This window comes from Streptomyces sp. NPDC052042, from assembly GCF_044548345.1.
Classification (GTDB): Bacteria; Actinomycetota; Actinomycetes; order Streptomycetales; family Streptomycetaceae; genus Streptomyces.
Genome location: NZ_JBIUBU010000001.1, coordinates 708952 through 824294, shown reverse-complemented (window position 1 = coordinate 824294; position 115343 = coordinate 708952). Strand labels below are relative to the sequence as shown.

Annotated in this window: 90 protein-coding genes and 5 tRNA genes (2 of these 95 only partly in view); 72 read left to right on the top strand and 23 right to left on the bottom strand. The window is 70.8% G+C overall.

Annotated features, from left to right (window positions below; all coding sequences use genetic code 11):
* From ACIHCL_RS03570 to ACIHCL_RS03545, 6 genes are all read left to right on the top strand, one after another.
* Positions 1-1590, top strand: partial view of a hypothetical protein gene (locus ACIHCL_RS03570; protein WP_399856503.1) — the 3' portion only. It extends 438 nt beyond the left edge of the window; only the last 1590 of its 2028 coding nucleotides appear in the window; its start codon lies beyond the left edge, outside the window; it ends in the stop codon at positions 1588-1590.
* 141 nt (positions 1591-1731) lie between these two features.
* Positions 1732-2979 (top strand): glycosyltransferase family 2 protein, encoded by a 1248-nt coding sequence (locus ACIHCL_RS03565; protein WP_399856501.1) that lies wholly within the window; start codon positions 1732-1734, stop codon positions 2977-2979.
* A 163-nt stretch (positions 2980-3142) separates the two neighbouring features.
* On the top strand, positions 3143-4210 hold the full coding sequence (locus ACIHCL_RS03560) for a glucose-1-phosphate thymidylyltransferase (RefSeq protein ID WP_399856499.1): 1068 nt from the start codon (positions 3143-3145) through the stop codon (positions 4208-4210).
* Positions 4207-5190: a dTDP-glucose 4,6-dehydratase gene (gene rfbB, locus ACIHCL_RS03555; protein WP_399856497.1), complete on the top strand. Its 984-nt coding sequence runs from the start codon at positions 4207-4209 to the stop codon at positions 5188-5190. Before ACIHCL_RS03560 ends, rfbB begins: the two co-directional genes overlap by 4 nt.
* Complete coding sequence (gene rfbD, locus ACIHCL_RS03550) at positions 5187-6071, top strand: dTDP-4-dehydrorhamnose reductase (protein WP_399856495.1); 885 nt, start codon at positions 5187-5189, stop codon at positions 6069-6071. The genes rfbB and rfbD overlap by 4 nt, the downstream gene beginning before the upstream one ends.
* Positions 6072-6396: 325 nt before the next feature.
* Positions 6397-7200, top strand: coding sequence for a class I SAM-dependent methyltransferase (locus tag ACIHCL_RS03545; protein ID WP_399856493.1), 804 nt, complete (start codon positions 6397-6399; stop codon positions 7198-7200).
* Between the two features lie 101 nt (positions 7201-7301).
* Here ACIHCL_RS03545 and rfbC read toward each other — a convergent pair whose 3' ends face one another.
* Together rfbC and ACIHCL_RS03535 are read right to left on the bottom strand one after the other, a co-directional pair.
* Complete coding sequence (rfbC, locus tag ACIHCL_RS03540; RefSeq protein ID WP_399856491.1) at positions 7302-7901, bottom strand: dTDP-4-dehydrorhamnose 3,5-epimerase; 600 nt, start codon at positions 7899-7901, stop codon at positions 7302-7304.
* 88 nt (positions 7902-7989) lie between these two features.
* Positions 7990-10029, bottom strand: a complete 2040-nt coding sequence (locus tag ACIHCL_RS03535; RefSeq protein ID WP_399856489.1) for a glycosyltransferase family 2 protein — start codon at positions 10027-10029, stop codon at positions 7990-7992.
* 511 nt (positions 10030-10540) lie between these two features.
* Between ACIHCL_RS03535 and proB the strand changes: the two genes are divergently transcribed.
* The 5 genes from proB to ACIHCL_RS03510 all read left to right on the top strand — a co-directional run bounded on the left by proB (position 10541) and on the right by ACIHCL_RS03510 (position 16298).
* Positions 10541-11626, top strand: a complete 1086-nt coding sequence (gene proB, locus ACIHCL_RS03530; RefSeq protein WP_399857129.1) for a glutamate 5-kinase — start codon at positions 10541-10543, stop codon at positions 11624-11626.
* Positions 11627-11770: 144 nt separating this feature from the next.
* Positions 11771-12304, top strand: a complete 534-nt coding sequence (locus ACIHCL_RS03525) for a hypothetical protein (RefSeq protein ID WP_399856487.1) — start codon at positions 11771-11773, stop codon at positions 12302-12304.
* A 274-nt stretch (positions 12305-12578) separates the two neighbouring features.
* Positions 12579-13862 (top strand): glutamate-5-semialdehyde dehydrogenase, encoded by a 1284-nt coding sequence (locus ACIHCL_RS03520; protein ID WP_399856485.1) that lies wholly within the window; start codon positions 12579-12581, stop codon positions 13860-13862.
* A 75-nt stretch (positions 13863-13937) separates the two neighbouring features.
* Positions 13938-14510 (top strand): hypothetical protein, encoded by a 573-nt coding sequence (locus ACIHCL_RS03515; RefSeq protein WP_399856483.1) that lies wholly within the window; start codon positions 13938-13940, stop codon positions 14508-14510.
* Between the two features lie 654 nt (positions 14511-15164).
* Positions 15165-16298: a hypothetical protein gene (locus ACIHCL_RS03510; protein ID WP_399856481.1), complete on the top strand. Its 1134-nt coding sequence runs from the start codon at positions 15165-15167 to the stop codon at positions 16296-16298.
* Here ACIHCL_RS03510 and ACIHCL_RS03505 read toward each other — a convergent pair.
* Positions 16222-17355 carry a M48 family metallopeptidase gene (locus ACIHCL_RS03505; protein WP_399856479.1) on the bottom strand — a complete coding sequence of 378 codons (1134 nt, stop codon included), beginning with the start codon at positions 17353-17355 and terminating at the stop codon, positions 16222-16224. The two genes, ACIHCL_RS03510 and ACIHCL_RS03505, sit on opposite strands and share 77 nt — an antisense overlap.
* 109 nt (positions 17356-17464) lie before the next feature.
* Between ACIHCL_RS03505 and ACIHCL_RS03500 the strand changes: the two genes are divergently transcribed.
* The 16 genes from ACIHCL_RS03500 to ACIHCL_RS03425 all read left to right on the top strand — a co-directional run bounded on the left by ACIHCL_RS03500 (position 17465) and on the right by ACIHCL_RS03425 (position 33609).
* Complete coding sequence (locus tag ACIHCL_RS03500) at positions 17465-17626, top strand: hypothetical protein (RefSeq protein ID WP_399856478.1); 162 nt, start codon at positions 17465-17467, stop codon at positions 17624-17626.
* Positions 17627-17739: 113 nt separating this feature from the next.
* Positions 17740-17895: a hypothetical protein gene (locus ACIHCL_RS03495; protein ID WP_399857169.1), complete on the top strand. Its 156-nt coding sequence runs from the start codon at positions 17740-17742 to the stop codon at positions 17893-17895.
* Between the two features lie 38 nt (positions 17896-17933).
* Complete coding sequence (gene nadD, locus ACIHCL_RS03490; RefSeq protein ID WP_399856476.1) at positions 17934-18551, top strand: nicotinate-nucleotide adenylyltransferase; 618 nt, start codon at positions 17934-17936, stop codon at positions 18549-18551.
* A gap of 15 nt (positions 18552-18566) precedes the next feature.
* Complete coding sequence (locus ACIHCL_RS03485) at positions 18567-20435, top strand: LCP family protein (protein ID WP_399856474.1); 1869 nt, start codon at positions 18567-18569, stop codon at positions 20433-20435.
* Positions 20436-20803: 368 nt separating this feature from the next.
* The gene (gene rsfS, locus ACIHCL_RS03480) at positions 20804-21235 is read left to right on the top strand and encodes a ribosome silencing factor (protein ID WP_399856472.1); all 432 of its coding nucleotides are present in this window, start codon (positions 20804-20806) and stop codon (positions 21233-21235) included.
* Positions 21232-21885 (top strand): histidine phosphatase family protein, encoded by a 654-nt coding sequence (locus ACIHCL_RS03475; protein ID WP_399857127.1) that lies wholly within the window; start codon positions 21232-21234, stop codon positions 21883-21885. The genes rsfS and ACIHCL_RS03475 overlap by 4 nt, the downstream gene beginning before the upstream one ends.
* Positions 21886-22045: 160 nt before the next feature.
* Positions 22046-22118, top strand: a tRNA-Ala gene (locus tag ACIHCL_RS03470).
* Positions 22119-22501: 383 nt separating this feature from the next.
* Positions 22502-22663: a hypothetical protein gene (locus ACIHCL_RS03465; RefSeq protein ID WP_399856470.1), complete on the top strand. Its 162-nt coding sequence runs from the start codon at positions 22502-22504 to the stop codon at positions 22661-22663.
* Between the two features lie 3 nt (positions 22664-22666).
* Complete coding sequence (locus tag ACIHCL_RS03460) at positions 22667-22900, top strand: hypothetical protein (protein ID WP_399856468.1); 234 nt, start codon at positions 22667-22669, stop codon at positions 22898-22900.
* A 136-nt stretch (positions 22901-23036) separates the two neighbouring features.
* Positions 23037-23109, top strand: a tRNA-Ala gene (locus ACIHCL_RS03455).
* 491 nt (positions 23110-23600) lie between these two features.
* Positions 23601-26474 (top strand): leucine--tRNA ligase, encoded by a 2874-nt coding sequence (gene leuS, locus ACIHCL_RS03450; protein ID WP_399856466.1) that lies wholly within the window; start codon positions 23601-23603, stop codon positions 26472-26474.
* Between the two features lie 247 nt (positions 26475-26721).
* Positions 26722-27501 (top strand): hypothetical protein, encoded by a 780-nt coding sequence (locus ACIHCL_RS03445; RefSeq protein WP_399856464.1) that lies wholly within the window; start codon positions 26722-26724, stop codon positions 27499-27501.
* Positions 27502-27641: 140 nt separating this feature from the next.
* Complete coding sequence (locus tag ACIHCL_RS03440; RefSeq protein ID WP_399856462.1) at positions 27642-28487, top strand: DegV family protein; 846 nt, start codon at positions 27642-27644, stop codon at positions 28485-28487.
* A 555-nt stretch (positions 28488-29042) separates the two neighbouring features.
* Positions 29043-29768: a helix-hairpin-helix domain-containing protein gene (locus ACIHCL_RS03435; protein ID WP_399856460.1), complete on the top strand. Its 726-nt coding sequence runs from the start codon at positions 29043-29045 to the stop codon at positions 29766-29768.
* Positions 29765-32341, top strand: a complete 2577-nt coding sequence (locus tag ACIHCL_RS03430) for a ComEC/Rec2 family competence protein (RefSeq protein WP_399856458.1) — start codon at positions 29765-29767, stop codon at positions 32339-32341. The genes ACIHCL_RS03435 and ACIHCL_RS03430 overlap by 4 nt, the downstream gene beginning before the upstream one ends.
* A gap of 371 nt (positions 32342-32712) precedes the next feature.
* Positions 32713-33609: a YceI family protein gene (locus ACIHCL_RS03425; RefSeq protein ID WP_399856456.1), complete on the top strand. Its 897-nt coding sequence runs from the start codon at positions 32713-32715 to the stop codon at positions 33607-33609.
* 27 nt (positions 33610-33636) lie between these two features.
* On the opposite strand, the gene ACIHCL_RS03420 is transcribed toward ACIHCL_RS03425, so the two are convergent.
* Positions 33637-33882 (bottom strand): hypothetical protein, encoded by a 246-nt coding sequence (locus ACIHCL_RS03420; protein WP_399856454.1) that lies wholly within the window; start codon positions 33880-33882, stop codon positions 33637-33639.
* A 507-nt stretch (positions 33883-34389) separates the two neighbouring features.
* Between ACIHCL_RS03420 and holA the strand changes: the two genes are divergently transcribed.
* A complete protein-coding gene (gene holA / locus ACIHCL_RS03415) occupies positions 34390-35376 on the top strand; it encodes a DNA polymerase III subunit delta (protein ID WP_399856452.1) in 987 nt (328 codons plus the stop codon).
* A 718-nt stretch (positions 35377-36094) separates the two neighbouring features.
* Here the strand turns inward: holA and rpsT are convergent.
* The gene (gene rpsT, locus ACIHCL_RS03410; protein WP_399856450.1) at positions 36095-36361 is read right to left on the bottom strand and encodes a 30S ribosomal protein S20; all 267 of its coding nucleotides are present in this window, start codon (positions 36359-36361) and stop codon (positions 36095-36097) included.
* Between the two features lie 214 nt (positions 36362-36575).
* Between rpsT and lepA the strand changes: the two genes are divergently transcribed.
* From lepA to hemW, 4 genes are all read left to right on the top strand, one after another.
* A complete protein-coding gene (lepA, locus tag ACIHCL_RS03405) occupies positions 36576-38450 on the top strand; it encodes a translation elongation factor 4 (RefSeq protein ID WP_399856449.1) in 1875 nt (624 codons plus the stop codon).
* Positions 38451-39058: 608 nt separating this feature from the next.
* Positions 39059-40948: an AMP-dependent synthetase/ligase gene (locus tag ACIHCL_RS03400; RefSeq protein ID WP_399856447.1), complete on the top strand. Its 1890-nt coding sequence runs from the start codon at positions 39059-39061 to the stop codon at positions 40946-40948.
* Between the two features lie 297 nt (positions 40949-41245).
* Positions 41246-43180, top strand: coding sequence for a SpoIIE family protein phosphatase (locus ACIHCL_RS03395; protein WP_399857125.1), 1935 nt, complete (start codon positions 41246-41248; stop codon positions 43178-43180).
* A gap of 76 nt (positions 43181-43256) precedes the next feature.
* The gene (gene hemW, locus ACIHCL_RS03390; RefSeq protein WP_399856446.1) at positions 43257-44489 is read left to right on the top strand and encodes a radical SAM family heme chaperone HemW; all 1233 of its coding nucleotides are present in this window, start codon (positions 43257-43259) and stop codon (positions 44487-44489) included.
* Between the two features lie 106 nt (positions 44490-44595).
* Here the strand turns inward: hemW and ACIHCL_RS03385 are convergent, their stop codons facing one another.
* Together ACIHCL_RS03385 and ACIHCL_RS03380 are read right to left on the bottom strand one after the other, a co-directional pair.
* Positions 44596-45423, bottom strand: a complete 828-nt coding sequence (locus ACIHCL_RS03385; protein WP_399856444.1) for a DUF3097 domain-containing protein — start codon at positions 45421-45423, stop codon at positions 44596-44598.
* A gap of 62 nt (positions 45424-45485) precedes the next feature.
* Positions 45486-46241: an MBL fold metallo-hydrolase gene (locus ACIHCL_RS03380; protein WP_399856442.1), complete on the bottom strand. Its 756-nt coding sequence runs from the start codon at positions 46239-46241 to the stop codon at positions 45486-45488.
* Positions 46242-46438: 197 nt separating this feature from the next.
* Between ACIHCL_RS03380 and hrcA the strand changes: the two genes are divergently transcribed.
* The 9 genes from hrcA to ACIHCL_RS03335 all read left to right on the top strand — a co-directional run bounded on the left by hrcA (position 46439) and on the right by ACIHCL_RS03335 (position 57325).
* Positions 46439-47455, top strand: a complete 1017-nt coding sequence (gene hrcA / locus ACIHCL_RS03375) for a heat-inducible transcriptional repressor HrcA (RefSeq protein WP_399856440.1) — start codon at positions 46439-46441, stop codon at positions 47453-47455.
* Positions 47456-48595, top strand: coding sequence for a molecular chaperone DnaJ (dnaJ, locus tag ACIHCL_RS03370; protein WP_399856438.1), 1140 nt, complete (start codon positions 47456-47458; stop codon positions 48593-48595).
* 144 nt (positions 48596-48739) lie between these two features.
* A complete protein-coding gene (locus tag ACIHCL_RS03365; RefSeq protein ID WP_399856436.1) occupies positions 48740-49816 on the top strand; it encodes a nitronate monooxygenase in 1077 nt (358 codons plus the stop codon).
* Positions 49813-50559, top strand: coding sequence for a 16S rRNA (uracil(1498)-N(3))-methyltransferase (locus ACIHCL_RS03360; protein WP_399856435.1), 747 nt, complete (start codon positions 49813-49815; stop codon positions 50557-50559). The genes ACIHCL_RS03365 and ACIHCL_RS03360 overlap by 4 nt, the downstream gene beginning before the upstream one ends.
* A gap of 135 nt (positions 50560-50694) precedes the next feature.
* Positions 50695-51186 (top strand): hypothetical protein, encoded by a 492-nt coding sequence (locus ACIHCL_RS03355; protein ID WP_399856433.1) that lies wholly within the window; start codon positions 50695-50697, stop codon positions 51184-51186.
* A 137-nt stretch (positions 51187-51323) separates the two neighbouring features.
* Positions 51324-54554: a S41 family peptidase gene (locus tag ACIHCL_RS03350; protein ID WP_399856431.1), complete on the top strand. Its 3231-nt coding sequence runs from the start codon at positions 51324-51326 to the stop codon at positions 54552-54554.
* Positions 54555-54714: 160 nt separating this feature from the next.
* Positions 54715-55074 carry a histidine triad nucleotide-binding protein gene (locus ACIHCL_RS03345; protein ID WP_399856429.1) on the top strand — a complete coding sequence of 120 codons (360 nt, stop codon included), beginning with the start codon at positions 54715-54717 and terminating at the stop codon, positions 55072-55074.
* A gap of 232 nt (positions 55075-55306) precedes the next feature.
* The gene (locus ACIHCL_RS03340) at positions 55307-56221 is read left to right on the top strand and encodes a ribonuclease Z (RefSeq protein ID WP_399856427.1); all 915 of its coding nucleotides are present in this window, start codon (positions 55307-55309) and stop codon (positions 56219-56221) included.
* 108 nt (positions 56222-56329) lie between these two features.
* The gene (locus ACIHCL_RS03335; RefSeq protein ID WP_399856425.1) at positions 56330-57325 is read left to right on the top strand and encodes an adenosine deaminase; all 996 of its coding nucleotides are present in this window, start codon (positions 56330-56332) and stop codon (positions 57323-57325) included.
* On the opposite strand, the gene ACIHCL_RS03330 is transcribed toward ACIHCL_RS03335, so the two are convergent.
* Positions 57289-58647, bottom strand: coding sequence for an MFS transporter (locus ACIHCL_RS03330; RefSeq protein WP_399856423.1), 1359 nt, complete (start codon positions 58645-58647; stop codon positions 57289-57291). The two genes, ACIHCL_RS03335 and ACIHCL_RS03330, sit on opposite strands and share 37 nt — an antisense overlap.
* Positions 58648-58978: 331 nt before the next feature.
* Here ACIHCL_RS03330 and ACIHCL_RS03325 point away from each other — a divergent pair, with 331 nt between their 5' ends.
* The 7 genes from ACIHCL_RS03325 to era all read left to right on the top strand — a co-directional run bounded on the left by ACIHCL_RS03325 (position 58979) and on the right by era (position 65470).
* Positions 58979-60157 (top strand): carbohydrate kinase family protein, encoded by a 1179-nt coding sequence (locus ACIHCL_RS03325; protein WP_399856421.1) that lies wholly within the window; start codon positions 58979-58981, stop codon positions 60155-60157.
* 139 nt (positions 60158-60296) lie between these two features.
* Positions 60297-61325, top strand: a complete 1029-nt coding sequence (locus ACIHCL_RS03320) for a PhoH family protein (RefSeq protein ID WP_399856419.1) — start codon at positions 60297-60299, stop codon at positions 61323-61325.
* 12 nt (positions 61326-61337) lie between these two features.
* Complete coding sequence (gene ybeY / locus ACIHCL_RS03315; RefSeq protein WP_399856417.1) at positions 61338-61835, top strand: rRNA maturation RNase YbeY; 498 nt, start codon at positions 61338-61340, stop codon at positions 61833-61835.
* Positions 61832-63124, top strand: a complete 1293-nt coding sequence (locus ACIHCL_RS03310) for a hemolysin family protein (protein WP_399856415.1) — start codon at positions 61832-61834, stop codon at positions 63122-63124. Before ybeY ends, ACIHCL_RS03310 begins: the two co-directional genes overlap by 4 nt.
* A complete protein-coding gene (locus tag ACIHCL_RS03305; RefSeq protein ID WP_399856414.1) occupies positions 63121-63474 on the top strand; it encodes an MmcQ/YjbR family DNA-binding protein in 354 nt (117 codons plus the stop codon). The genes ACIHCL_RS03310 and ACIHCL_RS03305 overlap by 4 nt, the downstream gene beginning before the upstream one ends.
* A 44-nt stretch (positions 63475-63518) precedes the next feature.
* The gene (locus tag ACIHCL_RS03300) at positions 63519-63872 is read left to right on the top strand and encodes a cytidine deaminase (RefSeq protein ID WP_399856413.1); all 354 of its coding nucleotides are present in this window, start codon (positions 63519-63521) and stop codon (positions 63870-63872) included.
* A 623-nt stretch (positions 63873-64495) separates the two neighbouring features.
* On the top strand, positions 64496-65470 hold the full coding sequence (era, locus tag ACIHCL_RS03295; protein ID WP_399856411.1) for a GTPase Era: 975 nt from the start codon (positions 64496-64498) through the stop codon (positions 65468-65470).
* A gap of 173 nt (positions 65471-65643) precedes the next feature.
* On the opposite strand, the gene ACIHCL_RS03290 is transcribed toward era, so the two are convergent.
* Together ACIHCL_RS03290 and ACIHCL_RS03285 are read right to left on the bottom strand one after the other, a co-directional pair.
* Positions 65644-65910 carry a protealysin inhibitor emfourin gene (locus ACIHCL_RS03290; RefSeq protein ID WP_399856410.1) on the bottom strand — a complete coding sequence of 89 codons (267 nt, stop codon included), beginning with the start codon at positions 65908-65910 and terminating at the stop codon, positions 65644-65646.
* Between the two features lie 49 nt (positions 65911-65959).
* Positions 65960-67033 carry a M4 family metallopeptidase gene (locus ACIHCL_RS03285; protein ID WP_399856408.1) on the bottom strand — a complete coding sequence of 358 codons (1074 nt, stop codon included), beginning with the start codon at positions 67031-67033 and terminating at the stop codon, positions 65960-65962.
* A gap of 350 nt (positions 67034-67383) precedes the next feature.
* On the opposite strand from ACIHCL_RS03285, the gene leuA reads away from it, so the two are divergent.
* The 4 genes from leuA to ACIHCL_RS03265 all read left to right on the top strand — a co-directional run bounded on the left by leuA (position 67384) and on the right by ACIHCL_RS03265 (position 71857).
* Entirely contained in the window at positions 67384-69171 is a 1788-nt protein-coding gene (leuA, locus tag ACIHCL_RS03280; RefSeq protein ID WP_399856406.1) for a 2-isopropylmalate synthase, read from the top strand.
* 212 nt (positions 69172-69383) lie between these two features.
* The gene (locus ACIHCL_RS03275) at positions 69384-70088 is read left to right on the top strand and encodes a TerB family tellurite resistance protein (protein WP_399856405.1); all 705 of its coding nucleotides are present in this window, start codon (positions 69384-69386) and stop codon (positions 70086-70088) included.
* A 168-nt stretch (positions 70089-70256) separates the two neighbouring features.
* A complete protein-coding gene (recO, locus tag ACIHCL_RS03270; RefSeq protein ID WP_399856403.1) occupies positions 70257-71003 on the top strand; it encodes a DNA repair protein RecO in 747 nt (248 codons plus the stop codon).
* Between the two features lie 35 nt (positions 71004-71038).
* The gene (locus tag ACIHCL_RS03265) at positions 71039-71857 is read left to right on the top strand and encodes an isoprenyl transferase (RefSeq protein ID WP_399856401.1); all 819 of its coding nucleotides are present in this window, start codon (positions 71039-71041) and stop codon (positions 71855-71857) included.
* 345 nt (positions 71858-72202) lie between these two features.
* Here the strand turns inward: ACIHCL_RS03265 and ACIHCL_RS03260 are convergent, their stop codons facing one another.
* The 4 genes from ACIHCL_RS03260 to ACIHCL_RS03245 form a co-directional block, all read right to left on the bottom strand.
* The gene (locus tag ACIHCL_RS03260; protein WP_399856399.1) at positions 72203-72646 is read right to left on the bottom strand and encodes a Fur family transcriptional regulator; all 444 of its coding nucleotides are present in this window, start codon (positions 72644-72646) and stop codon (positions 72203-72205) included.
* 75 nt (positions 72647-72721) lie between these two features.
* Positions 72722-73615 carry a metal ABC transporter permease gene (locus tag ACIHCL_RS03255; protein WP_399856397.1) on the bottom strand — a complete coding sequence of 298 codons (894 nt, stop codon included), beginning with the start codon at positions 73613-73615 and terminating at the stop codon, positions 72722-72724.
* 2 nt (positions 73616-73617) lie between these two features.
* Positions 73618-74400, bottom strand: coding sequence for a metal ABC transporter ATP-binding protein (locus ACIHCL_RS03250; protein WP_399856395.1), 783 nt, complete (start codon positions 74398-74400; stop codon positions 73618-73620).
* Between the two features lie 140 nt (positions 74401-74540).
* Positions 74541-75512, bottom strand: a complete 972-nt coding sequence (locus tag ACIHCL_RS03245) for a metal ABC transporter substrate-binding protein (RefSeq protein WP_399856394.1) — start codon at positions 75510-75512, stop codon at positions 74541-74543.
* A 152-nt stretch (positions 75513-75664) separates the two neighbouring features.
* Between ACIHCL_RS03245 and ACIHCL_RS03240 the strand changes: the two genes are divergently transcribed.
* A complete protein-coding gene (locus ACIHCL_RS03240; RefSeq protein ID WP_399856392.1) occupies positions 75665-77047 on the top strand; it encodes a glycine--tRNA ligase in 1383 nt (460 codons plus the stop codon).
* Between the two features lie 320 nt (positions 77048-77367).
* On the top strand, positions 77368-77643 hold the full coding sequence (locus ACIHCL_RS03235; protein ID WP_399856391.1) for a DUF6243 family protein: 276 nt from the start codon (positions 77368-77370) through the stop codon (positions 77641-77643).
* A gap of 257 nt (positions 77644-77900) precedes the next feature.
* Here ACIHCL_RS03235 and ACIHCL_RS03230 read toward each other — a convergent pair whose 3' ends face one another.
* Positions 77901-79385 (bottom strand): MFS transporter, encoded by a 1485-nt coding sequence (locus ACIHCL_RS03230; protein ID WP_399856389.1) that lies wholly within the window; start codon positions 79383-79385, stop codon positions 77901-77903.
* Positions 79386-79557: 172 nt separating this feature from the next.
* Here ACIHCL_RS03230 and dusB point away from each other — a divergent pair, with 172 nt between their 5' ends.
* The 5 genes from dusB (at position 79558) to ACIHCL_RS03205 (ending at position 87753) form a co-directional block, all read left to right on the top strand.
* Positions 79558-80706 (top strand): tRNA dihydrouridine synthase DusB, encoded by a 1149-nt coding sequence (gene dusB / locus ACIHCL_RS03225; protein WP_399856388.1) that lies wholly within the window; start codon positions 79558-79560, stop codon positions 80704-80706.
* A 1027-nt stretch (positions 80707-81733) separates the two neighbouring features.
* A complete protein-coding gene (ppdK, locus tag ACIHCL_RS03220) occupies positions 81734-84481 on the top strand; it encodes a pyruvate, phosphate dikinase (RefSeq protein WP_399856387.1) in 2748 nt (915 codons plus the stop codon).
* A 578-nt stretch (positions 84482-85059) separates the two neighbouring features.
* A complete protein-coding gene (locus ACIHCL_RS03215) occupies positions 85060-86034 on the top strand; it encodes an ArsR/SmtB family transcription factor (protein ID WP_399856385.1) in 975 nt (324 codons plus the stop codon).
* Between the two features lie 382 nt (positions 86035-86416).
* Positions 86417-86830 carry a VOC family protein gene (locus ACIHCL_RS03210; RefSeq protein WP_399856383.1) on the top strand — a complete coding sequence of 138 codons (414 nt, stop codon included), beginning with the start codon at positions 86417-86419 and terminating at the stop codon, positions 86828-86830.
* Between the two features lie 128 nt (positions 86831-86958).
* Complete coding sequence (locus tag ACIHCL_RS03205) at positions 86959-87753, top strand: sulfite exporter TauE/SafE family protein (RefSeq protein ID WP_399856379.1); 795 nt, start codon at positions 86959-86961, stop codon at positions 87751-87753.
* Between the two features lie 43 nt (positions 87754-87796).
* Here the strand turns inward: ACIHCL_RS03205 and ACIHCL_RS03200 are convergent, their stop codons facing one another.
* The 4 genes from ACIHCL_RS03200 to ACIHCL_RS03185 all read right to left on the bottom strand — a co-directional run bounded on the left by ACIHCL_RS03200 (position 87797) and on the right by ACIHCL_RS03185 (position 91466).
* On the bottom strand, positions 87797-88420 hold the full coding sequence (locus ACIHCL_RS03200) for a class F sortase (protein ID WP_399856377.1): 624 nt from the start codon (positions 88418-88420) through the stop codon (positions 87797-87799).
* Between the two features lie 135 nt (positions 88421-88555).
* Positions 88556-89113 carry a hypothetical protein gene (locus ACIHCL_RS03195; RefSeq protein WP_399856375.1) on the bottom strand — a complete coding sequence of 186 codons (558 nt, stop codon included), beginning with the start codon at positions 89111-89113 and terminating at the stop codon, positions 88556-88558.
* 520 nt (positions 89114-89633) lie between these two features.
* Positions 89634-90434 (bottom strand): aminotransferase class IV, encoded by an 801-nt coding sequence (locus ACIHCL_RS03190; protein ID WP_399856373.1) that lies wholly within the window; start codon positions 90432-90434, stop codon positions 89634-89636.
* 267 nt (positions 90435-90701) lie between these two features.
* On the bottom strand, positions 90702-91466 hold the full coding sequence (locus ACIHCL_RS03185; protein ID WP_399856371.1) for a vancomycin high temperature exclusion protein: 765 nt from the start codon (positions 91464-91466) through the stop codon (positions 90702-90704).
* Between the two features lie 179 nt (positions 91467-91645).
* Here ACIHCL_RS03185 and ACIHCL_RS03180 point away from each other — a divergent pair, with 179 nt between their 5' ends.
* The 4 genes from ACIHCL_RS03180 (at position 91646) to ACIHCL_RS03165 (ending at position 98427) form a co-directional block, all read left to right on the top strand.
* A complete protein-coding gene (locus ACIHCL_RS03180) occupies positions 91646-93103 on the top strand; it encodes a deoxyguanosinetriphosphate triphosphohydrolase (RefSeq protein ID WP_399856369.1) in 1458 nt (485 codons plus the stop codon).
* Between the two features lie 372 nt (positions 93104-93475).
* Complete coding sequence (locus ACIHCL_RS03175) at positions 93476-94735, top strand: NAD(P)/FAD-dependent oxidoreductase (protein ID WP_399856367.1); 1260 nt, start codon at positions 93476-93478, stop codon at positions 94733-94735.
* A gap of 218 nt (positions 94736-94953) precedes the next feature.
* Positions 94954-96861: a DNA primase gene (gene dnaG, locus ACIHCL_RS03170; RefSeq protein WP_399856366.1), complete on the top strand. Its 1908-nt coding sequence runs from the start codon at positions 94954-94956 to the stop codon at positions 96859-96861.
* A gap of 372 nt (positions 96862-97233) precedes the next feature.
* Positions 97234-98427 (top strand): sigma-70 family RNA polymerase sigma factor, encoded by a 1194-nt coding sequence (locus ACIHCL_RS03165; RefSeq protein WP_399856364.1) that lies wholly within the window; start codon positions 97234-97236, stop codon positions 98425-98427.
* A gap of 145 nt (positions 98428-98572) precedes the next feature.
* Here the strand turns inward: ACIHCL_RS03165 and ACIHCL_RS03160 are convergent, their stop codons facing one another.
* The 4 genes from ACIHCL_RS03160 to ACIHCL_RS03145 form a co-directional block, all read right to left on the bottom strand.
* A complete protein-coding gene (locus ACIHCL_RS03160; protein WP_399856363.1) occupies positions 98573-100504 on the bottom strand; it encodes an ABC transporter ATP-binding protein in 1932 nt (643 codons plus the stop codon).
* Positions 100504-102237, bottom strand: a complete 1734-nt coding sequence (locus ACIHCL_RS03155; RefSeq protein WP_399856361.1) for an ABC transporter ATP-binding protein — start codon at positions 102235-102237, stop codon at positions 100504-100506. Before ACIHCL_RS03155 ends, ACIHCL_RS03160 begins: the two co-directional genes overlap by 1 nt.
* A gap of 196 nt (positions 102238-102433) precedes the next feature.
* Entirely contained in the window at positions 102434-103879 is a 1446-nt protein-coding gene (locus ACIHCL_RS03150; protein WP_399856359.1) for an FGGY family carbohydrate kinase, read from the bottom strand.
* Positions 103880-104035: 156 nt separating this feature from the next.
* The gene (locus tag ACIHCL_RS03145) at positions 104036-104341 is read right to left on the bottom strand and encodes a YtxH domain-containing protein (protein WP_399856358.1); all 306 of its coding nucleotides are present in this window, start codon (positions 104339-104341) and stop codon (positions 104036-104038) included.
* Positions 104342-104531: 190 nt separating this feature from the next.
* Between ACIHCL_RS03145 and ACIHCL_RS03140 the strand changes: the two genes are divergently transcribed.
* The 9 genes from ACIHCL_RS03140 to cas6e all read left to right on the top strand — a co-directional run.
* Positions 104532-104604, top strand: a tRNA-Asn gene (locus ACIHCL_RS03140).
* A gap of 5 nt (positions 104605-104609) precedes the next feature.
* Positions 104610-104682 (top strand) — tRNA-Asn (locus tag ACIHCL_RS03135).
* 339 nt (positions 104683-105021) lie between these two features.
* Positions 105022-105095 (top strand) — tRNA-Ile (locus tag ACIHCL_RS03130).
* Between the two features lie 1909 nt (positions 105096-107004).
* The gene (cas3, locus tag ACIHCL_RS03125) at positions 107005-109905 is read left to right on the top strand and encodes a CRISPR-associated helicase Cas3' (protein WP_399856356.1); all 2901 of its coding nucleotides are present in this window, start codon (positions 107005-107007) and stop codon (positions 109903-109905) included.
* Between the two features lie 269 nt (positions 109906-110174).
* Positions 110175-111881 (top strand): type I-E CRISPR-associated protein Cse1/CasA, encoded by a 1707-nt coding sequence (gene casA / locus ACIHCL_RS03120; protein WP_399856354.1) that lies wholly within the window; start codon positions 110175-110177, stop codon positions 111879-111881.
* Between the two features lie 127 nt (positions 111882-112008).
* Entirely contained in the window at positions 112009-112614 is a 606-nt protein-coding gene (gene casB / locus ACIHCL_RS03115; RefSeq protein WP_399856352.1) for a type I-E CRISPR-associated protein Cse2/CasB, read from the top strand.
* A 118-nt stretch (positions 112615-112732) separates the two neighbouring features.
* Positions 112733-113887: a type I-E CRISPR-associated protein Cas7/Cse4/CasC gene (gene cas7e, locus ACIHCL_RS03110; protein WP_399856350.1), complete on the top strand. Its 1155-nt coding sequence runs from the start codon at positions 112733-112735 to the stop codon at positions 113885-113887.
* The gene (gene cas5e, locus ACIHCL_RS03105; RefSeq protein ID WP_399856347.1) at positions 113884-114681 is read left to right on the top strand and encodes a type I-E CRISPR-associated protein Cas5/CasD; all 798 of its coding nucleotides are present in this window, start codon (positions 113884-113886) and stop codon (positions 114679-114681) included. The genes cas7e and cas5e overlap by 4 nt, the downstream gene beginning before the upstream one ends.
* A gap of 5 nt (positions 114682-114686) precedes the next feature.
* Positions 114687-115343 carry the 5' portion of a type I-E CRISPR-associated protein Cas6/Cse3/CasE gene (gene cas6e, locus ACIHCL_RS03100; protein WP_399857123.1) on the top strand. It continues 96 nt past the right edge of the window, so the window shows 657 of its 753 coding nt (coding positions 1-657); it begins with the start codon at positions 114687-114689; its stop codon lies beyond the right edge, outside the window.

The following is a 115343-nucleotide window of genomic DNA, read 5'->3' as shown; positions in this document are numbered from 1 at the left end:
CTGATGCACCGGCCCGCGGAGAAGATGCTGCACCTGGACGTCTTCTCGGTGGTGGGCGTGCTGGCCGCCGTCGAGACCGGCAAGGACGTCGTCGCGTACATCGGCCTCGGCCTCACGCTCGTCCTCGCGGCCGGTTACCTGGTGGCGCTCCTGCCGTACGCACGGCCGAGTCGGCTCGTACCGCCGGACGCCAGGGTCCTCAAGGCCGTGGACCACTGGCTCGCCGAGTACCGGCCGACCACGGTGCTGTACTTCTCCGGTTCCAAGGACTCCGCCTACCAGGCGAACATGTGGCTGGAGACCATGGCCCAGCTCGACGGGCGGCCGATGATCCTGCTGCGCGAGCGCAACATCGTGCCGCAGCTCGCCACGACCTCGGTACCGGTGCTCTGCGTGCCCGGCGGTGTGCACCTGATGAACCTGGACCTCTCGTCGGTGCGCGTCGCGCTCTACGCGGCCAACGTCGGCAAGAACATCCATTTGCTGCGGGTCCCGACGATGAAGCACGTCTTCATCGGCCACGGCGACAGCGACAAGATCGCCAGCGTCAACCCGTACAGCAAGGCGTACGACGAGGTGTGGACCGCGGGCCGGGCCGGCCGCGACCGCTACGCGCTGGCGGACGTGGGCGTGCGCGACGAGGACATCGTGGAGGTGGGCCGCCCGCAGCTGGCCCCCATCCAGCCGTGGTCCGGCGCCCCGAAGAACCCGGTGCCGACGGTGCTGTACGCCCCCACCTGGGAGGGCTGGGACGACGACCCGGGCAACACCTCCCTGCTGCTGGCGGGCGAGAACATCGTCAGGCGGCTGCTGAACGCCGAGCAGCCGGTCCGGCTGCTGTACAAGCCGCACCCCTTCACGGGCACCCGCAGCGCCAAGGCCAAGGCTGCGCACGAGCGGATCACCGAGATGATCGAGAAGGCCGCGGCCGAGCGGGCCACCGACCCGCGCTGGGCGGAGCAGTCGGCCGCCACGCGGGGCGAGCGGGCCGCGGCGAGCGAGGAGCTGGCCCGTATCGAGGCCCGGCTGGAGGAGCTGGCCGGCGGTGGACACGCCGCGCGCGACGAGGCCGAGCTGTCGCGCGAGTCGTTGGCCGATCCGGCGCGTGAAGCCGAGACGGCCAGGCTCAAGGACGAGTGGAACGCCGCGTCCTGGCGTGCGATGGGCTGGTGGGAGCACCGGGTCATCACCGGCCCCCAGATGCGGCTGTACGACTGCTTCAACGAGTCGGACGCCATGGTCTCGGACATCTCCAGTGTGGTGTCCGACTTCATCGCGAGCGGCAAGCCCTATGCGGTCACGGACTCGGCCGAGCTGGGCACGGACGAGTTCCGCCGCCAGAACACGGCGGTGCGGGCCGCGGTGATCCTCTCCAACTCGGCGGTCGAACTGGACGCGCTGCTCGCCGCGGTGAGGGAGCCGGCCTCGGACACGCTCGCGGATGCCCGGCGTGAGCTGAAGCGGTACCTCCTCGGCCCGGACGAGCCCACCTCGATCGTGCGGTTCGACATGGCCGTGAAGGCGCTCGCGGCCAAGGCGGAAGCACGGAACACCGTGGTGGCGAAGAGCCTGGGCGAACCCGTGGGGTGAGCGGGAGCCGCCCGCCGTACACGATGAGCAAGGCCCGGCACAGCTCTCCGAGCGCTGTGCCGGGCCTTTGTGATGAGCATCACTCGTTCGAGTGTGCCGCATCGGACAACCAACGGGCCGAAAGGGCTGTCTTCTGATTGTGTGAACGAAGAGCGAATTCCTGATGTGACCGTAGTTATCGGCGCATACGAGGCGATGCCCTATCTCGTCCCGTGCCTCGAATCGGTGGAGGCGCAGACCATCGGTGCCGACCGGTTAGAAATCGTCGCGGTCGACGACGGCTCCACCGACGGCACCGGTGAATACCTGGAGAAATTCGCGGCGAAGTCGCGAATCCCGACCAGAGTTATCAGGCAGAAGAACTCCGGTGGTCCCAGCGGTCCGCGCAATGTGGGGCTGGGGCTGGCGCGGGGCCGTTATGTTTTCTTCCTGGACGCGGACGACTACTTCGGCGAAGAGGCGCTGGAGCGCATGGTGGCCATGGCGGACCGCGCGGGCAGCGACGTGGTGCTCGGCAAGGTCGTCGGCGTGAACAGAGGCGCCCCGAAGTCGATGTGGCGGGCCACCAGGGAACGCGTCGACATCTACCACTCCAAGGTGATCTACACCTTGAGCGCGCAGAAGCTCTTCCGCCGTGATCTGCTGGAACGCCTCTCGCTGCGGTTCGACGAGAGTCTCAGGACCGGTGAGGACGCGCTCTTCACGATGGAGGCATATCTGCGCGGCGCCGGTGTCTCGGTGATCTCCGATTATGTGTGCTACTACCTGGTGGGGCGTGAGGACGGGAAACACGTCACCAAGAGCGGTGGCTACGAACTCCGTTTCGACGCGATGCGCGCCATGATGTCGCTCATTCATCGGCTCGAGCCTGCGGGGCCGAAGCGGGACCTGCTGATGGTCCGTCCTTTTACGGTCGGAATGCTCCAGCAGTTCGGACCCGTCGTGCTGAAGGATTCGGAGGAAGTCCGGCGGCACAAGATGGAACTCGCGGCTCCGATGATGGAGACGTACTGGAACGACGGTGTGGCCCGGCTGATCAAGGTGTCGGAGCGGCTGAGGCTCGCCTGTGTGGCCCAGGGCAGGACCGACCTGCTCGTCGAGATGGTGCGGTACATCCGGGCGAAGACGGTCCCGGACGTGGTCGCGTCGCGCAAGGGCGACAAGCTCTTCCTCGCCTACCCGTACTTCCGTGACAGGTCTGCCGGGCTGGCCGACTCCAACTACGAGGTCACCGTGCCGGATTGGCATGGCACGGAGCGGATCGAGCAGCCGAAGGCCGCCGCCCGCCGCGCCTCGCTACCCCGGAGGGCGGCGCGTCGGGTACGTCGTGACCTGAAGCGGTGGAAGCGGCGCGTGATGCGGTGGAGGGCCCGGCAGAACAAACGGTGACGGCCACTCATTACCGCATGGGCCAGGACGGGCGCGCTTGACGGCTCCATCGAAGAGCAAGTCAGGAAAACTCAGTAAAATCGTCCCCACGTCGCGCTCGCGGCGGGAACATCACGTCGCGCTCGCGGCGGGAACGTCGGATCACCGTGGGGACTGGTCACACGTGAAGGCTCTCGTACTGTCCGGAGGGGCCGGCACACGCCTGCGTCCCATCACGCACACCTCGGCCAAGCAGCTGGTGCCGGTGGCGAACAAGCCGGTGCTGTTCTACGGCCTGGAAGCCATCGCGGACGCGGGCATCACCGAGGTCGGCATCATCGTGGGCGAGACCGCCGAGGAGATCCGTGAGGCGGTCGGTGACGGTTCCCGGTTCGGCATCGACGTCACGTACATCCCGCAGGAGCAGCCGCTCGGCCTCGCCCACGCGGTGCTGATCGCCCGTGACTTCCTCGGGGACGACGACTTTGTCATGTACTTGGGCGACAATTTCATCGTCGGAGGTATCACTGGTCTGGTGGACGAGTTCCGCAGGGAGCGGCCCGATGCCCAGATCCTGCTGACCCAGGTACCGAACCCGACTGCCTTCGGTGTGGCGGAACTCGACGCCGACGGCCTCGTGGTGGGTCTGGAGGAGAAGCCGAAGGAGCCCAAGAGCGACCTGGCGCTCGTCGGCGTCTACCTCTTCACCCCCGCCGTCCACGAGGCGGTCCGCTCGATCGAGCCGTCCTGGCGGGGCGAACTGGAAATCACCCACGCCCTCCAGTGGCTGATCGACCAGAAGCGCGACGTCCGCTCCACCACGATCCGCGGGTACTGGAAGGACACCGGCAACGTCACCGACATGCTGGAGGTCAACCGCACCGTCCTGGAGACCGTCGAGCCCGCTCAACAGGGAGAGGTCGACGAGGACAGCGAGATCATCGGCCGGGTGCGGATCGAGCCCGGCGCCAAGGTCAACGGCAGCCGGATCGTCGGTCCGGCGATCATCGGTGCCCGCTCGGTGATCAGTGGTGCGTACGTGGGGCCGTTCACCTCGGTCTCGGACGACGTCCGCATCGAGGACAGTGAGATCGAGTACTCCATCGTTCTGCGGGGCGCCTCCCTCGCCGGCGTCCGCCGCGTCGAGGCGTCGCTCATCGGCCGCGACGTCGAGGTGACCCCCGCGCCCCGTTCCCCGTCCGCCCACCGACTCGTGCTCGGCGACCACAGCAAGGTGCAGATCTCCTCATGACCACCCACATCCTGGTGACCGGCGGTGCCGGCTTCATCGGTTCGCACTACGTCCGTACGGTGCTCGGCCCCGAGGGCCCCGGCGACATCGCCGTCACCGTGCTCGACAAGCTCACCTACGCGGGCAACCCGGCCAACCTCGACGAGGTGCGCGACCACCCCGGCTTCAGGTTCGTGCAGGGCGACATCTGCGACGCCGAGCTGGTCGCCGAGCTGATGGCCGAACACGACCAGGTGGTGCACTTCGCGGCCGAGTCCCATGTGGACCGCTCCATCGACGGCGGCGCCGAGTTCGTCCGTACGAACGTGGTGGGCACCCACACCCTGATCCACGCCGCGCACCTGGCCGGCGTCAAGACCTTCGTGCACATCTCCACGGACGAGGTCTACGGCTCGATCGACGAGGGCTCCTGGCCCGAGACCGACCCGCTCGCGCCCAACTCGCCGTATTCCGCGGCCAAGGCGTCCAGCGACCTGATCGCGCTCTCGTACCACCGCACCCACGGCCTCGACGTCCGGGTGACCCGCTGCTCCAACAACTACGGGCACCACCACTTCCCGGAGAAGGTCATCCCGCTCTTCGTCACCAACCTGCTGGACGACAAGCCGGTCCCGCTGTACGGCGACGGCGGCAACGTCCGCGACTGGCTGCACATCGACGACCACGTCCAGGGCATCGAACTCGTGCGCACCAAGGGCCGGGCCGGCGAGATCTACAACATCGGCGGCGGCACGGAACTCTCCAACAAGGAGCTGACCACCCTGCTGCTGGAGGCGTGCGGGGCCGACTGGAGCAGCGTCACCCACGTCGAGGACCGCAAGGGCCACGACCGCCGCTACTCGGTCGACTGCGCCAAGATCCGGGAGGAGCTCGGCTACGAGCCCCGCAAGGACTTCCGTACCGGTCTCGCCGAGACCGTGCGGTGGTACCGCGACAACCGCGCCTGGTGGGAGCCGCTGAAGGAGAGGGCCGCCCTGTGAGCGCCCCCTGGCTGGTCACCGGGGCCGCCGGGATGCTGGGCCGGGACGTCCTGGCCCGGCTCGCCGACGAGGACGTCACCGCGGTCGCCGCGGACCGCGCGGCCCTCGACGTCACGGACCCCGGATCGGTGCGGGCGGCCTTCGAGGAACACCGCCCCGCCGTCGTGGTGAACTGCGCGGCCTGGACCGCGGTCGACGACGCCGAGACCGAGGAGCGCTCCGCGCTGCTGGTCAACGGAACGGGGCCGGAACTCCTCGCCGCGGCCTGCCGCGAGCACGGCGCGGTCCTTCTCCAGGTCTCCACGGACTACGTCTTCGCGGGCGACGCCGGGAAGCCGTACGCCGAGGACGACCCCACCGGGCCGCGCAGCGCCTACGGCCGCACGAAGCTGGCCGGTGAGCGGGCCGTGCTCGGCACCCTGCCCGACACCGGTTACGTGGTGCGCACGGCCTGGTTGTACGGGGCGGGCGGCGGCAACTTCGTCCGGACCATGATCCGGCTGGAGGGCGTGAAGGACACCCTCGACGTGGTGGACGACCAGCGCGGACAGCCCACCTGGACGGTCGATCTGGCCGACCGGCTGGTCCGGCTCGGGCAGGCGGCGCTCGCGGGCGCCGCACCCGCGGGCGTCTACCACGGCACCAGCGGCGGCGAGACCACGTGGTTCGGCTTCACCCGCGAGATCTTCCGGCTCCTCGGCGCCGATCCGGACCGGGTCCGTCCCACGAGCAGCGCCGCCTTCGCGCGGCCGGCTCCCCGGCCCGCGTTCAGTGTGCTGGGGCACGACCGCTGGGCGGTGGCCGGGATGGAGCCGATCCGGGACTGGCGGGCGGCGCTGGAAGCGGCCTTTCCGGCGCTCGTCTCCGCGGAGCGGCCGTGAGCCGTGGCGAACGCCGGTGGGTGACGGGGGAGAGCGGCGGATGAGCGGCGGATGAGCGGCGGGCCCGGCCGGGTAAACGCCGAGTGAGTTGTGGGCGAGCCTGGGGGCTGTCCCGTCATCCCCGGCGGGTGCGCGTACGGGACGGCCCTTGGGCGGGCTCCGTTTCAGGTGGGCTTTCGATGAGTCTTCCGATGCTCTGATTCCGTTCGAATCTCAAACGTGTGAAAACGCGGGTTCGAATCGGAAGAACATCTACGTCGCAGTACGTTTGTACGGTAACTTCACCGGCACCGGATCAATTGGTGCCTTCGAAGGGCTGTCCCACGTGAACCGCCATGACTTCCTGCGTCATTTGCACCGCATCTACCGTCCCCGGAACTATCTGGAGATCGGAGTCAACGACGGAAGAAGTCTGGCCCTCTCCCGTGTTCCTTCCGTCGCCGTCGATCCAGCCTTCCGGGTGATCACGGATATCAGCTGTGACGTCCACCTGGTCAAGGCGACGAGCGACGACTTCTTCGCCCGCAAGGACCCCTTGCTGCACTTGCGCAACGGTCGCAATCCGTTCCGCGCCCTCGCCCGCCGCGACCCGCTCAATCTGTTCGGCGGGGAGCCGAAACTGGAGCTCGCCTTTGTCGACGGCATGCACCTCTTCGAGTACGCCCTGCGCGACTTCATGAACGTCGAAAGGCATTCCCGCTGGTCGAGTGTGATCGTGCTGGACGACATGCTGCCGCGGGACGTCGACGAGGCGGCCCGCGACCGTCACACCAAGTTCTGGACCGGTGACGTCTACAAGGTGGCGTGGGTGCTGCGCCGTTTCCGTCCCGACCTGGTCGTCGTCGAGGTGGACACGGCACCGACCGGGGTGGTCGTCGTGTTCGGCGCCGACCCGGAGAACCGGGTGTTGAAGCGGGAGTACGACCGGATCATCGAGGAGTACGTCGCCCCCGACCCGCAGGACGTGCCCGAGGAGGTGCTGATGCGGAAGAACGCCGTCCGGCCCGAGGCGTTGCTGCGTGCCGACTTCTGGCCGTCCCTCGTGCGCGCCCGTAACCTGCGCCGTCCGCGCTCGGCGTTCGCGCCCCTGCGCCGGCGCATCGAGTCGGTGACCGGCACGCGGCCGTGACGGGGCCGTCCCCGACGGGTCGGTGGCAGGGACGGACCGTACGGAATCCCCCGTGATCCGCGCGGATCACGGGGGATTCGGTCATTCCCGCTCCGGCCCGGTCAGCCCCGGGCGCGCAGCTCCGCGTAGTACGCCTCGCACGCCTCGTACGACGGCAGCAGCCCCTGCTTCTCGGCCTCGGCCAGCGAGGGGGCCGCGGCGTCCTTGTCGGACAGCAGGGGGGTGATGGCCTCCGGCCACTCGATGCCCAGCTCCGGGTCGAGCGGATGGATGCCGTGTTCGCGGGTGGGAGCGTAGCCCTCGGAGCACAGGTACACCACCGAGGCGTCGTCCGTCAGGGCCATGAAGGCGTGGCCGAGCCCCTCGGAGAGGTAGACGGCGTGGTGGTCCGCGTCGTCGAGCCGGATGGCCTCCCACTGCTTGTACGTGGGGGAGCCGACCCGGATGTCCACGATGACGTCGAGCACCGCACCCCGCACGCACTTGATGTACTTCGCCTGGCTCGGCGGCACGTCGGCGAAGTGGACACCGCGCAGGGTGCCGCGGCTGGAGATCGAGAAGTTGGCCTGCGCGAGGCTCAGCGTGTGCCCGACGGCCTCGCCGAGTTCCGCCGCCTTGAACCACTCGTGGAAGCTGCCGCGGCTGTCCGGGAAGACCTTGGGCTCGTGTACCCAGGCCCCTGCGATGGAGAGCTGCCGCATGCGATCACGTCCTTGCTTGTTCTGTTGCTGATGGCCGAGTCGTTCGGCCGTGTTCTCTGCGGGGGGCGTACGACGGTACGCGCGTGGATCAGCCGGTGATCCGGGCGGCGAGGCGGCGTGCCCGCTTGCGGCCCTTGGGCGGGAGCCTGCGCACGATCGGACCGCCGACCGTGCGCAGCGCGCGGCGCAGCTTCGCCTTCCTGCGCTTGCTGATGGTGCCGAGCATGATGTCGGCGTCGATCGGTGGCAGGCCGCTGGGAAGGGTCATCCGGCCGTTGGCGCCGACGGTGACGTCACAGAGGTGGAACGCGGGGTTCTTGTCGCCGTCCAACCGGACCGAGAGCTTCCAGGTGCCGGGCGCCACGTTCGGCGTGATACCGGGCACGGTGAGGTGCATACGGCCCTCGACGGGGTGGAGCGTGGTGCGCACCTGGCGGGACGACCCGCTCTTCTCGTCCACCGGACTCAGGACCAGTGTGACGGGGGAGGGCGCGGTGGTGGGGGTGGTGAAGAGATCGAGCCGGAGTTCGGGGTGGCCACCGGGAGACCGCTGGAGCGGACGGCCTTCGAGGTGGTCGGCCAGCTTCTTGGACCGTCGGGCGACATCGAGGGAGAGATTGCCGTGCGGGTCGGTGAAGTACGGGATGACGGCGCGGGCCGGGGAGCCCAGAGAGGCGGGCAGGCAGGCGGAGTCCACCTCCGGGGCGCGGTCGGCGCCGAGCCGTGCCTTGCGGACGAGGCCGAGGCCGCGCAGCGGTACCCAGACGTCCCAGAAGCCACGTGACACCCGGCCGCGGCGGCCGAAGGCCTCCGAGCCGATCTGGCCGGTGCCGTGCAGGACGACCTCGCAGACGTCGTCGCCGAGGTCCACGATCCGTGCGGTGAAGTCCGCCGGACAGGGCCACTCGACGGCCGTCTCGCGGTTGCGCAGCGCCAGCTCGGCGGAGAACCCGTCCATGTCGTCGCTGACGTCCAGGAGCTCGCCGTCCGGCAGCAACCCCTGGGTGATGTCGGGGTGCAGGTAGTAGCGGCCGTCGCGGTGGAGCAGCGTCAGCGGGGCCTGTCCGTCACCGTGGACGAGTCGGCCGGTGACCGTGAGGTCGATCTTGCCGTCCGGCCGCCAGTCGAAGCTCTCCAGGCGGGCCGCGGCCTTGACCGAGGCGGCGAACCGGGCGACGCGGACGAGGCCCTGGCGGTTGTTGTCGCGCAGCAGTGTCGAACGCAGCCGCAGCACCGGACCGAGTCCGTCGTGCACGCTGTCGTTCACGAAGTCCGCGGCCAGGTCCTGGACGGCGTCGCACATCTCGTCCAGGTACTCGGGGGCGTACGTGAGCACCGACGGCTCGCTGAGGCGGCCGAGCATCTCGACGCGGTAGAAGCGGCGCAGCAGCATGTCGCGGAACTCGCCCGGCTCCGTGTTGTCCACGACGACGTCGAGGACCTCGCGGAGATTGCCGTAGTAGCCGGACGGGACGATCTTCGCCGAACCGGCGTTCTGTCCGTCGTCGCGCCGCGAGTAGTAGTAGCAGGTGTAGTCCCCGAGGATCGAGACGACCTTGGCGGGGAAGTAGGCCTGCATCATGTACAGCTGGTCCTCGAGCCGGCGCTTGCCCTCGGGGTAGGCGATGCCGTTCTCGCGGAGGAATTCCCTGCGGAACATTTTGTGCGGTGTGAGGCTGTCGTGCAGCGGGGCGTTGTGCAGCGTGCACTTTTCTCGGTTCTTCTTGAATACCCCGTGCGGGACTCCCCGGAAGTTGCTCGCCACCTTGCCGATGACGATGTCCGAGCCGTTGCGGTGCCCCATTTTGTACAGACGTTCGAGAGCGCCGGAAGCGAGATAGTCGTCCTGGTCGACGAACTGGATGTATTCGCCCTTTGCTTCGTCCACGCCGATGTTGCGGGGCTTTCCGGGCCAGCCGGAGTTCGGGATGGTGATGACGCGGAAGTGGGCGTGCTCCGCGGCCAGTTGCTCAAGCCGTTCGCGAGTGTCGTCCGTCGAGCCATCGTTGACGAAGAGGACTTCGAACTCCCCTGCAGGGAGGGTCTGCCGCAGAAGTGAGTCGATGCAGGGGTCGATGTACTTGCCCGGGTTGTAAACAGGAATGACGACACTTACTTTGACTGGCATTTCCGGTGTCCCATGTCTGGTAGAAGTCCCACTGGTCGGTGGTGGATGCGGGGCCCGTGCCATCGGGAAATGGGCACGATGAGCCACCCGCCGTGCACCCTATCGGCTGTTAGATGGTCGAGACGCCTTAATGGTTGCATGCGGGGAGACAGCATGATCTTGCCGACAATGCCGGACATCTGACCGGAATCCGGAGGGCTGTTCGGGGGCCGTAGTGCCGCAGCGTGGCGGGAACCGCGGTCCCGCCGGGGTGCGGCGCGGATGCGCCACCGCCGCGCGACCGGCCGGAGAGGTGGGGAGACCCGAGGGCGCCGACCCGGGCGCCGCCGGCGTGCCGGGACCACGGGCGGCCGGCCGGGATCCCGGGGTGTGCGGGCCCGCAGTCCAGGAAACGGAATGCCAGGGCGCCCGCTCCCCTTTTTCACGTAGATTGCGAGGGCTGGGCGAGTCGGATCGTTTGGGGAAGTACGTGTCAGGGGCAAGGCAGGGCGTCGCAGAGGCCCGCAGGATCGTGGTCAAGGTCGGTTCCTCCTCCCTCACCACGGCGGCGGGCGGTCTCGACGCGGACCGCGTCGACGCGCTCGTCGACGTGCTCGCCAAGGTGCGCAGCGGCGGGGAACGCGAGATCGTGCTCGTCTCCAGCGGGGCCATCGCGGCCGGGCTCGCCCCGCTCGGCCTGCACCGGCGGCCCAAGGACCTGGCCAGGCAGCAGGCCGCGGCCAGTGTCGGCCAGGGGCTGCTCGTCGCCCGCTACACGGCGTCCTTCGCGCGGTACGGCGTACGCGTCGGGCAGGTGCTGCTGACCAGCAACGACACCAGTCGCCGCGCCCACTACCGCAACGCCTGCCGCACCCTCGACCAGCTCCTGGAGATGGGCGCGTTCCCGGTCGTCAACGAGAACGACACGGTGGCCACGGACGAGATCCGGTTCGGTGACAACGACCGGCTCGCGGCGCTCGTCGCCCACCTGGTCCGCGCCGATCTGCTGGTCCTCCTCTCGGACGTGGACGGCCTCTACGACGGGGATCCGAGCGTGCCCGGCACCGCGCGGATCGCCGAGGTGACCGGTCCGGAGGACCTGGTGGGGGTCGTCATCGGCAGTGCGGGGAAGGCGGGTGTCGGCACCGGCGGCATGGTCACCAAGGTCGAGGCCGCCCGGATCGCCACCGCCGCCGGGGTCCCGGTCGTCCTCACCTCGGCGAGCCGCGCCGCCGACGCCCTGGCCGGGCGCGACACCGGTACGTACTTCCACCGCACCGGACGCCGGTCGGCCGACCGGCACCTCTGGCTCGCCCACGCCTCCACTCCGCAGGGCTCCCTGATCCTCGACGACGGGGCCGTCCGGGCGGTCGTCGAGCGGCACGGCTCGCTGCTGCCCGCAGGGATCCTGGCGGTCGAGGGCGAGTTCACCGCGGGCGATCCGGTGGAACTGCGCGACGTCGCGGGGCATCCCGTAGCCCGCGGGCTGGTCAACTTCGACGCGAAGGAGATCCCGCAACTGCTCGGCCGCTCCACCCGCGATCTGGCGCGGGAACTCGGGCCGGCGTACGAGCGCGAGATCGTACACAGGGACGATCTTGTCCTCCTGCACCGGTGACAGACCCCCTGAAACGGTTGAAAGTCCGGTCTCAGGACAGGGACCTTCATGAAAACCGCCCCATTCCGGCCCGCGGGCTGGTCAACTTTGTAGCGGGGACAGAGCGGAGTACCGCACAGTAAACGCATTCACAGGAGGCCGCCGGTGAGACGAGCGCGCCCGGGGGCGCCGCCCCGAGGAACGGGTGGCCGGGCCCTGAGCAGCGTCGGAGCAGGTGCCGACCTCGAGGGGAGCCGGTCCGCGGACCGCACGGACGACCAGACTGCCGGGTTCGGGCCGACGGTGGTCAGACCCGGGTCGGCGGCGATGGGCGAGGGACGCGGTCCCGAGCGCACCCCGTCCCGGCTCTGGCACGTCACGTTGAGCGTCTCGGGTGCCGAGACCCCGCTCAGGGAGGTCAAGCGCGGCCTGGAACAGCTCGCGCACGACCATCCCTTTTTGCTGACCAGCCGGTACGCCAACGACCACGCGGAGATCCGATACTGGGAGGAGGCCCGCGATCTGCACGACGCGGCGGCGGTCGCGCTGCGGCTCTGGGGAGAGCACCGCTCCACCGCCGGACTGCCACCGTGGGAGATCGTCGGTCTGGAGGTCATCGACCGCGAGACGTATCACCAGCGTGTCGCCGAGGGGTACGGACCGCCCCCGGCGGCCCGGGTCGGCGTGCATCCGTTCTGAGCGCCGGGTCCGGCGGGTACGGCGCCGGGCAGGACCGCCCCGGGCGTGGGCCGGGCGTGGACCGGGGCGCGTTCGGCGGGGGCCGCGGCACGACCGCTCGCGGCCCCGAGGACGGCCGGTCATGTCCCCGAGGGCGGCCGACCGCACCCGGGGCACGGCCGCTCGTCGGTCCGGGCGTTCGGTTACGAGTTCCGAGCGTGAGCGGTGTCGAGCCGTCGTCTCGCATCACGGGATGCCCGGTGGATGCCCGCGGTGTGCGCATTACGCTGCGGGCATGACCACGCTCTCGCCGTACGACAACATGTCCCCGGTCGCCCAGGCCGCCTACCGGGCGCGCGCCGCCGCCGCCGACATCGCGCCACTGCCGCGCGCGGCGAAGGACGACGCGCTGCTCGCGATCGCGGACGCGCTGGAGGTGCGGGCGGGCGAGATCGTCGAGGCCAACGCCGAGGACATCGCCCGCGCCCGCGAGGCCGGGACCAGCGAGGCGATCATCGACCGTCTGACCCTCACCCCGGAGCGGGTCCGCGCCATCGCCGCCGATGTGCGGGACGTTGCGGCCCTGCCCGACCCGGTCGGTGAGGTCGTCCGGGGCTCCACCCTGCCCAACGGCATCGACCTGCGACAGGTCCGGGTGCCGCTCGGCGTGGTCGGGATCATCTACGAGGCCCGCCCCAACGTCACGGTCGACGCCGCCGCGCTCTGCCTGAAGTCGGGCAACGCCGTCCTGCTGCGTGGCTCGTCCTCGGCGTACACGTCCAATGCGGCACTCGTACGGGTGATTCGCGACGCGGTCGGCGGCTCGGGTCTCCCGGCCGACGCCGTGCAGCTGGTGCCGGGCGAGAGCCGTGAGTCGGTGCGCGAGCTGATGCGGGCCCGCGGCCTCGTCGACGTGCTCATCCCGCGCGGCGGTGCCTCGCTGATCCGCACGGTGGTCGAGGAGTCCACCGTCCCGGTCATCGAGACCGGCACCGGCAACTGCCACGTCTACGTGGACGCGCGGACGGACATCGACATGGCCGTCGAGATCCTGGTCAACTCCAAGGCTCAGCGTCCGAGTGTCTGCAACGCCGCCGAGACGCTCCTGGTCCACAAGGACGTGGCCGCGGAATTCCTGCCGCGCGCCCTGGACGCGCTGGCCGAGGCCGGGGTCACCGTGCACGGCGACGAGCGGGTCCTCGAACACGCCGCCGGGTCCGAGGCCACCGTGGTGCCGGCGACGCCGGAGGACTGGGAGACCGAGTACCTCTCCTACGACATCGCCGCGGCCGTCGTGGACTCCCTGGACGCCGCCGTCGCGCACATCCGGCTCTGGTCCTCCGGCCACACCGAGGCGATCGTGACCACGTCCCAGGCCGCGGCCCGCCGTTTCACCCAGCTGGTCGACTCCACGACCGTGGCGGTGAACGCGTCGACGCGCTTCACCGACGGCGGTCAGTTCGGCTTCGGTGCCGAGATCGGCATCTCCACGCAGAAGCTGCACGCCAGGGGCCCGATGGGGCTGCCGGAGCTGACCTCGACGAAGTACATCGTCACGGGCGACGGCCACGTGCGATGACCGGCTGACCGGCCGGGCCCGGTGAATGTCGTCGGCTCCCTGCCCAGAACGGTCCGCCAGGGCTAGTCTGGAACCGTGCCGGACGACGTGGGGGGCAGGCCGTTCCCGGACGGCTGGGAGCCCGACGACGACCGCGGGGGCGCGGACGAGGACTTCGCCTCCGTGGTGTTCGACGAGGACTTCGTGCGGGCTGCGGAGATCCACGAACCCAGCGCCGTGGAGCGGCTGCTCGCGGCCGCTCAGGCGCGGGCCGAGGCCGAGGCGTCCCGCTCCCGGGCGGGCGGCGGCCCGCTGGACGACGAATACGCCGACGAGGGGTACGGGCGCGGCGGCCGGTACGGCGGCGAGGACCACCCCTACGGCCTGGTCGATTCCGATGGTGCCCGCGGTCCCTACGGTCGGCACGGCGGGGCGCTGCGTCCCTACCGGGGATCGGCACGCTGGCATCGTCCGGTGGCCTGGATCCTCACCGTGCTGATGGGTATCGGAATGGTCGCGCTGGCCTTCGGGGCGGTCTACCGCAACGCGTCGGGCAACCGGCAGGACCCCGCCCCGCCGCCCGCGACCACGGGTGTGGACACGGCCCCGGGGCCGGTCTCCACGGCTCCTCCCCGCCCCACGGTCTCCTCCGTCCCTGGCACCGGCTGATCCCGGCCGCCCTCCGGCGGTCCGTACGGCCCCCCTGTGACCCGGGACACTCTCCGAAGGCCCGCGCGATCTCCCTGTGAGCGCCGCTTTCCGATAGCTCGTGCGGTTTCCCGCTGCCGGACGGCACCTAGTAGTGCTTGGTCAGGTCGGCTGTGGCCGCCACAGCCGCCCTCCAGGCTCTTCGCCATGCCCCCAGTGCCGCTCCCGGCCTCCGCCGCCAGAACCTCCGCCATCTCCGCCGCGGCCGACCGCGCCGCATCCCGTGCGTCGCCGCGCAGGCCTGCCGCGCCTGGCCGACGCGGGCCCCGATACGGCCTTCCGGTTCACCGCCCCCGCCCCCGTCCCCGCTCCCGTTCCCGCGATGAGCCGCGCTTCGAGAGCCGACCACAAAAGCCTGAACGCGGAAGGCCGACCACGGAGGGACGTGGCTCCCGGGCGTCCGGGAGCTTCTCTCACGTCTCCGCGTTTACCGCGGCCGCAATCGACCTACCCTGAAGGTGTGACCCTCTCTCCGAGGGGGCTTCTCACTCGTTCGCACCCGGGTGTCCATGGGGCGCCACGCGCACCATGGCGGGCGGGCCCTGTCCCAAGCCATCGGCCGAAGCAGAGCGAAGCGTCCCGGCTCCGGCCGGTGACGTGGAGTCGGGAGAAGTCATGGCACACCGCGGAGAACCACCAGAAGGTCCGTCCGAGAACACACCGGGCGGCAGCGAGGACGAGTACAGGTCGCTCGTCTTCGACGAGTCGTTCGTCCGGGCAGCCCGGCTGAAGGAGTTCTCCGCCCAGGAGCGCATCGCGGATCACACGCCTGCCGTGCGCAGCCTCCCTCCCCGGAGGTTCAGGGCCGGTTCCCGAGCCGCCATCGTCCTGATCCTCCTGATCGCCCTGGCCTTCGGAACGGCCGTGTACATGGGCCTGCGCCATCCCTATCAGGCGCCCGTCGGCCGAAAGGTCGAACCGCTGAGATCGACCGTCATCCCGCTGGCCCCCCGCGGGCGTGTGCCCGGCGGAACGGCCGCCGACCTCCTCTCCCGGAGCCCCGCCGCTCAGTACGCGAAGGGTGTCGCGGGCATCGACCTGCCGCCGACGGTCAGGGCCACCGCCAACTTCTCCGACAACCAGGTGGCGATGGCCCTGGCCACCGTCAAGGACTACCTGGTCGCGTCCTCGCTCGATCCCGATGTCCTCGCCGGGCACACGCTGCGGCCGGTGGAAAAGCTGCTCGACCCCGGTCAGATGGCCCAGTTCGAGCGCAGCATGCACCGGCCGGACGACGACGGGCAGCACGCCCCCGCGGGCTGGCTGGTCCGCTTCGACCCGGCGAAGGTGGCCCTGGCAGGTCCCGACATCCGCGTCCGGGGCACGCTGAGCTACAGCGAGGCCGGGGCCGACACCCTGGAGGTGGTGTCCGACCACACCTTCACGTACACGCTCCGTCCCGCCGCCTCCGGGTCGCAGGGCGCGGCCGGTGCCTCGCTCTTCATCGTCCGGCGCGAGCTGCACTTCCGCTTCGACCGGGAAGACCTGCGCCTGCACCGGCTCGAACTGCGCAGCAGCTATGTCCAGGCCGGGCCGCAGGCGTGCCCGACGGACACCGCGGGCGTCCTGCGCCCCCTGCTCGCCGGTCAGCGCGCCACCTCCGGCGGCCCTGCGGGCACCGACCCGTACAACACGGGCCGGCCCACAGGGACGCTCTGCGGGACACTCGTGGTCAGCTCCCCGCCGACTCCGGCCCCTCGGGGTTCCGCGGTTCCTCCGGCCGAGCCGAGCCGGGGGAGTCACCCGTAGCGCCGCCCTTGTCGGTCGTACCCCCGCCCTGACCGGTGAACTTGTCGCGGAGCCTGCCGCCCAGGTCCCCGGCACCGCCGGCTATGTCGCCAACGAGCTTCATCAGCGGGTCCTTGCTGGTCCGTACCGCGTCCGCGTAGTGCGCGGCGGACTGCCGGAAGGAATCCGTCACCGAGGTGTCCTTGTCCTCCTGGCGCCGCGGGTAGTGACCGTCCATGATCCGCTGGTAGTCGCGTGTCTCGGACCACCTCTTCAGCTCGGCCGCGCGCACGGTGGTGAACGGGTGCGAGCGGGGCAGCAGATTGAGGATCTTGAGCACGGAGTCGCGCAGGTCGCCGCCCTTCTCGTACTCGTCGGCCTGTGCGAGGAAGGCGTCCACGTTCATCTCGTGCAGATGATTGCCGCCCGCTATCTTCATCAGGCCGCGCATCGACGCCTGCAGATCCTGACCGACCAGCAGTCCCGCGCGGTCGGCCGACAGCTCCGACTTGCGGAACCACTCGCGCAGTGCCGTCACGATCGCCATGATCGCCACATTGCCGAGCGGGATCCAGGCGACCTTCAGCGCGATACTCGTGAGGAACAGCAGGATCGTGCGGTACACGGCGTGGCCGGAGAGGGCGTGCCCCACCTCGTGGCCGACGACGGCCCGCATCTCCTCCTCGTCGAGGAGCTCCACCAGGCCCGTCGTCACCACGATGATCGGCTCGTCGAGCCCGATGCACATGGCATTGGGCTGCGGGTCCTGGCTGACGTACATCGGCGGGACCTTCTCCAGGTCGAGGATGTAGCAGGCGTCCCGCAGCATGTCGTTGAGATGGGCGAACTGCGCGTCGCTCACCCGGACGGAGTCGGAGAGGAAGAGCAGCCGCAGGCTGCGCTCGGGCAGCAGCCCGCTCAGCGTCTTGAAGACGGTGTCGAAGCCGCTCAGCTTGCGCAGGGCCACCAGGGCCGAGCGGTCCGCCGGGTGCTCATAGGCCCGGGACGAGATCCCCTCGAAACGCCGTCGTTGCCTGCCCGGCACGTGTCCGTCGCTCTCGAAGTGGCGTTCGGTCATGGAATGGCCCCCTGTTCGTACGAGATGTCACTCGCCCCCTGACGGATCCCAGACTAGGCGCTGGAGCTACGGTGTGCGGGGGCTGTGGATAACCGAGGAGACGCCCGACATGCCGCATACCGTTGCCCTGCTCGCCGCCGCGTCGGAGGACCAGGGACCCGGCGACACGCTCCGTATCGTGCTGCTCGCCTCGCTCGTCGGTGGCGTTCTGCTGGCCTGGTTCCTGCTCCGCGGGTACCGGAACGACGGCGATGACGACGACAACGGCTGAGCCGACGACGACAACGACTGAGTCGGCGTGAGCTCGGCCGGAGCGCCCGCATACGATGTGCGCGACATCTTGCTCCCGACCCCCGATCGAAGGTCCTGACGAAGATGAGTCTCATGAGCACTGCGCACCAGCTGGTCACTCTTGCCGCCGAGGGCGGTGAGCAGGGTGGCAACCACCCGAGCCTCAACCCGTACATCGTCGGCGGCGGCGCGTTCATCGCGTTGATGGTTCTGCTGTGGATCACCACCCGCTTCAACCGCGACCGCTGAAGCGAAGGCGAACAACTGTGCCAGTAGGCTCTGCACGCATGGAAGAGCAGGAAGTGCCTACCGGCAGCGGAAAGCGCCGTATCGGCGTGATGGGCGGGACGTTCGACCCGATCCATCATGGACACCTGGTGGCGGCCAGTGAAGTGGCCGCCCAGTTCCGCCTCGACGAGGTGATCTTCGTCCCGACCGGGCAGCCCTGGCAGAAGAGCCACAAGCGGGTCTCCCCGGCCGAGGACCGCTATCTGATGACGGTCATCGCGACGGCTTCCAACCCGCAGTTCTCGGTCAGCCGGAGCGACATCGACCGCAGCGGACCGACGTACACCATCGACACGCTGCGGGACCTGCGCGCGATCCACGGTGACGCGGATCTCTTCTTCATCACCGGAGCCGACGCGCTCGCCCAGATCCTCACCTGGCGGGACGCCGACGAACTCTTCTCGCTCGCCCACTTCATCGGCGTGACACGGCCCGGTCACACGCTCACCGATCCAGGACTGCCGGAGGGCGGTGTCTCCTTCGTGGAGGTCCCCGCGCTCGCCATCTCTTCGACGGACTGCCGCCAGAGGGTCGCGAAGGGGGAGCCGGTCTGGTATCTGGTGCCGGACGGTGTGGTTCGCTACATCGACAAACGCCAGCTGTACCGCGGCGAATGAGCCAGAGGGGCACCGGTGAACGACCGACAGAACCCGTACGACCCGTATTACCAGCAGCCGCAGATCGTCGGCTACGACGAGTACGGGCAGCCGGTGTATCAGCAGGCCGGACCGCAGGCGTACGGCACATACGATCCGTACGCATCCCAGCAGCCTCAGCACCCGCAGCAGCCTCAGCACCCGCAGCAGTCCCAGCAGCACCCGCATCCGGAGTCCCCGCAGCCGCAACCGGCTGACCAGGGCGGTTACGGGACCGGCCAGGGGTACGGATACGACCCCTACGCACAGTCCCAGCAGGCGTATCCCGCGCAGCCGCAGGCGTACGACCCGTACGGCGCCCAGGTGCCCCGGTCCCAGCCCCATCAGTCCGACCAGCAGGCGTACGGCGGCTACGAGGGCTACGGCTACGACGCCGGCCGGCAGCCCGCCGTCGACACCACGCAGCAGTGGAACATCCCGCAACAGGCGGCGGCTCCCGCGCAGGAGGCCGATGCTCATCCGCAGCAGCGGGCCGCCGCGCAGTCGGCCCCGTCCGCGCCACCTGCCGCGGCCCCCGACCGGGCCGAGCCGGAATCGCACGAGGGGGCCGGGAACGAGCCGGAGCCGTCCGTTCCGGGCCAGCGCCGTTCGGACTACCGCACCGAGCAGTTCTCCTTCATCGAAGAGCCCGACGAGGACTCCGAAGACGTCATCGACTGGCTCAAGTTCACCGAGAGCCGCAGCGAGCGGCGCGAGGAGGCACGACGCCGCGGCCGCAACCGCATGATCGCGCTGATAGTCGTGGTGGCTCTGGTGGTCGTCGGCGGCGTCGGCTACCTCTGGGCCGCCGGGAAGCTTCCCGGACTCTCCGGTTCGGAGCAGGACGGCACCGCGTCGGCGGGCCCGCAGCAGCGGGACGTCATCGTGGTCCACCTCCACGACACCAAGAAGGGCGGCACCTCCACGGCGCTGCTCGTGGACAACGTGACGACCAAGAAGGGGAGCACGGTCCTCCTCCCCAACGCCCTCGCGGTCTCCGACGACGACGGCGCCACGACCACCCTCGGCAAGTCCGTCGACGACGACGGCACCACCGGAACCCGTGAATCGATCGACACGCTGCTCGGCACCAGGATCGGCGGCACATGGCGGCTCGACACCCCCTACCTGGAGGCGCTCGTCGATCTCGTCGGCAACATCGACGTCGACATCGACACCGATGTGCCCGACACGAAGAAGGGCGCCTCACCGCTGGTGAAGAAGGGCGAGGGACAGACCCTGAGCGGCCGGATGGCCGTCGCGTACGCCACCCACCGGGCGTCCGGCGAGGACGAGGCGAAGCAGCTCACGCGGTTCGGCGAGGTGCTGCGGGGGGTGCTGCGGAAGCTCTCGGACGACCCGAAGGCCGCCACCGTCACCGTGCAGACCCTGGCACAGATCCTCGATCCGTCGCTCCCCGAGAAGGACCTCGGCGCCTCCCTGGCGAAGCTCGCCCGCCACGCCAAGGTCGGCGACTACAAGACGGTGCTGCTGCCGACGCAGGCCGACGGCACGCTCGACGACACCGCCACCGAGAACATCGTCAAGGACATCCTGGGCGGGACGGTGAAGGCTCCGGAGGCCGGTGCGGCCGTGCGGGTCGGGATCAAGAACGCCACCGGTGACGAGGACGGCGCGGAATCCGCCCGGGTCAAGCTGGTCAACGGCGGCTACGCCTTCGTCGGCGGTGGCAGGGCCGAGGCGGTGCCGCTGTCCGAGGTGATCTACAAGACGCCGGAGAACAAGGGCGCGGCGACGCAGGTCGCCAAGACCCTGGGGCTGCCGGCGAGCGCGGTGAAGCAGGGCAGTCCCTTCTCGAACGCGGACGTGTCCGTCCTGCTCGGCCAGGACTACCCGGTCAAGTGACCGGAACCGGCCCCGGGGCCTCGGGCTTTGGGGCCCGGGGCCCCGGCCGGGCGCCCCGAGGCCCGGCCGGTCCCGGCCCGCCCGGCCGCTGTCGGCAAGCGTCTCCGAACGCTTGTTGTGTGGGCTGTCGGCGGTCCGTGAGACCCTAGGAGGGTGCTGAAGACCTCGGCCGGGCCCCCGACGCCCGGCGCGTACGTCTGCGGCGTCGCCGAATCGGCCTGAATGCTCCGCCAGGAGGCCGCTCAGGGGCTCCGCAGGCCGCGCGCACCGGACGGCCACGGGCCGAATCGGCCGGGACGAGCAGCAGCCTCCCGGAGGTCCCTTGCGGCCTTCGCGAGGGTGAACCGACCGCCGACGAAAGCCTGCTTGTGACCGCCACGGACCGCTCCATCGAGCTCATCAACATCGCCGCCCAGGCTGCCGCCGACCGGCTCGCGCACGACATCATCGCGTACGACGTCAGCGATGTGCTGTCGATCACGGATGCCTTCCTGCTGGCCTCGGCGCCCAACGACCGCCAGGTCAAGTCCATCGTCGACGAGATCGAGGAGCGGCTCCTGAAGGAACTGGGCGCCAAGCCGGTACGCCGTGAGGGCGACCGCGACGCCCGCTGGATCCTTCTCGACTACGTAGACATCGTCGTCCACGTCCAGCACAACGAGGAGCGGGTCTTCTACGCGCTGGAGCGCCTCTGGAAGGACTGCCCCGAAATCGCACTCCCCGAGGACGCGGTCAAGACCAAGGGCAAGGCCGAGGAACACGCGAAGCTCAACGGCGGCACGGAAGGTGAGCGGAGCTGAGCGGCAGCAGGAGCGGCAGGGGCCGCAGAGTCGTCCTCTGGCGACACGGCCAGACAGCGTGGAATCTGGAGCACCGGTTCCAGGGCTCCACGGACATCCCACTCACCGAGACGGGGGTCGGGCAGGCCCGCCGGGCCGCCCGGCTGCTCGCCTCGGTGAGGCCGCACGCGATCCTCGCGTCCGATCTGCGGCGGGCGGTCGCCACGGCGGCCGAGCTCGCCGCGATCACGGGCATGGAGGTGACGTACGACGCGGGGCTGCGCGAGACCTACGCCGGGGTCTGGCAGGGGCTCACCCATGAGGAGATCAACGCCCTGTACGGCGAGGAGTACGCTGCGTGGAAGCGCGGCGAGCCGGTGCGCCGCGGCGGTGGGGAACTGGAGACCGAGGTCGCCGACCGGGCCGCCCCGGTGGTGCTCGAACACGCGGACAAGCTGCCCGACAGCGGCACCCTCGTCGTGGTCAGCCACGGTGGCACCATCCGCACCACCATCGGCCGGCTGCTGGGCCTGGAATCGCACCACTGGGAAGGGCTCGGCGGGCTCTCCAACTGCTGCTGGTCGGTGCTCGGCGAAGGCGCGCGCGGCTGGCGCCTCCTGGAGCACAACGCGGGCACGCTGCCCGAGCCGGTGCTTGGCGACGACACATAGCCGGGCCGCGGAACCGGGGCCGGAGGCCGTGCGAAGGCCCTCGCAGAGCCCTTCGCGGGCCCCCTCGGAGCGGTGACAGCCCGATTTCACTTTCCGGCAGGTCACAGGCTAAAGTTCTTCTTGTTCGCGGCGCGGAAACGCAGAGAACAAAGCGAACAGCGGGGCTATAGCTCAGTTGGTAGAGCGCCTGCATGGCATGCAGGAGGTCAGGAGTTCAATTCTCCTTAGCTCCACAATCAGGATCCCGCCCCTGTCAGGGGGCGGGATCCTTGCGTCGCGCCGTCGCGGGTTCCAGGTGCGCCCGCAGCCGGTCTCCGGCCACCTCGGTTCCGGCGCACGGTGCACATGACGCGCGCTGTTCGCTTCTTCTTGCTTCCTCACGTCTTCGTGGTGTTGACGTGCCGTCATCAGGGGATGCCGTCAGCGCCCTTGTCCGGTAGGGGGGTTGCCGATGAGTCGCCGCCGGTTCCGGAACGGCGGATTTCTCCGTATGGTGCCGGGGCTCGCGCGGCGGCGGGACCGGCCGGATATGCGGTGGGCTGCCCCTCTCGCGGGCTCATGGCAGAATCGGAGCGCCGGAGGGGGCTACTACGGATCGAACGGGAGGGAGCGCGTCATGCCTGCGAGCCGCCACGAGCCCCCGGACCCGCCCCTCGACCCCGAACGCCGCGCCCGCACCGGCCGGCCTGCCGGTGCCCGGTCCTCCACGGTCCGTGTGCTCGGCGGCGACGACCGGACCGTTCATGTGCGCATCGCCGGCGACCGAATCCGGAGCTGACTCATGGGTGCACACAGGCGGAAGTGCGACTGGTGCGGCAGCGGCACGCCCATCGTCAGGGACATGGACCCGGTCAATCCCGACTATCAGTACTGGTGCGAGGAGTGCGCGCGGGCGCTGATCATAAAAGGTGACCCCATCGAGACCTACCGGGAGCTGGAGGGCGAGCCGATCTACGGGCGGCTGCTGGATGACCACTGCACGCTCAAGCGCTTCTACTCCTTCGCCACGGCGTGAAACCTGGTGCCCAAGCGTGACCAGGACCTCGGTGGAACAGGCCAGATCCGGTCAGACGGGAAACGATTTGGTGGAGCGGCGGGGTCACCGGTAATGTTCTCGATGTCGCCACGGGGAACCGGGAGGCGGACAGCGAGGGGCTATAGCTCAGTTGGTAGAGCGCCTGCATGGCATGCAGGAGGTCAGGAGTTCAATTCTCCTTAGCTCCACAGTGAAGAGACGAGAAGCGGGTCATCCGTCAAGGGATGGCCCGCTTCTCGTTTCTCGTACGTGTACGTCAGGAGCGTCAGGTGCATTGGATGCGCTGGGCTCATACGGCGGGCTGCGCCACCCGCTCATACACCGGTCCATGCGCCGATGGCCGATGCGGCGCGTCGGTCCGGCCGTGCCGACCGGCACCGCGCGTGGGTGCGTCCTGAGGCGGACACCGGCGCGGACGGCGAGCCGCGCGAAGGGGTGCTGCCGCCCGTCCGGGGAGCGGTCGTGCCCGGCCCGGTTCCGGACCCGTGCGGTACCCTGGCGCCATGCGTGCCGTACGCCTTCTGCTTAGCGAGCCGCGCTGATCAGTCCCGACCGGTGAGAATGCCTGGTCGGAATCGGCGCGGCGTCCCCTCCTGTGCGAGGGGATTTTTCGTTTCCGTAGACGCGTGTCCGTAGACGTGGGCGCCGGCAGATGACGATCGATGGAGCTTTGAGGATCATGAGCGAGACGAATTCCGCAGCCGAGGCGGCTGCGCCGCACCGCTACGCGGCGGCGATGGCCGCCGACATCGAGGCACGCTGGCAGGACTTCTGGGACGCCGAGGGCACCTACGAGGCGCCGAACCCGAGCGGCGACCTGGCGGGCGATCCGGAGCTGGTCGCCAAACCGAAGAAGTTCATCATGGACATGTTCCCCTACCCCTCGGGTGCGGGGCTGCACGTCGGACATCCGCTGGGCTACATCGCCACCGACGTCTTCGCGCGCCATCAGCGGATGACCGGCCACAACGTGCTGCACACCCTGGGCTTCGACGCCTTCGGCCTGCCCGCGGAGCAGTACGCCGTGCAGACCGGTACGCACCCCCGGGTCTCCACCGAGGCCAACATCGAGAACATGACCGCCCAGCTGCGCCGGCTGGGCCTGGGCCACGACAAGCGCCGCTCGTTCGCCACGATCGAGCCGGAGTACTACAAGTGGACCCAGTGGATCTTTCTGCAGATCTTCAACTCCTGGTACGACCCGGAGGCCGACCGGGCCCGCCCGATCGACGAGCTGGTCGCGCAGTTCGAGACCGGCGGCCGTCCCACCCCGGACGGCCGCGCCTGGAGTGCGCTGAGCGCCGTCGAGCGCGCGGACGTCCTGAGCGAGTACCGCCTGGCGTACGCCTCCGACGCACCGGTCAACTGGGCGCCCGGCCTGGGCACCGTACTGGCGAACGAGGAGGTGACCGCCGAAGGCCGTTCCGAGCGCGGGAACTTCCCGGTCTTCAAGGCCAAGCTGCGCCAGTGGAACATGCGCATCACGGCCTATGCCGACCGCCTGCTGAAGGACCTGGACGGGCTGGACTGGCCCGAGGCCATCAAGCTGCAGCAGCGCAACTGGATCGGCCGTTCCGAGGGGGCGCGGGTCGACTTCCCGGTCGACGGCGCGGACGCCATCACCGTCTTCACGACCCGGCAGGACACCCTGTTCGGAGCCACCTACATGGTGCTGGCGCCCGAGCACGACCTGGTGGAGGGCATCGTTCCGGCCGCCTGGCCGGAGGGCACCCACCCGGTGTGGACCGGCGGACACGCCACCCCGGCGGAGGCCGTCGCCGCGTACCGCAAGATGGCCGCCGCGAAGTCGGACGTGGAGCGGCAGGCCGAGGCCAAGGACAAGACCGGCGTCTTCACCGGCGCGTACGCGACCAACCCGGTCAGCGGCGAGAAGGTCCCCGTCTTCATCGCCGACTACGTCCTGATGGGATACGGCACCGGCGCGATCATGGCCGTACCGGCGCACGACGCGCGCGACTTCGCCTTCGCGCGCGCCTTCGAGCTGCCGATGCGCTGTGTCGTCGCTCCGTCGGACGACCGCGGCACGGACCCCTCGACCTGGGACGACGCCTTCGCCTCGTACGACGCGAAGCTGGTCAACTCCGCCAACGACGAGATCTCGCTGGACGGACTGGGTGTCGTCGACGCCAAGGCGAGGATCACTGAATGGCTGAAGGCGCACGGTGTCGGCGAGGGCACCGTCAACTTCCGGCTGCGTGACTGGCTGTTCAGCCGGCAGCGCTACTGGGGCGAGCCGTTTCCGATCGTCTACGACGAGGACGGCGTGGCCCACGCGCTGCCCGAGTCGATGCTGCCCCTGGAGCTGCCGGAGGTCGACGACTACTCGCCGCGCACCTTCGACCCCGACGACGCGGACACCCGGCCCGAGACCCCGCTGTCCCGGAACACCGACTGGGTCGACGTCACCCTGGACCTGGGCGACGGCAACGGTCCGAAGAAGTACCGCCGCGAGACCAACACCATGCCCAACTGGGCGGGCTCCTGCTGGTACGAACTGCGCTACCTGGACCCGAGCAATGACCAGAAGCTGGTCGACCCCGCGATCGAGCAGTACTGGATGGGCCCGCGCGAGGGACAGCCGACCGGTGGCGTCGACCTGTACATCGGTGGTGCCGAGCACGCCGTGCTGCACCTGCTGTACGCCCGCTTCTGGTCGAAGGTGCTCTACGACCTGGGGCACATCTCGTCCTCCGAGCCGTTCCACAAGCTGTACAACCAGGGCATGATCCAGGCGTACGTCTACCGGGACAGCCGCGGCATCGCGGTCCCGGCGGCCGAGGTCGAGGAGCGGGACGGAAAGTTCTACTACCAGGGCGAGAAGGTCAGCCGCGTCCTGGGCAAGATGGGCAAGTCCCTGAAGAACGCCGTCACGCCGGACGAGATCTGCGCCGAGTACGGGGCGGACACGCTGCGCCTGTACGAGATGGCCATGGGACCCCTGGACGTCTCGCGGCCGTGGGACACACGGGCCGTCGTCGGCCAGTTCCGGCTGCTGCAGCGGCTGTGGCGCAACATCGTCGACGAGGAGACCGGCGGGGTCACCGTCGTCGGCACGGAGCCGGACGAGGAGACGCTGCGGGCGCTGCACAAGGCGATCGACGGGGTCGGCCGGGACATGGCCGGTATGCGTTTCAACACGGCCATCGCCAAGATCACCGAGCTGAACAACCACCTGACCAAGGCGGGCAGGCCGGTGCCCCGGAGCGTCGCCGAGGCGCTGGTGCTGCTGGTGGCGCCGCTGGCCCCGCACATCGCCGAGGAGCTGTGGCGGCGGCTGGGCCACACCGAGTCCGTGGTGCACCAGGACTTCCCGGTCGCCGATCCCGCGTACGTCGTGGACGAGACCGTGACCTGTGTGGTGCAGGTCAAGGGCAAGGTCAAGGCGCGCCTGGAGATTCCCCCGACGATCTCGGACGCGGATCTGGAGGCGCGGGCCCTGGCGGACCCGGCGGTGGTCGCCGCCCTGGGCGGTGCGGGCATCCGGAAGGTGATCGTACGGGCGCCGAAGCTGGTCAACATCGTCCCCGCGTGACCGGCGCTGAGCGGCTCCGTGCGAACGGCAGCGATCAACCCGCGTGACCAGCGCTGATGGCTGCGTGACAACGGTGTGATCGTCCCCGTGCCGGTCGTGGACAGGCGACCGGGCGGCCGCCTCGGGTGATGTGGGGGCGATCCCCTACGGGCAGGTTGCGGGTCGGAAGGGAACCCGCAACCTGCCCGTAGCGTTTACCGTGGAGGGGCCGGCGTCCGGCAGCCGATACGACACCCGAGGGGCGCTCATGGAAGCCGTGATCCTGATCCTGGGATTGCTCTTTTTCGCGTTCATCGCCTTGGGCGTGTACGCGAGTGTCAAGGTCATCGGTGCGGCGAGGCGGGGAGTGGACCGCACGATCGTCCAGGCCCGCCGTGCGGTCGAGGACACCACGCTGCGGGCCAAGAGCTACGGCCAGACGGGCGTGGCCGGAGAGCTCGCGCAGTTGAGGCTCTCGCTGCGCACCTCGATGCGGGCCACGCAGGAGGCGCTGCAGACCGGGGTGGTCGAGGACGCCTCGCTCAAGGAGTCGCTGGACCTCTTCCGGCGGCTGAGTGTGCATGGACACGAGCTCGACGAGGATCTGAAGAGGCTGGAGCGCGAGCCCGACCGGGCGACGGTCGCCTCGCTGCTGCCCGAGCTGAAGGAACGCACGGAACGGATCATGCACTCGGCGAATTCGCTGCGCTGGGCCGCGCGGGACCGGGCGCGGCGGTTCGTCGACGACGATCTGGAGGCGCTGAACGCGCAGATCGACATGGAGGCCGGGGCGCTGCGGCACTGGACGACCGAGCCGGACGAGCCGGTCCGGGGACAGGGCCGCCCGCAGGACGACCGGCACACCCGGGGCGATCGTCACGGGCAAGGGCAGCGGCGGGGAGAGGAACAGGAGAACCACCGGGCGCCCGGCGACCGGGACGAGCGCGGAGCGGCCGGAGGCCAGGTGCGGGCGATACCGCCTGCGGACCCCGGGATCCGGTCGGCCTACCCGTGGCAGAAGACGGTCCGCCCGGAAACGACGAACTGAGCCGTTCGGCGGTCGGCCGACGCCGGGACGCGGTCCGGTCCGAGCCGGCGACACCGGGACGTGCGGCGAAACGAACGACAGCGGCCGATCGGCCGGGGCCGGACTGCCGGGCAGCGGGCCGGCCAGGTAACCTCCCGCTCATGTCCCGCCATGTCGCGATCATCACCGATTCCACGGCCTACCTGCCCCCCGAGGCGATGGAGCGGCACGGCATCACCGCAGTACCCCTGACCGTCGTCCTCGGCGATCAGGCACTGGAGGACGGCACGGAGCTCTCGGCCCGTTCGCTCGCGGCGGCGCTCCAGAAACGTCGCCCCGTGACGACGTCCCGGCCCAGCCCGGAGGTCTTCGCCGCCGCGTACCGGGCGGCGGCCGACGCCGGAGCCACCGGCATCGTCTCGCTCCACCTCTCCGCCGAGATGTCGGGCACGTACGACGCCGCGCTGCTCGCGGCGAAGGACGCGCCGGTTCCGGTGCGCGTGGTGGACACCGGAATGGTGGCCATGGCCCTCGGCTTCTGCGCGTTGGAGGCGGCGGAGACGGTGGAGGAGGGCGGGAGCCTGGACGAGGCCGTCGCGGCCGCGGAGAAGCGGGCCGCGGGCACGTCCGCGTACTTCTACGTCGACACGCTGGAATATCTGCGCCGCGGTGGCCGTATCGGCGCCGCGCAGGCGCTGTTGGGATCGGCGCTCGCGGTGAAGCCGCTGCTTCGACTGGACGGTGGCCGCATCGAACCGCTGGAGAAGGTGCGGACGGCGTCGAAGGCGATCGCGCGTCTGGAGGAGATCGCCACGGAAGCGGCGGGTGGCGCACGGGTGGATGTCGCCGTGCACCACTTGGCGGCACCGGAGCGGGCCGAGCGGCTTGCCGAACGACTGCGCGAGCGGGTGCCTGGTCTGGTCGAGCTGCATGTCAGCGAGGTGGGTGCGGTGATCGGCGCGCACACCGGGCCCGGTCTGCTGGGCGCGGTGATCTCGCCGCACTGAGGCGGGCCGGCTCTCGGCTCTTGAACCTCGGTTCCCCGGATCTCGTCCACGATTCGACAGCGCCCCGGACTTCACTCCTCGGTGTGGCCGAGTTATTCACAACTGACCGGTTGTCCACCGGAATCGGCTCGGCCCAGCGGATTCGGGCCGACGTGCCTACCGTCGTGAGGCATGACTCTGCGAACACTCCGCGCGACCAGCACACTTGATGCGACCGGTGAGGGCGGTGGCGTCGGCAGCGGGCCGGGGCGCGGTCGTGGCGGTTCCGGTCTCGGACCCGGACGGCGGCGACTGGCGCGTGGGAGCGCGGACGGTGGGGCGGCGGCCGGGCGTCGTCGCGCGGACGCGCTCATGGCAGGGGCGGATCTCACGGAAGGGGCGGACGGGGGACCGGGCGGGCGGCCCGCGCCGGGGGCGCCCACCGGTCCGGATCCCGGTGCGCCCGTGGGGCCGAGCCCGTTACCGGCGGCGCCACCCGCCCCCGCTCCTGCGACAACCTCCCGTTCGAACGCGTCACCGGAACCGGCCTCGGCGCCGCGGCACGACTCCGCCCCCATGGGGTGGAGGGCTCGGGTGGGGCCCGCGCTGCGGGAGCGGATTCCGGTATGGCTCCAGCTCAGATGCGGGGTGGAGCCCAGGACCCTTGCCGCGCTGGCCGTCGTCCTGGCCGTCGCCGTGGGCTTCGCGGTGGCGCACTTCTGGTCGGCACGTCCCCACCCCGTGCAGCCACCCGACCTGGTCGACGGGTCCACGCACGCAGGGGCCTCGCATCCTGCGCCGGGTGGCACCGGTGTACCCGAGCCGTCGCCCGGACCGGTACCGGCGGCGGGGGAGGCCGCCCATGTCGTCGTGGACGTGAGCGGAAAGGTGCGCGAGCCGGGCATCCAGAAGCTGCCGTCCGGTTCCAGGGTCGCCGACGCGCTACGGGCGGCGGGCGGGGTCCGCTCGGGCGTCGACCTCACCGGGCTGAACCGGGCGCGGGTCCTCGTGGACGGGGAGCAGATCGTGGTGGGGGCCCCTCCGGACGCTCCCGCGATCGGCGGGGGGCCGCCGGTCGACGGTACGGGGGGTGGTTCGGGCCCCGCGACCGGGCCCGTCAGTCTCAACAGCGCGACCCTCGATCAACTCGACGCACTCCCCGGCGTCGGACCGGTGCTCGCCCAGCGCATCATCGACTACCGGACTCAGCATGGCGGCTTCCGCTCGGTCGACGAGCTCCGCGAGGTCAACGGCATCGGCGACCGGCGCTTCGCCGACCTCCGGCCGCTGGTCGGGCCATGAGCGCGACGGAGGCCCATGCGGAGCCGGGTGATCGGCCCTGGGCGTCCCAGGCTCGGTGGGAGGGGCCGGTGGACCTGAGACTGGTCCCGTCGGCGATCGCCGCCTGGGCCGGGGCGGCGCTCGCACTGAGCGCGCCCGGATGGTGGACGGCGACGGGAGCGGTGTTCTGTGTCGGCGCCGCCCTGGTGCTCCTGGCGCTGCCGCGGATGTCCATGCCCGGTGCGCTCCCTGGACGCCGGGCCGGAGGAGAGCCCACCGACGCCGGGAGCACGACAGGTTGTCGGCGGCCGTGCGTCACCGCGTCCGCCGCCGCGGCGGCGCTGCTCTGCGCGGCCGCCGGGGCCGTGTCGGCCGGACTGCACAGCGCGGACGTACGGCACGGGCCGGTACATGACCTGGCACAGCGGTTCGCGAGAGTCGAGGCGGAGGTGACGGTGACCTCCGACGCGCGACAGACCGTGCCACGGGTGCGCGGCGACCACAGCACCCCCGTCTCGCTTCTCATCGATGCCGAGCTCACACGGCTGACCGGGCCCGACGGCGAGGCCACCCGGGTGCGCACACCCGTGCTGCTGATCGTCCCGCCCGGCGGACCGACGGCCCGGTGGCAGCGGCTGCTCCCCTCCACCCGACTGCACATCGGCGGCCGACTGGCACCACCCCTGCACGACGGGGAGCGCAGCGCCGCCGTGCTCCGGGCGGACGGCAAGGGCCCGCCCCGTATCATCGGGCCGCCCTCCCCGGTCCAGCGCGCGGCGGGCGCGCTGCGCGGCGGTCTGCGGAGCGCAACCGAGCGGTTGGAGCCCGATGCCCGGGCGCTTCTGCCGGCGCTGGTGGTCGGCGACACGTCACGGGTGTCGCCGGAGCTGCACGAAGCCTTCCGGGCGACGGACCTCACCCACCTGATGGCGGTCTCCGGTGCCAACCTGGCCATCCTGCTGGCCCTCCTGATCGGGCCGCCGGGCACCGCGCTACGCGCCGAACGCCGCGGTCTGGCACCACGGCTGGGCATTCCGCTGCGGCTGACCGCGGTGCTCGGCGGCGGGCTCACGCTCGCCTTCGTCACCGTCTGCCGACCCGAGCCGAGCGTGCTGAGGGCCGCGGTCTGCGGACTGATCACGCTGCTCGCCATCGGCACGGGCCGCCGCAGATCACTGGTCCCCGCGCTGGCCGCGGCGGTCCTGCTGCTGGTCCTGTACGACCCGTGGATGGCGCGCAGTTATGGATTCGTCCTCTCCGTGCTCGCCACCGGCGCCCTGCTCACCATCGCGCCGAACTGGAGCGACGCGTTGCGGCGGCGCGGGGTGCCGCCCCGGGTCTCCGAGGCGCTCGCCGCGGCTGCGGCGGCGCAGGCGGTGTGCGCGCCGGTCGTCGTGCTGCTCGCCTCTCGGGTCAGCCTGGTGGCGATCCCCTGCAATCTGCTGGCCGAGTTCGCGGTGGCTCCGGCCACGGTGCTGGGATTCGCGGCGCTCGCCATCGCGCCGGTGGCCATACCGGTGGCGGAACCGCTCGCCCGGGTCGCCGGATGGCCCGCGGGGTGGATCGCGTCGGTGGCCCGTTCCGGGGCGTCGCTGCCCGGGGCGGCGATCGACTGGCCCGACGGTGCGAAGGGGGCGCTGCTGCTCGCCGTGCTGACGGTTCTGGTGTTGTTGCTCGCCCGTCGCGCGGTGCGTCACCCATGGGTCTGTTCGGCGGTCGCGCTCTTGCTGGTCCTGGCGGTGCTGCGGCCGGCGCCGCTCACCCGGGTACTGACCGGATGGCCGCCTCCCGACTGGGCGTTCGCGATGTGCGACGTGGGGCAGGGGGACGCGCTGGTGCTGGCCGCGGGGGACACCAGAGGTGTGGTCGTGGACGCCGGTCCCGATCCGGCGCTCGTCGACCGGTGCCTGAACGAACTGGGGGTTTCAGAGGTGCCGTTCGTGGTGCTCACGCACTTCCACGCGGACCACGTACGGGGACTGCCGGGGGTGCTGCGCGGGAGGGCGGTGGGGGCGATCCAGACGACGAACCTGGACGAACCTCCGGAGCAGGTGGCGTTCGTGCGGAGAACGGCCGCGGAGTCGGGTGTCCCCCTGGTCCGGACCGTCCCCGGCGAACGCCGCCGGATCGGCCCGCTTGACTGGCAGGTCCTCTGGCCCTCGGTCGGCATATGGCCCGGTGGTGGGGCTGCGGGTGGTGTCTCCGCGCTGCCGGGGGAATTCCTGCCGAGGGAGCCGAACAACTCCAGCATCACCCTGTACGTGCGGACCGGCGGGCCGACACTGCTGCTCCTGGGCGACCTCGAACCCCCGGCCCAGCAGGGGCTGTTGCGAAGGCATCCGGTACTGCCGCACGTGGATGTGCTCAAGGTCGCCCATCACGGCTCCGCTCATCAGGACCCCGCTCTGATACGTGGCGTCCGCCCGAGGCTCGCCCTGGTGAGCGCGGGCAGGGACAACCCCTACGGGCATCCGTCTCCACGTACCGTCGACGCGCTCAGAGCGGGTGGCGCCGTGGTGCTGCGCACGGACACGGACGGCGCGATCGCCGTGTCGGGGACCGGGGCGGGGCTGCGGGCGGTCGGTCGCTCGTGAACGCGGCCTGGCGGCAGGCGCGGCGTCGACGGTCCGACGGGTGTGGGCTTGGGAACGCGACGGGCCGGGTTCGGGGGCGCCCGAGCGGTGTGACATTGACCGCAGCGGGGCCGAGGGGCCCGGGACGGGCGTCGGGGAGCCCGGTGCGCCACGCCACCGGCCGCGGTGCAGCCAGGGGCCGACCGCGACACCGAAGGAGAAGGCTAATTCGGACCTTCGGTAACACCTCTGAACAAGAGCCCGCGAGCTGCTCTGTTTGCCTCGAACGGTACAAGAGTGGTCGAATGCATGCTCGTCGGTGGGCCGGTGCTCCGACGTGTATGTCCAGTAGTCAGGCCCCAAGGTGACTCACCCCAGGGGGTAGGCAAGAGATGTTCGGTCGCTGGCTGCGAGGCAAGAGCGCGACAGGTGTCCCGCGTGGCAACACACTCACCGGGGTCGAAGTCCCGCACACCGCGGGAGTGCTGAGCTGCCGTGTGCTCGACCCGGTCAACGAGTTCGTCCAGCAAGCCGAGTTCGTCGTCACGGACAGCGCTGGCCGGAAGGTCGTCGGTGGCGAGACGGATCCGTACGGCAACGTCCTCGCCACCGTTCCGGCCGGTGAGTACCGGCTGGCCGTCACGGCCGAGGGCTTCACCCCGTTCCACGGCGCGGCCACGGTCGTCGAGGGCGGCCACGCGAGCCTGGGCGACATCACCCTGCAGATCGCCGCGCCGCCGCAGCTTCCCGCCCCGGGCGAGTGGGAGATCGAGCCGACGCATTCACAGGTCGGTTTCACGGTCCGGCACATCGGCATGGCACGCATCCACGGCCGGTTCAATACCTTCGCCGGTGCCATCCGGATCGCGGACCGCATGGAGGAATCCGCCATGCACGTGGTCATCGACGCCGCCTCCATCGACACCAACGTCCAGATGCGCGACGACCATCTGCGGTCCAGCGACTTCCTGGACGTCGGCCGCTATCCGACGATGGAGTTCTACAGCGACCGCTTCGTCCACCGCGGTGGTACCCGCTGGGGCGTCACCGGCGCGCTCACGCTGCACGGCGTCAGCCGCACGATCACGCTGGACACCCAGTACCTCGGCCTGGGCAGCGGTCTGGAGGGCGAGACCCGCTCCGCCTGCCGGGCCACCACCGAACTGCACCGCGAGGACTTCACCCTCACCTGGCAGACCATGCTGGCCCGGGGCATCGCCGCCGTCGGCTCCAGCATCTCCATCGACCTGGACATCCAGATCGTCCCCAAAGCCGGACAGCGGCGCTGACTGGGGGCACCGCCCCAGCCCCCGCCCTCACGGGGTCTCGAGCCAGCCCTCGTACTCCGCGGCGAGCGCGTCGAGGGCAGGGGCGTCCAGCCGCCCCGAGGGATCCTCCACGACCACGAGCCACTGGGCGTCCTCGGCGTCGTCCTCGCCTGCCAACGCGTCACGGACGAGTTGTGGCTCCTCGTCCACCCCGAAGCGGTCGCCGAGTTCCTCGGCCACTTCTTCCGCGGCGTCGCGATCGGGCAGGACCAGCACATGTCTCACATCACTCACCCGGTCATTCTCCCGTACGTCGGTCGCGGTGCTGGGGGTCTTCCCGGCGACCTCGCGGCGACGTACCCAAGAGTTCCTCGTGGTGAACCGGCCGTACGCCGCTGCGGTGCCGAAGAAGTCGTGGCGGAGATCGAGAGAGTGACGGATGGTCCCGATGGGTTCCGCGTCGTCCGGGGTCGCATAGGGCAGGCTCGTTCTCCTGCACCCGAGTTCGACGGCCGAAACCTCCCGACCGGCGGCGCCGAATCGGCGGCGCGGAAACCTCGTGCTGCCCGTGGTGAGCCGTCCTTTTTGCCGGTCATCGGCTCGTGCGGCGGCCGGGAGTCGGCGGCGGGGCCGGCCGCAGCTCCGGCACGGCTGCGGTGGGACCGGGTCCGCCGACCGCGCGCGGTGGCTTTCGGGGAGGGGGCCGGACAGCCCAGCAGGGCGTCGGTCAGTGGCAGAGCCAAGACCGCCGGAACCGCCTCCGAGTATCAATGTCAGTGGTGCGTGGGATGCTGGATGACGATGGCCACCAGAAGGAATTCGACCGACGACCCGCTCGCCCCCGTCACGCTCGCCGTGGGCCAGGAGGATCTGCTCCTCGACCGCGCTGTGCGACAGGTGGTGGCGGCGGCCCGCGCCGCGGACCCCGACACCGATGTCCGCGACCTCACCCACGACCAGCTCCAGCCCGGCACCCTCGCCGAGCTGACGAGCCCCTCGCTCTTCGCTGAACGCAAGGTGGTGGTCGTACGCAACGCGCAGGACCTCTCCGCCGACACGGTCAAGGACGTGAAGGCGTATCTGGGCGATCCGGTCGAGGAGATCATCCTCGTGCTGCTGCACGCGGGCGGAGCCAAGGGCAAGGGGCTGCTGGACGCGGCGCGCAAGGCCGGGGCGCGGGAGGTCGCGTGCCCGAAGACGACCAAGCCCGCCGAGCGGCTCTCCTTCGTACGGTCGGAGTTCCGGACGCTGGGACGGTCCGCGACCCCTGAGGCGTGCCAGGCGCTGGTGGACGCGATCGGCAGTGATCTGCGGGAGCTGGCCAGCGCGGTCTCGCAGCTCGTCGCGGACGTCGAGGGCACGATCGACGAGTCGGTCGTCGCGCGTTACTACACGGGCCGGGCGGAGGCGTCGAGTTTCACCGTCGCCGACCGCGCGGTGGAGGGCCGGGCGGCGGAGGCCCTGGAGGCGTTGCGCTGGTCGCTGTCGACCGGGGTGGCACCCGTGCTGATCACCAGCGCGTTGGCGCAGGGTGTGCGGGCGATCGGCAAGCTCTCCTCGGCGCGGGGCGGACGGCCCGCGGACCTCGCCCGCGAACTGGGCATGCCGCCGTGGAAGATCGACCGGGTGCGCCAGCAGATGCGGGGATGGACACCGGACGGCGTGGCGACGGCGCTGCGGGCGGTCGCGGACGCGGACGCCGGGGTCAAGGGCGGCGGTGACGATCCGGAGTACGCCTTGGAGAAGGCCGTCGTCGCGGTCGCCCGGGCGGCGCGGTCGAGGCGCTGACCGGGACGGGGCGGCGCCGGCGCAGTACCCCAGACGGTGCCCGCGGGACCCTGGTCACCCCTTGCGAGATCCTGGCCGGGGAGCCGGGGAGCCGGGGAGCCGGGAAGCCGGGAAGCCGGGAAGCCGGGGAGGGGCACTCGTGTCGGGCCGCCCGGCACGGGAGCGAGATTTTCACCGTTCCTCGGTGGAGCCGATGCTCCGGCGACCCTGCGCGAGGCCGGTGCGAAGTCCGGAACCGGCGGTGAAGGACGCCGCCGGTTCCGGGGCCTGCCACTCATGGAGAACCCGCCCGCCCCTCAGCCGGATGGTGGCCGACGACGGTTGGCGGGACCGGTGGCGGCCGACGGCGACCGATGACCGGCCGGGACAGGCGGGCCTGTGCCGCCGAGCCCACGCCGATGGGTGACGGACCGGTCCCCGGACGGGTCCCGTGTCGACGGATCCGCACCGACGGATCCACACCGGCGTACCCGTACCGATGGGCGCCCGGCGTACCGTGCCCCACGGCCGAGACCGCCGGACCCGCGCCGCCGGGCCGATGGCGGGTACGCCGAAGGCCCCGGTCCCGCTCCGGGGAAGAGCGGGATCGGGGCCCTCGGGTCACATCTGGTGCGCCGCACCCGCGTGGCGAACGCAAGTTCGTGTGCGGCGCGGGGTGCCGGGCAGGGGCGGGAGAGAGGGCCCGCTGATCCGTTCCGGCAGGTGGATCTCAGACGGCTCAGCCCTGGAGGGAGGCAACCTTGGACGCCAGCGCCGACTTCTTGTTGGCGGCGGAGTTCTTGTGGATGACACCCTTCGAGACGGCCTTGTCGAGCGCGCGGGAGGCGTCGCGAGCGGCCGTGGTGGCCTTCTCGACGTCACCGGCGGCGACGGCCTCACGGGCCTTGCGGATAGCGGTCTTGAGCGAGGACTTGACGGCCTTGTTGCGCAGGCGCGCCTTCTCGTTCGTCTTGTTCCGCTTGATCTGGGACTTGATGTTCGCCACGAAAGAGCCTTTTCAGGTTCGCTGGATCGTTCGATGCGTGCCGCGCGGCCGAAGAGTCGCGAAGCACAGCTGTCAACGTTACCAGCCACGCTCCGACCGGCCCAAACCGGTCTTCGCCCCGCAACCATGGGACGATGGAGGCTACGTATCGATCCGACCGACCCGACATCGACCCGAGACACGGCGTTCGGCGTCTCAAGAATCAGGACCCTGCGTGCCCGCGACTCCTACCAACGTGCCCGAGCCGAGCCGTACCGACCCGGCGCTGATCCGCAACTTCTGCATCATCGCGCACATCGACCACGGCAAGTCGACCCTTGCCGACCGGATGCTCCAGCTGACGGGCGTGGTCGACCAGCGGCAGATGCGTGCCCAGTACCTCGACCGTATGGATATCGAGCGCGAGCGCGGCATCACCATCAAGTCCCAGGCGGTGCGTCTGCCGTGGGCCCCCACGGTGGGTGAGGGCCAGGGGCGCACCCATGTCCTCAACATGATCGACACCCCGGGCCACGTGGACTTCACCTACGAGGTCTCCCGCTCGCTCGCCGCCTGCGAGGGCACGGTCCTGCTGGTCGACGCCGCGCAGGGGATCGAGGCCCAGACGCTGGCCAACCTCTACCTGGCGATGGAGAACGACCTCACCATCGTCCCGGTGCTCAACAAGATCGACCTGCCGGCCGCGCAGCCGGAGAAGTTCTCCGAGGAGCTGGCCGGCCTCATCGGCTGCGAGCCGGAGGACGTGCTCAAGGTCTCCGCGAAGACCGGTGTCGGCGTGGAAGCGCTGCTCGACCGGGTGGTCCAGGACATTCCGGCCCCGGTCGGCCAGGCCGACGCGCCCGCCCGCGCGATGATCTTCGACTCGGTCTACGACTCGTACCGCGGCGTCGTCACGTACGTCCGTGTCGTCGACGGTCAGCTCAACAAGCGCGAGCGGATCCGGATGATGTCCACCGGCGCCACCCATGAGCTGCTGGAGATCGGGGTCTCCTCCCCGGAGATGACCGCGGCCGACGGCCTCGGCGCCGGCGAGGTGGGGTACCTCATCACCGGTGTGAAGGACGTCCGGCAGTCCAAGGTGGGTGACACGATCACCTCCCAGAGCAAGGGGGCGGCCGAGCCGCTGGGCGGCTACAAGGACCCCAAGCCGATGGTGTTCTCGGGCCTGTATCCGCTGGACGGCTCGGACTACCCGGACCTGCGCGAGGCGCTCGACAAGCTCCAGCTCAACGACGCCGCCCTGGTGTACGAGCCGGAGACCTCCGCCGCGCTCGGCTTCGGCTTCCGCGTCGGCTTCCTCGGCCTGCTCCACCTCGACGTGATCCGCGAGCGGCTGGAGCGCGAGTTCGGGCTCGAACTCATCGCCACCGCCCCCAACGTGGTCTACCGCGTCGAGATGGAGGACGGCACCGAGCACACCGTCACCAACCCGAGCGAATTCCCCGAGGGCAAGATCCACCAGGTGCACGAGCCCGTCGTGCGCGCCACCGTCCTCGCGCCCAGTGAGTTCATCGGCGCGATCATGGAGCTCTGCCAGAACCGGCGCGGCAGCCTGCTCGGCATGGACTACCTCTCCGAGGACCGGGTCGAGATCCGCTACACCCTGCCGCTCGCCGAGATCGTCTTCGACTTCTTCGACCAGCTCAAGTCCAAGACGCGCGGCTACGCCTCCCTCGACTACGAGCCCACCGGCGAGCAGATCTCCCAGCTCGTCAAGGTCGACATCCTGCTGCACGGCGACAAGGTCGACGCGTTCTCCGCGGTCACGCACAAGGACAAGGCGTACGCGTACGGCGTGCGGCTGGTCGCCAAGCTGCGGGAGCTGATCCCGCGGCAGAACTTCGAGGTGCCGGTCCAGGCGGCCATCGGCTCCCGGGTCATCGCCCGCGAGACCGTCCGCGCCATCCGCAAGGACGTCCTCGCCAAGTGCTACGGCGGTGACATCTCCCGTAAGCGCAAGCTTCTGGAGAAGCAGAAGGAGGGCAAGAAGCGGATGAAGATGGTCGGCAACGTGGAGGTGCCGCAGGAGGCGTTCATCGCGGTGCTGTCCACCGACGAGTCGGGCGGGGAAAGCAAGGGCAAGAAGTAGCCTCCGCCCCTCGCCGGGCCGCCGTCCGGCACCCCGGACGGCGGCCTCCGTGAGGTTTCGACGGGCCCCCGTGTCGCGACGCACAGCGACACGGGGGCCCGTTTGTTATGAAGCGGCGGCTTCTCGCCTCTTACGCGGGGGACGCGGGCGCTCTACCCTGATCACGACCTCGTGGTTACTCGCCAGTTAAGCAAGTGGGACCGGGCGCCACGGGGTGAGCATCGCGGGACGGATGCCGCAACCGCGCGGGACAGGTCCGGCTCGCGCTGGACGCGTGCCCCACGCGGGCGCGCGACTCGCGTGGGGCGGACGACGGAGCACACGCGGGAACAGCGGCACCCCGGGGAACTCCCGGGAGCCCGGGGCGAAACGGAACAGCGGGCCGGCAGGGAAGAGGGAACAGGGAAGAGGAACAAGGCGACGCGGTGCGGCACACCGGCACCAGCGGCCACCGCTCGGCACCGAGAGCGCCGCCGACCAGGACACCGACGACCCAGACCGACACATACCAACCCGGCATGAACCCAGCAGGATCCAGCAGCCACACGTAGCCACCAGCAGCGACCAGCAGCCGGTCGTGAAGCACCGCCGCAGGCCCGGAGGATGTCGTGAGCGACACACAGACCCAGATCGAGAACCGACCGCCCTCCGTGGCGAACCTCTTCATCGACCGCGTGGCGGCGACCCCGGACGGGGAGGCGTACCGCTACCCGGTGCCCTCGGCCGGCGGCGAGGGGCCCGATGGGTGGAAGTCGCTGAGCTGGGCCCAGGCCGCCGAGCGCGTGTACGCGATCGCGGCCGGACTCATCGACCTGGGCGTGCGGCCGGAGGAGCGGGTCGCGCTCGCCTCCAACACCCGGGTGGAGTGGATCCTCGCCGACCTCGGCGTGATGTGCGCGGGTGCCGCCACCACCACGGTCTACCCGTCCACCAACGTGGACGAGTCGTCGTTCATCCTCGCCGACTCCGAGAGCCGGGTGCTGATCGCGGAGGACGCGGAGCAGCTGGCCAAGGCCCGGGAACGCCGCGACGAGCTGCCGCACCTCGCCCATGTGGTCGTCATCGACCCCGAGGGTGCCGACCCCGCCGAGGGCGACCCCGAGGGCTGGGTGCTCACCCTCGCCGAGCTGGAGGCCCGGGGCGCGGAGTACCTGGCGAACCACCCCGACGCGGTCGAGGAGCGGGTCGCCGCCATCACCTCCGACCAGCTGGCCACCCTGATCTACACCTCCGGCACCACCGGCCGACCCAAGGGCGTGCGGCTGCCGCACGACAACTGGTCGTACATGGCCAAGGCCACCGTGGCGACCGGACTGATCACCAAGGACGACATCCAGTACCTCTGGTTGCCGCTGGCGCACGTCTTCGGCAAGGTCCTCACCTCCGGCCAGATCGAGGTCGGTCATGTCACCGCCGTGGACAGCCGGGTCGACAAGATCATCGAGAACCTGCCGGTGGTCCAGCCGACGTACATGGCCGCCGTGCCGCGCATCTTCGAGAAGGTCTACAACGGTGTCGCCGCCAAGGCGCGGGCCGGTGGAGCGGCCAAGTACAAGATCTTCCAGTGGGCGGCCGGGATCGCCCGCGAGTACGCGACGGTCTCGCAGGACAGCTTCCGGCGCACGGGCACGGCCTCCGTCCCGTTCGCGCTCGGTGCCAAGCACAAGGTCGCGGACACCCTCGTCTTCGCCAAGATCCGCGAGGCGTTCGGCGGCCGGTTGCGCGCCTGCGTCTCCGGTTCCGCCGCGCTCGCCCCCGACATCGGTTACTTCTTCGCGGGCGCCGGCATCCACATCCTGGAGGGATACGGCCTCACCGAGACCAGTGCCGCCTCCTTCGTCAACCCGGGCGAGGCGTACCGCACCGGCACCGTCGGCAAGCCGCTCCCCGGCACCGAGGTGCGGATCGCCGACGACGGCGAGATCCTGCTGCGCGGCCCCGGGGTGATGCAGGGCTACCACGGGCAGCCGGAGACGACCGCCGAGGTGCTGGAGGAGGACGGCTGGTTCCACACCGGGGACATCGGCGAGCTGTCCGTGGACGGCTACCTCCGGATCACCGACCGCAAGAAGGACCTGATCAAGACGTCCGGCGGCAAGTACATCGCCCCGGCCGAGATCGAGGGCCGGTTCAAGGCGGTCTGCCCGTTCGTCTCCAACATCCTGGTGCACGGCGCGGCCCGCAACTACTGCACCGCCCTCATCGCGCTCGACGAGCCGACCATCCTCGGCTGGGCCGCCGAGAACGGCCTGGCCGGAAAGCCGTACGCCGAGGTGGTGGCCTCCCCGCAGACCGTCGAGCTCATCGATGGCTACGTGCAGCGGCTGAACGAGAAGCTGCAACGCTGGCAGACCATCAAGAAGTTCCGTCTGCTGCCCCGCGATCTGGACGTCGAGCACGGCGAGCTGACGCCCAGTCTGAAGCTGAAGCGGCCCGTCGTCGAGCGCGAGTACAAGGACCTCATCGACGACATGTACATGGGGGCCCGCGAGGCGTAACCGCGGAAACTCGCCAGGGCGCGGCTACATCCGCACGGCGCCCGGCGCAGCAGCGTGTCACAGCACCCCGCGGGCCCGGCTTCCGGGCCCGCAGGACCGCCGTGACAGGGGCCTTCGGACTGGTCGCGGCGTGCGGCCGGTCCGCGTTCTTCTCCGCTCACTTCGGCAACTCGCCGCTTATGGGCATGGTCCATCTGTCAGTCTGTCGTTGTCGTCAGGGCGTCCAGCGAGAACAGACAGCAACGAGAACAGCCAGAGCGAGAACAGGTCAGGAGCTGCACCGTGGGGTCCATTCCCTTGCAGCGGGACATCGTTCAGCGTCCCGGTATCACCGTCGGCCGTGCGGATGAACGGCCGGTGGCCCGTACATCTCTGCCCGGAAACCTCCTTGCCCCTTCCGCCGGTCGCCGGTTCGTGCGGGCCGCGCTCACCGAGTGGACCGAGCTCGGACTGCCCGCGGCCGCGGGCCTGGGTGAGCGTCTGGCCGACGACGCCTCGGTCGTCGCCAGCGAACTGGTCACCAACGCGGTCGTCCATGCCGGGACCGACGTGGAGCTGCTGTGCCGACTGGAGGAGGCCACCGAGGACGAGGCCGCGGCCCTGGTGCTGGAGGTCTCCGACCGCCACCCCGCCCGAGCCGTGCGCGGTGAACACCCGCAGGACGGCGGCCCGGCGGACGACGGCTCCACCGGCGGTACCGCGCCCACCGACCCGGCCGAGTACGGTCGCGGGCTCCAGCTCGTCGGCACCCTCGCCGAGCGCTGGGGCATCACCTACCGCACCGGTCTCAAGACAGTCTGGGCCCGGCTTCCCGTCGACGACTGGAACCCCTTCCCCGAACCGCCCGCCGAGACCGGATTCCAGCAGGGGCTGCGCGCCGCCGAACTGCTCGCCCCCACCGCCCGGCGTGCCCTGCGCGACGACGCGGACTGGGCCGGCCGGGGCGCGCTGTCATTCCTCGCCGAGGCGTCGGACCTGCTCGCCGGTCAGCTCGACGAGGACATCGTCGCGGCGCTCTCCGGGCAATTACTGGTTCCCAGGCTCGCCGACTGGTGCGCGATATGGCTGGAGCCGGAGAACGGAGGCCCGGCGGCCGTGCCCCGGCTCGCCAGCGTCTGGCATCGGGACGAGGCCGAGACCGGGCCTCTGCGCGCGGTGCTCGAACAGGACGCCATCCGGCTGCCCGAACGGGTCGGCACCGGTCCCGTCTGCCTGCCCTGGCCCTGGAGCGAGGAGGGGGAGAAAGAAGAGGAAGCGGAGCCCGAGGCGCACACCGGCTCCGCCCTCGCCTACCGCATCGCGTCGGGCGGCCGCACCCTCGGCGCCGTCCTCCTCGGCCGGGAGGGGGAGGGGCGCGTTCCCGACGAGGTGACCGCGCTGATCGAGGACTTCGTGCGCCGGGTGGGGCTCGCCGTCGGTGCCGCTCGCGCCTACACCCGGCAGGCCACCATCAGCCGCATCCTGCAGCGGGCGCTGCTCCCCGGCAAGGTCGCCGACATACCCGGTGTGACCAGCGCGCTGGTCTACGAACCCAGCGACGACGGGGTCGTCGGCGGCGACTTCTACGACATCTTCCCGTGCCCCGGCGACCGCTGGTGCTTCGTCCTGGGCGACGTCCAGGGCAGCGGCCCCGAGGCCGCCGTCGTCACCGGCCTCGCCCGGCCCTGGCTGCGGCTGCTGGCCCGGGAGGGCTTCGGCGTCGGCGAGGTGCTGGACCGGCTCAACCGGCTGCTCCTCGACGACGCGATGGAGGCCGCCGAGGCCGCCGCCCTCATGGTGGCCGCGGCCGGGGGCCAGCAGACCGCGGACACCGGGCAGTCCCGCTTCCTCTCCCTGCTGTACGGGGAGCTCGTACCGCTGCCGGACGGCGGTGTGCGCTGCACCCTGGCCAGCGCCGGCCACCCGCTGCCCCTGCTGCTGAGACCCGACGGCGAGGTGCGCCCGGCCGCCGAGCCGCAGATGCTGCTCGGGCTCTTCGACGACGTCGCGTACGAGAGCCAGAGCTTCGACCTGGCGCCGGGCGACAGCCTGCTGTGCGTCACGGACGGAGTGACCGAGCGGCGGTCCGGGACGCTGATGTTCGACGACGGAGACGGCCTGGCCAAGGCGCTGGCCGACTGCGCGGGCCTGTCGGCGCACGGCATAGCGGACCGGATCAAACGGGCCGTGCACGAGTTCGCCGAGCGCCCGCCGGACGACGACCTGGCGCTGCTGGTGCTCCGGGCGGGGTGAGCGCGGGCCCCGTCGTCGTGGGCGTGCGTCGTGGGCATGGCCGGGCGGTCCCGGCCGACGGGTGACAATGGACGGTATGCCTTCCGTACTGCCCGATGGTGAACGCGTGCCCGACGACGGGGCGCTGCCCCGCCATGCCCTGGAAGGCGCCGCCGGCCGCCCGCTCGGCTTCTACCTCCACGTGCCCTACTGTGCGACCCGCTGCGGCTACTGCGACTTCAACACCTACACCGCGACCGAGCTGCGTGGTTCCGGCGGCGCCCTGGCCTCCCGGGAGAACTACGCCGCCCATCTGATCGGCGAGGTCCGCCAGGCCCGCAAGGTCCTCGGCGACGACCCGCGCCGGGTCCGCACGGTCTTCGTCGGGGGTGGGACACCGACCCTGCTGCCCGCCGCCGATCTGGTCCGGATGCTGAGCGCGATCCGCGACGAGTTCGGTCTCGCGGACGATGCCGAGATCACCACCGAGGCCAACCCGGAATCCGTCGGTCCGGCGTATCTCGCCGAACTGCGTGAGGGTGGCTTCAATCGGATCTCGTTCGGCATGCAGAGCGCCCGGAAGCACGTACTGGAGATCCTGGACCGCACGCACACCCCCGGACGGCCGGAGGCGTGTGTCGCCGAGGCGCACGCGGCGGGCTTCGACCACGTCAACCTCGACCTGATCTACGGCACGCCCGGCGAGTCCGACGACGACTGGCAGGCCTCGCTGGAGGCGGCGATCGGGGCCGGTCCGGACCATGTGTCGGCGTACGCGCTGATCGTCGAGGAGGGCACCGGCCTGGCCCGGCGCATCCGGCGCGGTGAGATCCCGATGACCGACGACGACGTCCACGCGGACCGGTACCTGATCGCGGAAGAGGCGCTGTCCGGGGCGGGCTTCTCCTGGTACGAGGTGTCGAACTGGGCCCGTACGCCGGAGGGCCGCTGCCTGCACAACGAGCTGTACTGGCGCGGGGCCGACTGGTGGGGCGCCGGCCCCGGGGCGCACAGCCACGTCGGCGGTGTGCGCTGGTGGAACGTGAAGCATCCGGGGGCGTACGCGCAGGCGCTGGCCGAGGGGCGCTCGCCCGGCGCCGGGCGCGAGCTCCTCTCCGCCGAGGACCGGCGCGTCGAGCGGATCCTGCTGGAACTGCGCCTCGCGGACGGCTGCCCGTTGTCCCTGCTGAAGCCGGCCGGGCTGGCCGCGGCGGAACGGGCGGTCGAGGACGGGCTGCTGTGGCGTGAGCCGTACGGGCAGGGGCGCGCGGTGCTCACCCTGCGCGGGCGGCTGCTGGCCGATGCGGTGGTGCGGGACCTGGTGGACTGAGAGGGCGGGTGGCCGGGCGCGGGTGCGCCCCGGTGGGCCGCGCCTCCGAATCCGGCCCTACAGGGACCGGGGGCCGTCCGCCCGTTCCGTGACCGGGCTCGGCCCCTCAAACGCCGGATTCGGGGGCCGTCACGAAGTCGATCAGATGTTCCACCGAGCCCAGCAGAGTCGGCTCCAGGTCCCGGTACGAGCGCACCGAGGACAGGATGCGCTGCCAGGCGGCGCCGGTGTTCTCCTCCCAGCCCAGTGCCCGGCACACCCCGGTCTTCCAGTCCTGGCCGCGCGGCACCACCGGCCAGGAGGCGATGCCCACGGACGACGGCTTCACCGCCTCCCACACGTCGATGTAGGGGTGGCCGACCACCAGGACGTTCGCGTCCGACACCTGTTCCGCGATCCGGGACTCCTTGGAGCCGGGGACCAGGTGGTCCACCAGGACGCCGAGCCGGGCGTCCGGGCCGGGGGAGAACTCGCGCACGACGGCGGGAAGGTCGTCGACGCCCTCCAGGTACTCGACGACCACGCCCTCGATCCGCAGATCGTCGCCCCAGACCCGCTCGACCAGTTCGGCGTCGTGCCGGCCCTCCACATAGATCCGCCCCGCGCGGGCGACCCGGGCGCGCGCCCCGGGGACCGCGAGCGAACCGGAGGCCGTGCGCGCGGGGCGTGCCGGGGCCGCCGCCTTCGGCCGCACCAGCGTGACCACGGTGCCCTCCAGCAGGAAGCCGCGCGGTTCCATCGGGAAGACCCGGTGCTTGCCGAAACGGTCCTCCAGGGTCACCGTCGGCCCCTGGGCCGTCTTCTCGCAGCGGATGACCGCGCCGCAGAACCCGGTGGAGACCTCCTCCACGACCAGATCGGTTTCGGCGGGGACCTCGGGGACGGGGGCGGACCTCTTCCACGGCGGGGTCAGGTCCGGCTGGTAGCTGCGCATCGCACGACGATAGGACGGGAACGGCTCACGACACGCCGAAGGCCCCGCCTTCCCGCCATCCTTCAGACGCCCGCCGGCCCTCCGTGCAGCGCCGCCAGCCGGTCGCGCTGGTCCCGGACGAACGCGGCGTCCACCACCGCCCCGTGCCCCGGCACGTACACAGCGTCCTCGCCGCCCAGTGCCAGCAGCCGGTCCAACGCGGCCGGCCAGCGGGCCGGGACCGCGTCCGGGCCGGCCTGCGGTTCGCCGGACTCCTCGACCAGGTCGCCGCAGAACACCACGGTGGGGGAGCCGGGGACCACTGCCACCAGATCGTGGCCGCTGTGCGCGGGACCCAGATTCGCCAACAGCACCCGACGGCCGCCGCCCAGATCGAGCGTCAGCTCGTCGCGCACCTCGTGACGCGGCGCCACCAGCGCCGCGGCGGCCTCGGCCGCGTCGGGCCCGGGCACCCCGTGGCGCACCGCGTCGTCGCGCAGGGCGGCCGCCCCGTCCCCGCTGCCGAGCAGGTCCGTCAGGCCGGCCGCGCCGTACACCCGGACGTCCCCGGCCTCCCGGGTGCCCGGGAACGCCGCGGTGCCCAGGACATGATCGAAATGGGGGTGGCTGAGTGCGATATGCGTCACCTCCCGGCCGAGCAGGGCCCGTGCCCCGTCCCGGATCCCGGCGCCCTCGCGGAGCGTGGACCCGGTGTCGAGGAGCAGCACGCCCCGCGCACCCGCCACCAGCGCGGTCGTCGCGTCCCAGCCGGGAAGGCGGCGCCGGCCCATACCGTGACCGATCCGCTCCCAGCCGAACTCTTCCCAAGAGGTGTCCATACCGGGACGCTATCGGCAACGGCCCGCGTGGTCTCGCGACCGCGTGGCCGGTCACCCTTGCTAGGCCCCCAGTCGACCGCCGTACACTGACCGGGGGGTGGCTGGCACTCGGGCCGACAGAGTGCCAGGAGGACCCCTGGGGAAGGAACCGGGCACGGCCCCGGAACCGTCGATGAAACCACCTGGAGGTGCGCGCAATGCTCAGCGAACGCAGACTCGAAGTGCTGCGCGCCATCGTTCAGGACTACGTGGGGACCGAGGAGCCCGTCGGTTCCAAGGCACTCACCGAGCGGCACAAGCTCGGGGTCTCCCCGGCGACCGTTCGCAACGACATGGCGGTCCTGGAGGACGAGGGCTTCATCGCCCAGCCCCATACCAGCGCCGGCCGTATCCCCACGGACAAGGGCTACCGGCTCTTCGTCGACAGGCTCGCGGGCGTCAAGCCCCTCTCGTCGCCGGAGCGCCGCGCCATCCACAACCTCCTCGACGGCGCGGTCGACCTCGACGACGTCGTGAGCCGCACCGTCCGGCTGCTCGCCCAGCTGACCCGGCAGGTCGCCATCGTGCAGTACCCCTCGTTGACCCGGTCGACGGTGCGGCACGTGGAACTGCTCTCGCTGGCCCCCGCCCGGCTGATGCTCGTGCTGATCACGGACACCGGCAGGGTCGAACAGCGCATGATCGACTGCCCCGGCCCGCTCGGCGAGGCCGTGCTGGCCGATCTGCGGGCCCGCCTCAACAGCCGGGTCGTCGGACGCCGTTTCTCGGACGTCCCGCAGTTGGTGCAGGACCTGCCGGAATCCTTCGAGAGCGAGGACCGGGGGGCCGTGTCCGCCGTGCTCTCCACCCTGCTCGAAACCCTGGTCGAGGACACGGAGGAGCGCCTGATGATCGGCGGCACCTCCAATCTCACCCGCTTCGGACACGACTTCCCCGTGATGATCCGGCCGGTGCTGGAGGCGCTGGAGGAGCAGGTCGTGCTGCTGAAGCTGCTCGGCGAGGCCACGGACTCGGGCATGACCGTACGTATCGGACACGAGAACCCTCATGAGGGGCTCACCTCCGCGTCCGTCGTCACGGTCGGCTACGGTTCGGGCGACGAGGCCGTCGCCAAACTCGGCGTGGTCGGACCGACCCGCATGGACTACCCCGGAACGATGGGAGCGGTACGCGCAGTGGCACGTTACGTCGGACAGATCCTGGCGGAGTCGTAAGTGGCCACGGACTACTACGCCGTACTCGGCGTACGCCGCGACGCGTCCCAGGACGAGATCAAGAAGGCGTTCCGGAAGCTCGCCCGCGAGCTTCATCCGGACGTGAATCCCGATCCGAAGACCCAGGAGCGGTTCAAGGAGATCAACGCCGCCTACGAGGTGTTGTCGGATCCGCAGAAGAAGCAGGTCTACGACCTCGGCGGCGACCCGCTCTCCGCCTCCGGCGGCGGTGGCGGCGCGGGCGGCTTCGGACAGGGCGGCTTCGGCAACTTCTCCGACATCATGGACGCGTTCTTCGGCACGTCGGCGCAGCGCGGGCCCCGTTCGCGCACCCGGCGCGGCCAGGACGCGATGATCCGGCTGGAGATCGACCTCGCCGAAGCGGCGTTCGGCACCACCAAGGACATCCAGGTCGACACGGCCGTCGTCTGCACCACGTGCAGCGGCGAGGGCGCCGCACCCGGCACCTCCGCCCAGACCTGTGACATGTGCCGCGGACGCGGCGAGGTCTCGCAGGTCACCCGGTCCTTCCTCGGCCAGGTCATGACCTCGCGGCCCTGCCCGCAGTGCCAGGGCTTCGGCACGGTCGTGCCGACCCCGTGCCCGGAATGCGCCGGGGACGGCCGCGTCCGGTCGCGCCGCACGCTCACCGTGAAGATCCCCGCGGGCGTCGACAACGGCACCCGCATCCAACTCGCGGGCGAGGGAGAGGTCGGCCCCGGCGGCGGCCCGGCCGGTGACCTGTACGTGGAGATCCACGAACTGCCGCACCCGGTGTTCCAGCGCCGCGGCGACGATCTGCACTGCACCGTCACCATCCCCATGACGGCGGGCGCGCTCGGCACGAAGGTTCCGCTGGAGACGCTCGACGGCCTGGAGGAGGTCGACATCCGGCCCGGTACCCAGTCCGGCCAGTCGGTCCCGCTGCACGGACGCGGCATCACCCATCTGAGGGGCGGCGGACGCGGCGACCTGATCGTGCACGTCGAGGTGATGACCCCCACGAAGCTCGACGCGGAGCAGGAGCGACTGCTGCGCGACCTGGCGAAGATGCGCGGCGAGGAACGGCCCACCGGCCAGTTCCAGCCGGGCCAGCAGGGCCTGTTCTCCCGGCTGAAGGACGCCTTCAACGGCCGCTGACGGGGCTGGGGCGCACGGGGTCGTTCCGTGCGCCCCTTCGTGCCCTTCCGCGGTCTTCGTGTGCCGTTCTCCCGCCGCCGGAGAACGGCGCACGGCCGCGTCCCCGTGCACGCCGGGGCGCACAAGTCGTGACACGATGCGGTCATGTCATCCGTGTTGACCGGTCTCTGCCGGTATCCGATCGTGCAGGCGCCGATGGCGGGAGGCGCGTCCCGCCCGGAGCTCGCCGCCGCCGTCTCGGAAGCGGGCGGGCTGGGCTTCCTCGCCGCCGGATACAAGACGGCCGACGGCATGTACAACGAGATCAAGCGGCTGCGCACGCTGACGGGCCGGCCCTTCGGCGTCAATCTCTTCATGCCGCAGCCCGCCGTCGCCGACCCGAGCGCCGTCGACGTGTACCGGCAGCAGCTCGCGGGCGAGGGCTCCTGGTACGAGACCCCGCTCGGCGACCCGGACTCCGCCGGGGGCGACGACGGCTACGAGGCCAAGCTCGCCGTACTCCTGGACGCCCCCGTCCCGGCCGTCTCGTTCACCTTCGGCTGCCCGACCCGCGACACCCTCGACGCGCTCGCCGGCGTCGGCACGTACACCATCGTGACGGTGACCACGCCCGAGGAGGCCCAGGCGGCCCAGTGGGCGGGCGCCGACGCGGTCTGCGTGCAGGGCGTGGAAGCGGGCGGACACCAGTCCACCCATCGCGACGACCCGCTGAACGACGGCACCGGCATCGGCCTGCTCTCCCTGGTGGCCCAGGTGCGGGACACCGTGGAGTTGCCGATCGTCGCCGCGGGCGGGCTGATGCGCGGTTCCCAGATCGCCGCGGTACTCGCCGCGGGCGCCCAGGCGGCGCAGCTCGGCACGGCGTTCCTCGTCTGCCCGGAGTCGGGCGCGCACCCGCTGCACAAGCAGGCGCTGACCAACCCGCTGTTCGCGGGGACCGTCCTGACCCGGGCGTTCTCCGGCCGCCCCGCCCGCGGCCTGGTCAACCGCTTCATCCGCGAGCACGGCCCCTACGCCCCCGCCGCCTACCCCCAGATCCACTACCTGACCGCCGGACTGCGCAAGGCGGCGGCCGCGTCCGGGGACGCCCAGGGCATGGCGCTGTGGGCGGGGCAGGGCCACCGGATGGCCCGCGAGCTGCCCGCCGGACGGCTGATCGGCCTGCTCGCCGAGGAACTGGACGCCGCACGGACGGCGCTGAACGCAGGGAGCACGCGGTGACCGCACCGGTCTTCGTCGTCGAACAGGTCCCCGAAGGGCCCGAGTTCGTCCTGGACGGGCCCGAGGGGCGGCACGCCGTCGCGGTGAAGCGGCTGCGCCCCGGCGAGGGCGTCGTGCTGACGGACGGCCACGGCCACTGGGTGGAAGGCGTCGTGGGCGCGGCCGAGGGCAAGGACCGGCTCGTCGTCACCGGCCTGGCGGGCGTCCACGAGGAACCGCCGCCCGCCCCGCGGATCACCGTCGTCCAGGCCCTGCCCAAGGGCGACCGGGGCGAGGTCGCCGTGGAGACAATGACGGAGACCGGTGTCGACGCGATCGTGCCTTGGCAGGCATCGCGCTGCATCACCCAGTGGAAGGGCGACCGCGGCCTCAAGTCCCTGGCGAAATGGCGCACCACCGCCCGGGAGGCGGGCAAGCAGTCGCGCCGGGTGCGCTTCCCCGAGGTCGCCGACGCGCTGACGACCAAACAGGCCGCCGCGCTCCTGGCCGCGGCGGACTTTGCCGCCGTCCTGCACGAGGAACGCGACCACGACAGCGAACCGCTGGCCACCGTCCAACTCCCCGCCCAGGGCGAGATCGTGCTCGTCGTCGGCCCCGAGGGCGGGGTGTCGCCGGACGAACTGGCCGTCTTCGCCGCGGCGGGCGCCCGCACCTGCCGCCTCGGCACGAGCGTGCTGCGCACCTCGACGGCGGGCACGGCGGCGACGGCCCTGCTGATGGGGCGCACCGGCCGCTGGTCATGAGCGCCCTTCCGCGCGCCGGTGTCACCCCCGAAGAGGCCGCAAGCCGTCTATCGTCTCTCGGGCGAACGGTGGGAAGCTGCCCTTATGGGGACAACAAGGGCATACTCCCGCAAGGGAATCCGTCGCTTTCTGACCGTGTCCGTACTCACCAGCGCGGCGGTCGCGGGGCTGGCCGCCTGTGACCCGGCGGGCGGGCTGAACTCCGCGTCCATCGCCGTGACCACCGACCGCGCCGGCACCAGCGCCCTGGAGCGCAACGGCGTCGACGTGCGCTGGCTGAGCTGCTCGGCCGGTGTCGACGGCCTCGGCACGGCCAGGGCGGGGGACGCGTCGCCCGCCGCCCACGCACCCCGGACCGGGCACGTCGAGTGCACCGGAAGGACCGGGAGCGGGCAGGACATCTCGATCAGCGGCAGGGTGACGCAGGCGCTCCACGGGCGGTGCGTGCGGGGCGATCTCACCGCGAGGGCCGACGGCAGGGACGTGTTCCGGACGGACGTGCTCGGCGACTGCGACGCCAGGCCGACGTTCGGTGCGGTGTACCCGCCCGGGAACAGCGGCCAGGGCGGCGCCCGGCCCGCGGTGACCGTGACGGTCACGGTCACCGGCGCACCCTGGGACAAGTGACCGGAAAACGGCCTGCGCTCGACGCGCCGCGCCCCGCCACGCCGGTCCGCGACCGCCGCGGCACGCCGCCACAGGCGCCCGACGCACTCCGGCCAACCCGGTACCGCCGAGCACGACCGCGGCCTAGGGTGATCGGTGTGACGCAGTCTGCCTACCTCCGATACCCCCATGTCCAGGGCGATCTGATCGCCTTCACCGCCGAGGACGACGTCTGGCTGGCACCGCTCGACGGCGGCCGGGCCTGGCGCGTCAGCGCCGACAACCGGCCCGTCAGCCATCCGCGGATATCCCCCGACGGAACACGGGTCGCCTGGACGTCCACACGGGACGGGGCACCCGAGGTGCACATCGCCCCCCTCGACGGCGGCCCGTCCCAGCGGCTCACCTACTGGGGCGACGCCCGCACCTCCGTACGCGGCTGGACGCCGGAGGGCGACGTACTGGCCCTCAGCGCTCACGGGCAGGCATCGCCGAGACGCAGTTGGGCCTGGGCCGTCCCGGTCGACGGCGGGTCCGGACAGGCTCTGCCGTACGGGCCGGTCGGCTCCCTCGCGCACGGGCCCGGCGGACGGGTCCTGCTGCTCTCGGCCACCATGGGGCGCGAGGCCGCCACCTGGAAGCGCTACCGGGGCGGCACCGCGGGCAAGTTGTGGATCGCCCGGGAGGAAGCGGCCGACGGGGCCGCGGAGTTCATACGCGTCCACGAGGACCTCGACGGCAACATCGAGGCCCCGATGTGGGTGGGCGACCGCATCGCCTTCCTCTCCGACCACGAGGGCGTCGGAGCGGTCTACTCCTCTCTCCCCGACGGCTCCGATCTGCGCCGCCACACCGGCGTCGAGGGCTTCTACGCCCGCCACGCGACCACCGACGGCAGCCGCGTCTGCTACGCCTCGGCCGGTGAACTGTGGCTGCTGGACGACCTCGACGGGGCCGAGCCCCGCCGCCTCGACATCCGGCTCGGCGGCCAGCGCGCCGACCTCCAGCCCCACCCCCTGCACGCCGGCGGCCATCTCGAAAGCGCGTCCCCGGACCGCACCGGACGCGGCAGCGCGGTCGCCACGCGCGGCGCCGTCCACTGGGTCACCCACCGCGACGGCCCGGTCCGCGCGCTCGCCGTCGAACCCGGCGTACGGGCCCGGCTGCCCCGCACCTTCCAGGCCGACGGCGACCAGTACGTCGTCTGGGTCACCGACGCCGAGGGCGACGACGCACTGGAGTGCGCCCCCGCCACGGGCACCGCACCGGGCGCCGTGCCCCGCCGGCTCGCCGCGGGCCGCCTCGGCCGGGTCCTCGGCCTCGCCGCGGCACCGGACGGCAGCCGGTTCGCCGTCGCCGCGCACGACGGGCGGGTGCTGGTCGTCGAGCGCGAGAGCGGAGAGGTCCACGAGGTGGACCGCAGCGAACACGGCGACGCCTCCGGCCTCGTCTTCTCGCCCGACTCCGCCTGGCTCGCCTGGTCGCACCCCGGGCCCGATCCGCTCCGCCAGCTCAAGCTGGCCCATCTCGCCGACCTGTCGGTGGCCGAGGCCACCCCGCTGCGCTTCCGGGACTTCGCCCCCGCGTTCACCCCCGACGGCAAGCACCTCGCCTTCCTCTCCGAGCGCTCCTTCGACCCGGTCTACGACGCCCACGTCTTCGACCTGGCGTTCATCGGCGCCTGCCGCCCGTACCTGCTGACACTCGCCGCCACCACGCCCTCCCCGTTCGGACCGCAGCGCCACGGCCGCCCGACCGAGAAGGAGAAGGGCGGCGGGGACGGTGAGGACAACCCGACCGCGCTGCCCGTCACCCGCATCGACCTCGAAGGGCTCGCCGACCGGATCGTGCCCGTGCCGGTCGAGGCCGCCAGGTACTCCACGCTGCGCGCCGCGAAGGACGGGCTGCTGTGGCTGTGCCACCCGGTGACCGGGGTGCTCGGCACCAGCGGGGCCACCCCCGACTCCCGGGAGCCCGAGACCGTTCTGGAGCGGTACGACCTGGAGAAGCTGCGCTGCGAGGAACTCGCCTCCGACGTCAGCGGTTTCGCGGTCAGCGGCGACGGCCGGCGCCTGGTCCTGCACACCCGGGGCAAGCTGCGCGTCGTGCCGTCCGACAGCCGGGCCCCGGCCGCGGACGACGACCACGACGGCGACACGAGCATCACCGTCGACCTCACCCGGATCCGCCGCACGCTCGACCCGGCCGCCGAATGGCGCCAGATGTACGACGAGGCCGGGCGCATCATGCGGGACCACTTCTGGCGCCCCGACATGAGCGGCGTCGACTGGGACGCGGTCCTGGACCGCTACCGCCCGGTGCTGGAGCTCGTCGCCACCCACGACGACCTGGTGGACCTGCTGTGGGAGGTACAGGGCGAACTCGGCACCTCCCACGCCTATGTGACGCCCCCCGCCTGGTGGCGCGACGAGTCCGCCCGCCAGGGACTGCTCGGCGCGGACATCTCCCGTACGGACGAGGGCGCCTGGCGCATCGACCGCATCCTGCCGTCGGAGACCTCCGACCCCAGGGCCCGTTCGCCGCTCGCCGCCCCGGGGGTGGCGGTCCGCGTCGGGGACACCGTCCTGGCCGTCGACGGATACCCGGTCGACCCGGTGACCGGGCCGGGCCCGCTGCTCACCGGCTCGGCCGGCAAACCGGTCGAACTGACGGTCTCGCCCGTGGACGGCGGCGATCCGCGCCACGTCGTCGTCGTACCCGTCGCCGACGAGGAGGCGCTGCGCTACCACGCGTGGGTCGCCGACCGCCGGGCGTACGTCCACGAGCGGTCCGGCGGACGCCTGGGCTACCTCCACGTCCCCGACATGATCGGCTCGGGCTGGGCGCAGCTCCACCGCGACCTGCGCGTCGAGGTGGCCCGCGAGGGCCTGATCGTGGACGTCCGGGAGAACCGCGGCGGCCACACCTCGCAGCTGATCGTGGAGAAGCTCGGCCGACGCATCGTCGGCTGGGACGTGCCGCGCGGCATGCGGCCCACCAGCTACCCGGAGGACGCGCCGCGCGGGCCGGTGGTCGCCGTCGCCGACGAGTTCTCTGGCTCGGACGGCGACATCGTGAACGCCGCGATCAAGGCGCTGGGCATCGGCCCGGTGGTCGGCACGCGCACCTGGGGCGGTGTGATCGGCATCGACAGCCGGTACACCCTCGTCGACGGGACGCTGGTCACCCAGCCCAAGTACGCGTTCTGGTTCGAGAACTACGGCTGGGGCGTGGAGAACCACGGGGTCGACCCCGACGTCGAGGTCGTGATGACCCCGCAGGACCGCGCGGCGGGACGCGACCCGCAACTGGACGAGGCGATCCGGATCGCACTGGCGTCGCTGGCCGAGACACCGGCCAAGCGCGCGCCGGAACGGCCCGGGGCGTAGCGCCTCCGGGGCGGTCCGGATCATCCGGACCGCCCCGGCCCGTTCCGGCCGGAACCGTCCGTGCCCCACCGGGCCGGCGGGCGCTCCCGGCCGCCCCGTTACCATGCCGTACAGCGATCACCACCCCACAGCGACCAGCACCGACCGAGGAGCCGCGCCCATGGCGGGAGAACCGCAGCCCGACTGCCTGTTCTGCAAGATCGTTTCGGGTGACGTCCCGGCGACCATCGTCCGGGAGACCGAGACCACCGTGGCCTTCCGGGACATAAACCCCCAGGCACCCACCCACGTCCTCGTCATCCCGCGCCTCCACCACCCGGACGCAGCCTCCCTCGCCGCCGCCGCGCCGGAGATCGCAGCCGACATACTCCGCGAGGCGGGGCATGTCGCCGCCGACGAGAAGATCGTGGAGACCGGATACCGGATCGTCTTCAACACCGGGTCCGGCGCCGGACAGACCGTGTTCCACGCGCACGCCCATGTCCTGGGCGGCCGCGGCATGCAGTGGCCCCCCGGCTGAGGGCTGTCCCGTCACGCCGCCCGGCACTTGCGCTCGCACGGCGGCGGAGCGCCCTCGTACCGGACGTACGAGGGCGGCTCCGGCAACGCGACGAGCGACCGGGTCCGCCCTGCGAGAGCGGAGCCGAGAGCCCCGGGAAGTGCCGGACGCCGCGCAGCAGGCGGCAGTTCGAAGACACGGCCCCCGGGGCCGCCCTGGGCACCGGGAACACGGGAACGAGCGAGAACACACCATGTCCGTACGCGAATTCGTGGTCCTCGGCACCGCCAGCCAGGTCCCGACCCGACACCGCAACCACAACGGCTACCTGCTGCGCTGGGACGGCGAGGGCATCCTCTTCGACCCCGGCGAGGGCACCCAGCGCCAGATGCTGAGGGCCGGTGTCGCCGCGCACGACCTCGACCGGATCTGCGTCACGCACTTCCACGGCGACCACTCGCTCGGCCTGGCCGGGGTGATCCAGCGGATCAACCTCGACCAGGTGCCGCACCCGGTCACCGCGCACTACCCGGCGAGCGGCCGGCGCTTCTTCGAACGGCTGAGGTATGCGACCGCCTACCGCGAGACCGTCGAACTGACCGAGGCGCCGGTGGCCGCCGACGGCGTGCTCGCCGTCACGGACGCGTACACGCTCAGCGCCCACCGCCTCTCGCACCCCGTCGAGTCGTACGGCTACCGGCTCGTCGAGCCCGACGGCCGCCGCATGCTGCCCGACCGCCTCGCCGCGCACGGCATCGAGGGACCCGACATCGGCCGGATCCAGCGCGAGGGCGCCCTCGGCGGCGTCACGCTCGACGACGTCTCCGAGCACCGGCCCGGCCAGCGGTTCGCGTTCGTCATGGACACCCGGCTCTGCGACGGCGTCCACGTCCTGGCCGAGGGATGCGACCTGCTGGTCATCGAGTCGACCTTCCTCGACGAGGACGAACGGCTCGCCGCGGATCACGGCCATCTGACCGCCGGACAGGCGGCCCGGGTCGCCCGGGACGCGGGCGTGCGGCATCTCGTGCTGACCCACTTCTCCCAGCGGTACGACGACCCGGCCGTCTTCGAGACCCAGGCCCGCGCCGCCGGGTTCGAGGGCGGGCTGACCATCGCCCGGGACCTCGACCGGATCCCCGTGCCCACCCGGCACCACCCGTCATGACGGCCTTCGCGCCCCCGCGCGGCCGTGGCCTGCCCGGCACCGCCGTAGCCTGAGGGCGGCCCGGCAGTCGCCGGTCGACGAGCACCGTCCCTTTGTGAGCGAGAAACCGTGCACCACATCCCCAAGGCCGAACTCCACCTCCACATCGAGGGAACCCTCGAACCCGAGCTGGCCTTCGTACTCGCCGCACGCAACGGCGTGCGGCTGCCGTACGCGGACACCGAGGAGCTCCGCACCGCCTACCTCTTCGACGACCTGCAGAGCTTCCTCGACCTGTACTACGCACTGATGGCGGTGCTGCGGACCGAGCGGGACTTCGAGGAGCTCGCCGACGCCTACCTCGCCCGCGCCGCGGCCCAGGGCGTCCGGCACGCGGAGATCTTCTTCGACCCGCAGGCGCACACCGCCCGGGGCGTTTTGATCGGCACCATCGTCGAGGGACTCGGCCGGGCGCTGGACCGCAGCGAGGAGAAGCACGGCGTCTCCACCCAGCTGATCATGTGCTTCCTGCGCGACCGGTCCGCCGAGTCGGCCATGGAGACCCTGGAGTCCGCGAAGCCGTACCTGCACCGGATCAGCGCCGTCGGCCTCGACTCCGCGGAGGCCGGGCACCCGCCCGCCAAGTTCCGCGAGGTGTACGAGGCGGCCGGGGCGCTCGGCCTGCGCAAGGTCGCCCACGCCGGAGAGGAGGGCCCCGCCGCGTACGTCCGGGAGGCCCTGGACGTCCTCGGCGTCGAGCGGATCGACCACGGGCTGCGCTGCATGGAGGACCCGGAGCTGGTGGAGCGGCTGGTCGCGGAGCGTGTTCCGCTCACCCTCTGTCCGCTGTCCAACGTGCGGCTGCGCGCCGTCGACACCCTGGAGCAGCACCCGCTGCCGCAGATGATGGCGGCCGGGCTGCGCTGCACGGTGAACTCCGACGACCCCGCCTACTTCGGCGGCTACGTCGGGGACACCTTCCACGCCGTCCATGAGGCGCTCGGCCTGGACCGGGAGCAACTGCGCACGCTGGCGCGCAACTCCTTCGAGGCCGCCTTCCTCGACCAGGACGAGGAGCGCAGGGCGCGCTACCTGGCCGAGGTCGAGGCGTACGCGTTCGACTGAGCGGCCCCGCCCGACGGGCCGGCCGTCCGGAACGCGTCCCGGTCCGGAGGGCCGCCGCGCAGCGCGGGCGGACTGATCTCCGCGACGGCCTGCTCCGGCGCCCCCATCTCGGGCACCGGACCGGGCACCGCGCCGGTGCTGGCGGCGAGCAGCGCGGCCGGGGCACCGCCCCTGCGGCGCACCGCTCCCGGCAGCAGCGGGCGGCCACCGGTGTGCAGGGCGACGGCCGTGAACGGGACCGCGATCAGGAGCGTGAGGCAACCGAGCAGCAGGCCCATGACCGGGTACCCGGCCCGCTCGGACAGCACACTGCCGAGCACCGGCCCGCAGGCCACGCCGACGGACGAGGCGGAGCCCGCGAGGACCGCCCACCGGCCGCGCACGTCCAGGGACGCGGCCAGGCCGATCAGATACGACAGGACCACCGGGTAGAAGGTGTTCCACAGGACCTCACCGGTCGCGAACGAGCCGAGGCTCCCGGCCGACGAGCTGAGCACGATGCTCGCCGCGATGATCACCGTGCCCAGACCGATCGGCACCGCCCGGCCGAGCCTGGCCCCCAGCACCCCGGCGCCCGTCACCCCGAGCAGGCCCGCGCCGAGCGCGGCGGCGAACACCGCTCCGACGGTCACCTCGGAGAGCCCGACCTGGACCGTGCCGATCCGGCCGCTGACGCCCCACAGCGCGTTCTGCGCCATGGACCAGACGAGCATGCCGCCGGCCAGCACCAGGCCGGAGCGGCGGTGCGGCAGCCGACGGGCGACGGGGGCGGCGGGCTCGCCGCGGCCGGCTCCGCCGAGCCGGGCGGTGGCGGGCCAGACCAGCAGCGCGACCAGGGCGATGGAGGCGAACGGCAGCCGGTGGCCGCCGCCGAGGTGCGGGATCGTCAGATAGAGGGCGCCCGCCGTCGCGGAGACGCTCAGCAGACCGAGCGAGGAGGTCCGGTGCGGGTCCTGCCGTGCGGCGATGCCCGCCGCGGCCACCGCGACCGCCGTACCGGAACCGAGACCGCCGACCACCACGCCGACGACCACCAGAGGTACGGAGCCGGCCAGCGCCGCACAGCCGTAGCCCGTCGCCGCGAGCACCAGCCCGGCGCGGGCGGCCCTGCGCGGCCCCCAGGACTCGACCCGGCCGGCCAGGGTGAACCCGGCGATCGCCGAACTCAGCAGCAGGGCACTGCCCACCAGACCGGCCCGGGCGGTGCCCAGGCCCAGATGGGCGGAGAGCCGCCCGACGACGGTGGGGAGCAGATAGGCGGCGAGGTAGCCGGCGGTGAAGACGGCGACCAGGGGCCACGCGGCGCGAGGGCGCGGGGACATGGGCGTTCCTGAGGACACGAGGGCATGCCGAGGACGGCAGGGAGACGGAAAGGTGGTGCGGGGGGAGGTAAGGGGCACGTGTCGGCAAGAGGTGCCAACCGGGCTCGCGGGCCAATTTGTATCAACCGCCTCCGGCTCCCAGGAAGTCGCCAAGATGTGATACGGGTCACAAATTGGTTTGCGTTTCCGGCGGCCGGGTAGAAGTGCGCGTTTTCGCAGGTAGAAGCCAGGGTGGAGGTGTGGAAGCTCGGGAGGAAGCGGTGTGAACCCCTCCGGTCGATGGCCGGGATCAGGCACACTGGCGAGATCTGCCACGACCGGGGAGTGCAAGGTGAGCGCGGACATGCCGAACATCGACCCGCTGGACGGGATGCGCGCCCCGCAGGACCCCGACTGCGACGTCTTCCTCACCGGCACGGTCTTCCTCGACATCATCTTCACCGGCCTGGACAGCGCCCCGGTCCGGGGCACCGAGTCCTGGGCGCGCGGCATGGGCTCCAGCCCCGGCGGGGTCGCCAACATGGCCACCGCGCTGGCCCGGCTGGGGCTGCACACCTCGCTGGCCGCGGCGTTCGGCGACGACCACTACGGGGAGTACTGCTGGGACGCCCTGGCGTACGGCGAGGGCATCGACCTGTCCATGTCGCACACGGTCCCCGGCTGGCACTCGCCGGTGACCGTGTCGATGGCGTACGAGGGCGAGCGGACGATGGTCTCGCACGGTCACGAGGCACCGCCTCCCGCGATCGCCCCGGGCACGCGCGGGGCGGCGGGCTCCGCGAGCGTTCCCGGCCCCGCGGGAGCCGTCGGCGCCGCGCCGCCCGCCGGAGGAGCCGCGTTCCCGTGCTGCCCGCCCCGAGCCCGGGCCGCCGTCGCCTCGCTCGTCCCCGGGCGCGGCGAGCCGTGGGTCGCCGCGGCGGCCCGGAACGGTGCCCGGATCTTCGCCGACGTCGGCTGGGACGACTCCGGCCGCTGGGACCTGGACGCCCTGGCCGACCTGGAGCACTGCCGGGCGTTCCTGCCCAACGCCGAGGAGGCCATGCGCTACACGCGCACCGACTGCCCGCGCGCCGCCGCCCACGCCCTGGCCGAGCGGGTGCCGCTCGCCGTGGTCACCCTCGGTGCGGAAGGTGCGTACGCGGTGGACGCGGCGAGCGGGGCGAGTGCCGAGGTGCCCGCCATCGAGGTCGAGGCGCTGGACCCGACCGGGGCCGGTGACGTCTTCGTCGCCGGATTCGTCACCGGCACCCTGGCGGACTGGCCGCTGGCCGACCGGCTGGCCTTCGCCGGGCTGACCGCCGCGCTCTCCGTGCAGGAGTTCGGGGGTTCGCTGTCGGCCCCGGGCTGGGACGAGATCGCCGCCTGGTGGCAGCGGGTGCGCACCTTCCCCGACCAGGACCCGGCGGCGCTGAGGCGGTACGCGTTCCTGGAGGATCTGCTGCCGGCCGCCGCCCGGCCCTGGCCGCTGCGCCGGGCCGTACCGACGATCGGCTTCCGCCACCCGGCGTGAACACCGGTACACACGTTCGTGACGGGTACGAAAAAGCTCTCGGTGTTGTCCGAACCAGGCCGTAGGCTTGGTAATCGAGAGGTTGTCGATCGGCGAGAACCCCGCAGCGGGAGGTATGTGCAGGCCACAGCGCCGGCCCATGACGCAGACACCCATAGCCCAGACCCCCGCGCCCGAGCAGGCGCGAGCCCAGTTCACCGTTCCGGCCAAGCACCCGATGGTGACCGTACTGGGCTCCGGCGACTCCTTGTTGCGCGTGATCGAGAAGGCGTTCCCCGCAGCCGACATCCATGTGCGGGGCAATGAGGTCAGCGCCGTCGGAGAGCCGAGGGAAGTCGCTCTCGTCCAACGCCTGTTCAACGAAATGATGCTGGTGCTCCGCACCGGTCAGCCGATGACGGAGGACGCAGTGGAACGCTCGATCGCCATGCTCAGGGCGAGCGAGAGCGGTGAGGGCGACGCCCAGGAGACCCCGGCCGAGGTGCTCACGCAGAACATCCTCTCCAGCCGCGGTCGCACCATCCGCCCCAAGACGCTCACCCAGAAGCGGTACGTCGACGCCATCGACAAGCACACGGTCGTCTTCGGCATCGGTCCGGCGGGCACCGGAAAGACCTACCTCGCCATGGCGAAGGCGGTCCAGGCCCTCCAGTCCAAGCAGGTCAACCGGATCATCCTGACCCGTCCCGCGGTCGAGGCGGGCGAACGCCTCGGCTTCCTGCCGGGCACCCTCTACGAGAAGATCGACCCGTATCTGCGCCCGCTCTACGACGCGCTGCACGACATGCTCGACCCGGACTCGATCCCCCGGCTCATGGCGGCGGGCACGATCGAGGTCGCGCCGCTCGCCTACATGCGCGGCCGGACGCTGAACGACGCCTTCATCATTCTGGACGAGGCCCAGAACACCAATCCCGAGCAGATGAAGATGTTCCTCACCCGCCTCGGCTTCGACTCGAAGATCGTCATCACCGGTGACGTCACCCAGGTCGACCTGCCGAACGGCACCAAGAGCGGTCTGCGCCAGGTCCAGGACATCCTGGACGGCGTGGAGGATGTGTACTTCTCCCGGCTCACCTCCCACGACGTCGTCCGGCACAGGCTCGTCGGCCGTATCGTCGACGCGTACGAGAAGTACGACAGCCGAAACAGCCACCACGGGAAGTAGTCGCAGCGCGCCATGTCGATCGACGTCAACAACGAGTCCGGAACCGAGGTCGACGAGCGGGCGATCCTCGACATCGCCCGCTACGCGCTCGCGCGGATGCGGATCCACCCCCTCTCCGAGCTCTCGGTGATCGTGGTGGACGCCGATGCCATGGAGCACCTCCACATCCAGTGGATGGACCTGCCGGGGCCGACGGACGTCATGTCCTTCCCGATGGACGAACTCCGCCCGCCGTCGAAGGACACCGAGGAGCCCCCGCAGGGGCTGCTCGGTGACATCGTGCTCTGCCCCGAGGTCGCGAAGAGGCAGGGCGAAGAGGCACCGACCCAGCACTCCATGGACGAGGAGCTCCAGCTGCTCACCGTCCACGGGGTGCTGCACCTCCTCGGGTACGACCACGAGGAGCCGGACGAGAAGGCCGAGATGTTCGGCCTGCAGGCGGCGATCGTCGATGGCTGGCGCGCCGAGCAGGGGCTCGCGGGCCCCTCGCCCGCGCCGACGATCTCGTGAGCGTTCCCCTTGTCCTGGGCGCCGTCCTGCTGGTCGTCGTCGGCTGGCTGGCGGCCTGTGCGGAGGCGGGCATCGCCCGCGTGTCCAGCTTCCGGGCCGCCGAGGCGGTCCGCTCCGGGCGGCGCGGCAGCCGGAAGCTGGAGCAGGTCGCGGCGGACCCGACCCGCTACCTCAACGTCGCCCTGCTGGTGCGGGTCGCCGCCGAGATGTCGGCCGGCGTCCTCGTCACGTACGCCTGCCTCCAGGAGTTCCCGAAGACCTGGGAGGCGCTGGCCGTCGCCATGGCCGTGATGGTCCTCGTCTCCTACGTCGCCATCGGCGTCTCGCCGCGCACCATCGGCCGCCAGCACCCGCTGAACACCGCCACGGCCGCGGCGTACGTGCTGCTGCCACTGGCCAGGGTCATGGGCCCGGTCCCGCAGCTGCTGATCCTCATCGGGAACGCGCTGACGCCCGGCAAGGGCTTCCGCAAGGGGCCGTTCGCCAGCGAGGCCGAGCTGCGGGCGATGGTCGACCTCGCCGAGGCGGAGTCGCTGATCGAGGACGAGGAGCGGCGCATGGTCCACTCCGTCTTCGAACTGGGCGACACGCTCGTGCGCGAGGTCATGGTGCCGCGCACCGACCTGGTCTGCATCGAGCGTTACAAGACGATCCGGCAGGCGTTGACCCTGGCCCTGCGTTCCGGTTTCTCGCGCATCCCGGTCACCGGGGAGAACGAGGACGACATCGTCGGCATCGTGTACCTCAAGGACCTGGTCCGCAAGACGCACATCAACCGCGAGTCGGAGGCCGACCTGGTCTCCACGGCGATGCGGCCGGCGGTGTTCGTGCCCGACACGAAGAACGCCGGTGGCCTGCTGCGCGAGATGCAGCAGGAGCGCAACCACGTCGCCGTCGTGATCGACGAGTACGGCGGCACGGCGGGCATCGTCACCATCGAGGACATCCTTGAGGAGATCGTCGGCGAGATCACCGACGAGTACGACCGGGAACTCCCGCCCGTCCAGGAGCTGGAGAACGGCTGCTACCGGGTGACCGCCCGCCTCGACATCGGTGACCTGGGGGAGCTGTTCGACCTCGGCGAGTACGACGACGAGGACGTGGAGACGGTCGGCGGACTGCTGGCGAAGGCGCTGGGGCGGGTGCCGATCGCCGGTGCCTCCGCAGTGGTCGATCTGCCGGACGGGCGGCGGATCCGGCTGACCGCCGAGTCCACGGCGGGGCGCCGGAACAAGATCGTCACGGTGCTGGTGGAGCCCGTGGAGCCGGAGGGGGAGAAGAAGGAGTGACCCCGCAGCAGCTGAGGGACTTCTGCCTGGAGTTCAACGCGAGCGTCGAGGAGTTCCCCTTCGGCCCGGAGATCTCCGTCTTCAAGGTGCTCGGCAAGATGTTCGCGCTCAGCACGCTGGACGCGCGCCCGCTGGCGGTGAACCTCAAGTGCGACCCCGACGACGCGGTGCGGTTGCGGGAGGAGTACGAGGCGGTGGCGCCGGGCTGGCACATGAACAAGCGCCACTGGAACACCGTGACGGTCTCCGGGGTGCCGGACCGGCTGCTGCGTGAACTGATCGAGGACTCCTACGACCTGGTGGTGGCGGGACTGCCCAGGGCGCAGCGGCTGCGGCTGGACCGGGCGTAGGGAGCGCGGGAAGGGGCGTGTTGCGGGGCTCGTATGCTCGGCACATGACTGAGAGCACCGACCTGGGCCCCGAGGACCGCAAGATCATCACCCTGGCACGCAGCGCCCGTGCCCGCAACGGCGTGCCGGAGGGCGCGGCCGTCCGGGACGAGACCGGACGCACCTACGTCGCGGGCACGGTACGGCTGGAGTCGCTGAAGCTCAGCGCGCTCCGGACCGCCGTGGCGATGGCGGTGGCCAGTGGCGCCACATCGCTGGAGGCGGCGGCGGTCGTCTCCGAGGCCGAGACCCCGTCGGACGAGGACCGTGCCGCGGTACGGGACCTGGGCGGTCCGGCGACCCCGGTGCTGCTCGCCGGGCCCGACGGCGCACTGCGGGTCAGCGTGACGGCGGGCTGACGCCGCACCGGCGACGGGCTCGGGCGAGACCCTGGTGCCGCTCCCGGCTACGTCTGCCTCGCTGCGGCGCCCGGCACTTCCCCGAGCTCTCGGCTCCGCTCGGGCAGGGGAGACCCCATGGCTCGCCGTGTCGGGCGAAAGCCCACGTAGCCCTTCCCCGGGGCTCTCGACTTCGTTCGAGCGGGGGGAGACCCCATCCGAGGGCGATCTCGAACGGATCCCGTCCGAGCTGCTGCCTGGGCAGCGGGTGCGGCTGACTGAGCGGTGGGTCGGCGCCCCTGGCTGGAATGGGGCGGGAGCGAGCTGACCGCGAGCGCCCGAGACACCCGGGAGTCCGCCTCCTCCCGTACAACGCGCTGCCCCGGGTGGTGGCCGGGGTCCTGTTGGTGGCCGTCGCCGCCGGCAGGGCGGGCTTCTGGTTGCGGATCCGCCGGCGCCGGGCTCCCCGCATCCGGGCTCGCAGCGTCCGCGCTCTCAGCACCCGCGCCCTCGGCGCCTGAGCGCGGAGCGCCCGAGTCCCGGCCCCGGAGCCCTCGGCGCCCGCGCCGGGAACGCCCGCGCCGGCGGCACCCGACAGGCCCGCCGTGCCCCGTGGTGCGGCGGGGCCTCCGGGATCGGGGAGAATGGGCGCCATGAGCGTTCGACCTGACACAGAAGCCGCCGCACAGCAGGGCGCGGACCACGCACCCCATCGGGCCGGCTTCGCCTGCTTCGTGGGCCGCCCCAATGCGGGCAAGTCCACCCTCACGAACGCTCTGGTCGGCCGGAAGGTGGCGATCACCTCCAACCGGCCCCAGACCACCCGCCACACCGTGCGCGGCATCGTGCACCGCGAGGACGCGCAGCTCGTCCTGGTCGACACGCCCGGCCTGCACAAGCCGCGGACGCTGCTGGGCGAGCGGCTCAACGACATCGTGCGGACCACCTGGGCCGAGGTCGATGTCATCGGCTTCTGCCTGCCCGCCGACCAGAAGCTCGGCCCCGGCGACCGGTTCATCGCCAAGGAGCTCGCGGGCATCAAGAAGACCCCGAAGATCGCCATCGTCACCAAGACCGACCTCGTCGACTCCAAGCGGCTCGCCGAACAACTCCTCGCCGTCTCCCGCCTCGGCGAGGAACTCGGCTTCGAGTGGGCGCAGATCGTCCCGGTGTCGGCGGTCAAGGACAGCCAGGTCGGCCTGCTGGCCGATCTCATTGCCCCGCTGCTCCCGGAGAGCCCCCCGCTCTACCCGGAGGGCGACCTCACCGACGAGCCCGAGATGGTCATGGTCGCCGAGCTGATCCGGGAGGCCGCGCTCGAAGGCGTGCGCGACGAACTGCCGCACTCCATCGCCGTCGTCGTCGAGGAGATGCTGCCGCGCGAGGGCCGCCCGGCGGACCGGCCGCTGCTCGACATCCACGCCAACGTCTTCATCGAGCGCCCCAGCCAGAAGGGCATCATCATCGGCCCGAAGGGCAGGCGGCTGAAGGAAGTCGGTACGAAGTCCCGCAAGCACATCGAGGCTCTGCTCGGCACGCCCGTCTTCCTGGACCTGCATGTGAAGGTCGCCAAGGACTGGCAGCGCGACCCCAAGCAGCTCCGGAGGCTGGGCTTCTGACCCCACCCGCGGGCCGGGCCCCGGGGCGGTCGGCCACCGGCGCGGACGTCCGAACCGCACGTCCGGCCAGGACTCGCACCCTCGGTCGTCCGGGACGGCCGGACCGACCGCGGCTCAGGCGCAGGCCCCTCCGGGACCGGCCGACCGGGACCGGCCCCGCCCGAGAACCCGGCTCACGCGCCCTCCTTCAGGACACGTGACACCAGCGCGCGCTGCGCGTCGGTCAGCCGGGGGTCCGCGCAGTGCACCGTACGACCGTCCACCGTGATCCGGTACTGGAAACCGTCCGGCACCCCCCGGGGTGCGGCGCCGTGGTCCGCGGCGAGCGCGGATTCGGCCAGCGCCTCCCACTCCGCGGCATCGGCCCGGCCGGAGGTGTCGATCTGGCCTTGGCGTGCGATGCCGGCGAAGCCGCCGGTCCTGCTGACCTGAATCCGCATGCGGTCTGTCCTCCATCGCCGGGGCGGGCCGGGGCAGGGCCCGATTGTTCTACGTGGCCGGAACGCCCACCTCCGACCATGCCTTCAGCACCGCTTCGGTCGCGTCGCCCGCTCCGAAGCGGTCGCGGGCGGCGGCCACCGTCAGCCGGGCGAAGTCCGTGAAGTTCGCGTCCACGGCCAGTCGGCCACCCGTGAGCACATCGAACCAGATCTGCCCGGCCCGCTCCCAGGCGTTGCCGCCGAGTGCCGTCGCCAGCAGACAGAACGCGCGGTTGGGAATGCCGGAGTTGAGATGCACCCCGCCGTTGTCCTGGCTGGTGTGGATGTAGTCCTCCATCTTCCCCGGCTGGGGGTCCTTGCCGAGCACGTCGTCGTCGTAGGCCGTGCCCGGCTCCTTCATCGAACGCAGCGCCACGCCCTGGACCTCGGGGGCCAGCAGCCCGGCGCCGATCAGCCAGTCCGCCTGGTCCGCGCTCTGGCCCAGCGTGTACTGCTTCACCAGGGAGCCGAAGACGTCGGACATGGATTCGTTGAGCGCGCCGGACTGGCCGTAGTAGCTCAGATTGGCCGTGTACTGGGTCAGCCCGTGCGTCAATTCATGGGCGATCACATCGATCGGAAGAGTGAAGTCCAGGAAGATCTCGCCGTCGCCGTCGCCGAATACCATCTGCTCGCCGTCGAAGAAGGCGTTGTTGTACTTCTCGTCATAGTGCACCGAACCGATCAGCGGCAGTCCGTTGTCGTCGATCGAACGGCGGCCGTACACCTTGAACAGGAGATCGAAGGTGGCGCCAAGTCCCGCGTACGCGCGGTTGACGCTCGCGTCCTGGGTCGGTTCCTCGCCTTCGGCGCGGACCTTGGTGCCGGGCAGCCGGGTGCCGTTGCGGCAGTCGTACAGCGTTCGGTCCGGGGTGTCGGACACCTCGCCCCGGCGCGCGGAGGCGGACGAGGCGGTGACCGTCGTCAGATGGCGGCGGGTGCGGCGGGCGGCGTCGCTCTCCAGCGTGCGCCGGGCGCGGCCGGCGAGATCGGGGTTGTCCGAGCGGGAGAGCTTGTCGAGGACATGAGGCGGCACGATGGTGCAGAAGACGGGGCGGAACCCGTGCTGAGACTGAGACTGCATACCCTCGACTGTGGCAGTACGTAATGGCGTTGTCACCGGTTGCGACGATGATTGACGAAATGGAGTGATCGGCCGTGCCCAGGGGTTTTGGGCGCCCGATTCCGTGCAGTGCACGCGATTCCGTACAGTGCTCCTGATTTCGTACAGTGCTCCCGATCCCGCATAGTGATACGGGACGGACGCATCAGGCGCCTCTCGGTTAACCTCGACGCATCATGCGTTTCGGGCTGCTTCTTCTTAGCTGCCGCGGCGAGGGCCTGTAGTCGTAGGCCGACCCCCTCCCCGCGGAGTCTGGTGATGCAGCGATACGTCGGCCGTCCATTGGTTGGACCCCCGAGGAGCCGTACGCCATGACCACCGCACACTCAGGCCAGACGCCCGCCGCGACCGCGTTCGGACGCCCGACGCCGATCACCAACGCGACCCGGATGCAGAAGCCGTCCGGGATGCCGATCCACAAGTACGGCTCGTACGAGGCCGTCGACATCCCCGACCGCACCTGGCCGGACCAGCGGATCACCGCCGCGCCCCGCTGGCTCTCCACCGACCTGCGCGACGGCAACCAGGCCCTGATCGACCCGATGTCGCCGGCCCGCAAGCGCGCGATGTTCGACCTGCTCGTACGCATGGGCTACAAGGAGATCGAGGTCGGCTTCCCGTCCTCCGGGGAGACCGACTTCGCGTTCGTCCGCTCCATCATCGAAGAGGGCGCGATCCCCGAGGACGTGACGATCTCCGTCCTGACGCAGGCCCGCGAGGACCTGATCGAGCGGACCGTCGAGTCCCTGATCGGCGCCCGCCGCGCCACCGTGCACCTCTACAACGCCACGGCCCCCACCTTCCGCCGGGTCGTCTTCCGCGGCTCCAAGGACGACATCAAGCAGATCGCGGTGGACGGCACCCGGCTGGTCATGGAGTACGCCGAGAAGCTGCTGGGCCCGGAGACGGTCTTCGGCTACCAGTACAGCCCGGAGATCTTCACCGACACCGAGCTGGACTTCGCCCTGGAGGTCTGCGAGGCGGTCTGCGACGTCTGGCAGCCGGGAGAGGGGCGGGAGATCATCCTCAACCTGCCCGCCACCGTGGAGCGCTCCACCCCGTCCACGCACGCGGACCGGTTCGAGTGGATGTCCCGCAACCTGACCCGCCGCGAGCACATCTGCCTGTCCGTCCACCCGCACAACGACCGCGGCACCGCCGTCGCCGCCGCCGAACTGGCCCTCATGGCCGGCGCGGACCGGATCGAGGGCTGCCTGTTCGGCCAGGGCGAGCGCACCGGCAACGTCGACCTGGTCACCCTGGGCATGAACCTGTTCTCGCAGGGCGTCGACCCGCAGATCGACTTCTCGCAGATCGACGAGATCCGCCGCACCAGCGAGTACTGCAACCAGATGGAGGTCCACCCGCGCCACCCCTACGCGGGCGACCTCGTCTACACCGCCTTCTCCGGCTCCCACCAGGACGCCATCAAGAAGGGCTTCGACGCCATGGAGGCCGACGCGGCCGCCCAGGGCAGGACCGTCGACGAGATCGAGTGGGCCGTGCCGTACCTGCCGATCGACCCGAAGGACGTCGGCCGCAGCTACGAGGCCGTCATCCGGGTCAACTCGCAGTCCGGCAAGGGCGGCATCGCGTACGTCCTGAAGAACGACCACAAGCTGGACCTGCCGCGCCGGATGCAGATCGAGTTCTCCCGGATCATTCAGGCCAAGACCGACGCCGAGGGCGGTGAGGTCACCCCGGCGCAGATCTGGTCCGTGTTCCAGGACGAGTTCCTGCCCAACCCCGAGAACCCCTGGGGGCGCGTCCAGATCCGTTCCGGCCAGTCCACCACCGGCTCCGACGGCCGGGACACCATCACGGTCGAGGCGACCGTGGACGGCACCGACACCGTGCTGACCGGCACCGGAAACGGCCCGATCTCCGCGTTCTTCGAAGCGCTGCAGGCCATCGGCATCGACGCCCGCCTCCTGGACTACACCGAGCACACCATGAGCGAGGGCGCCAGCTCCCAGGCCGCCTCGTACATCGAGTGCGCCATCGACGGACGGGTGCTGTGGGGCATCGGCATCGACGCCAACACCACGCGCGCCTCGCTGAAGGCGGTCGTCTCGGCCGTCAACCGCGCCAGCCGCTGACCCGGCCCGCCCGCGGGCCATCGGAGCCGCACGGCTCAGGACCCCGTCCCCGTTTTGTCCGGGGCGGGGTTCGGCCATCTCCGGGGTTGTGACGATCGGGGTACTGACGGCACCTCTCGACTGTGGTTAACATCACGTCCACACGGCAATGTTGCCGGAGGGGGCACCTCCCGTGCCCTTAGGGCTGCGGGGGAGTTACGGAGGTGTGCGACGTGCGGTCAGCCCTGGGACAACGCGCCATAAAGCTGCGCATCTGCGGCATCCGTACCGTCTGGGACGCCATCGGCGACGGTGCGTTCTTCTGCCCCGGCTGCGGCGGTGACCGCAACTACCGCCGGCTCACCGGACGCCGCCGCTTCGCCGTGCTCGGCGTGCCGATGCTGCGCCGCGGTACCACCGGTCCCGTCGTCGAATGCGCCGCATGCCGGGGGCACTTCGACACCGACGTGCTCGACCACCCCACCACCGCCCGGCTTTCCACGATGCTCCGGGACGCCGTCCACACGGTCGCGCTCGGCGTCCTCGCGGCAGGCGGCGCCACCTCCCGGTCGGCCCTGCGGACCGCAGCCGCCACCGTGCGCGGCGCCGGCTTCGACGACTGCACGGAGGAGCAGCTCTCCACCGTCGTCGAGGTCCTCTCGGCCGACATCGGCCACGGCTCCGCCTTCGACCCGGCGGCCGAGGCGTGCGGCGCGGCCCTCGCCATCGAGCTGCACGAGGCGCTGGAGCCCCTCGCCCCGCATCTGGCCCCCGCCGGACGCGAGGCGATCCTCCTCCAGGGCGCCAGGATCGCCCTCGCCGACGGCCCCTACGACCCGTCCGAGCGTGAGGTGCTGAGCACGGTCGGCGGGGCGCTGCGGATCTGCGCCGAGGACACCGCCCGGCTGCTGGCCGCCGCGGCCCGCACCCCCTCCTGACCGGCCCGCACCCCCTCCTGACCGGCCCGGCCCGGTCCTTCGGACCAGGCCCCGGCGCGTCCGGCGGCGGCATTCCCGTCCGCGTTCGCGCGCCCGGGCCTGCGCGGGAGTTCGTACGGGGAGGGAGTGAGGGTCCGGCGGGCCCTCCCCGTGCCGGACAATGGACGCATGAGCTTGTTCCGGGACGACGGCGTGGTGCTGCGCACGCAGAAGCTGGGCGAGGCCGACCGGATCATCACGATCCTCACCCGCGGCCACGGCCGGGTACGGGCCGTGGCGCGCGGGGTGCGGCGCACGAAGTCCAAGTTCGGCGCCCGGCTGGAACCCTTCTCCCACGTCGACGTGCAGTTCTTCGCCCGGGGCGGCGAACTGGTCGGCCGGGGCCTGCCGCTCTGCACCCAGAGTGAGACGATCGCCCCGTACGGCGGCGGCATCGTCACCGACTACGCCCGCTACACGGCGGGCACCGCGATGCTGGAGACCGCCGAACGGTTCACCGACCACGAAGGCGAGCCCGCGGTCCAGCAATATCTGCTGCTCGTCGGCGGGCTGCGCACCCTCGCCCGCGGCGAACACGATCCGCGTCTCATCCTCGACGCCTTCCTGCTGCGCTCGCTCGCCGTCAACGGCTATGCGCCCAGCTTCGAGGACTGCGCGCGCTGCGGGATGCCCGGGCCGAACCGGTTCTTCTCCGTCGCCGCGGGCGGCGTCATATGCGGCGACTGCCGGGTGCCCGGCAGCGTCGTACCCTCGTCCGAGGCCGTCGCCCTGCTGAGCGCGCTGCTCACCGGCGACTGGGCGACGGCGGACGCGTGCGAGGCGCGTCATGTCAGGGAGGGGAGCGGGCTGGTGTCCGCGTACCTGCACTGGCATCTGGAGCGCGGGCTGCGCTCACTGCGGTACGTAGAGAAGTGACACAGGCGGATCAGGCACAGGGAGCGAGACAGTTCATGGCAGTACGAGGGATACTGGGCGGTCGCAGCCGGCGCGAGTACAAGACCCCGGAGCCGCACCCCTCCGGTGCCACGCCCCCGAAGATCCCTGGCGATCTGGTGCCCCGGCACGTGGCCATCGTGATGGACGGAAACGGCCGCTGGGCCAAGGAACGCGGCCTTCCCCGCACCGAGGGGCACAAGGTCGGCGAGGGCGTCGTCATGGACGTCCTCAAGGGCTGTATCGAGATGGGCGTCAAGAACCTCTCCCTCTACGCGTTCTCCACCGAGAACTGGAAGCGCTCCCCGGAGGAGGTGAAGTTCCTGATGAACTTCAACCGGGACGTGATCCGCCGCCGCCGCGACGAGATGGACGAGCTCGGCATCCGGATCCGCTGGGTGGGGCGCATGCCGAAACTGTGGAAGTCCGTCGTCCAGGAGCTCCAGGTCGCCCAGGAGCAGACGAAGGGCAACGACCGGATGACGCTGTACTTCTGCGTCAACTACGGCGGCCGGGCCGAGATCGCCGACGCCGCGCAGCGCATCGCGCAGGACGTCGCGGCCGGGAGGCTGGACCCGTCCAAGGTCAACGAGAAGACCTTCGCGAAGTACATCTACTACCCGGACATGCCGGACGTCGACCTCTTCGTCCGCCCCAGTGGGGAGCAGCGCACCTCCAACTACCTGATCTGGCAGAGCGCCTACGCCGAGATGGTCTTCCAGGACGTGCTGTGGCCCGACTTCGACCGCCGCGACCTGTGGCGGGCCTGCCTGGAGTACGCCCGGCGCGACCGGCGGTTCGGGGGAGCGGCGGAGACGGTTCCAGCGAAGGGCTGAGCGGGCGGCTGCCGGGGCCGGGAGCCGGAGTGGTGGCGAGCGCCGGTCCCACACGGCTGCCGCGCTGCCGTCCCGCCGACCGACCGTCCCATCGCCGGGCCGTCGTACCGGGCCGCTCCCGGGAGACCCCGGAGCTCTTCGTGCTGCTCGGCGGCGACCGGCGGGCGGCCGACGTCCCCCTGTTGCCCGAGCGGGGGCTGCGTGAGCCCGGCGATCCCGGCCAGCCGCGGGCGGTGCTCGACCGCCGTCTGCGCAGGCTCCGAGCTCCCGGGCGCAGACTCTGCGCGGATGGGGTCTGCCCGGTCGGCGGGGCAGGCGTCTACCGCCGTCCCCGCCGACCGGGCCTCACTCCTTCTCGTCGGCGCGCCTCGCGCACCCCGCGCAGGTCCCGAAGATCTCCACCGTGTGTGCCACGTTCACGTATCCGTGCTGCGCGGCAACCGACTCCGCCCACTGCTCCACGGCGGGACCCTCGACCTCGACGGCCTTGCCGCACGTCCGGCACACCAGATGGTGGTGGTGCTCGTCGGTCGAGCAGCGCCGGTACACGGACTCGCCGTCCGTGGTGCGCAGCACGTCCACCTCGCCGGCGTCGGCGAGGGACTGAAGGGTGCGGTAGACGGTGGTCAGCCCGACCGAGTCACCACGATGCTTGAGTACGTCGTGCAGTTCCTGGGCACTGCGGAACTCGTCCACCCCATCGAGCGCCGCCGCCACCGCAGCCCGCTGCCGGGTCGACCGGCCGCGTACCGGGGCCGCGTTCGTTCCACTGATCGGCGCCGTCGCCACAGCCGCCTCCTCGTGTCGCGCGTACCTGTTGTCGGGCCATTGTGCCAGTCCGGCCAGTCCGCCCGGGCCCCGTGGTCAGACGCGAAGTTCGTTCTCGGCGGGCCGTCCGGCCGGTACTTCAAGGGTGCACTCGCCGGACGCCTCCTCGCTCCGCCGGGCACGTCGCCGGGCCAGCGGGGTCGCGAGCAGCGTCAGGGCGACGAAGACCACGATGGCCAGCAGCACGATCGTCGCGCCCGGCGGGACGTCCTGGTAGTACGAGGTCACGGTGCCGGCCAGGGTCACCGCCGTACCGATGACGACCGACAGCACGAACGTCAGCCGGAACGACCGGGAGATCTGCTGCGCCGCCGCGACCGGCACCACCATCAGGGCGCTGACCAGCAGCAGCCCGACGACCCGCATGGCCACGGTGACGGTCACCGCCGCCGTGACGGCGACCAGCAGGTTCAGTGCGCGCACCGGCAGCCCGGTGACACGGGCGAACTCCTCGTCCTGACTGACCGCGAAGAGCTGCCGCCGCAGCCCCAGCGACACCAGCAGGACGAAGGCGGCCAGCAGGCAGATCGCGGTGATGTCCTCGGAGGAGACCGTGGCGAGCGAGCCGAAGAGGTACGAGGTGAGGTTGGCGTTGGAGCCGGTGCTGGAGAGGTTGATCAGCAGGACACCGCCCGCCATGCCGCCGTAGAACAGCATGGCCAGCGCGATGTCGCCGCGGGTGCGCCCGTACCAGCGGATCAGCTCCATCACCACGGAGCCGGCGACGGCGACCGCCGTGGCCATCCACACCGGGCTGGTGGACAGCAGGAAGCCGAGGCCGACACCGGTCATCGCGATGTGGCCGATGCCGTCGCCCATCAGGGCCTGGCGGCGCTGGACGAGGTAGACGCCGACGGAGGGGGCGATGACGCCGACCAGGACGGCGGCGAGCAGGGCCCGCTGCATGAAGGGGGGATCGAGGAATTCCATGATCAGCTCAGCAGTCCGGTGCGGACGGGCTCGGTGGCCGCGTGGGGGTGTACATGGTCGTGTCCGGGCAGGGCGTGCTGGCCCACTGCCTTCGGAGGCGGACCGTCGTGCGTCACACAGCCGTCGCGCAGGACGACGGCGCGGTCGATCAGCGGCTCCAGCGGGCCGAGCTCATGCAGCACCAGCAGCACCGTGGTACCGGCCGCGACCTGTTCACGGAGCGTCGTGGCGAGGATCTCCTGGCTGCCCAGGTCGACGCCGGCCATCGGCTCGTCCATGATCAGCAGTTCGGGTTCGGCGGCCAGCGCCCGGGCGATCAGCACGCGCTGGTGCTGCCCGCCGGAGAGCGCGTTCACCGAGTCCCCGGCCCGGTCGGCCAGCCCCACCAGTTCGATGGCCCGGTCGACGGCGACCCGGTCGGCTTTGCGGAACGGGCCCAGCCGCCTGCGGGAGAGCCGACCCGACGAGACGACCTCGCGGATCGTGGCCGGCACGCCGCCCGAGGCGGTGGTGCGCTGGGGCACGTAGCCGACGCGGGACCAGGTGCGGAAGCGGCGCAGCGGGGTGCCGAACAGCTCGACGGAGCCGCCGGTGAGCGGCACCTGGCCGATGACGGAACGCACGGCGGTCGACTTGCCCGAGCCGTTGGCGCCGAGCAGGGCGACGACCTCGCCGCGGTGGACCGTCAGGTCGACACCGCGCAGCACCGCACGCGCGCCGAGCGTGGCCGTGGCGCCCCGGAGGGCTATCACGGGGTCGATCGTGGTGCTCCCGGGCTCGGACATGAGAGCCTCCGATGCTGCTGTGGCGGGTGGTGTGGCGTGGACCGCGCGTGCGGTGGGTGCGGCCCGGGGCGCGGGGGCTGCCGGGCCCGCGGATGCGGCGCGGCTCGCGCGGCTCGCGGGGGTGGTAGGGGGCGTCGGGGTCACTTCGCGCCGAGCGCCTTTTGCAGGGCGGCGAGGTTGGACCGCATGACGCCGATGTAGTCGTCGCCCTTGGACTTGTCCGTGATTCCCTCCAGCGGGTCCAGGACGTCGGTCTTCAGCCCGGTGTCCCGGGCGAGGGTCTTCGCGGTCCGGTCGCTGGCGAGCGTCTCGAAGAACACGGTGGTGACCTTGTTCTTCTTCGCGATGGCGTGGATCTCGGCGATCCGGGCGGGGCTGGGCTCCGCCTCGGGGTCGACCCCGGCGATGCCCTCCTGGGTGAGGCCGTAGCGCTCGGCGAGGTAGCCGAAGGCGGAGTGGGTGGTGATGAAGGTCCTGGTCGCGGTGGACTTCAGGCCCGTCTCGTACGCGGTGTTCAGGGCGTCGATCTTGCCGACCAGGGCGTCCGTGTTCGTGCGGTAGTCCGCGGCGTGACCGGGGTCGGCCTTCTCCAGCGACTTCCCGACGCCCTTGGCGACCTCGGCGTACTTCACCGGGTCCAGCCAGATGTGGGGGTCGGCCCCGGCCTCGTCGCCGTGGTCGTGGTCGTGGCCGTGCTCGTCGGCGTGCTCGTGGCCGTCGCCGGTCTCGGTGCCGTGGCGCTCCAGCGTCGTGAGCTTCGAGGCATCGACGGTGTGCTTGGCGCCGGACTGCAGAACGGCGTCGTCGACGGCGGGCTGGATGCCCTTGAGGTAGAGGATGTAGTCGGCGTCGGCGAGCCCGCCGATCTGCCTGGGGGTGAGCTCCAGGTCGTGCGGCTCGACGCCCGGCTTGGTCAGCGTCGTGACCGAGACATGCTTCCCGCCGATCTGCTCGGCGAGGAACTGCATCGGATAGAACGAGGCCACCACGTTCAGCTTGCCGTCGTCCTTGTGGCCGGCGGCGTTCGAGGAGGAGCAGGCCGTGAGGGCGGTGAGGCCGAGGGCGACCGCTCCGGCGAGGGTGACAGTGGGTATGAGGCGGCTGACGTTCATGACAGTCATTTTCAATGAAATTGGAAACGATTGTCAACAAGGATGATGAGATGGCCGCGCACTCGGCCGGACCGGGGCCGATTTGATCGGAGGGGCCTGCCCGCCGGTAATCTGTACCATTCGACGTTCATCCTCGTAATGAAGAGAGCACCGTGGCCGCCGACAAGATCGACTCCATCGTCAGCCTGAGCAAGCGCCGTGGCTTCGTCTATCCCTGCAGTGAGATCTACGGCGGTCAGCGGGCCGCCTGGGACTACGGGCCGCTGGGCGTCGAGCTGAAGGAGAACCTCAAGCGCCAGTGGTGGCGCTACATGGTCACCTCGCGCGAGGACGTGGTCGGAATCGACTCGTCGGTCATCCTGGCCACCGAGGTGTGGGTCGCCTCCGGCCACGTCGCCACGTTCACCGACCCGCTGACCGAGTGCACCTCCTGCCACAAGCGCTTCCGTGCCGACCACCTGGAGGAGGCGTACGAGGAGAAGCACGGCCATCTTCCCGCGAACGGCCTGGCGGACCTCAACTGCCCCCACTGCGGCAACAAGGGCACGTTCACCGAGCCCAAGCAGTTCTCCGGGCTGCTCTCCACCCACCTCGGCCCGACCCAGGACTCCGGCTCGGTCGCCTACCTGCGCCCCGAGACCGCCCAGGGCATCTTCACCAACTTCGCCCAGGTGCAGCAGACCTCGCGCCGCAAGCCGCCGTTCGGCATCGCCCAGATGGGCAAGTCCTTCCGGAACGAGATCACCCCGGGCAACTTCATCTTCCGCACCCGCGAGTTCGAGCAGATGGAGATGGAGTTCTTCGTCAAGCCGGGCGAGGACGAGAAGTGGCACGAGTACTGGATGGAGCAGCGCTGGAACTGGTACACCGGCCTGGGCCTGCGCGAGGAGAACATGCGGTGGTACGAGCACCCGCAGGAGAAGCTCTCGCACTACTCCAAGCGCACCGCCGACATCGAGTACCGCTTCCGCTTCGGCGGCAGCGAGTGGGGTGAGCTGGAGGGCGTCGCCAACCGCACGGACTACGACCTCAAGGCGCACTCCAAGGCGTCAGGCACCGACCTGTCGTACTTCGACCAGGAGGCCGGCGAGCGCTGGACCCCGTACGTCATCGAGCCGGCGGCCGGTCTCGGGCGCGCGATGCTCGCCTTCCTCCTCGACGCCTACATCGAGGACGAGGCGCCCAACGCCAAGGGCGTCATGGAGAAGCGCACCGTGATGCGCCTCGACCCGCGCCTCGCGCCGGTCAAGGTCGCCGTCCTGCCACTGTCCCGCAACGCGCAGCTCTCGCCGAAGGCCAAGGGCCTCGCCGCCGACCTGCGGCAGAACTGGAACATCGAGTTCGACGACGCGGGCGCCATCGGCCGCCGCTACCGCCGCCAGGACGAGATCGGCACGCCGTTCTGCGTCACCGTCGACTTCGACACCCTCGACGACAACGCGGTGACCGTTCGCGAGCGCGACACCATGAAGCAGGAGCGCGTCTCCCTGGACCAGATCCAGGCGTACCTCGCCGCCCGCCTGATCGGCTGCTGACGCCGGTCACGCGCTGCCGTTACGCACCACCGGTTGACACCGGTGGTGCGGTACCACTGGCCGGAGCCCCCGGTTCCCCCGCATCCGGTGCGGAGGACCGGGGGCTCCGGCGTACGCCGTCCGGTTCTGGGCCGACGCGGCTTGGCAAAACCGGGTGCGGCGGCCTGCGGGACCGGGATACGGTGACTGCATGTCTTCGTTCTTCCAGATCTACGAATGAGAGCGTGGCGGGTCCGGGTACCCGCCGCCTGCCGGAACGGTCAAGGGGCGCCTCAGACCCCTTCCCCTCTTTCGCCCTTCATCACGAATGGGAGAACGCCGTGGCCAAGAGCCGCAACAACCTTCTCGGCGTGGGCGGGCAGCGCAAGAAGCTGTCCCGCGCCGACCAGCAGGGCGTGAGCCCCGCACACCGGGCCGACCGCAAGGCGGCCACCGACCAGAAGCAGGACCTGCTGCGCAAGATGCGTGAGCGCACGCAGCGGGCACCGGAATCCGCGGAGGCGGTGGTCCCGTCCGCCGCTCAGGACGAGCCGACGTCTCCGGATGCCGCCACGCAGCCCGACACGGACGAGCGGGACGACGCGGCACGGAGCTGACGCCCCCTCACCATCCGTACGACCGACCGTGGGCCCGGACCAGCCAAGGCGATCCGGGCCCACGCCCCTGTCCGCGCCCGGCTCCTTCGCCCCGGCGCCCTGCGCCGTGGCGCCGCGCCGCTCACGCCACCCGGCGCGGGAGCAGCAGGCCCGGCAGAACGGTCAGCACCACCGCGGCCGACTGCACCAGCGACACCACCGCCGACACGCCCCGCATCCCCGAACCGGGGAGCAGGGGCCGGCGGCCGGGGTGTCCTTCAGGCCCTGGATGCCGTGGAGGGCTGACTTCCGGTGGTGGCGGTCGTCCGCGCCTCCAGGAACACGGCGGTCCTGTGTGCCGTCTCCCGCGCCCAGCGGCCGCTGGTCAGCGCCCCCACCAGCAGGACGCTCAGCCCGCATCCGGTGATGATCCACCAGGCGGGTCTGCCCGCGTCCACGAAGGCGGTCGCGTACGCGGAGCCGTGCGGCGACCCGGTCCCGGCCACGCCCGACGCGAGCACCGCGCCGATCACGGCGACCCCGAGCGTGCCGCCGACCTGCCTGCTGGTCGAGGCGACCGCCGCCGCCACACCGGCCTGGGCGCGGGGCATCCCGGAGACGGCGGTGTTGGTGATCGGCGCGTTCACCATGCCGAAGCCGAGACCGAACAGGACGTACCCGGTGAAGAGCAGGGTGTTGTCCGTCTCCGCTTCGAACGCGGCGAACATCAGCCCGCACGCCGTCATGGCCGTCCCGGCCACGAGCAGCGGCAGCCGCGGTCCCCGACTGCCGACGAGCCGTCCCGACAGCGGGGCGCAGACGAAGGTCAGGGCCGCCATCGGCAGCATGTACAGACCGGCGTGCAGCGCGCTCAGTCCGCGTACGTTCTGCAGGTACAGCGTGTTGAGGAACAGGAAGCCGCTCAGCGCGGCGAATGAGCAGACCGCGATGACGGTGGCTCCGCTGAACGGGGCGCTGCGGAAGAACCGCAGGTCGATGAGGGGCTCGGCGCGTCGGGGCTCGTAGAGCAGCAGCCCCGCGAGGGCGGCGACGGCGAGCGCGGTGAGCGCCAGGATGTGTGGCGAGGACCACCCCGCGGACGGCGTCTCGATGATGACGTATGTCAGCGAGCCGAGCAGGGCGATCACCAGCAACTGCCCCACCGGGTCCGGGCGGCGCGGCTTCGGGGCGCGGGACTCGGGGACGTAGCGCCAGGTGAGCAGCAGCGCGAGGAGTCCGACGGGCAGATTGATCCAGAAGATGGACCGCCAGCCGACCGAGTCCACCAGCAGCCCGCCGACCAGCGGTCCCGCCGCCATGGAGATGCCGACCACGCCGCCCCACGCACCGATGGCGCGGGCCCGCTCGCGCGGGTCGGTGAAGGTGTTGGTGATGATCGACATCGCGACCGGGTTCAGCATCGAACCGCCCACCGCCTGGACCATCCGGAACGCCACCAGCGACTCCAGGTTCGGCGCCAGGGAACAGAGCAGCGAGCCGAGGGTGAAGAGCACCAGCCCGGTCTGGAACACCCTGCGGCGGCCGATCCGGTCGGCGGTGGACCCCGCGAGCATCAGGAGCGAGGCGAGGACCAGCGTGTAGGCGTCGATCGTCCACTGCATGCCGGCGACGGAGGCGTGCAGCTCCTTCTGGATGGAGGGGAGCGCGACATTCAGGACGGTGTTGTCGAGACTGACGATCAGCAGACTCATGCAGCAGATCGCCAGTACCAGTTGCCGTCGGCGTGGGCTGAGCTCGGGCATACATCGATAGTACGGTTAACTAATGAACCGTGCCGAGCGATCGGCCGGATCGGGGCGGCCCCGCGCCGTACACGGCGGGGGTGGTGGACCGTTCGGAGCCGTGCGCGGCGGCGGGCCGCTCCGCGCCGACCACGGCGGCGAAGTGCTCCCCGCCGTACGCGACAATGGAGCAATGACCACGCTCGCCCCCTCGCTCCCGCAGCTCCGGATCGGCCCGCACTCGGTGCAGCCGCCGGTGGTGCTGGCTCCCATGGCCGGCATCACCAACGCCCCGTTCCGCACCCTGTGCCGGGAGTTCTCCGGGGGCAAGGGGCTGTTCGTCAGCGAGATGATCACCACTCGGGCGCTGGTCGAGCGCAATGAGAAGACCATGCAGCTCATCCACTTCGACCCGAGCGAGAACCCGCGCTCGATCCAGCTCTACGGAGTGGACCCGGTCACCGTCGGCAAGGCCGTCCGCATGATCGTCGACGAGGACCTCGCCGACCACATCGATCTGAACTTCGGCTGCCCGGTCCCCAAGGTGACCCGCAAGGGCGGCGGCTCGGCGCTCCCGTACAAGCGGCCGCTGCTGCGCGCGATCCTCAACCAGGCGGTCTCCAACGCGGGCGATCTGCCGGTCACCATCAAGATGCGCAAGGGCATCGACGACGACCACCTCACCTATCTCGACGCGGGCCGCATCGCCGTCGAGGAGGGCGTCAAGGCGGTCGCGCTGCACGGCAGGACGACCGCCCAGCACTACGGCGGCACCGCGGACTGGGACGCCATCGCCCGGCTCAAGGAGCACGTCCCGGAGATTCCCGTGCTCGGCAACGGCGACATCTGGTGCGCGGACGACGCCCGGCGGATGATGCGCGAGACCGGCTGCGACGGCGTGGTGGTGGGCCGCGGCTGTCTGGGCCGCCCCTGGCTCTTCGGCGACCTGGTGAGCGCGTTCGAGGGCACGGGGACGAAGCAGGAGCCCCGGTTGCGTGAGGTCGCCGATGTGATGCTGCGGCACGCGACGCTGCTGGGGGAGTGGCTCGGTGACGAGGCGCGGGGTGTGATCGACTTCCGCAAGCACGTCGCCTGGTACCTCAAGGGCTTCTCGGTCGGCTCGGAGATGCGCAGGAAGCTGGCGGTCACCTCGTCGCTGGACGAACTGGGCGCACAGCTGAACGAGCTCGACCTCGACCAGTCTTGGCCGGAGGGGGCGGACGGGCCGCGCGGGCGCACCTCGGGCAACAACCGAGTGGCACTTCCGGACGGTTGGCTGAAGGACCCGTACGACTGCGCGGGCGTGGGCGCGGACGCGGAACTGGACACCTCGGGCGGCTGAGGGAGGCTCGGGCTGCCGGCTCCCACGTTCTGGTGACCGGCTGCCGGGCCGCGCGCACCGGCGACCGGCTGGGGCAGGGCCGCGTGTTCCGGTGACCGGCTGCCGGTGACCCGGTTTCTGGTGACCGGCGGGGCCGGAGTCCGGCCTGCGGCGCCTCGCGAGCAGGGTCTGGCGTCTGCTTTCCGGCGTCCGTGTTCCGGCGTCCGGGTACCGCCGGCGTCCATGTTCCGGCGTCCGTCGCCGCACGCCGTGCGGTCGACGGCGGCCCGTCCCCGGTTGGTCATGGGCCCGGGGCGGGCGCCCCCGCGCTGCGGAGTCCCCGTCGTCCGCGCCACGGGGTTGGGGACCGTTCGTCCTTCGTGCCCGGCGGCCTTGTCACGCGCGGATCGGACGGCCTGGTGCGCCTCTCCGGCACCGGTTGCCGCTTCCGTACTCGGGCTCCCCTCGGGGCGCACGCGGCACTTCCTACGCAAGGCACCGCGTGCCGCAACCGGGGGTGCACTCATCTGAGCGTTCGAACCAGCCAGATTTCGCGTGATTTGGCTAGAAGTGCATCCAGGTATGCGCGCGACGACCGCCGGTGCAAGCTAATTGATCACAATGAGCTGCACCCTATGAGCTACGAGTGACTGTTGATCGTTTTTCGGGTGTCCAGATGGTGACATCTGAGCGCCGCGCATAGAGTGATTCTCGCCACCTTGAGAGTTGAGTCGCTCAAATGAGCGCAATTTTGAGGGATGCATTTCTCAAATGATGGCACTCGGTGCCATGGGCTCCCACTTTGATCGATCGACGCTTCCCTTGCGTAGAGTGGTCAAATGGGGAAATATTGATAGCGGTGAGTGTTGGTTCATTCAAGAAGTGAACGCTCTTCTTCTCCTGGGAGATCGGCGGTCCCACTTTCGATCTGCTGGCGGACGAGTGGCTGAGCCCTCATGACGCGCATGTGGGCGTACCCAGGCACCTTCGATCTGGGTATGTTCCTCGCCGTCAGGGCAGCCACCGCGTCTTCGAGGAGTCGAGACCCGTGTCGGAAAACAAAGATCCCCACGTATCCACCCCGGAATCCCGGGTGTCTCAGGGGCAGAAGTTCGTTTACGACTTCACCGAGGGCAACAAGGATCTGAAGGACCTCCTCGGTGGGAAGGGCGCCAACCTCGCCGAGATGACCAATCTCGGTCTCCCCGTCCCTCCGGGTTTCACCATCACCACCGAGGCGTGCAAGGTCTACCTGGAGAGCGGTGAGGAGCCGGCGGAGCTCCGTGAGGAGGTCGGCGCACACCTCGAAGCCCTCGAAGCGCGGATGGACAAGAAGCTCGGCCAGGCGGACGATCCGCTGCTGGTCTCGGTCCGTTCCGGTGCGAAGTTCTCCATGCCCGGCATGATGGACACGGTCCTCAACATCGGCCTCTCCGACGAGTCCGTGGTCGGTCTCGCCGCGCAGGCCGGTGACGAGCGGTTCGCGTGGGACTCCTACCGGCGCCTCATCCAGATGTTCGGCAAGACCGTGCTCGGTGTCGACGGCGACCTCTTCGAGGAGGCGCTGGAGGCGGCGAAGGAGGCCAAGGGCGTCACGGTCGACGTGGATCTCGACGCGGCCGATCTGAAGGAACTGGTCGGGCGGTTCAAGGGCATCGTCTCCCGGGAGGCCGGACGCGACTTCCCGCAGGACGCGCGCGAGCAGATGGACCTGGCCATAAGGGCGGTCTTCGACTCGTGGAACACCGAGCGGGCCAAGCTCTACCGCCGCCAGGAACGCATCCCCGGTGACCTCGGCACGGCCGTCAACGTCTGCTCGATGGTCTTCGGCAACCTCGGCCCCGACTCCGGCACGGGCGTCGCGTTCACCCGCGACCCGGCCAGTGGTCACCAGGGCGTCTACGGCGACTACCTGCAGAACGCGCAGGGCGAGGACGTCGTCGCCGGCATCCGCAACACCGTGCCGCTCGCCGATCTGGAGTCGATCGACAAGGAGTCGTACGACCAGCTGATGCAGATCATGGAGAAGCTCGAAACGCACTACAAGGACCTGTGCGACATCGAGTTCACCATCGAGCGCGGCCGGCTGTGGATGCTCCAGACCCGGGTCGGCAAGCGCACCGCCGGTGCCGCCTTCCGGATCGCGACCCAGCTCGTCGACCAGGGCCTGATCGACGAGGCCGAGGCGCTCCAGCGGGTCAACGGGGCCCAGCTCGCGCAGCTGATGTTCCCGCGCTTCGACGAGGAGGCGGAGACCGAGCTGCTCGGCCGGGGCATCGCCGCCTCGCCGGGCGCCGCGGTCGGCAAGGCCGTGTTCGACTCGTACACCGCGGTGAAGTGGTCCCGGTCCGGCGAGAAGGTCATCCTGATCCGCCGCGAGACCAACCCCGATGATCTCGACGGCATGATCGCGGCCGAGGGCATCCTGACCTCGCGCGGCGGCAAGACCTCGCACGCCGCCGTCGTCGCCCGGGGCATGGGCAAGACCTGTGTCTGCGGTGCCGAGGAGCTGGAGGTCGACACCAAGCGCCGTCGGATGACGGTGGGCGGCCGGGTCGTCGAGGAGGGGGACGTCGTCTCCATCGACGGCTCCACCGGCAAGGTGTACCTGGGCGAGGTGCCCGTCGTGCCCTCCCCGGTGGTCGAGTACTTCGAGGGCCGGATGCACGCCGGCGCCGACGACGCCGACGAACTGGTCTCCGCCGTGCACCGCATCATGGCGTACGCGGACCGGGTGCGCCGACTGCGGGTGCGGGCCAACGCCGACAGCGCCGAGGACGCGCTGCGGGCCCGCCGCTTCGGTGCCCAGGGCATCGGCCTGTGCCGCACCGAGCACATGTTCCTCGGGGAACGGCGCGGGCTGGTCGAGAAGCTGATCCTCGCGGACACCGACGACGAGCGCGAGGCCGCGCTGGCCGAGCTGCTCCCGCTCCAGAGGGCCGATTTCGTGGAGCTGTTCGAGGCGATGGACGGGCTGCCCGTCACCGTACGGCTGCTGGACCCGCCGCTGCACGAGTTCCTGCCGGACATCACCGAGCTGTCGGTGCGGGTCGCGCTCGCCGAGGCCCGTCAGGACGCCAACGAGAACGATCTGCGCCTGCTCCAGGCGGTGCACAAGCTGCACGAGCAGAACCCGATGCTCGGTCTGCGCGGGGTCCGCCTCGGCCTTGTCATCCCGGGGCTGTTCGCCATGCAGGTACGGGCGATCGCCGAAGCCGCGGCGGATCGCAAGAACGCCAAGGGCGACCCGCGCGCCGAGATCATGATCCCGCTCGTCGGCACGGTCCAGGAGCTGGAGATCGTCCGTGAGGAGGCCGACCAGGTCATCGCTGAGGTCGAGGCGGCCACCGGCACCCAGCTGAAGCTGACCATCGGCACCATGATCGAACTGCCGCGTGCCGCGCTCACCGCCGGGCAGATCGCCGAGGCCGCGCAGTTCTTCTCCTTCGGCACGAACGACCTGACCCAGACGGTGTGGGGCTTCTCCCGCGACGATGTGGAGGCGTCGTTCTTCACCGCGTACCTGGAGAAGGGCATCTTCGGGGTGTCGCCGTTCGAGACGATCGACAGGGACGGCGTCGGCTCGCTGGTCCGCAGTGCCGCCGAGGCGGGCCGGGCCACTCGTCCGGACCTGAAACTGGGCGTCTGCGGTGAGCACGGCGGCGACCCGGAATCGGTGCACTTCTTCCACGAGGTGGGCCTGGACTACGTTTCCTGCTCCCCGTTCCGCATCCCCGTCGCCCGCCTCGAAGCGGGCCGGGCGGCGGCGGAGGCCCTCGGCAGCGACAGCCGCTGACGCGGCCCGCCCGGACCCGGGGCCGCCGCAGGCCGGTTCGTACCCTCAGCGGTCCGGCGCGGCGGTCCCGGGACTTCCGTGGGCGGCGGCCCCTGTGCGCGGGGCCGCCGCTTCGTTTCGTTCCGGCGAATTGGCTGTGCGATTCTGTGCTATTCGATTGTGCAATCCGCAGAGTTTGTTCAGCGAACAAAGACGTGGTCGCAACGGGTCGGCACGCCGTAACCGTGATGTGGTAACGGGGCGGACCGCCGCAAGGGCCGGATGGCCCTAACCGAGCGGGCGCGCGCGATGGACCGGGATACGGCCCGTGGATCCCCACCCACGGACCGCACCCCGGCTTACCCCCGTCGGGTGCGGAGCCGCACCGTCGCCGACCGCCGCCGAACGAGCAAAACCCCCCACGGCCTTCACTCGCTCTTCCGGTGGCTCCGGATACGCACCCGACGCCGTACAGCTTTCCGGTGGCGACGTGAGGAGGCGAGACGTTTCACCTCTGGCCGAAACCCCGTGGTGACGTGGGGTTATGGGTCGCATACCCTGGGATGGGGGTAATTGCACGTGCAACAGGTGGGGGCCCGGTGCTGCGTATCCACATGTCCGGAGTGGACCTGTCAAAGGTGCGGATGGCCACTCGGCCGGACGCGCTGTGGGAAACCATTCTGAGTTTCCACCGGCTGCGGGACCGGCGCGGTTCGACGGTGTTCGGGGAATGGCGCAAGGAAACCCGGCCACGGTTGAATAATGAAGTACGCCTGTTGGCAGCCGTGATTCCGCCGCGCGGCTATTTCCCGGACTTCCTGACACCTTCGCAGGAAAGCAGCGAGCCGTACACCCTCGACGCGGGAATAGAGGCGCTGCGCGACACCCCGTCCGAGCGGATACGCGCCGAACTGGCCCTGCTGGGCTCGGGGCGACGTGTGCCGGGCCGCGTTCCGGGCGGGCGGATCGAGCCGCTCGGCCGACTCGCGGACGCCCTGCGCGCCTACCACCGCGCCGCGATCGAACCGTACTGGCCGCACATCCGGTCCAGCATCGAGGCGGACCGGGCCGTCCGGGGCCGCGCCCTCCTGGACGGCGGGACCGAGGAACTGCTCGCCTCCCTCCCGCCCATGATCCGCTGGCGGCCTCCCGTGCTGGAGGCCGACTACCCCTTCGACCGTGAGATCCGTCTGAACGGCAGGGGATTGCTGCTCCAGCCCTCCTATTTCTGCCGCGTCACACCGGTCGTCTACCGGGACCAGCGGCTCCCGCCTGTCCTCGTCTACCCGGTCACCCACTCTCGCGCCCCGGTCTTCGCCGAATCGGGGCCCTGGCTCGGCCGGCTCCTCGGCAACACCCGCTCGACCGTGCTGCGGGCCATCGGCAACGGCTGCACGACCAGCGAACTCGCCCTCCGCGCCGGTATATCGCTCGCCTCCGCGAGCCAGCACGCCTGCGTGCTGCGCGAGGCCGGTCTGATCCACACGCTGCGGCACGGCAGCGCGGTCCTGCACACGCTCACCCCGCTGGGCGGATCGCTGCTCCGGGGCGGCGCGCCGCTCGCCATGTCCTGACCGCGGCCCGCCGCCGCTCGTCCGCTCGCGGGGGCGCGGGCCGCGTTCCGGTGGGCGCCCGCCGGTACCGGCGGGCGTCGGGCCGGGCTTCGGCAGGTGCTAGCCGGACCGCGGCGGCCGTACGCCGTGCGTCGGCGGCGACCGACGGGCCCCACGGACGCCTGCCACGCGTCGGCGGGGATGTGCCGGACACCCACGGACGCTTGTCGCATGCCGGCAGGTGTGCGCCCGGCTCCGGTGCCCGCTCGCGGGGGCGGGGAGGACCGGTCGCCGCCTTCCGTCGACCAGTGGAAAATTTTCTTCACCGACAGCGATGAGTTCCGTGGGGTCGCGCGGTCTACCTGTCGTAAAGCGTTCGAACATCCGAGAGAGTGGAACGAACATGTCTCAGTTGATCTTCGTGAACCTGCCGGTCAAGAACCTCGAAACGGCCAAGACGTTCTTCGGCAAGCTCGGCTACTCGTGCAACCCGCAGTTCACCGACGAGCACACCGCCTGCGTGGTCATCAGCGACTCGATCTTCGTCATGCTCCTCACGGAGTCCCGGTTCAAGGACTTCACCAAGAAGGGGATCGCCGACGCCTCCGCGACCACCGAGGTGATCCTGGCGCTGAGCGCGGAGAGCCGCGAGAAGGTCGACGAGATCGCCGATACCGCGCTCGCCTCCGGGGGATCGCCCGCCAACGAACCGATGGACTTCGGCCACATGTACGGCCGCTCCTTCCAGGACCCGGACGGGCACATCTGGGAGGTCATGTGGATGGACCCGGCCGCCATCGGAGCGCAGCAGGGATGAGTTCGGGCCGGGCCGAGCCGCCCGCCGGGGCACCGGCGGGCCGGTGAGGCCCAGATCCCGCTCAGCTTTTCCGCGTACCGGCCGAAGTGGTTGGACGGGGGCGCGACCGCGTCCTTAGGGTCGCGATCATGCCCGACATAGCACTCACCACCCTGGTCGCCCTCTGCCTCGCCGCAGCCGCCGCGGGCTGGATCGACGCGGTGGTCGGCGGTGGTGGACTGCTTCTGCTGCCCGCCCTGCTGCTGGGCCTCCCGCACGTCCCCGCCGCGCAGGTCCTCGGCACCAACAAGGCGGTCGCGATCGTCGGCACGACGGGCGCCGCCGCGACATATCTGCGCAAGACGCCGGTCGAACTCCGGACGGCCCTGCGGATCGGGCTCGCGGCCCTGGCCGGATCGATGACCGGGGCGTTCTTCGCCGCCGGGATCCGCAGCGAGGTGCTGCGTCCCGTGATCATGGTGGTGCTGCTGGGGGTCGCGGCGTTCGTGCTGCTGCGGCCGTCGTTCGGGGCGGTCGCGGACGGCGGCGAGAACACGTGGCGGCAGGTCAGCCGCGCCCGTACCGTCACGGCGATCCTGCTGGTCGGTGGGGGCATCGGCTTCTACGACGGGCTGTTCGGCCCCGGCACCGGAACGTTTCTGGTGCTGGCCCTGACCGCCGTGCTCCACCTCGACCTGGTGACCGCGTCCGCCAACGCCAAGATCGTCAATGTCTGCACCAACGGCGGGGCGCTGGCGATGTTCGCGTACCAGGGCAACGTCATGTGGCGACTGGGGGCGCTGATGGCGGTGTTCAACCTGGTGGGCGGTCTCGTCGGGGCGCGGATGGCGCTCAGCAGGGGCAGCGGTTTCGTCCGCGTCGTGCTGCTGGTCGTCGTGTTCTCACTGGTCGCGAAGCTGGGGTTCGACCAGTGGGCGGCGTGAGGCGTGCTGCGCCACCGGCGCCGCACAGGGGTGTCGCCGCCTCTCAGCGCACTTCCGTGAGATGGGCGTACGCCACCACGTTGCCCTGGTAGCCGGTCTTCTTCGAGAACCCGCCGCCGCAGGTGATCAGCCGGACCGAGGCGTAGGGAGAATCGCCGTACACCCGTTCGTCGGGGAAGGCGTCACTGTCGTAGACCTCGATCGCGTCGAGTGAGAAGACGGCAGTGCGCCCGTCCCGGCGGACCACCTCCACCTCACTCCCCTTCTGGAGGGCGCCCAGGTCGTAGAAGACCGACCGCCCGCGCGCGTTGTCGACGTGACCGGCGACGATCGCGCTGCCCTTGGAGCCCGGGGGAGTGCCACCCCCGTACCAGCCCACGAGGTTGCGGTCCTCGGCGGGCGGCACGTCGAGACTTCCGTCGGCGCCGAGCCCGAGCCGCGTCATCGGGGCGTCGACACGGATGCTCGGGATCCGGATGCGCACCGGGGCCGAGGGCTTCAGCGGTTCGGCGACGGGCGACCCCGGCTGCGGTGCCGGGCCGGCGGCGAACGCCTGCGCGGTGGTCGGCTGGGGCGGGATCAGCCGGCTTTCGGCACCGTGGCGGATCAGCCAGACACCGGCCAGTGCCGCGAGGACCAGCAGCCAGCCCTTGCCCTTCTCGGACACGGTCGTCCTCCGGATGATGAGACGAAGACGGTACGGGTGCGCGGGACGTGGGGACGGGCATGGGTGCGGCCCCGTCCCGGTGGCGCGCGACCACCGGGGCGGGACCGGGCGGTACGGGACGTGAATCCGTCTCCGTCAGCCGGCTCCCTGCGTGCCGCTCGCCCGACGACGCAGGAGCCAGGCTCCGCCGGCGGCGGCTCCGGCGACTACGCCGGCGCCCGCCGCGATCTGGGTGGTGTCGGACCGGACACTGCCGCCGACACCAGTTTTGACGTGCCCGCGCGGACCCTCGGGCCCGGACGAAGAGCCGTCGCGTCCCGATGACGCGTCGTCGCGCCCGGACGAGCCTCCGTCCCCGTTCGAGTTCCGGTCGCCGCGGTCGTTCGAGCCCTCGTTCCTGGCGGTCGTACCGAGCCCGGGGACGGCGTTGAGTCCGCCGACGGAGTCCAGCAGCGAGGGGACGTTGACGCCGCCCAAGGGCGTGTTGTGTCCCGTTCCCGCCGGTCCGTCCCCGCCGCCCTGCTCCCCGGGGACGCCGCCGACGGATGTCGCGGCCACCGGGCCGGACCGCGCCGTGGCGCCGGTGGTGTCCGCGTACGCGGGCCCCCCGGCGGCGAGGAGGCCGAGTGCGGCTGGTGCGGCTATGGAGACCGCGACGGTGGCGGCACCGGTCACTGGGCGAGCAGGACGCATGGGGGTTCCTCCGGCGATGTGCGCGAGCGGCTGTCCCGCGAGTGGCCGAACAGCCGGGCGGCTGAGCAGCTCTTTCGCGAGCAGCGGTGTCCTGACTCCGAGCTAACGGGCGGCGCGCCCGCCATGCCTGCTGACGTCAAGTCAGTTTCCACTCGGACGGCACGGCGTGGCCCTCTTGCCAAACCGCATCCGTGCAGGTCGCAGCGGTGATCGAGCGAAGTGGCGGCGGTTCCGTGAAGATCGCTGCCAAATGGGTGACATCACCGGAAGCGGAGTGGTGCACATCACATGCATGACCTCGTGGGTGCCGGGCACACGTCAGACACCCCCCACGGGACGGCGCATACGACCGCCCCCCGCCCCGCCGGTCCGCCGGGCTTCTCCCCTCCGGCCAGGCGGGGCGGTTCCGTGTCCGGGGTGGTGTCCCGTCTCCCGGTGCCGCCCGCCCGTGCGCGCCGTGCTCCGCGTCCGGCGGGCCCCCAACGCCTCCGCGTGGCGCCCTGTCCTCGGAGGCGTGGCCTCAGACGGTGTCCCAGGGCGCGGCGTCGTACGCCCGCCGGATCCGCTTCATCAGGTCCTCGTCCACCGTGAACCCGACGTCGTCGATGTGCCGGACCGGCACGATGCCCTGCGAGTTGGTGAGGAACGCGGACCGGAACGCGTCGAGCCCGTCCAGTGTCACCGGTCGCCGTACGGACTCCAGGCCCGCGCCGGGCAGTTCCTGTTCCAGCACTGCCATGGTGATGCCGATCAGCGCGGGGGCGGCGGGCCAGACCACCGAAGTGCCGTCCCAGAAACCGACGTTGTGGATCGCCCCCTCCGTCACCGTGCCGTCCGGCATGGTCAGCAGCGCCTCGTCGCAACCGGCGCGCGCGGCGCGCCGCGCCCAGTAGGTCTGGCCGAACTCGCCGGGGCGTTTGATGTGCGGCACGGTCCGGGCGTACGGAACGGACAACAGGCGGTGCGGTTCCAGCTGCTTCCGGGCCGGTTCGCGCACCGTGACCATGACGGTCGTCCCGGTGCCGTCCGGCGGCAGGAAGCCGTGCACCCGGACCGAGGCGTCCCGGACCCCGGCACCGTCCAGTGCGTGCCGGATCAGCGCGCGGACCCGCTCCCCGTCCAGCGGGCGCTCGAACAGCTCCCGGTTGGCGGAGTCCAGCCGGGCCAGGTGCAGGGCGAGCCCCCGCACCTTCGCGTCCCTGACCTGCATGGCCGTGAAATGCCCGTAGCCGAGGAAAGCCGGAATCCGTAGATCCGCCTCGGTCGCCGGACGGCCGTCGAACTCGGCGTAGGGGAAAGGGGCGGAATCGGAAGTCGTCATGCGGTCCACCGTATGCGGGAAGCGCGATCCGACAGCCGGTCATGAGTCGTCAGGAAAGGCGGCGGACGGGCCGACCCGGCCTCGGGCCCGGTTGACCATGAGTCGTTTCGCGTGGATCTCACGGCAGTCGGCCCGCAGAGGAACCGACCCGCCGGCGCACGGAGGTGCCGTCCTTCCGGTCCGTCCTGCGCGTCCACGGACGTGCCGTCCTGCCGGTGCGGGGCTGCCGGTGTACGGACCGTCAGCGCACGGACCGCCGGTGCGGGGCTACCGGTCCACAGGCGTGCCGTCCAACCGGTCGTCCGCGTCCAGTGCCTGTGCGATGCCGGACTCCTGCGGGCCCAGGAAGCGCGGCCGCGGCTTGAACGTGGCCTCCAGCGCCGCCTTCCCCGCCGCGAACACCTCCCGCGTCCCGCCGTAGTACCAGGTCGCGTCGTGCACGGCGTCGACGCCGACCCCGTACGCGTCGATGCCGGCACTCCGGCACAGCGCGATCGCCCGGCGGATGTGGAACCCCTGGGTCACCAGCACCGCACGGTCGACCCCGAAGATCTTCTTGGCCCTTACACACGAGTCCCAGGTGTCGAAACCGGCGAAGTCGCTCACGATCCGCCCGTCCGGCACCCCGTGCGCGCGCAGGTATGTGCGCATGGCGTCGGGTTCGTCGTACTCCACGCGGCCGTTGTCACCGGTCACGAGCACGACCTTCACCTTCCCGTCCCGGTACAGCTCGGCTGCCGCGTCCAGCCGGTGCGCCAGATACGGCGAGGGCCTGCCCTTCCACAGCCCGGCCCCGAAGACCACGGCGACCTGTCGCGCGGGCACGTCCGCGGTGGTCCTCACCCGGGCGTCGGCGACGGTGTGTATCCAGGTCGCGGGGGCCAGGGCCGCCACGCACGTGAGCATCACCGCCTGGACGAGGCGCCGCTGCCCCCGCCGGGTCCGCGGCCACCGGGGCCACGCCCGGCCGAGCCGCACGGTCCGCAACCGCCCGAGCCACCGTGCCGGCCGTCCCGGTCGTCTCTCCCGCATCGGCGTCCCCCCCCGTGTCCGAGCCCCGTCGCTGATGTTCCGTGCGAGTCGTGATGTCTCACATGATCACGTCTCACATGATCGGACGGGAAACGGGGGAGAAGGGTTCACCGCAGCCCGATTCCGTGGGCTTCGTCACTGTTCCCGCCCTGTCGGCCCGGCCGTCTACTGTCGGACACATGGACGGTATGAACGGCATGGGCGACATGGTGCATACGGACGGCACGGACGGCACGGACGACCCGGCCCGTACGCACGATCCGGACCGCGACGCCCGCCCGGACGGCTCCGACTGCCCGGACGACACGTGGGAGTTCCCCGGCGTGGGCACGGGGGCGGGCGGCGCGTCCGGCCGGGACGCGACCCCCTACCGCACGGGCGACGCCGAGCGCTGGGACGCCGAGCCGGACAAACGGCCCGGCCGCACCGCCTTCCAGCGCGACCGCGCCCGGGTGCTGCACTCCGCCGCGCTGCGCCGCCTCGCGGGAAAGACCCAGGTCGTCACCCCCGGCACCCGCAGCCGGGCCTGGGACGCCAGCCCCCGCACCCGGCTCACCCACTCCTTGGAATGCGCCCAGGTCGGCCGTGAGCTCGGGGCGGCGCTCGGCTGCGACCCCGATCTCGTCGAGGCGGCCTGCCTCGCCCACGACCTCGGCCACCCGCCGTTCGGGCACAACGGGGAGCAGGCGCTCAACGACTTCGCGTCGGACTGCGGCGGCTTCGAGGGGAACGCCCAGTCGCTGCGCCTGCTCACCCGGCTGGAGCCGAAGCGGTTCGTGCCCGACACCCGGACCGGGGCGCCGGTCAGCGTCGGACTCAATCTGACCCGTGCCTCCCTGGACGCCGCCACCAAGTACCCGTGGCCGCGTGGCGGACGGCCCGGCGACCCCGACACACCGAAGTTCGGGGTGTACGCGGACGACCTGCCGGTCTTCGAGTGGTTCCGCCAGGGGGCCCCGGCGCACCGCACATGCTTCGAGGCCCAGGTCATGGACTGGTCCGACGACGTCGCGTACTCGGTGCACGACTTCGAGGACGGGCTGCACGCCGGCCACATCGACCCCAACTGCCTGTACGCCGAACCGGAGCGCGACGCGATCTGGGCGGTCGCCATCGGCCGCTACGTCCCGGCGGACACCGCCCCGGACGAACTGGCCGAAGCCCTGGACCGGCTCATCGCCCAGGACTGGTGGCCGCACGGCTACGACGGATCGGCCGTCGCCCAGGCCCGGCTGAAGGACGCGACGAGCCAGCTGATCGGCCGGTTCTGCCTCGCCGCCGAGAGCGCCACCCGGCAGGCGTACGGGACGGGGCGGCTCGGCCGGTACACGGCCGAACTCGTCGTCCCCCGCGAGGCACGCAACGAGTGCGCCGTGCTCAAGGCGGTCGCGGCCCGGTACGTCATGCAGCGCGCCGAGCAGGAGGCGATCCGCGCCGAGCAGCGCGTCGTCCTCGCCGAGCTGGCCGCCGCGCTCACCGCGCGCGCCCCCGAGGGGCTGGAGCCGCAGTTCCGGGCGCTGTTCGACGCCGCCCCCGACGACCGGGCGCGCAAGCGGGTCCTCGTCGACCAGATCGCCGCCCTGACCGACGCCTCGGCGCGCTCCCTGCACGCTTCGCTCGCCCGACCGGGCGGCTGAGCGGAGACGGCGGGCGGCCGACCCGGAGACCACCGGAGGCCGGCCGCGGCCGACCGGGCGGGCGGACCGGGGCACCTCGGACACTCCCGGCACGGGCCGGGTGACTCTCGGCCATGACCTGATCGGGGTACACCCCCTTTCGCCATCACGCGGCGTGCGGGACGCTCTCAGTCGGGCCCCGCGCAGCCGGGGAGGGCCTGTCCGGCTGATCACGGCCGGGGCGCGGCGTCCGGCACGGCACCTCGCGGCGTTGCCGAAACGACCGGACAGCTCCGCTACGAGGACGCCCCGGCGCCTTGCCACGCACCGCACCGGACGCCGCGCCCTGTCCGACCCAGATCCGCCGGACAGGCCCTATCGAGGAGGCAACAAGTGGTCGACGCACATCAGACCTTCGTCATCGTCGGCGGAGGACTGGCCGGAGCCAAGGCGGCCGAAACGCTGCGGGCCGAGGGGTTCAGCGGCCGGGTGATCCTTCTCGGAGACGAACGCGACCATCCCTATGAACGGCCTCCGCTCTCCAAGGGCTACCTGATCGGCAAGGAGGCGCGGGACAGCGTCTTCGTCCACGAGACCGCCTGGTACGCGGCCGCCGAGATCGAACTCCACCTGGGTCAGCCCGTCACCGCCCTCGACCGGGTCGACCGCTCCGTGCGCCTCGGCGACGACACCGTCGTCCACTACGACAAGCTGCTGCTCACCACGGGCGCCGAGCCGCGCCGCCTGCCCGTCCCCGGCACGGATCTGGCCGGCGTCCACCACCTGCGCCGCCTCGCCCACGCCGACCGGCTGCGCAACGTCCTGACCTCCCTCGGCCGCGACAACGGCCATCTGGTGATCGCCGGGGCCGGCTGGATCGGTCTGGAGGTCGCGGCGGCGGCGCGCGGCTACGGGGCCGAGGTCACCATCGTGGAACCGGAGCCGACCCCGCTGCACCACGTGGTCGGCCCCGAGATCGGGCAGATCTTCACCGAACTGCACCAGGACCACGGGGTCCGCTTCCGCTTCGGGGTCCGGCTCACCGAGATCGTCGGCCAGGACGGCGTCGTCCTCGCCGTCCGCACCGACGACGGCGAGGAGCACCCCGCCCACGACGTGCTCGCCGCGATCGGCGCCGCCCCGCGCACCGCCCTCGCGGAGACCGCCGGGCTCGCCATGGCGGCGCGCAAGGACGGCGGCGGCATCGCCGTCGACGCCTCCCTGCGCACCAGCGACCCGCACATCTTCGCGGCGGGGGACGTGGCCAACGTGGCCCATCCGCTGTTCGGCGGGCGGCTGCGCGTGGAGCACTGGGCGAACGCGCTGAACGGCGGCCCGGCCGCGGCCCGTGCCATGCTCGGCCAGGACGTGAGTTACGACCGGGTGCCGTACTTCTTCTCCGACCAGTACGACCTCGGCCTCGAATACTCGGGCTGGGCGCCGCCGGGCAGCTACGACCAGGTGGTCATCCGGGGCGACGCGGGGAGGCGCGAGTTCATCGCCTTCTGGCTGAAGGACCAGCGGGTGCTGGCCGGGATGAACGTCAACGTGTGGGACGTGACCGAGAGTGTGCAGGGCCTGATCCGGTCGGGCCGGCAGATCGACCCGGACGCGCTGGCCGACCCGTCGGTGCCGCTGGCCTCCCTGAGCTGAGGCGGCCGGCGTTCCCATGCCGAGCCGGGCAGGCCGCGCGACGGACGAGCCACCGCCGGCCGGGCACGGCCGGGGCACGGCGAAGCGGGCCGGTCGGCCCGGCCGGGTGCGGGTGCGGGAGGGGCGGAACACGGGACGGGCCGCCCTTCGCCCCGGGCGTCCCGGATCACAGCGGCGGGGCGGCGAGGCCGTCGTACCCCGATCGTAGAATTCACCACGTGGCAGGCAGGATCAATGACGAGGACGTGAAGGCGGTTCGGGACGCGGTCCCGATCGACGCCGTTGTTTCCGAGTATCTCCAGCTGCGCAACGCGGGCGGCGGCAACCTCAAGGGGCTCTGCCCGTTCCATGACGAGAAGTCCCCCTCCTTCCAGGTCAGCCCGAGCAAGGGCCTGTTCCACTGCTTCGGCTGCCAGGAGGGCGGCGACACGATCGCCTTCGTGATGAAGATCGACCATCTCTCGTTCTCCGAGACGGTCGAGCGGCTCGCCGCCAAGGCGGGCATCACCCTGCGGTACGAGGAGGGCGGGTACAACCCCTCCCACCAGCGCGGCGAACGCATCCGGCTCGTCGAGGCGCACAAGGCGGCCGCCGATTTCTACCGCGAGCAGCTGAATGGACCCGAAGCCGAGATCGGCCGGAAGTTCCTCGCCGAGCGCGGCTTCGACCAGGCCACCGCCGCCCACTTCGGCATCGGCTACAGCCCGGCGGGCTGGGACCACCTGACCCGCCATCTGCGCGGCAAGGGCTTCAGCGACAAGGAGCTGATCGCCTCCGGCCTCTCCCAGGACGGCAGGCGCGGCCCCATCGACCGCTTCCGCGGCCGGCTCATGTGGCCGATCAGCGACACCTCCGGCGACATCGTCGGCTTCGGCGCCCGCAAGCTGCGCGAGGACGACAACGGACCGAAGTACCTCAACACCCCCGAGACGGCGATCTACCGGAAGTCCCAGGTGCTCTACGGCATCGACCTGGCGAAGAAGGAGATCGCCAAGACCAGCCGGGCCGTCGTCGTCGAGGGCTACACCGACGTCATGGCTTGCCATCTCGCCGGGGTCACCACCGCCATCGCCACCTGCGGCACCGCCTTCGGCGGGGACCACATCAAGATCCTGCGCCGGCTGCTGATGGACAACGGCAGCGCCCGGGTGATCTTCACCTTCGACGGCGACGCCGCCGGGCAGAAGGCCGCGCTGCGCGCTTTCGAGGACGACCAGAAGTTCGCCGCCGAGACGTACATCGCGATCGCGCCGGACAACATGGACCCCTGCGACCTGCGCCTGGTCAAGGGTGACGAGGCCGTCCGCGACCTGGTCGAACCGCGCACCCCGCTCTTCGAGTTCGCGCTGCGCCAGATCGTGAACCGGTACGACCTGGAGACCCCGGCGGGGCGTGCGGCGGCGCTGGACGAGGCGGCGCCCGTCGTCGCCCGGATCAAGAACAGCTCCTCCCAGCACGAGGTGGCCGTCCAACTGGCCGGCATGCTCGGCATCCTGGACACCCAGTTCGTGGTCAAGCGGGTCGCCCAGCTCGCCCGCTGGGCCCGCGAACGGGGCGACCGGCGCGGCCCCGCCCCGGCCCCCTCCCGCGACGGCGCCCGGCACGACCGGATCCAGTCGCCCGCCGCCCCCTCGGGTCCCGCCCTCCACCTGCGCAGCCCCGCCCACCGCACCGAACGCGAACTGCTCAAGCTCGCCCTCCAGAAGCCCTCACTCGTCTCACCAGCCTTCGACGCCTATGGGGCCGACGAGTTCACCGCCCCGCCCTACGCCGCGATCCGGCAGTGCATCGCGGACGCGGGCGGCGCCGAGACGGGCGTCCCGGAGACCCGCGACTATCTGGCCCGGGTGCTGGACGCGGCCCCCGACGACGTGGTGCGCAACCTCGTCACCGAACTGGCGGTGGAGGTCTTCCACGGCAAGACCATCGACGAGAACTACGCCGGAATGCAGCTCGTCCACGTTCGGCTGCGCGCCGTCGACCGCCGGATCGACGAGGTCCAGGGCAGCCTGGCCCGCCTCGGCAGCCATGTGGCCCCGGAGCAACTCGCGGCCGCGCAGAACGAGGTCTGGGTCCTCCAGCAGTACGCCGAGACCCTGCGCAACCACGGCGCCGACGCGCTCTGACGCGCCCCGCTCCGGCGCGCCCCGCTCCGGCCGGCGTCCGCGTACCGCACGCGCCCGCCGGCCTGCCCGGTCCGCCGTGCCCCGCCCGGACGCGCACCCGCTCGGCGGGGAGCCGGACTTCTCTCCCCGGCCCCCGGGCCCCACCGCCCCCCACGGGGCTCACGCGGTCCCGCACCGCCCCATTCCCTCCCTCCATCCACGTAACCGCCCGGTCACGGAACGGACTCAGAAAGTCCCCGCACGCCCCTCGTGGCAGTGGTGTGTCTTACCCCACACTGGAGGCGGTGCCCGAGTCATCGGAGCGCGGGCCGGTCCCCCCGAGAGCGGTGGTGCCGTCCCGTGGTCCGGCAGTGATCACCTGGAGGTCGCCCTGTGCAGACCCGGACCGTGACCACGGCTGAGCGCGTCTCGGCCATCCCCGCGCAGAACCGGGCCGTGCTCCACCCCGAGGCCGCGACGGAGCAGCGGGTCCCGCCCGAGCCGCCCTGGACGCCCGAGGCGCCCGGCCCGTGCGAACCCCCGGAGGCGTCCAGGACCACCGGGACACCGGGGACGCCGGAGCCCGCCGAGTCGTCCGGTCCGCCCGAGGCGTTCACGGGCGAGCCGCCGAGGATCCCCGAAGCCCCGGAGCCGCGCGGCCGTCCGGAGAGCACCGGCCCCTCCGCCGACCTCTTCCGCCAGTACCTGCGGGAGATCGGCCGCATCCCGCTGCTCACCGCCGCCGACGAGGTGGAGCTCGCCCGCCGGATCGAGGCCGGCCTCTTCGCGGAGGAACGGCTCGCGAGAACCCCGGACCCGGACACCCGGCTGGCCGTCGACCTCGACCGGCTGGTGGTCATGGGGCGGATGGCCAAGCGCCGCCTCATCGAGGCAAACCTCCGCCTGGTCGTCTCCGTCGCCAGACGGTACGTCGGCCGCGGGCTGACCATGCTCGACCTGGTCCAGGAGGGAAACCTCGGACTGATCAGGGCGGTGGAGAAGTTCGACTACACCCGGGGCTACAAGTTCTCCACGTACGCGACCTGGTGGATCCGCCAGTCCATGTCCCGCGCCCTCGCCGACCAGGCGCGGACCATCCGGGTCCCGGTCCACGTCGTGGAGCTGATCAACCGGGTCGTACGGGTCCAGCGGCGGATGCTCCAGGAACACGGCCGGGAACCCACCTCCGAGGAGGTCGCCGACGAGCTCGACCTCACCCCTGAGCGGGTCGGCGAGATCCTGCGCCTGGCCCAGGAACCCGTCTCGCTGCACGCCCCCGTCGGCGAGGAGGAGGACATCGCCCTCGGCGATCTGATCGAGGACGGCGATGCCGCGTCCCCGGTCGATTCCGCCGCGTTCCTACTGCTGCGCGAGCACCTGGGGGCGGTGCTGACCACGCTCGGGGAACGCGAGCGGAAAGTGGTCCAGCTGCGCTACGGGCTGGTCGACGGGCGGCCCCGTACCCTTGAGGAGATCGGCCGGATCTTCGGCGTGACGCGCGAACGCATCCGCCAGATCGAGTCCAAGACCCTCGGCAAACTGCGGGACCACACCTTCGCCGACCAGCTCCGCGGCTATCTCGACTGACGGTGAGGACGGGCCGTGGCACCGGCGGGGCGGACGAGGCACGGCGGAGCCGGCCGGTCCTCCGTGGACCGGCCGGCTCCGCCACCGGCTGCCCGGCCTACCCGTCCGCGTCCGGCACACCCCGCCCGACGTGGCCGGCCCCGGTCTAGTCGACTTCGGCGACCGCCTGTGCGAACTGCGCCGAGTACAGCCGGGCGTACACGTCACCGGCCGCCAACAGCTCCTCGTGCGTGCCCTGTTCGACGATCGAGCCGTTCTCCATCACCAGGATCACATCGGCGTCCCGGATGGTGGAGAGCCGGTGCGCGATCACGAAGCTGGTGCGCCCGTGCGCCAGGCGCGCCATCGCCTTCTGGATCAACACCTCGGTACGGGTGTCGACGGAGCTGGTCGCCTCGTCGAGCACCAGGATCACCGGATCGGACAGGAACGCCCGCGCGATGGTGATCAGCTGCTTCTCGCCCGCGCTGACCCCGGAGCCCTCGTCGTCGATCACCGTGTCGTAACCGTCCGGCAGGGTGCGGATGAAACGGTCGGCGTGGGCCGCCTTCGCCGCCTCCTCGATCTCCTCCCGGGTGACCTCGCGCGTGGCGCCGTACGCGATGTTCTCGGCTATCGTCCCGCCGAACAGCCAGGTGTCCTGGAGGACCATGCCGATGCCCGACCGCAGTTCGTCGCGCTTCATCCTCGCCACGTCGACGCCGTCGAGGGTGATCCGGCCGCCCGTCACCTCGTAGAACCGCATCAGCAGGTTGACCAGAGTGGTCTTGCCGGCGCCGGTCGGGCCGACGATCGCGACCGTGTGCCCGGGCTCGACGTTCAGCGACAGGTCCTCGATGAGCGGCTTCTCCGGGTCGTAGCGGAACGACACCTTCTCCAGCGAGACGCTGCCGCGCAGTTCCTTCGGCCGCTCGGCCTCGCCGGATGCCGGGTCGGGGTTCTGCTCCTCGGCGTCCAGCAGCTCGAAGATCCGCTCGGCCGACGCGACGCCCGACTGCACCAGGTTCGCCATCGAGGCGACCTGGGTCAGCGGCATCGAGAACTGCCGCGAGTACTGGATGAACGCCTGCACGTCGCCGATCGACAGCGAGCCCGAGGCGACCCGCAGACCGCCGACGACGGCGATCAGCACATAGTTCAGGTTCGACACGAACATCATCAGCGGCTGCATGATCCCGCTGTTGAACTGCGCCTTGAACCCGGCCTCGTACAGGGCCTCGTTCTGCTCGGCGAAGGCCTTCGCGGACTCCTCCTGCCGCCCGAAGACCTTCACCAGGGTGTGCCCGGTGTACATCTCCTCGATGTGGGCGTTGAGCTTGCCGGTCACCTTCCACTGCTGCACGAACTGCGGCTGCGAACGCTTGCCGACCTTCGCCGCGACGACCACCGAGAGCGGCACCGTCACCAGCGCGACCAGTGCCAGCAGCGGCGAGATCCAGAACATCATGACCAGCACGCCGACGATGGTGAGCAGGGAGTTGACGAGCTGGCCCAACGTCTGCTGCATCGTCTGCGAGATGTTGTCGACGTCGTTCGTCGCCCGGCTGAGCACCTCGCCGCGCTGTGCCTGGTCGAAGTACGACAGCGGCAGCCGTGACAGCTTCGCCTGGATGTCCTCGCGCAGCCGGAACACGACCCGGTTGATGATCCGGATCGACAGCCGGCTCGACACCAGCATCAGCAGCCCGGCCGCGACATAGATCGCCAGCGCCACCAGCAGCACATCGCCGACCGCGCCGAAGTCGATGCCGCGGCCGGGGACGAAGTCCACCCCGGAGAGCATGTCGGCCAGCCCGCTGTCGTCCCGGCGCAGGCCCTCGACGACCTGCTCCTTCGTGGCGCCCTCGGGCATCCGCCGGCCGATGACCCCGGCGAAGACCAGGTCCGTGGCGCGGCCGAGGATCTTCGGCCCGACCACCGAGAGGCCGACGCTCAGCACCCCGGCCGCCAGCATCGCGTACAGGGAGGACTTCTCCGGCGCGAAGCGCTTCAGCAACCGCTTCGACGACCCCTTGAAGTTCATGGACCGATCGGTCGGCGCGCCGCCCGCCATCATCCGCCCGCCAGGCCCGGCCATTACGCGGCCTCCGCTTCCGTCAGCTGGGAGAGCACGATCTCCCGGTACGTCTCATTGCCGTCCATCAGTTCGCGGTGGGTGCCGGAACCGACGACTCTGCCCTCGTCGAGGACCAGGATCCGGTCCGCGTCGCGGATGGTGGACACCCGCTGTGCCACGATCACCACGGTCGCCCCTGCCGTCTCCCGCGTCAGCGCCGCGCGCAGGGCGGCGTCGGTCGCGTAGTCGAGAGCGGAGAACGAGTCGTCGAAGAGGTAGATCTCCGGCTGCCGCACCAGCGTCCTGGCGATCGCCAGGCGCTGCCGCTGCCCGCCGGAGACATTGGTGCCGCCCTGCGCGATCGGTGCTTCCAGCCCGTGTTCCAGCGCCTCGACGAACTCCTTGGCCTGCGCGACCTCCAGCGCGTGCCACAGCTCCTCGTCCGTCGCGTCCGGGTTCCCGTACCGCAGGTTCGACGCGACCGTCCCGGAGAACAGATACGGCTTCTGCGGGACGAGGCTCACGGTCCTCGCCAGCAGCGCCGGGTCCAGCGTCCGCACGTCCGTGTCGTCGACCAGCACCTGGCCGTCCGTCACGTCGAACAGCCGCGACACGAGTCCGAGCAGCGTCGACTTCCCGCTGCCCGTCGACCCGATGATCGCGGTGGTCTCGCCGGGGCGGGCCACCAGGTCCACCGAGCGCAGCACCGGTTCCTCGGCGCCCGGGTAGCGGAAGTCCGCGCCCCGGACCTCCAGATGACCGCGGGTGGGTAGCTCATGGACCGGGGCGACGGGCGGGACCACGCTGGACTCGGTTTCCAGGACCTCCTGGATGCGCTCGGCGCACACCTCGGCGCGCGGCACCATCATGAACATGAAGGTGGCCATCATCACCGACATGACGATCTGCATCAGATAGGCGAGGAACGCGGTCAGCGCGCCGATCTCCATACCGCCGCCATCGATGCGGTGGGCGCCGAACCAGACCACGGCGATCGACGACACGTTCACGACCGTCATCACCGTCGGGAACATCAGCGCCATCAGCCGCCCGGTGGACACCGACACGTCGGTCAGCTCGCTGTTGGCGACGCCGAAGCGTTTCGTCTCGTAGCCGTCGCGGACGAAGGCGCGGATGACCCGGTTGCCGGTGATCTGCTCCCGCAGGACCCGGTTCACGGTGTCGAGCCGCTCCTGCATGGTGCGGAACAAGGGGCGCATCCGCTTCACGATCAGGCTCACCGCGATACCGAGCACCGGCACCACCGCGAGCAGCACCGACGACAGCGGGACGTCCTGGCCGAGCGCCAGGACGATGCCGCCGACGCACATGATCGGCGCCGACACCATCAGCGTGAACGTCATCAGCACCAGCATCTGGATCTGCTGGACGTCATTGGTGGTCCGCGTGATCAGCGAGGGCGCGCCGAACCGTCCGACCTCCCGCGCGGAGAACGACTGGACCCGGTCGAAGACCGCCGCCCGGACGTCGCGGGCGAGGGCGGAGGCGGTACGGGAGCCGTAGTGGACGGCACCGATGTTGCAGGCCACCTGGACGACGCTGACGGCGATCATCACGCCGCCGAACTCCAGGATGTAGCCCGTGTCCCCCTTCACGACGCCGTTGTCGATGATGTCGGCGTTCAGGGTGGGCAGGTAGAGGGTGGCGCAGGTCTGCAGGAGCTGGAGCAGGACGAGCAGCACGATGGGCTTCTTGTACGGGCCGAGATGAGCCCGCAGGAGTTTTATGAGCACGCGTGTCTCTCGGAGTCGGCGGAGGTCGGGAGTCGACCCATTTTCCGGTACCCCGTACAGTGCTGCGAACGTTTTTATTCAAGACCGGGTAAAAAAACGGACCGAGTACATGTGGCGAAGGATGACTCCGGCGCATGTACCCGACCGTGCCGTTCCACGCGCCGACCACGCGCAGCCGTGCGCCGCGCGGATCGGGTCAGGTCGCCGGCGCGAACGCCCCCGGGTGGACCTGGTCCCGCGTCGCCACGTACTGCTGGCGGACCGCCTGACCGACCGCCAGCTCCTCTCCGGGCTCCAGCACCCGGGCCGCCGCGCCCTGCCAGGCCGGGGGAGTGTGCGGATCGGCCGTTCCCTGCGAGACGCCCAGTGCCCAGGCCGCCTGTCGGGCCGCGCCCAGTGCCGCGTACTCGGCCGGCTGGGGAACGACCACCTGCGTGCCGAACAGCGCGGGTGCGATGCCCTGCACGGCGGGCAGTTCGGCCGCCGCACCCAACAGGAAGACCCGCCGCACCTCGACGCCCCGGCCGCGCAGCACGTCGAGTGCGTCGGCCAGCGAGCACAGCATCCCCTCGAACGCCGCCCGCGCCAGGTGCTCCGGCTTCATCGACTCGCGCCGCAGCCCGCACAGCGTCCCCGCCGTGTGTGGCAGATGCGGGGTGCGCTCGCCCTCCAGATACGGCAGGAGCACCAGCCCGGAGGCGCCCGGCGTCGACTTCAGCGCCAGCGCGGACAGCTCCTCGATGCCCTCCACGCCCAGCATCTCGGCGGTTCCGCGCAACGCCCGCACCGCGTTCGACGTGTACACCACCGGCAGATGCATCCCGGTCGCGTCCGCGAGCGACGTGATCGTTCCGCTCGGGTCGGACAGCGCCTCGTGGTGCACCGCCATCACCGAACCCGAGGCGCCCAGCGACACCACGGCGTCACCGGCCCCGATCCCGAGCCCGAACGCCGCCGCCATCGTCTCGCCCGTCCCCGCGGAGATCAGCAGCCCCTCGGGGGTCGTCCCCGCTGTGTCGGAGGGGCCGAGCACCTCGGGCAGCGCCGCCGGGTGCCCCAGCGCGAGCTCGACCAGGTCGGCCCGGTACGTACTCGTGGCCGCCGACCAGAAGCCGGTGCCGGACGCGGCGCCCCGGTCGGTGGTCCGCCGGGCCGGCCGGCCCAGCAACTGCCACACCAGCCAGTCGTGCGACTGGAGGACCGCGGCCACCCGCTGCGCCGCCTCCGGCTCGTTCCGGGCCAGCCAGCGCAGCTTCGCCACGGGCTGCGCGGCCTGCGGGACCGCGCCGACCGCCTCGGCCCACGCCTGGCGTCCGCCCAGCCCGTCGATCAGGTCGGCCGCGGCGGCCTGCGCCCGTTTGTCGTTGCCGACCAGCGCCGGACGTACGAGGTTGCCCTGGTGGTCGAGCGGCACCAGCCCGTGCTGCTGGGCGGAGACGCCGATGGCCTGCACCCCTTCGAGCAGCCCTCCGCCGGCCGCCTCGCCCAGCGAGAGCAGCCACGCCTGCGGGTCGACCTCGACGGCCTTCGGCTCGACGGGGTGGGCGGCGTAACCCCGGCGCAGCACGGCACCCGTGTCCGTGTCACAGACGACGATGTGTGTGAAGGCGGAAGAGCTGTCCAAACCGGCGACTATCCCCATGCACAAGATTCTGCCGCACCGCCGGAGCTTTTCCGTACCCGTTCGATGACGCCCCCCCCGCGGGTGGCCCCGCCGCGTGCGGGTCGGCCGCCCACGGGGGTGCCGCGCGGGCCCGGCGGCGACGTGTCGCGGGCCCGGCCACGTGTCGCGGGCCGGTTATGTGTTGGAGGTGCCCCAGTCGTCCTCGCTGTTCCGGTCCCGGTTCCGCTCCCGCAGCGAGCGCACCCGGGTGGTCACCGAGGCGGGCACCTTCTCGCCCACCTTGTCGCCCACCGAGTGGTACGCCCGGCCCGCCAGTTCGCGGCCGGTCTGCACCGCGGACTCGGCGGTGTTGCGCACGGCCGGGTTCTGAGCGAACTCCCGTGCGGATTTCTTCAGCTGCTCGTAACGTTCGCGCCCGGCCCGTGTCCCGATCACGTATCCGAGGGCGAGTCCGGCGATGAACGCGAGCCGGTACCGCATGGCTGCCACCCTTCCTGGCTCAGTGCGCCGCTCGGCGCGACGTGGGCTGCCCTACCCCTGGGCACCCGAGATCACCCCGGGCGATACCGATTGGCAAAGCACCCCCCTGCTTGCGCTAATGTATGTGTCGCAGCGAGCACGCGCCGCCTGACAGCAGCCAGGTGGGCGGGGCTCGGTGCAGACATGGCAATCCCCTGTAGCTCAATTGGCAGAGCAGCCGGCTGTTAACCGGCAGGTTACTGGTTCGAGTCCAGTCGGGGGAGCGCGGTCCCCTGTAGCTCAATTGGCAGAGCATTCGGCTGTTAACCGGAGGGTTACTGGTTCGAGTCCAGTCGGGGGAGCAGATCGAAGGAGGACCCTACGGGGTCCTTTTTCGTGTGTGCGGGACCGTTTTGTGTGCCCGGGACCGTCCTGGTGGCTGTTCCGGCGGCCGTCTGTCCCGCCCGGTGACCGTCGCCCGATGGTCCGTGCAGTCGACCGGCCGACCGTGGCTGGCAACGCGGGCAGGGCACTCCGACGGCGAGGGCGGAGTGCTGGTGGACCCTTTCGCGGGTTCTGGAGCCCGGCAGGGGTGCGGGGCGCCGCGCGGCCACGCGAAGCCGACCATTCGAAGCGAGAGATCGTATGACCGGCTATGCTGCGGCAGACGGCGCGCACACTTGTACGCGACACGCCGAAAAGGGGCGGTAGCTCAGCCGGTTAGAGCAACGGACTCATAATCCGTCGGCCGTGGGTTCGAGTCCCACCCGCCCCACCGTGCAACCCCAGGCAGAATCGTTCTGACCTGGGGGAATGCGTTTTTGTGGGGTGTTTTGCGTGCAGCGGATGCCTCACGGAGGTGCAGTGAACGTGAGTCATCGCGGATCAATGAGGTCCCTTGGGCGGCTGTGGCCTGGTTTTTTGTGGTGACGCGTCGGTGGGAGCGTCGATTGACGGTCCCACCCGCCCATCGTGGACTGTTCTGCCAGCGTGGACTCCGGCCGTCCGAGGCCGACAGGCCCGCACCGAGAGCGGACGACAGTAGGTTCCGCACTGGGGATCCCGGGCTCTGGCCGTCATGAGTTTTCGCGACGGGGGTGTCGATCGCGTGGGTCAGACCGGGGCTGGAGGTCGAGCCAAGTTCCAGACGCCCCGGATGCGAAGGCTGCGCAAGCGCACAGTGCGCATGGCAACGACGAAGGCCGACGTGGGGCTTGTGTATCCGTGCTCACCGCTGGCCCGGCATCGCGCGTGGTGTGATGGGCCTGTCCCTTCCACGGGAGGTCTACGGGTGCCTAGGCGCTGGAGCGGATGTTTGCCCAGGCCAGCCCGTCTCAGAAGCAACCAAATGAAAATGGCCACTCCACCCAGTAAAGTCCCAGCTCAACAAGTATCGACCCCGCGCCTGCGGGGATGGTCCGACGGCGACACCTGGCCACCGTCCGGGTACCGGATCGACCCCGCGCCTGCGGGGATGGTCCGCGGCTGGCCGAGGCCGCCGCCTCGCTCCAGGCATCGACCCCGCGCCTGCGGGGATGGTCCGGCCTCTCGGTCCATCTGCCGCATTCGCTCCCGATCGACCCCGCGCCTGCGGGGATGGTCCGTCCAGCCCCAGGCCGGGGTGAGTGTTCGGGTCATCGACCCCGCGCCTGCGGGGATGGTCCGGTCGGATACCTCGACCGCGCCGCCGAGCTGGAATCGACCCCGCGCCTGCGGGGATGGTCCAGGGCGGCCCGGCCCCGCTCCCCGTCCGCGAACATCGACCCCGCGCCTGCGGGGATGGTCCGGGCCTCCACACCACCTCCACAATCCGGCACGCATCGACCCCGCGCCTGCGGGGATGGTCCGTCCATCTGTCGACGGATCATGAGGTCGACGTCATCGACCCCGCGCCCGCGGGGATGGTCCGGGGGGTTCACACCTCCGGTAGTGGTCTCGGTCATCGACCCCGCGCCCGCGGGGATGGTCCGGCGATCCTCGCCGACGTCAGCCGCCGCACCGGGTCGACCCCGCGCCCGCGGGGATGGTCCGGCGCCGTCGGAGAAGACCGCGAAGATCAAGGGGTCGACCCCGCGCTCGCGGGGATGGTCCGCCGGTCACGGTGGTACGCAGGGCGTCGTAACTGTCGACCCCGCGCCCGCGGGGATGGTCCGCCAGCAGCCGCACCGGCGACGCGTCGTCGTCAGTCGACCCCGCGCCCGCGGGGATGGTCCGGCCCGCGGTGACGTTCTCGCCGAGGAGGGCCTGGTCGACCCCGCGCCCGCGGGGATGGTCCGACCGGGTACGACCGTGACGGCAACGGGGTGCCGTCGACCCCGCGCCCGCGGGGATGGTCCGGATTCAACCTACTGCCGGGAGTAGGTTGAGCAGTCGACCCCGCGCCCGCGGGGGTGGTCCGGCCCGCGAGTACCGCAGCACCGGCAGTAGGCAGTCGACCCCGCGCCCGCGGGATGGTCCGGTCGACTTGCTGCGCGGGCCGGGGCGCGGGGAGAACGCCACCTTGGTCTACGACACGTTGAGCGCCGTGCCTGCCGGGGCAACCGTCTATTGCTGCGGCCTTGCAGGCTGCGCCTGTGGGGATTGTGGCTTTGCACCCAGACATCTGAGTGTTTCCGCAGCTGAGCCATGTTGTCAGTGGGGGCCTTTACGCTCTGGTACTCAGTTCTGGATGAGCGTGCGGGGACATGGTGGATCTTCAGGAGTTGAGTGGGCGTTACGAGCCGTTTGTGGTGAGAGCGTTGGGGACGATGTGGGGAAAGTCGCGGGAGCGGGCAGGGGGCAGTACGAGTCTTCTGATGGCGCACCTCTTGGATACCGCGGCGGTTGCGGAGTTGCTGTGGGACAGCTTCCTTGCGCGTTCGACACGGTCGGTGCTGGATGAGATAGCTGGTGGGCCGGGGCGGGGGCGACGGTTTTTTGCCTGGTTGTGCGGGGTTCACGATTGCGGGAAGGCGACGCCGGCGCATCAGCGTTTGTGGCCGGAGGGTGCGGAGGCTGTGCGTCGGTCAGGGCTGACGTGGGTTGAGACGGCTGCTGTGGCGGGGGCGAAGCAGCAGAAACGGTGGCGTCACGACTGGGCCGGCGGGCTGATGGCGCGAGAGTTACTGGCCGATGCTGGGTGGGATGCGGAGCAGTTGGACTGGGTGTGGCCGTTGGTGGCCGGCCACCATGGTGCGTTTCCCTCGCTTCGGGATGTGCAGGAGCCTCGTTCGGCGAAGGGGCAGTTGCGGGGGAGGGGGGTGTGGCGTCCGGTTCAGCAAGCTTTGCTTGACGTGTTCACCCGGGAGGTCGGGTTCGGGACCCTCTATGAGGTGGAGCCGGTGGTGGTTCCGTCCAGGGCACTCCAACTGCAGCTCAGTGGACTGGTAGTCATGGCGGACTGGATCGCGAGTGACGAGCGTTTCTTCGTAGGCATCGACGATCTGCGGCAGGTGAGTCTGGATACCTCCCGCCAGCGGGCGGCGTCGGCGTGGAAGGCTCTGGGGCTGCAGGGCGGTTGGGGGGCTCTGGACGTGCCAGGGCCCGAGGCGTTCCGAGACCGTTTCAGGTATGAGCCCCGGCCCTCACAGGCGATGGTGGTCGAGACGGCTCGCCGAATGGGCGGTCCGGGGCTTGTGGTGGTCGAAGCGCCGATGGGCGAGGGAAAGACGGAGGCAGCTCAGGCCGCGGCGGAAGTCCTGGCGGCCAGGTTCGGAGCGGACGGCGTGTTCGTGGGAATGCCGACCCAGGCGACCAGCGACCCCATGTTCACCCGCACGCGTCGGTGGGTGAAGGCAATCGAAGAGCAACTTGCTTCCCGGGTAGTACTGCTGCACGGCAAGAGGTCGTTCAACAGGGAGTGGAAAGCTCTGCTGGAGAACACGGGGGCGTATGCGGACGAGGCGTTCTGCGGAGTGGACGAGTTCGGATTGGATGACGACCCGTACGGCATCGAGCCCGAGATGCGCGGCGTGCCGGAGCGGCAGGCGCCTGCTGAGTGGTTTCTGGGGGCGAAGCGTGGACTGCTGGCCCCATTCGTGGTCGGTACGGTCGATCAGCTCCTGTACGCGGCTACCCGTACACGGCATGTGATGCTGCGGATGGCCGGCTTGGCCGGCAAGGTCGTGATTCTGGACGAAGTGCACGCGTGTGACATCTACATGAGCCAGTTTCTGCGGGAGGCGCTGCGCTGGCTGGGCCAGGCCGGAGTGCCCGTGCTCGTCCTGTCCGCGACTCTTGCCCCCGCGCAGCGCCAAGCCTTGGTCGAGGCATACCTGGTCGGTGCAGCGTCGCGTGAGGAGCTCCGGTTGGAGGTGCCGAGACCGCCGGGGTACCCGAGTGTCACGGCGGCGTGGTTGCCCGCCTCGGGGAAGCCACAGTTCCACGTGGATGCTACGGACAGCTGGCGCGAGGACCTCGGTGTGGCGGTTCGAGTGGTGCCCGAGGCAGTGCCCGGTGCTCGGTCCTCCCGTGTGGAGCGGGAGCGGTTGCAGGGTGAGGCGGATGCGAGGGTGGGAGACCTGTTGGCGGGCGAACTCGTCGACGGAGGGACCGCGCTCGTCATTCGTAACTCTGTTGCGCGGGCGCAGAGTCTCTACGAGGAGCTGCGCGGGCGGTTCGGTGATGACGAAGTGCGCCTTCTGCATGCCCGTTTCACGGTTGCCAGGCGTGCCGATCTGACGGAGGAGAGCCTGCGTCTGCTGGGTCCACAGACGCTGAGACCTCGGGGTGACCGGTTGATCCTGGTGGCAACTCAGCTTGCCGAGCAGTCCTTCGACGTCGATGTCGACATGCTGGTCACGGATCTGGCCCCCGTCGATCTTCTGCTGCAGCGTGTAGGACGCCTGCATCGGCATGAGAACACATGGCGCCCGGACAAGCTGCGCGTGCCACAGGTGTTCGTTACCGGGTTCGAGCCGCGTGAAGGCCGTGAACCGGCATTCGTGTTTGCCAGCGAGATGATCTACGGGCGTCATCTGCTACTGCGAACCGCTGCTGTGCTGCCTGGCGCAGGCGAACTGTGGTCGGTCCCGGGAGACGTTCCTGGGCTGGTCGAGGCGGTGTACGGGGCGGACGCGTCGCTGCTGCCCGATGTGTGGCAGGAGGCCGGTGAGACTGCCTGCCGGGAGCAGGAGGACCGGGACCGGGCCCGTGCCGAGGAGGCACAGCAGTTCTTGCTGACTCCGCACGGTGAGCACGAAAGGCGGACGCTGGCGGGACTGCACTACGGCGGATCGACCGCGGGCAGCGACGAGGGTTCGTTGCAGGCGGCGGTTCGCGACGGTGATGAGTCCATCGAGGTCGTCTTGGTGATACGGGAGAAGGACGATGCGGTCTTCCGGACGCTGGCAGGGCGAGCCTTGAACATCAACGGCGATGTGGCACCGGATGTGCTGTACGAGGTGTTGGGCTCGGTGGTGCGGCTTCCCCCGAAGCTCACCCAATCCGCTTCGGAGTTGGGGCCGTTGCCCGGCTGGCATGGGCATCCGTGGTTGCGTCGGAGTCGTGCGCTGGTGCTGGACGCTTCGCGCACTGCTCAACTGGGCGACCTCACAGTGTCGTACGACGACGAGTTCGGGCTCCGCCAGGTGCAGAGGGCTCGATGACCGGTGTGCGGCTGCAGTTGGGCTCAAGGGTGTGGGGCGAGCCGCCGGGCTGACGCCCGGCGGCTCAGTGCCCCGCGTGGCGCGGGGACGACGTGATTCCCGTCCTGCCGCGCAAACAGAGAAGGGGACCATCCCCGCAGTCCGACCGTGCCGGCCCGGTGGATGCGAGGTCAATGGCCGGATTGTTGCACCTGATTGTGGAGGAAGTGTGTGCGCACCTCAATGTCGCTGCTAGCTTTAAACAGAGAAGGTTCCATTGAGGGGGACTGATGACACATGACTTTTCCCTGACGGATGATCCCTGGTTGCTCTTATCGCCGGCCGCGGGGGGACCGGCTCGGGAATGCTCGCTGCGTACCGCGTTGTTGGAGGCGCACGAGTTCGGCGACTTGGTGGTGGAGCTTCCCACTCAGAGGCCGGCCGTGTTCCGGCAGGTTCTGCTGCCCGTGATCCTCGACGCCCTGGGACGTCCGGCCGACGAGCGCGAGTGGATGAACTGGTTCTCGGCGGGACAGTGGTCGCAGGCACAACGGCGAAGGCTTGAGGAGTACCTGGAGGCTTACCGTGGGCTGTTCGACCTGTTCAGTCCGGTGCAGCCCTTCGGACAGGTAGCCGAGCTGTGTACGACGAAGGGGGAGACGAAGAATGTCGGGCTGATCGTCGCGACCGCCGCCACGGGCAACAACGTACCGTTGTTCGCTTCGCGTACGGAGGGCGATGCCTTCTCGCTGACTCCGGCGCAGGCAGCGCACTGGCTGCTGCACACGCAGTGCTGGGACACCGCAGCGATCAAAACGGGTGCCGTGGGCGACCTGAAAGCCAAGGCGGGAAAGACCACCGGGAATCCGACAGGACCGCTCGGGCAGATGGGCGTCACCCTGCTGGTCGGCAGGACGTTGTTTGAGACACTTCTGTTGAACCTCCCGGTCGGGGCGCCGCCGACATCGACGGACGGGCCGCAGTGGAAGAGGCGGGAGCCCGCGGATCCGCGCTCGGTCGGCACTCCCCAATGGCAGGAGCGGTCGCCTGAAGGGCTCCTGGACCTGTGGACCTGGCAATCCCGCAGGATCCGGCTCTTTCCGGAAGTGATCGACGAAGGCCTGCGGGTGACGCGCGTACTGGTCGCTGCGGGGGACCGGATGTCTCACACACCCGAAACCGAGCCGCACACCATGTGGCGCGTCGAGCCGACCGGCGGCCGGAGCGCGAGGAGAAGTAGAGGCGGTACCGCGCCGCCCCGCCGTCCTCTGCGCCTCCAACCAGGGAAGGCTGCGTGGCGCGGGCTGGATGCGCTCCTGGCACCCGAGCGGCAGTCCCGGGAGGCCGGGGAGAAGACGAGCGGGTTCGTCACGAGCAAGCTTCTGGACCAGGCCGGTTCCCTGGGGCCTGACCTCGGGGAGGCCTATCCGCTCCGTGTGGAACTCTCAGGCGTTGCGTACGGCAATCAGTCGGCTGTCATCGACGACGTGATGTTCGACGCGTTGCCCCTCCCGCTGGCCGCACTCGAAGCGGACAGCGACGTCCGCTCTGCGCTTCTCGAAGTAGCGGAACAGGCAGAAAGTTTGGCCACGGCCGTCAATCATCTCTCGGCTGATCTGCGGCGTGCCCTGGGCACCGAACCGATCCCCTGGGACAAGGGGCAGCGCCCCGGAGAGCTCGTCCTGCATGCTCTGGACCCTCTGGTGCGACGGTTGTTGACCGGATTGAGGGGGGTGGAGGATCTGGAGCGGATCGAGGCGGGTCAGCTTGCCTGGGAACAGCTTGCCTGGCGTCGGAGCTGGGAGGTCGCCGACCGCCTCCTGCAGGCGGTGCCGGTCGGAGCGTTCGTAGGGAGAAGCGTCTCCCAGGGGGAGGGGAAGCCCGAGCGCACGCATCGGGTCTCGCTGGCCGAGGCATTCTTCCTCAAGCGCCGTGCGGAGATCCTGCACAGGGCCGACGCCGTTCGGCGGAATGGCCACAGTCCTGACGGCCAGTAGGCGACGAGATGCCTTGTGAGGCGCCTCGTATCCGCCATGCCCTGGCCGGAGCCATCCGGCATTCCCTCCGGGGCACCGCAGCACGCCCTTTGTAACACAGCGTCCCTCATCACGTCTGGACACGGACATGACCGAAGAAGACCTCACGAAGCAGAGAATCTGGCGCCGCCACATTGCCGCAGACGGCAGCTGGCGTCGCAAGAACGGCACTGCGGCGGAGAAGCGCCCGCCCGGGGAGGACCTCGCGACTCTGCGGCGAGGCCTGGGCCGCCCCGCAGGGACCGTGCTGGAGATGTTCCCGTTCTACACCTGCCCGGTCGACGACTTCGCCGCCCGCCGCGGGGAGGTCTCGACCGAGCAGGAAGCCGAGCACATTGCGCTCGCTCTCTACGGGCTGCACCAGCAGAGTCAGGGCCGGCCGATGCACCGCGACGGAGTCGGCCTCGGCCGAGCCATGCTTGAACTCCGGCGCCACGACCGCACCAGTGACGAGGCGATCGACTCCCGCTTCCAGCAGGCGTTCTCCGCAACATCGACGGCAGCGCTCCAGTTGCGCCTGCGAGGCCTGGTCGCTCAGCTCAAGGACATCCAGCAGCCCCTCGACTACGACCGGCTGGTCTCCGACATCCACGACTGGAACCGGCCCGAGTCACGCTCCCGCGTGCGCCGCCGCTGGGGCCTGGACTACTACGGATGGACCCAGGGGGCAACGGCTCCGCGATCCGGCCGCTGACCCTCGCCACACCTGCGTCCGCCCTGCCGCAGATGTTCTCCTCCCGCTTGCGCGCCCGCACGCGTGCCGGCCGCAGACCGTCCGACCACCGCTCACTCACACGACCTGGAGCAACCCGATGACCCAGTGCCTCTACATCGACGTGCACGTCATTCAGACCGTTCCGCCCGCCAACCTCAACCGAGACGACCAGGGCAACCCCAAGGAAGCCATCTACGGAGGTGTCCGCCGCTCCCGCGTATCCTCCCAGGCGTGGAAGCGGGCGTCCCGCCAGCACTTCGACGCCCAGGCTCCCGAGCCCGACCGCGCCACCCGTACCAAGCGCATCACTCATGAACTGGCCACCCGGATCTCGCGGAACGCCAGCCTGGACCGCGACGACGCCGACCGGGTCGCCACCGCCCTGCTCGCCCAGCTCGGCCTGAGCCAGGGCAAGAAGGCCAGCGACACCGCCTACCTTCTCTTCTACGGCAACGCTCAGCTCGACGCCGTGGCCGCCCTCGTGACGGACCGCGCCGCCGACCTCGCAGCACTGGACGAGAAGGCCCTGACCGAAGCAGCCAAGGAACTGCCCGTCGCAGAGAGCTTCAGGACCGGACACCCCGTGGGCGTGGCCCTGTTCGGCCGCATGGTCGCCGACATTCCCAAGCTCAATGTCGACGCCGCCGTACAGGTGGCCCACGCGATCTCCACCCACGAGACGCAGCTCGAGTTCGACTACTTCACCGCCGTCGACGACCAGAACGAACAGGACGAGACCGGTGCCGGGATGATCGGCACCATCGGCTTCAACTCCGCCACCCTCTACCGCTACGCCACCGTCGGGTTCGCCCAGCTCGCCGACAACCTGGGCGGTGACACCGAAGCCGCCCTCGACGCCCTCGACCGGTTCGTCGACAGCTTCGCTCTGTCCGCCCCCACCGGCTACCAGAACTCCTTCGCCCATCGCACCCGGCCCAGCCTCGTCGCGGTCGTCGTGCGCACCGACCAGCCCGTCAACCTGGTCTCCGCCTTCGAAGAGCCCGTCGCGACGGAAGCCGGCATCCAGGCGAACTCCGCCCGTCGCCTCGCCGAGGAGCACATCACCGCCACACAGGTATGGGGTGACACCCCCCTCTACGGAGCGGCCAGCTACACCTTCACCACCCGCGAACCCCGCACCAAGGACACCGCCGAAACCCTCACTCAAGCCTTCGGTGAACCCGTCACCTTTGCCGACCTGCGCACCACCCTGCGCACCCGCATCACCACCGCCCTGGGGGAAGAGGCGTGACACCCCCCGACCACACCTCCGTCCTCTTGCTGCGACTCGCCGCCCCGCTCCAGTCGTGGGGCGACCGCAGCACCTTCAACCGCCGTGAAACCCGGCCCGAACCCACAAAATCCGGAGTCGTGGGACTCCTCGCCGCCGCTGCCGGACGCCCCCGTCACGCAGCCCTGGACGACCTCGCCGGGCTCGGGCTCGGTATCCGCATCGATCAGCCCGGCAGCATCCTGCGTGACTACCACACTGTCAGCGACTACCGAGGCCAGCCGCTCCTTTCCGCCGCTGTGACCGCTAAGGGTGTGCAGAAACCCACCTCACCCGCTAAACACACACACATCACCCAGCGCTTCTACCTCCAGGACGCCGTCTTCCTCACAGCCGTGGAAGGTCCCCAAGAGCTCATCGCCACCCTCGAACACGCCGTACGTCACCCTGCCTTCCCCCTTGCTCTCGGCCGTCGATCCTGCGTACCCGCTCAGCCCCTGGTCTTGGGGCAGCGCACCGGATCGCTTGAGGATGTTCTGCGTGCGGAGCCCTGGCAGGCCGCCCGCGCGGTACGCAAGCGGTGGGGGCGCGAGAACGGCGATGCCGCGCACATCGACCTTCCCGCCACTCTCGACGACCCGGCAGGAGACGAAGTCCGCGACGACGTCCCCCTGTCCTTCGCCCCCACGAGCCGGACCTTTACCACCCGCCGTACCCGGCACACCTACCTCGAAGCCCCCACCGGCCTCACACCCGACCCCGCACGGCCTCGGACCGCCGGCGGCCACGACCCCTTCGCCCTTCTCGGCTGGTGACCGATATGCCCTATCTCTCGCGTATCCGCATCAACCCGCTGCGAGTCGAAAGCCGCAAACTCCTCGCCAGCCCGCGCGCCATGCACGCCGCAGTCCAAGGAGGCCTGCCCGGCCTGCCCGACCAGGAACGCACCCTGTGGCGGCTCGACCCGGACAACCCCTACCGCCCCCAACTGTTCGTCCTCACCACCGACAAACCGGACTGGACCCACCTGGTCGAACAGGCAGGATGGCCCGGCGCCGACGGTGAGCACTACGCGGTGCGCGACTACGCCCCGCTCCTGCAACAACTGGCACCAGGCCGCAGCTTCGCCTTCCGTCTCACCGCCAACCCCGTCCAGAACACCAACCGGCCCGACAAACCCACCACGCGTCAACAGGAACGCATCGAAGCGGGTTACCGGCGCGGCTTCCGCATCGGCCACCGTACCGCCGCAGCCCAGCTCAATTGGTTCCTCACCCGCACCGCACGCTGGGGTTTCGACGTACCCGTCGCCCCTCACCTGGACGGAACCCATGACACGGACGACGAACCACCTCGCGACATCCGCATCACAGCCCGCCAACGCCACTCCTTCGGTAAAGGGCCCGGCACCGCGAAGGAAGCCCACGTCGTCATGAACTCCGTGACCTTCGAAGGGCGCCTGCGCGTCACCGAGCCC

Excerpts from the sequence above, each read along its gene's own strand:
- era (WP_399856411.1), top strand. The coding sequence starts at position 64,496 with ATGGGCGCCATGAGCGTTCGACCTGACACAGAAGCCGCCGCACAGCAG.
- dusB (WP_399856388.1), top strand. The coding sequence starts at position 79,558 with ATGACCACGCTCGCCCCCTCGCTCCCGCAGCTCCGGATCGGCCCGCAC.
- nadD (WP_399856476.1), top strand. The coding sequence starts at position 17,934 with ATGGAAGAGCAGGAAGTGCCTACCGGCAGCGGAAAGCGCCGTATCGGC.
- ACIHCL_RS03185 (WP_399856371.1), bottom strand. The coding sequence starts at position 91,466 with ATGCGGGAGAGACGACCGGGACGGCCGGCACGGTGGCTCGGGCGGTTG.
- rfbC (WP_399856491.1), bottom strand. The coding sequence starts at position 7,901 with ATGCGGCAGCTCTCCATCGCAGGGGCCTGGGTACACGAGCCCAAGGTC.
- ACIHCL_RS03500 (WP_399856478.1), top strand. The coding sequence starts at position 17,465 with ATGCCGCATACCGTTGCCCTGCTCGCCGCCGCGTCGGAGGACCAGGGA.
- ACIHCL_RS03520 (WP_399856485.1), top strand. The coding sequence starts at position 12,579 with ATGACCACGCTCTCGCCGTACGACAACATGTCCCCGGTCGCCCAGGCC.
- cas7e (WP_399856350.1), top strand. The coding sequence starts at position 112,733 with ATGACCCAGTGCCTCTACATCGACGTGCACGTCATTCAGACCGTTCCG.
- casB (WP_399856352.1), top strand. The coding sequence starts at position 112,009 with ATGACCGAAGAAGACCTCACGAAGCAGAGAATCTGGCGCCGCCACATT.
- ACIHCL_RS03330 (WP_399856423.1), bottom strand. The coding sequence starts at position 58,647 with ATGTCCCCGCGCCCTCGCGCCGCGTGGCCCCTGGTCGCCGTCTTCACC.
- ACIHCL_RS03245 (WP_399856394.1), bottom strand. The coding sequence starts at position 75,512 with ATGAACGTCAGCCGCCTCATACCCACTGTCACCCTCGCCGGAGCGGTC.
- ACIHCL_RS03430 (WP_399856458.1), top strand. The coding sequence starts at position 29,765 with ATGAGCGCGACGGAGGCCCATGCGGAGCCGGGTGATCGGCCCTGGGCG.
- ACIHCL_RS03505 (WP_399856479.1), bottom strand. The coding sequence starts at position 17,355 with ATGACCGAACGCCACTTCGAGAGCGACGGACACGTGCCGGGCAGGCAA.
- ACIHCL_RS03445 (WP_399856464.1), top strand. The coding sequence starts at position 26,722 with ATGGAAGCCGTGATCCTGATCCTGGGATTGCTCTTTTTCGCGTTCATC.
- leuA (WP_399856406.1), top strand. The coding sequence starts at position 67,384 with ATGACCACCGCACACTCAGGCCAGACGCCCGCCGCGACCGCGTTCGGA.
- ACIHCL_RS03385 (WP_399856444.1), bottom strand. The coding sequence starts at position 45,423 with ATGCGCAGCTACCAGCCGGACCTGACCCCGCCGTGGAAGAGGTCCGCC.
- ACIHCL_RS03435 (WP_399856460.1), top strand. The coding sequence starts at position 29,043 with ATGGGGTGGAGGGCTCGGGTGGGGCCCGCGCTGCGGGAGCGGATTCCG.
- ACIHCL_RS03535 (WP_399856489.1), bottom strand. The coding sequence starts at position 10,029 with ATGCCAGTCAAAGTAAGTGTCGTCATTCCTGTTTACAACCCGGGCAAG.
- ACIHCL_RS03210 (WP_399856383.1), top strand. The coding sequence starts at position 86,417 with ATGTCTCAGTTGATCTTCGTGAACCTGCCGGTCAAGAACCTCGAAACG.
- ACIHCL_RS03340 (WP_399856427.1), top strand. The coding sequence starts at position 55,307 with ATGTCCGTACGCGAATTCGTGGTCCTCGGCACCGCCAGCCAGGTCCCG.
- ACIHCL_RS03250 (WP_399856395.1), bottom strand. The coding sequence starts at position 74,400 with ATGTCCGAGCCCGGGAGCACCACGATCGACCCCGTGATAGCCCTCCGG.
- ACIHCL_RS03465 (WP_399856470.1), top strand. The coding sequence starts at position 22,502 with ATGCCTGCGAGCCGCCACGAGCCCCCGGACCCGCCCCTCGACCCCGAA.
- ACIHCL_RS03365 (WP_399856436.1), top strand. The coding sequence starts at position 48,740 with ATGTCATCCGTGTTGACCGGTCTCTGCCGGTATCCGATCGTGCAGGCG.
- ACIHCL_RS03180 (WP_399856369.1), top strand. The coding sequence starts at position 91,646 with ATGGACGGTATGAACGGCATGGGCGACATGGTGCATACGGACGGCACG.
- leuS (WP_399856466.1), top strand. The coding sequence starts at position 23,601 with ATGAGCGAGACGAATTCCGCAGCCGAGGCGGCTGCGCCGCACCGCTAC.
- ACIHCL_RS03145 (WP_399856358.1), bottom strand. The coding sequence starts at position 104,341 with ATGCGGTACCGGCTCGCGTTCATCGCCGGACTCGCCCTCGGATACGTG.
- hemW (WP_399856446.1), top strand. The coding sequence starts at position 43,257 with ATGCCTTCCGTACTGCCCGATGGTGAACGCGTGCCCGACGACGGGGCG.
- ACIHCL_RS03290 (WP_399856410.1), bottom strand. The coding sequence starts at position 65,910 with ATGCGGATTCAGGTCAGCAGGACCGGCGGCTTCGCCGGCATCGCACGC.
- recO (WP_399856403.1), top strand. The coding sequence starts at position 70,257 with ATGAGCTTGTTCCGGGACGACGGCGTGGTGCTGCGCACGCAGAAGCTG.
- ACIHCL_RS03300 (WP_399856413.1), top strand. The coding sequence starts at position 63,519 with ATGACTGAGAGCACCGACCTGGGCCCCGAGGACCGCAAGATCATCACC.
- hrcA (WP_399856440.1), top strand. The coding sequence starts at position 46,439 with ATGCTCAGCGAACGCAGACTCGAAGTGCTGCGCGCCATCGTTCAGGAC.
- ACIHCL_RS03205 (WP_399856379.1), top strand. The coding sequence starts at position 86,959 with ATGCCCGACATAGCACTCACCACCCTGGTCGCCCTCTGCCTCGCCGCA.
- ACIHCL_RS03285 (WP_399856408.1), bottom strand. The coding sequence starts at position 67,033 with ATGCAGTCTCAGTCTCAGCACGGGTTCCGCCCCGTCTTCTGCACCATC.
- casA (WP_399856354.1), top strand. The coding sequence starts at position 110,175 with ATGACACATGACTTTTCCCTGACGGATGATCCCTGGTTGCTCTTATCG.
- ACIHCL_RS03440 (WP_399856462.1), top strand. The coding sequence starts at position 27,642 with ATGTCCCGCCATGTCGCGATCATCACCGATTCCACGGCCTACCTGCCC.
- ACIHCL_RS03195 (WP_399856375.1), bottom strand. The coding sequence starts at position 89,113 with ATGCGTCCTGCTCGCCCAGTGACCGGTGCCGCCACCGTCGCGGTCTCC.
- ACIHCL_RS03460 (WP_399856468.1), top strand. The coding sequence starts at position 22,667 with ATGGGTGCACACAGGCGGAAGTGCGACTGGTGCGGCAGCGGCACGCCC.
- ACIHCL_RS03345 (WP_399856429.1), top strand. The coding sequence starts at position 54,715 with ATGGCGGGAGAACCGCAGCCCGACTGCCTGTTCTGCAAGATCGTTTCG.
- ACIHCL_RS03160 (WP_399856363.1), bottom strand. The coding sequence starts at position 100,504 with ATGGCCGGGCCTGGCGGGCGGATGATGGCGGGCGGCGCGCCGACCGAT.
- holA (WP_399856452.1), top strand. The coding sequence starts at position 34,390 with ATGGCCACCAGAAGGAATTCGACCGACGACCCGCTCGCCCCCGTCACG.
- ACIHCL_RS03265 (WP_399856401.1), top strand. The coding sequence starts at position 71,039 with ATGGCAGTACGAGGGATACTGGGCGGTCGCAGCCGGCGCGAGTACAAG.
- ACIHCL_RS03320 (WP_399856419.1), top strand. The coding sequence starts at position 60,297 with ATGACGCAGACACCCATAGCCCAGACCCCCGCGCCCGAGCAGGCGCGA.
- ACIHCL_RS03425 (WP_399856456.1), top strand. The coding sequence starts at position 32,713 with ATGTTCGGTCGCTGGCTGCGAGGCAAGAGCGCGACAGGTGTCCCGCGT.
- ACIHCL_RS03495 (WP_399857169.1), top strand. The coding sequence starts at position 17,740 with ATGAGCACTGCGCACCAGCTGGTCACTCTTGCCGCCGAGGGCGGTGAG.
- ACIHCL_RS03255 (WP_399856397.1), bottom strand. The coding sequence starts at position 73,615 with ATGGAATTCCTCGATCCCCCCTTCATGCAGCGGGCCCTGCTCGCCGCC.
- ACIHCL_RS03510 (WP_399856481.1), top strand. The coding sequence starts at position 15,165 with ATGGCACACCGCGGAGAACCACCAGAAGGTCCGTCCGAGAACACACCG.
- ybeY (WP_399856417.1), top strand. The coding sequence starts at position 61,338 with ATGTCGATCGACGTCAACAACGAGTCCGGAACCGAGGTCGACGAGCGG.
- rfbB (WP_399856497.1), top strand. The coding sequence starts at position 4,207 with ATGACCACCCACATCCTGGTGACCGGCGGTGCCGGCTTCATCGGTTCG.
- cas3 (WP_399856356.1), top strand. The coding sequence starts at position 107,005 with ATGGTGGATCTTCAGGAGTTGAGTGGGCGTTACGAGCCGTTTGTGGTG.
- ACIHCL_RS03190 (WP_399856373.1), bottom strand. The coding sequence starts at position 90,434 with ATGACGACTTCCGATTCCGCCCCTTTCCCCTACGCCGAGTTCGACGGC.
- ACIHCL_RS03230 (WP_399856389.1), bottom strand. The coding sequence starts at position 79,385 with ATGCCCGAGCTCAGCCCACGCCGACGGCAACTGGTACTGGCGATCTGC.
- ACIHCL_RS03380 (WP_399856442.1), bottom strand. The coding sequence starts at position 46,241 with ATGGACACCTCTTGGGAAGAGTTCGGCTGGGAGCGGATCGGTCACGGT.
- ACIHCL_RS03150 (WP_399856359.1), bottom strand. The coding sequence starts at position 103,879 with ATGGGGATAGTCGCCGGTTTGGACAGCTCTTCCGCCTTCACACACATC.